At 29.9% G+C, this 115,343-nt stretch carries 95 protein-coding genes, 4 tRNA genes, 1 other RNA gene, 2 riboswitches and 3 other annotated features (2 of these 105 running past the window's edge); of the genes, 25 read left to right on the top strand and 75 right to left on the bottom strand.

The genetic code is table 11. The features are described from left to right. Both ACJDTP_RS05320 and ACJDTP_RS05315 read right to left on the bottom strand, forming a co-directional pair. A protein-coding gene (locus ACJDTP_RS05320; RefSeq protein WP_011968824.1) for a GGGtGRT protein crosses the window boundary here: on the bottom strand, window positions 1-689 show its 5' portion. Its footprint begins 313 nt before the window's first position; 689 of the gene's 1,002 nt are visible here — the first part of the coding sequence; it begins with the start codon at window positions 687-689; the stop codon falls past the left edge of the window. A 25-nt stretch (window positions 690-714) separates the two neighbouring features. After that, window positions 715-1,407 carry an iron-sulfur cluster assembly scaffold protein gene (locus ACJDTP_RS05315; protein ID WP_011968823.1) on the bottom strand — a complete coding sequence of 231 codons (693 nt, stop codon included), beginning with the start codon at window positions 1,405-1,407 and terminating at the stop codon, window positions 715-717. Window positions 1,408-1,778: 371 nt separating this feature from the next. On the opposite strand from ACJDTP_RS05315, the gene ACJDTP_RS05310 reads away from it, so the two are divergent. Together ACJDTP_RS05310 and ACJDTP_RS05305 are read left to right on the top strand one after the other, a co-directional pair. Continuing rightward, window positions 1,779-1,865, top strand: a tRNA-Leu gene (locus ACJDTP_RS05310). An 855-nt stretch (window positions 1,866-2,720) separates the two neighbouring features. Continuing rightward, complete coding sequence (locus ACJDTP_RS05305) at window positions 2,721-3,677, top strand: DMT family transporter (protein ID WP_406760696.1); 957 nt, start codon at window positions 2,721-2,723, stop codon at window positions 3,675-3,677. 231 nt (window positions 3,678-3,908) lie between these two features. On the opposite strand, the gene ACJDTP_RS05300 is transcribed toward ACJDTP_RS05305, so the two are convergent. Then, the gene (locus ACJDTP_RS05300) at window positions 3,909-5,147 is read right to left on the bottom strand and encodes a GNAT family N-acetyltransferase (RefSeq protein ID WP_406760679.1); all 1,239 of its coding nucleotides are present in this window, start codon (window positions 5,145-5,147) and stop codon (window positions 3,909-3,911) included. A 552-nt stretch (window positions 5,148-5,699) separates the two neighbouring features. Between ACJDTP_RS05300 and ACJDTP_RS05295 the strand changes: the two genes are divergently transcribed. The 5 genes from ACJDTP_RS05295 to ACJDTP_RS05275 all read left to right on the top strand — a co-directional run bounded on the left by ACJDTP_RS05295 (window position 5,700) and on the right by ACJDTP_RS05275 (window position 9,395). Then, complete coding sequence (locus ACJDTP_RS05295; RefSeq protein WP_103699200.1) at window positions 5,700-6,551, top strand: sensor histidine kinase; 852 nt, start codon at window positions 5,700-5,702, stop codon at window positions 6,549-6,551. Between the two features lie 149 nt (window positions 6,552-6,700). Then, on the top strand, window positions 6,701-7,198 hold the full coding sequence (locus ACJDTP_RS05290; RefSeq protein WP_406760678.1) for an NfeD family protein: 498 nt from the start codon (window positions 6,701-6,703) through the stop codon (window positions 7,196-7,198). Window positions 7,199-7,224: 26 nt separating this feature from the next. Beyond that, window positions 7,225-8,211: a flotillin-like protein FloA gene (floA, locus tag ACJDTP_RS05285; RefSeq protein WP_011968812.1), complete on the top strand. Its 987-nt coding sequence runs from the start codon at window positions 7,225-7,227 to the stop codon at window positions 8,209-8,211. A gap of 21 nt (window positions 8,212-8,232) precedes the next feature. Beyond that, a complete protein-coding gene (locus ACJDTP_RS05280; RefSeq protein ID WP_406760677.1) occupies window positions 8,233-8,634 on the top strand; it encodes a hypothetical protein in 402 nt (133 codons plus the stop codon). Between the two features lie 17 nt (window positions 8,635-8,651). Continuing rightward, window positions 8,652-9,395 (top strand): LytR/AlgR family response regulator transcription factor, encoded by a 744-nt coding sequence (locus ACJDTP_RS05275; protein WP_406760676.1) that lies wholly within the window; start codon window positions 8,652-8,654, stop codon window positions 9,393-9,395. A gap of 138 nt (window positions 9,396-9,533) precedes the next feature. Here ACJDTP_RS05275 and ACJDTP_RS05270 read toward each other — a convergent pair whose 3' ends face one another. The 5 genes from ACJDTP_RS05270 to ACJDTP_RS05250 all read right to left on the bottom strand — a co-directional run bounded on the left by ACJDTP_RS05270 (window position 9,534) and on the right by ACJDTP_RS05250 (window position 14,067). After that, entirely contained in the window at window positions 9,534-10,301 is a 768-nt protein-coding gene (locus ACJDTP_RS05270) for a MurR/RpiR family transcriptional regulator (RefSeq protein WP_406760675.1), read from the bottom strand. A gap of 154 nt (window positions 10,302-10,455) precedes the next feature. Beyond that, complete coding sequence (locus tag ACJDTP_RS05265) at window positions 10,456-11,784, bottom strand: PTS sugar transporter subunit IIC (protein ID WP_238948361.1); 1,329 nt, start codon at window positions 11,782-11,784, stop codon at window positions 10,456-10,458. A 127-nt stretch (window positions 11,785-11,911) separates the two neighbouring features. Next, on the bottom strand, window positions 11,912-13,321 hold the full coding sequence (locus ACJDTP_RS05260) for a GH1 family beta-glucosidase (RefSeq protein ID WP_406760674.1): 1,410 nt from the start codon (window positions 13,319-13,321) through the stop codon (window positions 11,912-11,914). Window positions 13,322-13,362: 41 nt separating this feature from the next. Further along, on the bottom strand, window positions 13,363-13,668 hold the full coding sequence (locus ACJDTP_RS05255) for a PTS sugar transporter subunit IIB (RefSeq protein ID WP_406760673.1): 306 nt from the start codon (window positions 13,666-13,668) through the stop codon (window positions 13,363-13,365). A gap of 69 nt (window positions 13,669-13,737) precedes the next feature. Further along, window positions 13,738-14,067, bottom strand: coding sequence for a PTS lactose/cellobiose transporter subunit IIA (locus tag ACJDTP_RS05250; RefSeq protein WP_103699207.1), 330 nt, complete (start codon window positions 14,065-14,067; stop codon window positions 13,738-13,740). A gap of 771 nt (window positions 14,068-14,838) precedes the next feature. On the opposite strand from ACJDTP_RS05250, the gene brnQ reads away from it, so the two are divergent. Continuing rightward, window positions 14,839-16,197, top strand: a complete 1,359-nt coding sequence (brnQ, locus tag ACJDTP_RS05245; RefSeq protein ID WP_077839864.1) for a branched-chain amino acid transport system II carrier protein — start codon at window positions 14,839-14,841, stop codon at window positions 16,195-16,197. Window positions 16,198-16,806: 609 nt separating this feature from the next. Here the strand turns inward: brnQ and ACJDTP_RS05240 are convergent. From ACJDTP_RS05240 to ACJDTP_RS05220, 5 genes are all read right to left on the bottom strand, one after another. Continuing rightward, window positions 16,807-16,882: transfer RNA gene (locus ACJDTP_RS05240), tRNA-Lys, on the bottom strand. 6 nt (window positions 16,883-16,888) lie between these two features. Next, window positions 16,889-16,963: transfer RNA gene (locus tag ACJDTP_RS05235), tRNA-Gln, on the bottom strand. A gap of 3 nt (window positions 16,964-16,966) precedes the next feature. After that, window positions 16,967-17,042: transfer RNA gene (locus ACJDTP_RS05230), tRNA-His, on the bottom strand. Window positions 17,043-17,421: 379 nt separating this feature from the next. Next, entirely contained in the window at window positions 17,422-18,021 is a 600-nt protein-coding gene (locus ACJDTP_RS05225; protein ID WP_078115061.1) for a nitroreductase family protein, read from the bottom strand. 334 nt (window positions 18,022-18,355) lie between these two features. After that, window positions 18,356-18,667 (bottom strand): winged helix-turn-helix transcriptional regulator, encoded by a 312-nt coding sequence (locus ACJDTP_RS05220; protein ID WP_078115060.1) that lies wholly within the window; start codon window positions 18,665-18,667, stop codon window positions 18,356-18,358. Window positions 18,668-18,855: 188 nt separating this feature from the next. On the opposite strand from ACJDTP_RS05220, the gene ACJDTP_RS05215 reads away from it, so the two are divergent. Further along, complete coding sequence (locus ACJDTP_RS05215; RefSeq protein WP_103699354.1) at window positions 18,856-19,620, top strand: DODA-type extradiol aromatic ring-opening family dioxygenase; 765 nt, start codon at window positions 18,856-18,858, stop codon at window positions 19,618-19,620. A 54-nt stretch (window positions 19,621-19,674) separates the two neighbouring features. On the opposite strand, the gene ACJDTP_RS05210 is transcribed toward ACJDTP_RS05215, so the two are convergent. The 10 genes from ACJDTP_RS05210 to ACJDTP_RS05165 all read right to left on the bottom strand — a co-directional run bounded on the left by ACJDTP_RS05210 (window position 19,675) and on the right by ACJDTP_RS05165 (window position 30,702). Further along, window positions 19,675-20,127, bottom strand: a complete 453-nt coding sequence (locus ACJDTP_RS05210; RefSeq protein WP_078115058.1) for a hypothetical protein — start codon at window positions 20,125-20,127, stop codon at window positions 19,675-19,677. Between the two features lie 166 nt (window positions 20,128-20,293). Then, window positions 20,294-21,163, bottom strand: coding sequence for a cation diffusion facilitator family transporter (locus ACJDTP_RS05205; protein WP_103699353.1), 870 nt, complete (start codon window positions 21,161-21,163; stop codon window positions 20,294-20,296). A 390-nt stretch (window positions 21,164-21,553) separates the two neighbouring features. After that, entirely contained in the window at window positions 21,554-22,336 is a 783-nt protein-coding gene (locus ACJDTP_RS05200) for an HD domain-containing protein (RefSeq protein ID WP_103699352.1), read from the bottom strand. A gap of 217 nt (window positions 22,337-22,553) precedes the next feature. After that, on the bottom strand, window positions 22,554-23,948 hold the full coding sequence (gltA, locus tag ACJDTP_RS05195) for an NADPH-dependent glutamate synthase (RefSeq protein ID WP_338481374.1): 1,395 nt from the start codon (window positions 23,946-23,948) through the stop codon (window positions 22,554-22,556). Then, on the bottom strand, window positions 23,948-24,838 hold the full coding sequence (locus tag ACJDTP_RS05190) for a sulfide/dihydroorotate dehydrogenase-like FAD/NAD-binding protein (protein ID WP_061114804.1): 891 nt from the start codon (window positions 24,836-24,838) through the stop codon (window positions 23,948-23,950). The genes gltA and ACJDTP_RS05190 overlap by 1 nt, the downstream gene beginning before the upstream one ends. 150 nt (window positions 24,839-24,988) lie before the next feature. Beyond that, a complete protein-coding gene (locus tag ACJDTP_RS05185; RefSeq protein WP_077841041.1) occupies window positions 24,989-26,071 on the bottom strand; it encodes a 2,3-butanediol dehydrogenase in 1,083 nt (360 codons plus the stop codon). 242 nt (window positions 26,072-26,313) lie between these two features. Next, window positions 26,314-28,260 carry a sigma-54-dependent Fis family transcriptional regulator gene (locus ACJDTP_RS05180; protein ID WP_103698907.1) on the bottom strand — a complete coding sequence of 649 codons (1,947 nt, stop codon included), beginning with the start codon at window positions 28,258-28,260 and terminating at the stop codon, window positions 26,314-26,316. Between the two features lie 160 nt (window positions 28,261-28,420). Then, entirely contained in the window at window positions 28,421-29,023 is a 603-nt protein-coding gene (locus ACJDTP_RS05175) for a hypothetical protein (RefSeq protein WP_103698906.1), read from the bottom strand. A 633-nt stretch (window positions 29,024-29,656) separates the two neighbouring features. Then, window positions 29,657-30,148, bottom strand: a complete 492-nt coding sequence (locus tag ACJDTP_RS05170; protein ID WP_406760672.1) for a 2Fe-2S iron-sulfur cluster-binding protein — start codon at window positions 30,146-30,148, stop codon at window positions 29,657-29,659. A gap of 404 nt (window positions 30,149-30,552) precedes the next feature. Continuing rightward, a complete protein-coding gene (locus ACJDTP_RS05165) occupies window positions 30,553-30,702 on the bottom strand; it encodes a hypothetical protein (protein WP_171770944.1) in 150 nt (49 codons plus the stop codon). Between the two features lie 537 nt (window positions 30,703-31,239). Between ACJDTP_RS05165 and ACJDTP_RS05160 the strand changes: the two genes are divergently transcribed. Both ACJDTP_RS05160 and nifJ read left to right on the top strand, forming a co-directional pair. Then, window positions 31,240-31,818 (top strand): 5' nucleotidase, NT5C type, encoded by a 579-nt coding sequence (locus ACJDTP_RS05160; protein WP_406760671.1) that lies wholly within the window; start codon window positions 31,240-31,242, stop codon window positions 31,816-31,818. Between the two features lie 457 nt (window positions 31,819-32,275). Beyond that, window positions 32,276-35,800 carry a pyruvate:ferredoxin (flavodoxin) oxidoreductase gene (nifJ, locus tag ACJDTP_RS05155; protein WP_406760670.1) on the top strand — a complete coding sequence of 1,175 codons (3,525 nt, stop codon included), beginning with the start codon at window positions 32,276-32,278 and terminating at the stop codon, window positions 35,798-35,800. Between the two features lie 315 nt (window positions 35,801-36,115). On the opposite strand, the gene ACJDTP_RS05150 is transcribed toward nifJ, so the two are convergent. From ACJDTP_RS05150 to ACJDTP_RS05140, 3 genes are all read right to left on the bottom strand, one after another. After that, window positions 36,116-36,280: a CDIF630_02480 family spore surface protein gene (locus tag ACJDTP_RS05150; RefSeq protein ID WP_077840327.1), complete on the bottom strand. Its 165-nt coding sequence runs from the start codon at window positions 36,278-36,280 to the stop codon at window positions 36,116-36,118. Between the two features lie 235 nt (window positions 36,281-36,515). Continuing rightward, window positions 36,516-38,354, bottom strand: a complete 1,839-nt coding sequence (locus ACJDTP_RS05145) for a S8 family peptidase (RefSeq protein WP_406760669.1) — start codon at window positions 38,352-38,354, stop codon at window positions 36,516-36,518. Window positions 38,355-38,586: 232 nt separating this feature from the next. Beyond that, entirely contained in the window at window positions 38,587-40,311 is a 1,725-nt protein-coding gene (locus ACJDTP_RS05140) for a S8 family peptidase (protein ID WP_406760668.1), read from the bottom strand. 275 nt (window positions 40,312-40,586) lie between these two features. Further along, window positions 40,587-40,721, top strand: a riboswitch (cyclic di-AMP (ydaO/yuaA leader). Between the two features lie 193 nt (window positions 40,722-40,914). On the opposite strand from ACJDTP_RS05140, the gene ablB reads away from it, so the two are divergent. Further along, a complete protein-coding gene (ablB, locus tag ACJDTP_RS05135; protein WP_078115046.1) occupies window positions 40,915-41,781 on the top strand; it encodes a putative beta-lysine N-acetyltransferase in 867 nt (288 codons plus the stop codon). A gap of 81 nt (window positions 41,782-41,862) precedes the next feature. Here the strand turns inward: ablB and ACJDTP_RS05130 are convergent, their stop codons facing one another. The 13 genes from ACJDTP_RS05130 to ACJDTP_RS05070 form a co-directional block, all read right to left on the bottom strand. Next, entirely contained in the window at window positions 41,863-42,222 is a 360-nt protein-coding gene (locus tag ACJDTP_RS05130; protein ID WP_078115045.1) for a C-GCAxxG-C-C family protein, read from the bottom strand. A 73-nt stretch (window positions 42,223-42,295) separates the two neighbouring features. Further along, window positions 42,296-42,616: a rhodanese-like domain-containing protein gene (locus tag ACJDTP_RS05125; RefSeq protein ID WP_173707365.1), complete on the bottom strand. Its 321-nt coding sequence runs from the start codon at window positions 42,614-42,616 to the stop codon at window positions 42,296-42,298. Window positions 42,617-42,655: 39 nt separating this feature from the next. After that, complete coding sequence (locus ACJDTP_RS05120) at window positions 42,656-43,348, bottom strand: Crp/Fnr family transcriptional regulator (protein ID WP_406760667.1); 693 nt, start codon at window positions 43,346-43,348, stop codon at window positions 42,656-42,658. 125 nt (window positions 43,349-43,473) lie between these two features. Continuing rightward, window positions 43,474-45,903, bottom strand: coding sequence for a heavy metal translocating P-type ATPase (locus ACJDTP_RS05115; protein ID WP_406760666.1), 2,430 nt, complete (start codon window positions 45,901-45,903; stop codon window positions 43,474-43,476). A gap of 22 nt (window positions 45,904-45,925) precedes the next feature. Further along, complete coding sequence (locus tag ACJDTP_RS05110; RefSeq protein WP_011968780.1) at window positions 45,926-46,291, bottom strand: ArsR/SmtB family transcription factor; 366 nt, start codon at window positions 46,289-46,291, stop codon at window positions 45,926-45,928. Between the two features lie 234 nt (window positions 46,292-46,525). Then, window positions 46,526-46,732 (bottom strand): alpha/beta-type small acid-soluble spore protein, encoded by a 207-nt coding sequence (locus ACJDTP_RS05105; RefSeq protein ID WP_012059444.1) that lies wholly within the window; start codon window positions 46,730-46,732, stop codon window positions 46,526-46,528. Between the two features lie 183 nt (window positions 46,733-46,915). Then, window positions 46,916-48,118, bottom strand: a complete 1,203-nt coding sequence (nhaA, locus tag ACJDTP_RS05100; RefSeq protein ID WP_406760665.1) for a Na+/H+ antiporter NhaA — start codon at window positions 48,116-48,118, stop codon at window positions 46,916-46,918. A gap of 131 nt (window positions 48,119-48,249) precedes the next feature. Then, window positions 48,250-48,307, bottom strand: a sequence feature (sodium ion sensor (DUF1646 type); this cis-regulatory element may regulate processes involved in with the transportation of sodium ions). A gap of 131 nt (window positions 48,308-48,438) precedes the next feature. After that, on the bottom strand, window positions 48,439-49,326 hold the full coding sequence (locus ACJDTP_RS05095) for a DUF1002 domain-containing protein (RefSeq protein WP_406760664.1): 888 nt from the start codon (window positions 49,324-49,326) through the stop codon (window positions 48,439-48,441). A 391-nt stretch (window positions 49,327-49,717) separates the two neighbouring features. After that, on the bottom strand, window positions 49,718-51,382 hold the full coding sequence (locus tag ACJDTP_RS05090; RefSeq protein ID WP_406760663.1) for an alpha-glucosidase: 1,665 nt from the start codon (window positions 51,380-51,382) through the stop codon (window positions 49,718-49,720). Between the two features lie 34 nt (window positions 51,383-51,416). Further along, window positions 51,417-53,789 carry a glycoside hydrolase family 31 protein gene (locus ACJDTP_RS05085; RefSeq protein ID WP_406760662.1) on the bottom strand — a complete coding sequence of 791 codons (2,373 nt, stop codon included), beginning with the start codon at window positions 53,787-53,789 and terminating at the stop codon, window positions 51,417-51,419. A 118-nt stretch (window positions 53,790-53,907) separates the two neighbouring features. Further along, complete coding sequence (locus ACJDTP_RS05080; RefSeq protein ID WP_406760661.1) at window positions 53,908-54,765, bottom strand: carbohydrate ABC transporter permease; 858 nt, start codon at window positions 54,763-54,765, stop codon at window positions 53,908-53,910. Next, window positions 54,765-55,805, bottom strand: a complete 1,041-nt coding sequence (locus tag ACJDTP_RS05075) for a carbohydrate ABC transporter permease (protein WP_406760660.1) — start codon at window positions 55,803-55,805, stop codon at window positions 54,765-54,767. The genes ACJDTP_RS05080 and ACJDTP_RS05075 overlap by 1 nt, the downstream gene beginning before the upstream one ends. Before the next feature lie 163 nt (window positions 55,806-55,968). Continuing rightward, window positions 55,969-57,261, bottom strand: a complete 1,293-nt coding sequence (locus ACJDTP_RS05070) for an ABC transporter substrate-binding protein (protein ID WP_171770928.1) — start codon at window positions 57,259-57,261, stop codon at window positions 55,969-55,971. Between the two features lie 446 nt (window positions 57,262-57,707). Between ACJDTP_RS05070 and ACJDTP_RS05065 the strand changes: the two genes are divergently transcribed. Next, window positions 57,708-58,742, top strand: coding sequence for a LacI family DNA-binding transcriptional regulator (locus ACJDTP_RS05065; RefSeq protein WP_077838811.1), 1,035 nt, complete (start codon window positions 57,708-57,710; stop codon window positions 58,740-58,742). 242 nt (window positions 58,743-58,984) lie between these two features. Here ACJDTP_RS05065 and ACJDTP_RS05060 read toward each other — a convergent pair whose 3' ends face one another. The 9 genes from ACJDTP_RS05060 to ACJDTP_RS05020 form a co-directional block, all read right to left on the bottom strand. After that, window positions 58,985-59,341, bottom strand: a complete 357-nt coding sequence (locus ACJDTP_RS05060; RefSeq protein WP_078115036.1) for a hypothetical protein — start codon at window positions 59,339-59,341, stop codon at window positions 58,985-58,987. 73 nt (window positions 59,342-59,414) lie between these two features. Beyond that, window positions 59,415-60,644, bottom strand: coding sequence for a cell wall-binding repeat-containing protein (locus tag ACJDTP_RS05055; protein WP_406760659.1), 1,230 nt, complete (start codon window positions 60,642-60,644; stop codon window positions 59,415-59,417). 252 nt (window positions 60,645-60,896) lie between these two features. Next, a complete protein-coding gene (locus ACJDTP_RS05050; protein WP_406760658.1) occupies window positions 60,897-62,153 on the bottom strand; it encodes a S8 family peptidase in 1,257 nt (418 codons plus the stop codon). Between the two features lie 356 nt (window positions 62,154-62,509). Next, a complete protein-coding gene (locus ACJDTP_RS05045) occupies window positions 62,510-64,330 on the bottom strand; it encodes an urease accessory protein UreH domain-containing protein (RefSeq protein ID WP_406760657.1) in 1,821 nt (606 codons plus the stop codon). A gap of 1,209 nt (window positions 64,331-65,539) precedes the next feature. Next, on the bottom strand, window positions 65,540-67,243 hold the full coding sequence (gene hcp / locus ACJDTP_RS05040) for a hydroxylamine reductase (protein ID WP_012058493.1): 1,704 nt from the start codon (window positions 67,241-67,243) through the stop codon (window positions 65,540-65,542). A 375-nt stretch (window positions 67,244-67,618) separates the two neighbouring features. After that, window positions 67,619-68,257, bottom strand: a complete 639-nt coding sequence (locus tag ACJDTP_RS05035) for an oxygen-binding di-iron domain-containing protein (RefSeq protein ID WP_406760656.1) — start codon at window positions 68,255-68,257, stop codon at window positions 67,619-67,621. A gap of 41 nt (window positions 68,258-68,298) precedes the next feature. Continuing rightward, window positions 68,299-68,532 carry a DUF2249 domain-containing protein gene (locus ACJDTP_RS05030; protein ID WP_011968764.1) on the bottom strand — a complete coding sequence of 78 codons (234 nt, stop codon included), beginning with the start codon at window positions 68,530-68,532 and terminating at the stop codon, window positions 68,299-68,301. 264 nt (window positions 68,533-68,796) lie between these two features. Beyond that, window positions 68,797-70,074 carry a serine--tRNA ligase gene (gene serS / locus ACJDTP_RS05025; RefSeq protein WP_264646737.1) on the bottom strand — a complete coding sequence of 426 codons (1,278 nt, stop codon included), beginning with the start codon at window positions 70,072-70,074 and terminating at the stop codon, window positions 68,797-68,799. Between the two features lie 66 nt (window positions 70,075-70,140). Continuing rightward, window positions 70,141-70,347 (bottom strand) — a binding site (T-box leader). A 360-nt stretch (window positions 70,348-70,707) separates the two neighbouring features. Further along, window positions 70,708-71,364: a YczE/YyaS/YitT family protein gene (locus tag ACJDTP_RS05020; RefSeq protein ID WP_065415877.1), complete on the bottom strand. Its 657-nt coding sequence runs from the start codon at window positions 71,362-71,364 to the stop codon at window positions 70,708-70,710. A 549-nt stretch (window positions 71,365-71,913) separates the two neighbouring features. On the opposite strand from ACJDTP_RS05020, the gene ACJDTP_RS05015 reads away from it, so the two are divergent. Both ACJDTP_RS05015 and ACJDTP_RS05010 read left to right on the top strand, forming a co-directional pair. Further along, window positions 71,914-73,575, top strand: a complete 1,662-nt coding sequence (locus ACJDTP_RS05015) for a glutamine--tRNA ligase/YqeY domain fusion protein (protein WP_078115028.1) — start codon at window positions 71,914-71,916, stop codon at window positions 73,573-73,575. Between the two features lie 266 nt (window positions 73,576-73,841). Next, window positions 73,842-75,605, top strand: a complete 1,764-nt coding sequence (locus ACJDTP_RS05010) for a methyl-accepting chemotaxis protein (RefSeq protein WP_406760655.1) — start codon at window positions 73,842-73,844, stop codon at window positions 75,603-75,605. An 82-nt stretch (window positions 75,606-75,687) separates the two neighbouring features. On the opposite strand, the gene gltX is transcribed toward ACJDTP_RS05010, so the two are convergent. The 3 genes from gltX to ACJDTP_RS04995 all read right to left on the bottom strand — a co-directional run bounded on the left by gltX (window position 75,688) and on the right by ACJDTP_RS04995 (window position 79,069). Beyond that, on the bottom strand, window positions 75,688-77,349 hold the full coding sequence (gltX, locus tag ACJDTP_RS05005; protein ID WP_406760654.1) for a glutamate--tRNA ligase: 1,662 nt from the start codon (window positions 77,347-77,349) through the stop codon (window positions 75,688-75,690). Between the two features lie 122 nt (window positions 77,350-77,471). After that, a complete protein-coding gene (locus tag ACJDTP_RS05000) occupies window positions 77,472-78,071 on the bottom strand; it encodes a hypothetical protein (RefSeq protein ID WP_173710969.1) in 600 nt (199 codons plus the stop codon). Between the two features lie 105 nt (window positions 78,072-78,176). Further along, window positions 78,177-78,445 (bottom strand) — a binding site (T-box leader). 126 nt (window positions 78,446-78,571) lie between these two features. After that, window positions 78,572-79,069 (bottom strand): DUF6803 family protein, encoded by a 498-nt coding sequence (locus ACJDTP_RS04995; RefSeq protein ID WP_077838824.1) that lies wholly within the window; start codon window positions 79,067-79,069, stop codon window positions 78,572-78,574. Window positions 79,070-79,225: 156 nt separating this feature from the next. On the opposite strand from ACJDTP_RS04995, the gene ACJDTP_RS04990 reads away from it, so the two are divergent. Further along, entirely contained in the window at window positions 79,226-79,804 is a 579-nt protein-coding gene (locus ACJDTP_RS04990) for a serine/threonine protein kinase (RefSeq protein WP_406760653.1), read from the top strand. A gap of 89 nt (window positions 79,805-79,893) precedes the next feature. On the opposite strand, the gene lgt is transcribed toward ACJDTP_RS04990, so the two are convergent. The 5 genes from lgt to ACJDTP_RS04965 form a co-directional block, all read right to left on the bottom strand. Continuing rightward, entirely contained in the window at window positions 79,894-80,670 is a 777-nt protein-coding gene (gene lgt / locus ACJDTP_RS04985) for a prolipoprotein diacylglyceryl transferase (RefSeq protein ID WP_406760652.1), read from the bottom strand. Between the two features lie 277 nt (window positions 80,671-80,947). Next, window positions 80,948-81,199 carry a TM1266 family iron-only hydrogenase system putative regulator gene (locus ACJDTP_RS04980; protein ID WP_011968754.1) on the bottom strand — a complete coding sequence of 84 codons (252 nt, stop codon included), beginning with the start codon at window positions 81,197-81,199 and terminating at the stop codon, window positions 80,948-80,950. Window positions 81,200-81,317: 118 nt separating this feature from the next. Continuing rightward, complete coding sequence (locus tag ACJDTP_RS04975) at window positions 81,318-82,358, bottom strand: hypothetical protein (protein ID WP_077867993.1); 1,041 nt, start codon at window positions 82,356-82,358, stop codon at window positions 81,318-81,320. Window positions 82,359-82,372: 14 nt separating this feature from the next. Next, on the bottom strand, window positions 82,373-83,407 hold the full coding sequence (locus ACJDTP_RS04970) for a phosphodiester glycosidase family protein (RefSeq protein WP_011968752.1): 1,035 nt from the start codon (window positions 83,405-83,407) through the stop codon (window positions 82,373-82,375). A 202-nt stretch (window positions 83,408-83,609) separates the two neighbouring features. After that, on the bottom strand, window positions 83,610-84,977 hold the full coding sequence (locus ACJDTP_RS04965; RefSeq protein WP_406760651.1) for an MATE family efflux transporter: 1,368 nt from the start codon (window positions 84,975-84,977) through the stop codon (window positions 83,610-83,612). Between the two features lie 620 nt (window positions 84,978-85,597). Here ACJDTP_RS04965 and ACJDTP_RS04960 point away from each other — a divergent pair. Then, complete coding sequence (locus tag ACJDTP_RS04960) at window positions 85,598-86,245, top strand: hypothetical protein (protein ID WP_031275701.1); 648 nt, start codon at window positions 85,598-85,600, stop codon at window positions 86,243-86,245. 241 nt (window positions 86,246-86,486) lie between these two features. Continuing rightward, window positions 86,487-87,131: a macro domain-containing protein gene (locus ACJDTP_RS04955; protein ID WP_077845030.1), complete on the top strand. Its 645-nt coding sequence runs from the start codon at window positions 86,487-86,489 to the stop codon at window positions 87,129-87,131. A gap of 103 nt (window positions 87,132-87,234) precedes the next feature. Here ACJDTP_RS04955 and ACJDTP_RS04950 read toward each other — a convergent pair whose 3' ends face one another. Further along, window positions 87,235-87,777 carry an NADH peroxidase gene (locus ACJDTP_RS04950; protein ID WP_011968748.1) on the bottom strand — a complete coding sequence of 181 codons (543 nt, stop codon included), beginning with the start codon at window positions 87,775-87,777 and terminating at the stop codon, window positions 87,235-87,237. Window positions 87,778-88,186: 409 nt separating this feature from the next. On the opposite strand from ACJDTP_RS04950, the gene ACJDTP_RS04945 reads away from it, so the two are divergent. From ACJDTP_RS04945 to ACJDTP_RS04935, 3 genes are all read left to right on the top strand, one after another. Next, window positions 88,187-89,092: a DUF5685 family protein gene (locus ACJDTP_RS04945; RefSeq protein ID WP_406760650.1), complete on the top strand. Its 906-nt coding sequence runs from the start codon at window positions 88,187-88,189 to the stop codon at window positions 89,090-89,092. Continuing rightward, window positions 89,092-89,697: a J domain-containing protein gene (locus tag ACJDTP_RS04940; RefSeq protein ID WP_011968746.1), complete on the top strand. Its 606-nt coding sequence runs from the start codon at window positions 89,092-89,094 to the stop codon at window positions 89,695-89,697. The genes ACJDTP_RS04945 and ACJDTP_RS04940 overlap by 1 nt, the downstream gene beginning before the upstream one ends. Window positions 89,698-89,870: 173 nt before the next feature. Then, window positions 89,871-90,365, top strand: coding sequence for a hypothetical protein (locus ACJDTP_RS04935; protein ID WP_077839769.1), 495 nt, complete (start codon window positions 89,871-89,873; stop codon window positions 90,363-90,365). Window positions 90,366-90,535: 170 nt separating this feature from the next. Here the strand turns inward: ACJDTP_RS04935 and ACJDTP_RS04930 are convergent, their stop codons facing one another. Then, on the bottom strand, window positions 90,536-91,558 hold the full coding sequence (locus ACJDTP_RS04930) for a pyruvate kinase (protein WP_406760649.1): 1,023 nt from the start codon (window positions 91,556-91,558) through the stop codon (window positions 90,536-90,538). A gap of 145 nt (window positions 91,559-91,703) precedes the next feature. Here ACJDTP_RS04930 and ACJDTP_RS04925 point away from each other — a divergent pair, with 145 nt between their 5' ends. After that, window positions 91,704-92,186 (top strand): DUF4883 family protein, encoded by a 483-nt coding sequence (locus ACJDTP_RS04925; protein WP_406760648.1) that lies wholly within the window; start codon window positions 91,704-91,706, stop codon window positions 92,184-92,186. 251 nt (window positions 92,187-92,437) lie between these two features. Continuing rightward, a complete protein-coding gene (locus ACJDTP_RS04920) occupies window positions 92,438-93,277 on the top strand; it encodes a PHP domain-containing protein (protein WP_406760647.1) in 840 nt (279 codons plus the stop codon). Between the two features lie 186 nt (window positions 93,278-93,463). Here ACJDTP_RS04920 and ACJDTP_RS04915 read toward each other — a convergent pair whose 3' ends face one another. The 7 genes from ACJDTP_RS04915 to ACJDTP_RS04885 form a co-directional block, all read right to left on the bottom strand. Next, on the bottom strand, window positions 93,464-94,861 hold the full coding sequence (locus tag ACJDTP_RS04915) for an aminopeptidase (protein ID WP_406760646.1): 1,398 nt from the start codon (window positions 94,859-94,861) through the stop codon (window positions 93,464-93,466). 99 nt (window positions 94,862-94,960) lie between these two features. Continuing rightward, window positions 94,961-95,869: an HPr(Ser) kinase/phosphatase gene (gene hprK, locus ACJDTP_RS04910; protein ID WP_011968740.1), complete on the bottom strand. Its 909-nt coding sequence runs from the start codon at window positions 95,867-95,869 to the stop codon at window positions 94,961-94,963. Between the two features lie 6 nt (window positions 95,870-95,875). Continuing rightward, the gene (locus ACJDTP_RS04905; protein ID WP_077842427.1) at window positions 95,876-96,073 is read right to left on the bottom strand and encodes a DUF896 domain-containing protein; all 198 of its coding nucleotides are present in this window, start codon (window positions 96,071-96,073) and stop codon (window positions 95,876-95,878) included. Window positions 96,074-96,776: 703 nt separating this feature from the next. Next, window positions 96,777-96,970: non-coding RNA, 6S RNA (gene ssrS, locus ACJDTP_RS04900), on the bottom strand. Window positions 96,971-97,026: 56 nt separating this feature from the next. Continuing rightward, a complete protein-coding gene (locus ACJDTP_RS04895; protein ID WP_017211485.1) occupies window positions 97,027-97,425 on the bottom strand; it encodes a hypothetical protein in 399 nt (132 codons plus the stop codon). A gap of 16 nt (window positions 97,426-97,441) precedes the next feature. Next, window positions 97,442-97,687 carry a DUF1292 domain-containing protein gene (locus ACJDTP_RS04890; protein WP_077842426.1) on the bottom strand — a complete coding sequence of 82 codons (246 nt, stop codon included), beginning with the start codon at window positions 97,685-97,687 and terminating at the stop codon, window positions 97,442-97,444. 270 nt (window positions 97,688-97,957) lie between these two features. Next, on the bottom strand, window positions 97,958-98,506 hold the full coding sequence (locus ACJDTP_RS04885; protein ID WP_406760645.1) for an ECF transporter S component: 549 nt from the start codon (window positions 98,504-98,506) through the stop codon (window positions 97,958-97,960). 248 nt (window positions 98,507-98,754) lie between these two features. On the opposite strand from ACJDTP_RS04885, the gene ACJDTP_RS04880 reads away from it, so the two are divergent. Beyond that, complete coding sequence (locus ACJDTP_RS04880; RefSeq protein WP_406760644.1) at window positions 98,755-99,558, top strand: MBL fold metallo-hydrolase; 804 nt, start codon at window positions 98,755-98,757, stop codon at window positions 99,556-99,558. 111 nt (window positions 99,559-99,669) lie between these two features. Here the strand turns inward: ACJDTP_RS04880 and ACJDTP_RS04875 are convergent, their stop codons facing one another. The 9 genes from ACJDTP_RS04875 to ACJDTP_RS04835 form a co-directional block, all read right to left on the bottom strand. After that, window positions 99,670-102,075, bottom strand: coding sequence for a homocysteine S-methyltransferase family protein (locus ACJDTP_RS04875; RefSeq protein WP_406760643.1), 2,406 nt, complete (start codon window positions 102,073-102,075; stop codon window positions 99,670-99,672). Beyond that, window positions 102,065-102,748, bottom strand: coding sequence for a methionine synthase (locus ACJDTP_RS04870; protein WP_406760642.1), 684 nt, complete (start codon window positions 102,746-102,748; stop codon window positions 102,065-102,067). The genes ACJDTP_RS04875 and ACJDTP_RS04870 overlap by 11 nt, the downstream gene beginning before the upstream one ends. A gap of 158 nt (window positions 102,749-102,906) precedes the next feature. After that, window positions 102,907-103,015: riboswitch (SAM riboswitch) on the bottom strand. Window positions 103,016-103,117: 102 nt separating this feature from the next. Continuing rightward, the gene (locus tag ACJDTP_RS04865; protein WP_011968732.1) at window positions 103,118-104,068 is read right to left on the bottom strand and encodes an MraY family glycosyltransferase; all 951 of its coding nucleotides are present in this window, start codon (window positions 104,066-104,068) and stop codon (window positions 103,118-103,120) included. Between the two features lie 162 nt (window positions 104,069-104,230). Next, complete coding sequence (locus ACJDTP_RS04860) at window positions 104,231-105,694, bottom strand: MFS transporter (RefSeq protein WP_406760641.1); 1,464 nt, start codon at window positions 105,692-105,694, stop codon at window positions 104,231-104,233. Between the two features lie 493 nt (window positions 105,695-106,187). Beyond that, a complete protein-coding gene (locus ACJDTP_RS04855; RefSeq protein WP_406760640.1) occupies window positions 106,188-107,501 on the bottom strand; it encodes an acyl-CoA thioester hydrolase/BAAT C-terminal domain-containing protein in 1,314 nt (437 codons plus the stop codon). A 153-nt stretch (window positions 107,502-107,654) separates the two neighbouring features. Then, window positions 107,655-109,313 (bottom strand): B12-binding domain-containing radical SAM protein, encoded by a 1,659-nt coding sequence (locus ACJDTP_RS04850; RefSeq protein ID WP_406760639.1) that lies wholly within the window; start codon window positions 109,311-109,313, stop codon window positions 107,655-107,657. Then, window positions 109,288-109,842 (bottom strand): hypothetical protein, encoded by a 555-nt coding sequence (locus ACJDTP_RS04845; protein WP_406760638.1) that lies wholly within the window; start codon window positions 109,840-109,842, stop codon window positions 109,288-109,290. Before ACJDTP_RS04845 ends, ACJDTP_RS04850 begins: the two co-directional genes overlap by 26 nt. Window positions 109,843-109,997: 155 nt before the next feature. Next, entirely contained in the window at window positions 109,998-111,302 is a 1,305-nt protein-coding gene (locus tag ACJDTP_RS04840; protein WP_103697703.1) for a PQQ-dependent sugar dehydrogenase family protein, read from the bottom strand. Between the two features lie 249 nt (window positions 111,303-111,551). Then, on the bottom strand, window positions 111,552-112,382 hold the full coding sequence (locus tag ACJDTP_RS04835; RefSeq protein ID WP_406760637.1) for a methyl-accepting chemotaxis protein: 831 nt from the start codon (window positions 112,380-112,382) through the stop codon (window positions 111,552-111,554). A gap of 187 nt (window positions 112,383-112,569) precedes the next feature. Between ACJDTP_RS04835 and spoVB the strand changes: the two genes are divergently transcribed. Further along, window positions 112,570-114,069, top strand: a complete 1,500-nt coding sequence (spoVB, locus tag ACJDTP_RS04830) for a stage V sporulation protein B (protein WP_406760636.1) — start codon at window positions 112,570-112,572, stop codon at window positions 114,067-114,069. Between the two features lie 175 nt (window positions 114,070-114,244). Here spoVB and ACJDTP_RS04825 read toward each other — a convergent pair whose 3' ends face one another. Beyond that, window positions 114,245-115,343, bottom strand: partial view of a putative polysaccharide biosynthesis protein gene (locus tag ACJDTP_RS04825; RefSeq protein WP_077837930.1) — the 3' portion only. The gene runs 518 nt beyond the window's last position; 1,099 of the gene's 1,617 nt are visible here — the last part of the coding sequence; its start codon lies beyond the right edge, outside the window; its stop codon occupies window positions 114,245-114,247.

The raw sequence follows: 115,343 nt of genomic DNA, 5'->3' as shown, positions 1-115,343 counted from the left end.
TTAGTTGAGTTACCAGTGATTGATACGTCAACTCCTTCTTTATGCATGATTGCAACACCTTCTCTAACGTCGTCAGCACCGTAACATCTTACTTTTGCTCTTTCTCCGTTTGAGTATGCTTTTTCTTTAACTACTTTAACTTCTCCAGTGTAGTAGTCAAATTGAGTTTGAACATATGTGAAACCATTGATTCTTGAAATGATGAATGCAGCATCTTTTCCAAGACCGTTTAAGATAACTCTTAATGGTTCTTTTCTTACCCTGTTAGCTTTTTCAGCTATTTTAATAGCACCTTCAGCAGCAGCGAAGCTTTCGTGTCCTGCTAAGAATGCGAAACATTTAGTTTCTTCTCTTAAAAGCATAGCTCCTAAGTTTCCGTGTCCTAAACCAACTTTTCTATCATCTGCAACAGAACCTGGGATACAGAATGCTTGTAATCCTTCTCCGATTGCTTCAGCAGCATCAGCAGCCTTAGTGCAACCCTTCTTTATTGCTATAGCAGCACCTAAAACGTATGCCCATCCAGCGTTTTCGAATGCGATTGGTTGAGTTTCCTTAACGATTGTATATGGATCTACTCCAACTTCAGCACAAACTGCTTTAGCATCTTCCATAGTTTTCATTCCGTATTTTTCTAATACTGGAGTGATTTGGTTAATTCTTCTTTCATAACTTTCAAATAATGCCATTTTAAAAATCCTCCTTTACAAATAATTATTTATGTCTTGGGTCTAATAATTCAGCAGCGTCAGCAACTCTTCCGTATTGACCTTTAGCTTTTTCTAATGCTTCGTTAGCATCCATACCTTTAGCAATGCTTTCCATCATTTTTCCTAAGTTAACAAACTTATATCCGATGATTTCTTTATCTTCGTCTACAGCAACTTCAGTAACATAACCTTCAGCCATTTCTAAGTATCTTGGTCCTTTAGCTAAAGTTCCGTACATAGTACCAACTTGAGATCTTAAACCTTTTCCTAAATCTTCAAGTCCTGCTCCGATAGGTAGTCCACCTTCTGAGAATGCAGTTTGAGTTCTTCCATAAACGATTTGTAAGAATAATTCTCTCATAGCTGTGTTTATAGCGTCACAAACTAAGTCTGTGTTTAATGCTTCTAATATAGTCTTTCCTGGTAATATTTCTGAAGCCATAGCAGCTGAATGAGTCATTCCTGAACATCCAATTGTTTCAACTAACGCTTCTTGGATTATACCATCCTTAACGTTTAATGTTAATTTACAAGCTCCTTGTTGTGGTGCACACCAACCTATTCCGTGAGTTAATCCTGATATATCAGTTACTTCTTTAGATTGAACCCATCTTCCTTCTACAGGAATTGGCGCTGATCCGTGATTAGGACCTTTAGCAAGTACACACATTTCTTCAACTTCTTTTGAATACATCATATATTTTTGCTCCTCCCTAATTAATAGATAATTACAAATTATTAAATCTTATTTCTAAGTTTAAAATTGTAGTTGGGCATAAAATAACCCAGTGGGGCACTTTTCCCTATTCCTATTCTAGCAAATGATTTGATTCCCCACAACCTTTATTTAAAAATTTATGCACATTTATCTACTTTTATTTGAAAATCCGAACTACAAATGAATAAAAATCTTATATTAACTTTAATTAGATAAAATTTTGTCTAATGCTTTCATTATGTATTCTTAAATGGATATTATAAATTAATTTTCCAAAAATAAAAATAAATTAAAAATACCTATTGAAATATTCTTTAAGACATGGTAGAATAATTTTTGTCAGTTTACATGCCGCTGTGATGGAATTGGCAGACGTGGTGGACTCAAAATCCTCTGGTAGTGATATCGTGCCGGTTCGAATCCGGCCAGCGGCACCATTTATTTTGGTGGATTGCTGTATTACTTGGTTTAAATACCTTGTAGTACAGCTTTTTTTATGCACTTGTTGAATGTATCTAGATTTGTTTTACGCAAATCTAGATACATTCCCCGTATGCTTTATCAAAAGAGGCCGTTGCATTTGAATAACCTTTAACATTATTTTAAAATATTTCTACTCCACTCGGGAATTATATCTCTTTTCAATTTAATTATTCCATCACATATATAAGTACATACTTAAATTTATTTGTATTATATATATATTTATTTCATTACAAATATCAAATATCTCTTTCAAATTCTCTAATTACTCATAATATCTTCTTTCTATAGCTTCAGCTGTAATTCCTTGTCTACCTTTTAATACTCTAGTTCCAGCTCTTTACCTAGCAATTTCATAACTATGAACTCACAATACCAAATCATCTTTAATGTTTACAATCACTCTAAAAATTTATCAGATACCTCCCCAGTAACTCTCCCACTTTTTCAAATAGAAAAATATAAAGCATCATCTGTATGCTACTAGATAAGCGAAATCTTATCTTCTTCTATTATAGATACATAATTTGTTCTCTAAAATAACGATAAAACCAATGCTATTTTCATGCTAGAATCCTTTCAGCCCGCATTTAACAAGCATATTCTGAAGAATATATATTCTAATATGGTAATATTCTAAAGAATAAATATTGTGAAGAATATTCATTCTTTAGAATTTGAAACAATCAGAAACGTAATCACTAATTATAAATGATCTATATCTACAAATATTTTTAGACTATAAATAACGAACCTAATAATAGTTGAACTTTCAACAAACATATTATATGATAGTTGCAAGTTTAACTATTTCATTGATCTTATTTAGAAAGGACGTAATCTTTTTGAAGAATTCACATAAAATTATACATTACTTTTTTTTATTTTTTGGAGTTTTAGCTATTTCTACATCTGCTATATTTGTAAAACTATCAACTGCTCCTGCTCCAATCATTGCTACATATAGACTAGTTTTTTCAACTTTAATGATATTACCTGTAATATTATTTAACAAAAAATACATACTAGAAATAAAAAAATTAAAACTCAAACAATTAGCGGCAGTATTTTCATCCGGAATTTTTCTAGCAATACATTATATACTTTGGTTTGAATCCTTGCGTTTTACTTCAGTTGCAAGTTCAACAGTTCTTGTAACCATGCAGCCACTATTTGCTTTTATAGGAAGCTATTTTTTCTTTGGTGAGAGATTAAAGAAACTATCACTATTTGGCGGTTTTTTATCTATATTTGGAAGCTGTATAATAGGATTTGGCGATTTCAAAATTGGTGGGATAGCCTTGATAGGAGATATACTTGCTTTACTAGCAGCTGGAGTTATTACAGCATATTTCCTTATTGGACAAAGTGTAAGAAAAAATTTATCTCTAGTTGCTTATGTTTTCATTTGTTATTTAAGTAGTAGTATATTTTTATTAGCATACTCTGTCATATTAAAATATCCTCTAATTGGCTATGCAAACTCTGATTGGTTATGGTTCTTCTGCTTAGCATTAATTTCAACAATACTTGGTCAAACAGTTTTAAATTGGCTAATTAAGTGGTTAAGTGCTTCAACTATTTCTATGAGTATATTAGGTGAGCCTGTTGGAACGTGCACATTAGCATTCTTAATACTTGGAGAATCAATATCTTATAATCAAATTATCGGATCCCTAATTATCTTAATAGGGATATGTATATTTTTAATTGGCCAAACAGTAAAAGTAAAAGATGATAGTTCGAGTAATTCAAAAGCTGTATAAGTATTTAACAGTTAAATTATTTTCTCAATTATAATCATTTATAATTAATTTAGAAATAGTCTTGAAACAAATCATATTTCAAGACTATTATTTATTCTTATAAGTTATACTTTCTTAATCAATTATAACAAAATCACAAACGACTTTGGAGTTTGGGATTTTGTTATGCAGTTTAGAATTCCACTGTAAGGAAATTATATATAAGCATCTATATATTTATATTCTTTAAATTTAGAAATAATCTGAAAAATAAGGCTTCTCTACTGGTATTAACTGTTCTAAAATTTTGAGCATATAATATTCTGTTTTTATTCTTCCACACTCATATAGGAATGTAGGACGCTTATATCCCATAAGCATAGTTGTTAATGTCTGAATATCCATTTCCACTAAATTAGCAGCATACATATCATCACTCTTCTCACAGACTGTTTCTTCATCATCCCAATAGATATTAAAAATGCCATTATTCCATTGAGCAATAGGATCATTTATTTTGAAGCTTATATTAAGTTTTTGTGATTTTACTAAGAATGGGTATTTTATTATAAATTCTCTTACATTTATAATCCTTGCCATAAAGTATGGTTTAATAGTTTCAACTATTTCGCTATCTTCAAATAAAAAAGCCATTGGTTCTCCCGAAAAATTATTTCCCTTCACTTCATTAACCATAGAATAATGAGCACTTATATAATTCCAAATTCCATGATGTGCTTCAGTATTTAAATAAACCATTTCTTTAATATAAAATATATCATTTCTAATATAATAGATTAAATAACCAAGGGGCTTATGATTCTTACTGTAGTAAATAGCCGCAATAATATCATCACTATCCCAACGCCAATATTCATCCCACGCAAGCTCATCTCTAATCATTGCACCATGTCTCTGCATTGAAAAATAATCATGTACATTTAAAAGATCTTCACATTCTAAATCTACACGTTCCATCATTCCTTCTACTACTCTTTTTTTAGGAAGCTGCGAATCTTTGATTGTAAAAGTTATTTTATCAGAAATGATTTCCCAACCATGCTTTCTATAAAGAGGGATCGAATATGGATATAAACAAGAAATAACTTGACCTTCTTCATTCATATGAATAATAGCTCGCTTAATCAAAGAATGAATTAACCCTTTTCCAGTGTATTCAGGATAGGTAGCGACTCCAGTAACCCCACCCATTTTGCAAATATTATCATGGATATTTACTTTCATGGAATATACCACAATCATTGACGCTAATTTCCCATGATAAAACCAACCAAGAACATAGGCATTTTTAAGAATCGGCATTTTAGCATGCATAATTTGCTCTTCTGTCCAACCAGTATGCAAAAGATCTTCCATTGTTATCTGAAATGCATAACGTAAAAGCCCATTAAACTGTTCTAAATCATCTTCAGTTAATTTTCGCATTTTAAAATCGCCGTATTCCTCAATAAACATTTCTTTATCTTTCATAAATCCTCCCCATATTCATCAAAAACGTATTAAATATAATTCATTTTATATTGTTAATAACCTAAATATTTATCAGCATAATTTTACAAGACCATATAATTAATTATCCTTCATTATTATCTTATATTATACTATAAATCTTTGTGCTATACATGCTAAACCTTACAATTTATCCCTCTTTGTTTTAAGTATACAAACTCCTTTTTTCACTATTTGCATAAAAACTAACCCACTCTTTCCTTGTACATTCAACAACATCAGACATACTTATTGATTATATTGGGTAAATAAAATTAATATATTCCATATATATGCTGCAACAATAAATTCACATTTAAAATTTAAGTTATGTGAGCTACGTTAAGACTCAAATGTAAAAATTCAATTGTAGCATATATGATACCCCAAAATCTTCCACAATCTTTTCTGCATCTATATAAACAGCTCTTATTTTTGATATCACTGATTAAGAATAAATTAAGATGATTCAAGGTTAATATTAAGAGAAACATGGTAAAATATATTTGTCATTTATTTGCAAGGAGGTAAAGTATGATAATAAAAAAGCAGCCCTACAACATCTCTAAGATTGTACTAGCATCTATATTTTTAAACTTAATACAAATAATCTTTATAACTCTATTTATTTACTACAAAAGTCAAAATCCACATATGATTGAAGGAAATTTTATCATTTATGTCGTAGCTATAAGCATAGGTATTAATAGTATTATTACAGGAATAATATTTTATAATTTTTTATTTAAGAAAGGCAGTAATAATTTAATAGATACTATAAGATACCTTGAGGACTTTAATAAAACATTAAGATCTCAACGTCACGACTACTTGAATCACATTCAGGTGATTTACTCATTAATGGAACTTGAAGAATTTCAGGAAGCAAGAAACTATATAGAACCTGTCTATAAAGATATAGTGAGAATTAGCAAAGCTTTAAAGACTTCAAAGCCAGCAGTTAACGCATTGTTTCAGGCAAAATTACAAGTGGCCGAAAAAAACAATATAGATATGGAGCTTGAAATAAAAAGCAACTTAAATAATCTTAATATGGAACCATGGGATTTTTGCAGAATTATTGGCAATATTATAGATAATGCTATATTTGCTTTAAAGCACAAACCAAGCAATAGATATATGCTTGTTGAATTATCAGAAGATCTAAGAAATATACGACTCAATATATCCAATAATGGAGATTGCATACCTCCTGAAATTATAGGCAACATATTTAAAGAAGGATTCTCAACAAAAAATGAAAAAGGTGATGGTATGGGCCTCGCTATAGTTAAAGAAATTGTTGAATGTTTTTCTGGTACGATTGAAGTTACATCAAATGATAAACGAACATCTTTTGAAGTTATTCTACCCAAAAAAGAATAATAAAATCTGATAAATTAATATTCAAAAATGCCAGCACTCTTATAAATGACATTTGAACTTAAAAAATGTATAACTTAGAAGTTTTATGTTACTAAACTTCAATATGTGGCTTATTATATTAATATACCAAGGAGGGAGGTACAAAAAGTATGAGTGCATTTTTACCGGATATAACAGTTCTTACAGTTTTACTTCTAATAGTAGGGTTCGGATTAGTGCTTTTAGAGATGCATATTCCAGGCTTTGGGTTGCCAGGAATCGCCGGAGCTATATGTTTAATACTTGCAGTGGTATTAACTGCAGAGAATTTTGCACAAGCCTTAGTTATGGCATTAGGAATTTTAGCAATTCTTGGAATAATGTTAGGTGTTGTTCTAACCTTTTTCACAAAAGGAAAACTCTTTAAACCATTAATTCTTCCTGATGAACAAAAGAAAGAACACGGATATATCAGTTCCTCAGATTTAGATTATTTGTTAGGAAAATCTGGAGTAGCTGTTACTGATCTAAGGCCAACTGGTTCTGTAGATATAGACGGAGTTAAATTTGATGTAATTTCTGAAGGAGAATACATTAATAAAGGGACTAATGTAGAAATATTTAAAGTTAGCGGAGTTAAATTACTAGTAAAAAAAGTTAAAATATAAATTTATATTTAAAGGAGAGATTATTAATGATTACCAATTTAATTATAGTAGCAATAGCAGTTGTATTTTTAATTACTGTGTTTGTTAGATTTATACCAATAGGATTATGGATATCATCTTTAGCAGCAAATGTTCAAGTAAGCATATTCAACTTGATTGGTATGAGACTTAGAAGAGTTGTACCTTCTAAAATTGTAATTCCACTTATTAAATCAACAAAAGCTGGTATGGGACTTAATGTCAATCAATTAGAAGCCCATTATTTAGCTGGTGGTAATGTAGATAATGTAGTTAATGCATTAATTGCAGCTCATAGAGCTGACATAGACTTACAATTTGAAAAAGCTGCTGCTATTGACTTAGCTGGTAGAGACGTCTTAGAAGCAGTTAAGATGAGTGTTAACCCTAGAGTTATTGAAACTCCAAATGTTTCAGCAGTTGCAAAAGATGGTATAGAACTTTTAGTTAAGGCTAGAGTTACAGTTAGAGCTAATCTCGAAAGGTTGGTCGGAGGGGCTGGAGAAGCAACTATACTAGCCAGAGTTGGTGAAGGTATAGTTACTACAGTTGGTTCTTCTACTAGTCATAAGATAGTATTAGAAAATCCTGATGCTATTTCAAAAACAGTATTAAATAAAGGCTTAGATGCAGGTACTGCCTTTGAGATTCTATCCATTGATATAGCTGACGTAGATGTAGGAAGAAATATAGGAGCTCAACTTCAAACTTTACAAGCTGAAGCCGACAAAAATATAGCTCAAGCTAAAGCTGAAGAAAGAAGAGCAATGGCTGTAGCCAAAGAGCAAGAAATGAGAGCCGCTGTTGTAGAATCAGAAGCCGAAGTACCAAGGGCTATGGCTTATGCACTTAGAGAAGGAAAACTTGGAATAATGGATTATTATGATATGCAAAATGTTATTGCAGATACAAGTATGAGAAGTTCGATTTCTAGCGCAGGAAATAAAAGCCAATCTCTTTCTAGTGATAACAAAGAGCAGAGAGACAAAAAATAGACTCCTGGGAGAGTGAAAACTATGAAATATGATGATACTATTAATGTATTAAAAATTCTTGCAAATGCTATATTCAATCCTACATCCATATCAAACAATAATTCAAGAAATTTTGTTTTCAAATATCCAAATGCAGCCGAATTGAATGATAGTATAAACGACACTCCCGATACGGAGTTAGAGAATGATGATGAAGAATATGACGAAGGTGATTCCATTGACTATATAGCTAGTGAAAACACGGATTCTTATAATAATACAAAAAATAGCTACTATGATAAAAAAGAAGCAGCTTCTTCAAATCCACAAGGAATTATAGATTCTATTACCCAGGAAATAACACCAGTTAGACTTCAACAAGCTATTATACTTTCAGAGATAGTTGGAAAGCCAAAAAGTAAAACTAGAAAAAGAAGATTTTAAATTAGGAGAATTATTCTATGAATATAAAAGTGCTTATAGTTGACGATGAAATAGGAATAAGGACCATAATAAAAAAAATACTAGATAAATCTGGTGGATTTGAAGTTGTCGGAGAAACAGATAATGGTGAAGAAGCTATGGGTATATTTAAAGAGCACCGCCCTAATGTGGTGTTCTTTGATATTGAAATGCCTAAGTGCAACGGTATAGATTGTGCTAGAATATTAACAGATATAGACCCTAAAACTATAATTATCTTTGCAACAGCCCATGCAGAGTATATGTCCGAAGCCTTCCAGTTGTACGCTTTTGATTATTTAATAAAACCATTCAAAATAGAAAGAGTAATGCAGACCTTAGACAGAATTAAAAATTTAAACAAACCAAGCTATGGAGATGGTATAGATAAAATAATAAAGCACGAAAAGGGATTGGATAAGCTTATGATAAAAAATAAGGAAGGTATAAACTTTGTAGATACAAAGGAGATTGTTTTAGTTCAAAGAGAAGAAAGCTCCACTGTTATATATACCAAAACAGATAGCTTCACAACTTCCATTTCTTTATCTGATATAGAAGAAAAACTAGACCATACTCAATTCTTTAGAAGCCACAAATCCTATATTATCAATTTATCATTGATTACAAAGATCTATCCATACGGAAGATGGACCTATATTGTCAAACTTAAAAATACAGACAAAGATGCATTACTTACTCACGAAAAATATGAGGAAATAAAAAAACTTTTTAGTTTGTAATAAATTAAACCTTCTAGAAATAGTAACATAACATTACTTCTAGGAGGTTTTTATTATAAAAAAATAAATTCTATATATTTTTATAAATGAAATATACGGTAAGTTCTATAATTGAATTTGGATCTTTCCTATTTTTTACTACTCTTCGTTAAAAAACGCAAATAAGTTAACTATCATCTCTAAAAAAATTATAATAATTGGCTGATTGTCATATGCACCTGGTTTATAAAATTGTCCAGCTGAAGGCATCTGGAAGTAAAAATTGGACTTGCTTCTTAAAACCGCAATATCATTAGTTGTTATTACTACAGTCGTTATACCATTATTATATGCTTCTACTATCTGCCTATTAATTTCCTTGCTTTTCCCACTATTGGTAATAGCAATTAGCATATCACCTTCTTCTGCCAAACTACAACTTTCATCTATTTCAAACTTATTATCTAACGCCTCGATATTTCTTTTATATTTAAAAATACGATATCTTAAATACTTAGCAATTAATCCTGACTCTCCTATACCTATTACTCGAATATTATTACTTTTTTTCATCTTTGATACTAATTTTCTAATCTCATCTTCGCTTATCATTTTTTCTAATATATTCAAGACAGATAAATATGTAGTTACTGTTCTATTAATAATATGGTCTTCATTTTCCTTCTCTTCCTTATTAAAATAGCAGGAAAAATCATATCTGAATTCTACATACCCTTTATAACCTAACTTTTTGCAAAATCTTGTTATAGCAGAATTAGATACATTAAGGTCTTCTGCAAGTACTACTATCGTGCTATTCATAATTAATGTCGGATCAGACATTAATCTATTATAAATTTCAAGTTCAACTTTCGTAAATGTTGAAGCCATAGATTTCATCAAACTAATTGGATCCAAATTCCCCACCTCATATTCCTTATTTATTGCATTATACCAATATTATATCAAAAAAACTATATGATATCTTACATGTTTCACTTAGAAAGCGGGTTTATTAGCTAAAATAAAAATGTTACACAACTTAAAATTAGTTGTGTAACATTTTGCTTAAATATTTTATTTATGCTGACACGCCATTTCCTCTTTGTGCAGCTTGCTCATTCTTATAGTTTATATTATCTAACTTCTTAAAGAATGGAAGATATATAAAGAATGACATTACTAATACTAAGAATTGCAATATTGCTGTTCTAACACCACCAACTAAAAGACCTGAAATTACTGGAGGAGTTGTCCATGGAACCATTACCCCACCAAATGGTGGAACTATTCCTGTTGCTATTGCAAAATAAAGTATTATTCCTGATAACATAGGAGTAATTATAAATGGAAGAGCCATAAAAGGATTCATTACTATTGGTGTTCCAAATGTGACTGGTTCGTTTATATTAAATATTGCTGGTACTATTGCGAGTTTTCCTAATTGTTTGCATTGAGCTGATTTAGAAAATGCCAACATTGCTGCAACTAAACCTATTGTCATACCAGCCCCTGTTACTGTCATAAATTGATCCAAAAATTGTTGTGTTACTATATGAGCTCCATTTGCTATTGTTAGTTCTTTTCCACTTGTAACTATAGCTGCATTATCTAATGTATTCGATGTCAACACACTTGACATTACACCACTTACTATTGTTGAGCCATGAACTCCAAACCACCATAAGAAAGGAATTGCAAATCCCATAAATAATACTCCACCTATTGAATCTGTCATACCTTGTAAAGGTGTTTGAATCACTTTATATATCCATTCTATAAGAGTTGTGTGTAATCCCCAGTTAAACACTGAATAAAGTACTGTTGCACCAACTATTATTACTGCTCCTGGTATTAATGCTGCAAAAGAGTTTGCAACACCTTGTGGTACACCTGCTGGCATTTTTATTGTAATATTTCTCTTCATAAACCATGAGTAAACTGCCCCAACTATTAATCCTATAATAATTGCAGTGACCATACCTTTCCCCCCACACCATGCTGTTGGGATGACATCGCCTACTGTTTCTCCACTTTTAGTTATTACAGAAGAACTAGTTGTTAATACAAACACTACAAATGATATTACTCCTGCAGATAAAGGCTCATAGCCTTCATTTTTAGCATACGTATATGCTATTCCTATTGTCCCCATAAGCGCTATTATATTAAATGTGGCTCCATATGCTTTCCATAAAGGATCTGTCCACCCTGCACCTAATGTAACAGCCAACCAGTCATTTAATGGTTGATACGGCAATTGCGCTAATAACAGAAATATTGAACCCACTAACGTTAGAGGTAATGTATATAAGATACCATCTTTTAAGGCAAGAACACCTTTTAAGTTGACAAATTTCATAACTATCGGTATTACTTTCTCATTTAAATTATTTTGAAACGATGACATAATAATTCCTCCTTAAATACTCAACTAAATAACAAATTTTATATTACCTAAAGTTTCAATCTTAATATAAATAAACATTGCGCGCTTAATGAATACATATTATGATCTGTTAACCACTAAGTCTTTACTAAAGTTTTTCTCCTCTTTCTTCTATTATCTTCTTGTACCAATATCCTGATAATTTTATTTTTCTATCTAAATTATTCTTATGATCAACATATATAAAGCCATATTGCTTTTTATATCCATTTAGCCAGCTCAATAAATCAATTACAGACCAAGCGTAATATCCTTTTAAATTTATATTTTCTTCAATGGCTCTCTTCACTGCTTTTAAATGTGCTTCAATATATTTTATCCTTGGAACATCTACTATTTCATTCTCAATTATCGGATCTTCATCTCCCAAACCATTTTCAGTAATATACATTTTTATATCACCATAGCTATCTTTTAACATCCTTAATCCATCTAAGAATGCATCCGGAGCAATCTCCCATCCCCATTTTGTATAAACTTTATCTTTTAACATAACGGTTCTAAAAAACCCATCAAATGATGCATTCCCTGGTGCTCCTGTAGAATTCTCTCTAGTTCTTTCTTGATTTTCATTTTGAATATCGTTCTTTACAACCCTTTTCGGTTGATAGTAATTAAGACCTATGAAATCATTCTTTGGCGCCATTTCTTTTATTATATCTAGCTCATCTTGAGTCCATTCTGGAAGCCATCCTTTCTGTTCTAACTGTTTAACGACATATTCCGGATAACTTCCTTTTAATATCGGATCATAATACCAGTTAATTTCATACTGATTTGCATGGTATGCTGCTTTAATATTTTCCTCATTGCTATCTATGCTAAATGCTGGAGAAAAAACGTGAGTTATTCCTATTTCACCAAACTGCTTCATTTCCTTATAGGACTTTACCGCTTTCGCATGTGCTGTAAAAACATTATGTGTTACTTGAAAATACTTTTTTGGATTGTTTTTAATACCTGGTGGATGTGCTCCTGCCAAATACCCTAATGATGCAAATACAACTGTTTCATTAAAAGTAATCCAATGCTTCACCCTGTCACCAAATGCTTTAAAACATACCTCTGCATATTTTACAAAAGCATTAACAGTTCTTTTATTCGTCCATCCCCCATCTTCCTCTAAATTTTGAGGCATGTCCCAATGATATAATGTTACAAATGGAACTATTCCGTATTCTAAGCATTCATCTATTAAATTATTATAAAAATCAATCCCTTTTTGATTAACTTCTCCGTCACCATTTGGAATTATTCTTGGCCAAGAAACAGAAAATCTATACGATTCTATTCCAATTTCAGCCATTAATTTTATATCCTCTTTATACCTATGGTAATGATCTACCGCTATATCTCCATTAGTTCCCTCAAAAGTTTTTCCTGGAATCTTGGAAAATACATCCCAATTTGATATTCCCTTACCATCCTCGTTATATGCCCCTTCTACTTGATATGCAGCAGAAGCTGCTCCAAATAGAAAATCCTTAGAAAATTTCATAATTTAATTACTCCTTCTATTTCTACATATTTGTCCATTCACTAGTTAGCTAATCTTAGCGCAAACTCTAATACTTTCTCCCCATTCATCATTCCGTAATCAACCATAGGTATTACATCTACGGGAATTCCCAATGGTTCGCATATCTTTCTTGCTTTTCCTAATGTGTATCCAACTTGTGGTCCTAATAACGCAACATTTACGCCATCTAGATGTTTATCCATTTGACCTTCTGGAAAAGCTTCAATATCTACCTCTATTCCCTTGATTTTAGCTGCATCCTTCATTTTATTTACCAAAAGACTTGTTGACATTCCTGCTGCACAAAATAATCTAATTTTTATCATTTACTATCCTCTCCTTTTAAAAAATATATCTTCGTGCAGAATTTATTTTAAATTTAATCTGTTTTTTAATTACACCTTCACTAATCCATTTATAACTTTTCTTAATTCAATTATTTGCTCAATTAAATTTTTCTCTGTTATTGCAGTCATCAAATGATCTTGTGCATGTACAAATAAAACTGACATATTTATTCTTTCGCCATTAGCCTCTTTTTGTAGAAACACTGTTTGTCCATCATGTGCCTTTGCGATAGCATCATTTGCTAATTCCATTTCTTTTTCAGCTTCTTCATAATTTTCTTCTTTCACATTGTTAAGAGCCATATAAGCGTGATTTTTACAATCTCCAGCGTTGATTATAATATTCATAATTGCTATTTCTAATTCTAATTCTTCCATAACTAATCTCCTCCGCTCTATATAATTTAAATTATCTTCATTCCATGCCATTACACAAAAGCAATATGGATGCCAAACTCTATAAAAACTTTTTCAAAAGTTAGCATTTAAAATCTCTCTTTATTTCATTTAAATAGCGTAAAACCTTACTATATAAAGCTTTTACCATTTTCTGCTTTATTGAAAATATTTTTATTACGAAATATTGTTTTTGAAAATATTTTTAGTAAAATTTTATTATTGTTTGGTTATTTTTTTAACTGTTTATTTTTTTACTTATAGTGTTTAAGTAAATGAACCATTTTTATATAGTGTTTAAATTAATTAATCCAGTGTTTATTTCTTATCAATTAATTTTCAGACACTATCTTTTTTAAATTCAACAGAAAAATTTATAATATATATTCCAAAAATAATTCTTCATCGTAATTCTAAAAATATTGCAAGAATTTTAACCGTAATTGTGCATTGTGAATTGCAACATATATATTTGATTAATAATTTTTTTTAAATCACCTATTTTAAAAACTGCATTTACATACATATTTATTCGACAAAGTGATTTTGCTTAAATATATGTAAATATCCCTTTCATTTTAATTTTTAAATAGAATAATTTAACTAATATATAAAAAATGAGTTTTACTAATATAAATAAATATATTATAATTAAAAATTGACAATGTATTATCAAAATGCAAAAAAATAAACACTTTAATAAAGGAAGTATAATTATTTTGATAATACGAAAATATTTAAGGAGGATTATTTATGAAACAAAAGCTAAGCTTTCAGCAAAACTTATTAATAGGTTCATTATTATTTGGACTTTTTTTTGGTGCTGGTAATCTAATTTTCCCAGTTCAAATGGGGCAACAGGCTGGAGATCATACATTTACAGCTACTATTGGATTTTTAATTACTGGAGTAGGATTACCTATATTAGGAATTATCGCATCAGCTCTTTCAAGAAGTGAAAGTTTATTTGATATGGCGAGGCCTATTAGCTCTCGTTATGCAAGTATATTCACATGCTTATTATACTTAACAATTGGCCCTTTATTTGCAATTCCACGTACTGCTACAGTTGCATTTGAAGTTGGAATTCATCCTTTTATTTCTGATGGATATTTAAAATTAGGACTAATTATTTTTTCATTAATATTTTTTGCTTTTACTATTTATTTTTCATTAAAGCCAGGACAAATTTTAGATTGGGTTGGTAAGTATCTTACCCCTATTTTCTTGGTATTATTATCAATTTTATTAATCGCTACATTTGTAAATCCAATGGGACAAGCAAGTCAATTTCCTGCTCAAGGAAATTATGCAACTCAACCACTATTCACTGGTTTATTAGATGGATATAATACCATGGATGCACTTGCATCTGTAGCCTTTGCTATTATTATTATTTCTAACATACAAAAACTAGGAGTTAAAAACCCTCAATCAATTGCTATAGAGACATGTAAATCAGGACTTGTTAGCGTTATAGGAATGACTATTATCTATGGATCTCTAGCTTATATGGGTGCTACAAGTCTAGGAAGCGTTAATCGTGCTGATAATGGTGGAAGTATATTATCTATGGTAAGCAATCATTACTTTGGTTTTACTGGACAAATATTATTAGCTTTTATTGTTGGAATCGCATGTATAAAAACAGCTATTGGTTTGATAACTTCTTGTTCTGAAATGTTCAGCGAAATGTTTCCAAACTCTGTTTCTTACAAAAAATATGCTGTTTTATTTACAGTTTTCTCTTTCATAATCGCTAACTTTGGATTAAGTAATATTATTCAATTATCTATACCAGTACTTATGTTTTTATATCCTTTAGTAATTACTTTAATCCTACTATCTCTATTAGCGCCTTTTATTAATAAACAAAGCGACGTTTATAGATGGACAACAGGATTCACAGTTATTGCGGCATTTTTTGATTTATGTAAATCATTGCCTCAGCCTCTACAAGAGAATTTAATCGTTAAGCAACTTGTGAATTTTGCTCACTCATATTTACCTGGCTTTGATTATGGATTTGGATGGATAATACCAGCACTTTACGGGTTCTTCATAGGACTAATCATCTGGACTATTCGTTCAAAGAAACGCAAAAGTGCTTAAACATAATATTTCAAAGATAACTTAGACTTATGAAATAAACATCCGAAAGGAGAAACATTGTTATTTCACAGGACTATGAAAATTTCGCTGAAAGTGCTAAATTGCAGGTTACACCATTAATGCTTGCTCTCAACTTCATTGTGACAAGCATTAATGAAACAACCTACAATTAAGAGCTTTTAACAGCTTATTTTCAATGCCTGCTGCATAAAAATGTTTCTCCTTTCTAGTATGGTATTTATTTTTAAAAGGCAATCTTCAAAACCAGTCTTTTTCATAATTTATCCTACAATTAACACAGTATTTGCAGATTTGAATCAGGTATGAATTTTTAGAGAAGAACAAAATCGCAGGCGACTTTGGAGCCGAAGATTTTTTCACGCATCTGCCTTTTCGAACGCATGTGAGAAAAATTTGGCAGGCGAATAAGATTTCTTTTTTATTCTTTTTAAAATACAAAAACTAGTCAATCAACCTTTTTTAAGTTATACCCTCAAGGAGTACCTCGTCCACAGATTTTATTGGAATATAAATTCCTAAAGAATAAAAAAATAACCTAGCATATTAATGCTAAGTTCAATCTAAAATATTAAATTTCTATTATATAATTGGTGGCTCACCCGGGAATCGAACCCGGGACACCATGATTAAAAGTCATGTGCTCTACCGACTGAGCTAGTGAACCAAAAATTGGCTAGGATGACAGGATTCGAACCTGCGAATAATGGAGTCAGAATCCATTGCCTTACCACTTGGCGACATCCCAGTATGGGGTGAACGATGGGACTCGAACCCACGACAACCAGTGCCACAAACTGGCGCTCTACCAACTGAACTACGTTCACCAGATTTACCTTTAAAAAATTAAAATTTCACTTCTAATCTTTAAATATTAAACTATTACCAATATAGGTAATAAATTTTTATTTGCTTGTTTATTATAAGTTACATATTGTTAATTGTCAACTATATAAATATAATTAATGCTAAGTATAATACCAATTATATCTTTAAAATCATCATAATCAAATCTAAAACATCTTTATTTTATTGATATCTCAGCCTTTCCAGCTAAAAATACTCTTATCTAAAATAAAAAGAATTATTCATTTAAATCATAATCTCATTATTTTCTGATTTTAAATAAATTTAGAATCAATCAAATAATTTTTAGGGGTGATAAAATCACCCCTATTATATGAAAATAATCATTGAAATATTTCTTTATTTAAATATCTTGATACGTTCTTCTAATGGTTTAAATTCTTTTGGGCCAGGTTCCGCTGTTGGTTTTCCAAAAGGCATTTGTCCAATAAGTTTCCAATCATCAGATATTCCCCATTCTTTCTTTATGTCATTTTCAATAAGCTCATTATAATGTTGAAGCGATGCTCCAAATCCTTCAATTTCTAATGCAGTCCAAATAACAAACTGGTGCATTCCACTTGCTTGTTGTGACCAAATTGGGAAATTATCTTTATAAAGTGAAAATTGTTGTTGAAGAGATTCTATCACGCTATTATCTTCAAAAAATAAAACTGTACCGTAACCACTTCTAAATGAATTTATTTTTTCTTGAGTTGGCTCAAATTTATCTTCAGGAACAATCTTTCTTAAAGCATTCTCTGTGATATCCCATAATCTATCATGATGATCTCCTAACAATAGCACTACTCTTGCACTTTGTGAATTGAATGATGATGGTGTATGCTTTACAGCATGTTCTATAATTTCCTTGATTCTATCGTCAGAAACCACCTTTTCTTTACTAATTCCATAAAATGAACGTCTATCTGCTACAGCAGTAAAAAAATCTTTTGACATATAACAATTCCTCCTATCATATATAAATTTCTTTGAGTATTTATATTTATACTTTTTCTTTCTAAATAATTACTTATAGTAATTTAAAATTATATTTAACTATAACTAGTACATCTTTTATATAAAAACAGTGAAGCCTAATAAATTTACTTCAATATTTTTAATTAGTTACTTACATTTAGTAAGTAACTTTAAATTAATTATTACATACTTATAACACTTAGTCAATAGTATTTTAAATATAAATTCATAATTTTTTTAATTTTCAAACAATAAAAAAATATAAAGAATCTCTATTATAGTTAAGAAAATTCTTTATATTTTTTGAATCGTCTTAGTTAGTCCATTTTTCTGCCCATTTTTGGATCTCATCCATGGCACTTTGAAGATCACGACCTTTTTCTGTTAACTCATATTCTATGCGTACTGGAGTTTCCGGGTAAACTTTTCTAATAATTATTCCTTCCTTTTCCAACTCCTTAAATCGTTCTGTAAGCATACGAGCACTCATATTAGGGATCGCTTCTTCTATATCTGAAAATCGATTTTGTCCATTCAATAATGTTCTTATAATCAATCCAGTCCATCTTTTTCCTAGTAATTCAAAAGCATTTTCAAACCTTGGGCACATATGAAATTTTTCCATACTTAATCACCACCTGTTACTATTCTATCATAATCACTTAATTAAGATAAGCAACTTATGATATTATACTAAATATAATAATATTCATTAAATAAGTCAATATTCCGTAAAACTTATGTATTAACTTTGATCTTTATGGTAATATCTAATATTAATTAATTATTGAATCTAAAGGAGGATTTTATTATATGGTTAAACCTTTATTTTTAGCACACGGCTCTCCAATGATGGCCATTGAAGAAGATAATTATACTGAATTTCTAAATAACCTTGGAAAGAAATTAAATCCCAAAGCCATTGTTATCTTTACAGCACACTGGGATAGTGAGACACTAACTATATCGTCTTCTGATTCCACATACGAAACAGTATATGATTTTTATGGATTTCCAGACGAACTTTACAATGTAAAATATGAGGCGCAAGGTTCTAGTACCGTTGCAGCAAAAGTCGAAGAAAAGCTCTCACACGAAGGCATAAAAGTGAAAAAAGACTTAAATAGGGGTTTAGATCACGGAGCTTGGACTCTTTTAAAGCATCTTTATCCAGAAGCAAACATCCCCGTTGTTCAAGTTTCAATAGACTCTAAATTATCCATTGAAGAACAAATAAAAATAGGTAGCGCTCTAAAAACTTTAGGTGATGAAGATATCTTAGTTATCGGGAGCGGAAATACAGTTCATAATCTAAATTTAGTTGATTTTGAAGCTGTAAGCAGCGATTCTTGGGCTGAAGAATTTGATGACTGGTTAATTAACAGATTAAAAGAAAATGATTTTAATTCACTTTACAATTATAGAGATCAAGCTCCAAATGCTGATTTAGCTGTTCTAAGCCCTGAGCATTTTGTTCCGCTATTTATAGCATTAGGCAGCAGCTCTCTATTAATTCCTAGAGTTATTTTTCGAGAGTATGAATTAGGAAATTTAAGCCGCCTTTGCCTTGAATTTTAGTAATCTAATATTTTAGCAGGATATGATATACTCAATCCTGCTTTAGTAAAAAATTTAATAATATTTTTCCCTTACTTCTCTGGTAAATCCGTAATCAATAATCACTGGTCTACCATTAATTACACCCCAACTACTTTGTCTATTCAGATCGCTTAATAGTAAATTATAATTTTGAGAAATACTTTTTATCTGTTTTAAATTAAACATTTCTTTTTTACTTTTAACATTAAAACATCTCCATATTTCCGTAATATTATATACCTTATCTGCTTTCTCCATAATTAGGAAATCAAATTTTTTTGAAACATCTACAACCTTTGCAAATAAGTTAGAATTGTCGTAACGAGAAATATAATACTCTGTTTTATTTTGTGCAATTCCAGCTGCATTCTTTGCTATTTTTACTACATATCCATTTCCAAGATCAAATACTTCTCTGCAAGAACCAGAACCAATATATCTGCAATATCCTCGCTTTATATTAAATATAATTCGATTAGTATCCATTTAAACACCTGCTTTATGCTTATCTCTTTATATTCATTAGTAAAATTCTACATATTATATTATTCGCTCGATATGAAATTGGTTCGTTCTGCTTTTACAACTTAATTAATTCCAAATAAAAATGTAGCTGGGGAATTTTATTTTTCCTCAGCTACATTTATACTTTCTATTTATCAGGCTCAACATGCACCATCACTTGAGTTATATCTAGATCCTCTTTCAATTTATCTTCTATTTTTTCGGTAATGGAATGTCCCTCAACTAAAGACAACTCAGAACTAACACTAACTACCAAATCAAGTAAAATATTATTTCCATGAACTCGCGCTCTTATATTCTTAATTTGTTTAACCCCGGGAACTTGGCTAATAGATTTAGTTATACCATCAAGCTTCTCTCTACTAAAACCATCTGATAGATTATGAGTTGCTTCTCTAAATATATCCCATCCTGTCTTTAATATTAAAGCACTTACAACTACAGCTGCAAGAGGATCTATCCAAGGAAAACCAAACTGAGAAGCAACAATCCCTATTGTCGTACCAATACTTACCCATGCATCAGAAAGATTATCTTTTGCGGCAGCCATGAGTCCAGAACTTTTTATCTTAACAGCAATTCTCATATTATAACGATATACCATATAAATAGCAGCAGCACAAAAAATAGCAGCTGCTGCAGATACTAAATCAGGAGCCTTAGGGTTAAAAAAGATAACTGATTTAATTGCATTATAGAGCACATCAAGACCAACAGCTATCATAATTAACGATGCTATTAAAGATGCTATTGTTTCTGCTCTAAGATGACCATAAGGATGATCGTCATCCGCTGGCTTTCTCGATATTTTTAGCCCGATTAAAACTGCCACTGAAGCTATTATATCGGTAGTATTATTGATTCCGTCAGCTAATAATGCCTTGGATTGAGCAAAAAAACCTACTCCGAGTTTTAATAATGATAGTGTTATATAAGCTATAATACTCACCCTAGCTCCACGTTCTGCTATTTTTAAATTATTATAACTGTTTTCCATACTTTCCACCCCTGACTATACTATTTTCAATGCTATCTTAATAATTATCATTCTTAAATAAATTTATACAAAACATACTCTTAATTAAAGTAGTTTGCTTTAATGTACTCTACTATAAGGCAATTACAGAATATGATTTGCTATAAAAATGTATTTTACAATTAAAGATTGCATAAAGTTAATTTTCCAAATAACATAAGTATTATTCGTTATTATACCTACATATTATATGCCGCTGAATTTTATAGACATTATAAATACTTATATATGTGTAGATTAAACATAACAGCATTTAGCATTTGGTTAATAGAATCAGGTTAGCTAGTATAGACATAAATTAAATATTATTATTAAACAGAAATCAATTAAAATGTTCATTTTACAGATAAATTATTTCACTATGGAATTTTCTATATATTTATCAAGGTACCTTTCTAAGTCATCAATCTCTTCATTTTTAGGTAAACAGCTAATTAATGTTTTTAAAACTTCCTTCTCCTTTATATAGTTAAGAGAAAATGAAAAATTCAAATCAATTATCCAACTTAATTCATATATTTTTCTATCATTATAATTTTTTAGTGAATTATTACTAATTTTTTTATTTGAACGAATATCTTTAATAAAATCTGAATTGTAGCCTGATGTAACAGGTAAATTATCAAGCGCCGGATTAGGATGATTCTTTCTTTCTCTCTCATATCCCATAATGATTCTGAAAATATCAAGTTTATCGGCATCTCTAATCAATTTGCAAAACAATGATTCTTCCTTATTTAAATCCATTGGAAGATCTTTTTCATTATGAAGATTTACAGCTTTAATAATAATCTTTTTTCTACTATCATCTAAGTTTTTTAATGTTCCATTCTCTTCTAATATTTTAACACCTAAAGCAGCATGATTTTCTGAAAAAGCATCCCTAAATGTCTTATATTTTTTGAATTGTTCAAACCTTCCTATATCATGAAATAATCCTATTATCTCTGCTGTATCAACTTCTTCTTGGGGCAAATTTAAAGATTTTGCAATATTTACAGCATGCTCTGCGACTTTTAGCGTATGTATTTCCTTAAGTTCAATATTCTGATTTATTAAGCTATCTTCCCCATAAAACTTTTTTACATAAGAGCTAAACCAATCATAATATTCTTTAACTAATATATTTTCCATTTTTATCTCCTTACTATATCTAAATATATCTCTATTATACTCCTTTAGCATAAATTACTTAACTATAAAACTTCCTTCTATATGAGCATAGGTTTTAATTCACATTCATTATGAATCCTTAAAGAATAAAAATACCTTGACAATATTCATTTAATATTGCCAAGGCTTTATAATTTAGGATTTGATCATAAAAATTATATTTATTTTAAGTTTATATTTATTTTCCTTGTAAATACTCATCTATAGCTTTTGCTGCCTTTTTACCAGCACCCATGGCAAGTATTACTGTTGCTGCTCCTGTAACTGCATCCCCACCAGCATAAACTGCTTCTTTAGTAGTAAGACCTGTTTCTTCTTCAGCTACAATACATCTTCTCTTATTTATTTCTAATCCTTGAGTTGTTGATGAAATTAATGGATTTGGTGATGTTCCAAGTGACATTATTACAGTGTCTACATCCATAACAAATTCTGAACCAGGAACTTCAACTGGACTTCTTCTTCCTGATGCATCTGGTTCTCCAAGTTCCATTCTTACACATTTCATTCCTTTAACCCATCCATTTTCATCTACTAAGATTTCTGTTGGATTAGTTAATACATCAAAGATTACTCCTTCTTCCTTAGCATGATGTACTTCTTCTACTCTTGCTGGAAGTTCTGATTCACCTCTTCTATAAACGATATGGCTTTCAGATCCAAGTCTTAAGGCAGTTCTTGCTGCGTCCATAGCAACATTTCCTCCGCCTACTACTGCAACTTTTTTACCAGATCTAACTGGAGTGTCGTATCCTTCTACTGCTGCTTTCATTAAGTTTACTCTTGTTAAAAATTCATTTGCTGAGCATACTCCATTTGCATTTTCCCCTGGTATTCCCATGAATCTTGGAAGTCCTGCACCTGAACCTATGAATACAGCTTTGAATCCTTCGTCTTCAAACAATTGATCTATAGTTATAGTTCTGCCAACTATAACATTAGTTTCTATTTTAACACCAAGTTTCTTAATGTTTTCAACTTCATTTTTAACTACTTTTTCTTTTGGAAGTCTGAATTCTGGAATTCCATATTCCAAAACTCCACCTGCTTTATGAAGTGCTTCAAATATAGTTACTTCATATCCTTTTTTAGCCAAATCTCCAGCACAAGTAAGTCCTGCAGGTCCACTTCCTATAACTGCAACTTTAATTCCATTTTTAGGTTCTGTTGCACTTAAATCAACATTATGTGATGCTGCCCAGTCTGCTGTAAATCTTTCAAGTTTACCAATAGACACTGAGTCACCTTTTATTCCTAAAACACATCTTCCTTCACATTGTTTTTCTTGTGGACATACTCTTCCACAAACTGCTGGAAGTGAGCTGTATTTTGAAATTTCTTTTGCAGCTTCTTCAAATTTTTCATCTTTAACATAAGAAATGAATCCTGGTATATTGATTGATACTGGACATCCTTCTACACATTTAGGATTCTTACAGTTTAGACATCTAGAAGCTTCTTTAGTTGCTTCTTCTTCGTTATATCCGATACAAACTTCTTCAAAGTTTGCTGCTCTAACCTTTGGATCTTGTTCTCTTACTGGTATTCTAACTAATCTCTCATTCATGTCCATTATTTATCACCTCTGCAACCACAGCCACCGTGACTATGAGTATTTCCTTCTTCAACTTCTAACTGTGCTTTTCCTTCTTCTGTTTTATACATAGCTTGTCTTCTCATTGATTCATCGTAATTTACCAAATGTCCATCAAATTCTGGTCCATCAACACAAGCAAACTTAACTTCTCCTCCAACAGTAACTCTACAAGCACCACACATACCTGTACCATCAACCATTATTGGATTTAAGCTTACTGTTGTTGGAATTCCTAATTCCTTAGTTAGCATAGAAGTAAATTTCATCATTATCATTGGTCCAATAATAATTGCATGATCATATTTCTTACCTTGATTATTAACTAATTCTTTAAGCATATCTGATCCAGTTCCCTTAAATTCATATGAACCATCATCAGTTGTTACATAAAGATTTCCAGCAGCATTCTTTAATTTTTCTTCATATATTAACAAATCTTTGTTTCTGCTTCCTAAAATAACATCTACAGCTATTCCATGTTCATGCATCCATTTTACTTGTGGGTAAACTGGTGCTGCACCAACTCCACCTGCCACAAAGATGAAATTCTTTTTCTTTAATTCTTCTATATCCTCATGTATAAATTCACTTGGTACACCTAATGGTCCAACAAAGTCAGCTACATGATCCCCTTCATTAAAAGCAGCTAACTGTTTTGTTCCTTTTCCTACAGTTTGAAAAACTATAGTTACTGTTCCTTTTTCCTGATCATAATCTGCTATAGTTAACGGAATTCTTTCACCTTTTTCATCATTTTTTATGATAATAAATTGTCCAGGCTTTGCAGATTTTGCTACTCTTGGAGCTTCTATATCCATTGAGAATATATTATTTGTTAGCTCCTTTTTGTTCACTATTTTATACATTTACGTTCCTCCTAATTTAACCAAGTAAACTTGATTCAGGTGATTTTTTCTATTCATCTGAATCTTAGTATAATTTTTGTTCTTGCGAGAATATACTTTATCTATAAGTACTATTTATATCTTTATTGCTAATTGCAAATTCTATATAGATTAAGATTTAGATACGAGTTCTTTGTCTGGAGATACTAATATCTTAACATGTTTCTTCTTTTCTGGACCTGTTAATGCTCCGAAACCTTCTTCAACTATATCATCTAAATGTATTTTCTTTGTTACATATCCTTCTGCTTTTATTCTTCCATCTTTCATTTGAGCCATAGTTGCTGGGAATTCATGTCTGTATGCTAATGTTCCAATGATTTTCTTCTCAGTAAATACTAATACATTAGGATTAAATTTAACATCATTTTCCCATATGCTAGTTACAACTAAAGTTCCTTCAAACTTTAAGCTATCTATACCTGTATCAAAACCTATTTGAGCTCCTGTAGTTTCAAATGCCACGTCAACTCCTAATCCGTTAGTAAGCTTCTTAACTTCCTCTGCTATATTTACTTCATTAGGATCTAATACTACATCTGCCCCTGCTCTTTTAGCATAATCTTGTCTTATAGATTTTCTTTGTAATACTATTATTAATTTTGCACCAGCTGCTTTTAAGCACTCAATAGTTGCTAGTCCTATTGGACCAGATCCTAGTACTAAAGCAGTATCCCCTGTTCTAAAATTACCAATTCTAATTGAATGTAATGCTACTGCCATTGGCTCAACTAAAGCAGCTTGTTCGTAAGACATTTCATCTGGAATCTTATGTACAAATTCTTCTGGGAAAACTGTATATTCAGCAAGTCCTCCACCACTTCCGCAAAGTCCATGGAAACCTAATGATGAACATAAATTATATTTTCCTTCTAAACATGCTGGACATTTTCCACATGCAACTATAGGTTCAACTATTACTCTATCTCCTGGTTTAAAATTCTTTACATTAGGACCAACTTCAACGACATCTCCTGAAAATTCATGTCCTAAAACTACTGGAGCTGTTGTACCACTTAATGGGTGAGGTTGTCCTACTGGTATAAATATAGGTCCTCCTAAATATTCATGTAAATCTGATCCACATATTCCACACCATTTTACTTTAATCTTTACACCATTAACTGTAACTTTAGGTTCTTCAATTTCCTCTACTCTAACGTCTTTCTTTGCATACCATAATGCTGCTTTCATCTTAAAACTCCTCCTTGGATAAATTGTTAATTAATTCACATATATTTTATTGAGCAATTTCTGTGCCAAGTTATGATTAAGATTATATTTTTTTGCGTTATTTAGGTTGTTTGCTTGATATAATTTTATTTTATCTATTATTTATAATACAATTTTATATAAAAACCATTTAACTATAAAAGAAAAATGTATCAAAACGATACATTTTCCTTTCTCATTTTGATACACAGATTTTTCTTTTCTCATTTTGATACATCTATATGATATTTTTTTATCTTTCTATATAAAGTTGCTCTTCCTATACTTAACAATTTAGCTGTTAGTTGAAGATTTCCATCACATTTTTTTATAGCATCCCTTATAGCGTTCTCTTCTAATACATCAAGAGGAACTATTTTAATGTCCTCTTGGTCCATAGGTTCATCATGCAAAGTTTGTGTCATATTATTATAATCTAAATTATTTATATCTATATTCATTATTTCATCTTCGCTTAAGTAATAATCTCGCTCAACAACATTCTTAAGTTCTCTTATATTTCCGTCCCAATCATATTTCTTTAACTTATCAATATATTCCTTACTTACAGTTATAATCTTATTTTTGTTTTTTATGTTTAATCTTTGAACAAAATCATTTACAAGTACATCTATATCATCTTTTCGCTCTCTTAATGGAATAGTCTTTATCTCCATTACACTTAACCTATAATATAGATCCTCTCTAAAATTTTTCTTTCTTATCTCATTTTTCAATATTCTATTAGTGGCACCAATAACTCTAACATTTAGCTGCTTCTCATAAGTCCCACCAACTCTAACTATCTTTCCATTATCTAAAACCCTAAGAAGCTTACTTTGAATATCTAATGGCAGCTCACCAATTTCATCAAGGAAAATTGTCCCCCCATCTGCTAATTCAAACTTACCTGGATGTCCTTCTTTTGATGCTCCAGTAAAAGCCCCCTTTTCATATCCAAATAATTCACTTTCAACTAATTCGCTAGGTATTGATGCACAATTTACAGCGACAAACGGACCTCTAGCCCTATCGCTATAATTGTGTATTGACTGAGAAATCAACTCTTTACCAGTACCGCTTTCTCCCTGTATTAGTATATTGCAATCGCTTTTTGAAGCTTTTTTAGCGAAGGCTATCATATTGGCCATCTCTTTGCTTGTTGTTATAATGTCTTTAAATTCATATTGTGCTTTATATCCCACAAACTTATTTACTAGTTTATGTACAATCTTAACTTCTGTAAAAGTTATTACCATACCACTACTTTTACCATTTTTATTTAATGGTAATACGTTTATAACACATTTTATTATGTCATTATTTATAGAAAAATCCCATTCTATATTATTTAAAGATTTATTTTTTTCTTGCAATAATTTTTGAAAATCTACGCCATTTAGTACTTCATTAATATTCATATTCATTGCTTCTTCTAGTGATATATTTAGAATTTTCAAAGCTCGTCCGTTTATTCTTTTAACTTTCATATACTCATTAATAACTATCATGCCTTCTGATATGGAATCAAATGTCACATTAAGTAACTTATACGAAATAGCAAGTGCCATTTGCTTCTGTATTGATTGTGCCGCAGCAGTTACAATTCCTAACGTATGAGAATGTGCATTATAATAATTTCCAGACATGTTTATACATCCAATTAAATTATCATCTTCATCATAAATAGGAGATGCAGAACAAGTCCAAGAGTGTTGATTTACCCCATAATGTTCTGCTCCTATAGTCTGCACCGGTTTCCCAAGATATAATGCCGTCCCTATAGCATTAGTTCCAACTACATTTTCAGACCATAATTCACCCTTGAGGAAGTTTAATTCCTCAATTCTCTTCATTATATCGTTATCGCCTATTACGTCTATTATATATCCATCTTTATCCGTTAAAAATAATGCAAATCCTGATCCTCTAACCATGCTATAAATACTTTCCATAATAGGTCTAGCTACAGATATAAGTTCATTATTTTTATTAATTAATTCATTTATATTAGAATGTTTAACATGACCCTTACCATCATAGGGATCAACACCATAGTTCATGCATCTTATCCATGAATCACCAATTTCACTTCTAACCTTAGGATTGACATTTCCTGTAGAAATAAAGTCTTCCCAAGCTTTATTAATAAAATCCACATAATTCTCCATATATTTCTCCTATGCTTACACAAAGATAAATTTATCATTTATTATATCTTATATAATAAACTTATTAAATATATATGTCGAATTTAATAATATTTAAATTTGATGTTAATTTTTGAATAATACAACTACATCGCTCTCAAATTACTTTAAAATTTGAAAATCATTTAGCATCCATCCATAATTCTAATCCAAAATAACGCTTATGTTCATCATCAATAAATTTTAAAGGTCCATTATAAAGTATTGTTCCTGCATATTTTCCCTTCGTTATAACAATAAAATTTTTCAGATTATGGTCTGATGATCCTAAATTAAATTGAAATTCCCTAAGTTCTTTTTGAATAGTTTTGGTATCCAATTTCATCATCCCAAGTTCCGTAATTTCCTCATTTGATAACTTTTTATCGTTATCCATATCTCCGATTTTAATTAAAGCTGCCGCTAACTCTGTTCTAATTTCACTAGCATCAACTATTTTGCCATCAGATCCAAAATGATTTATTTGAAGATTCTCATTTGATGTCCTTTCCGTCTCAATAATATTCACCGCTTCACTAATCATACTGATATCAGTTTTAAAGTCATCAACTGCGAGGCTACTACTATTTGTACATTCAATAGAATTATAGAACCTTACTATACTTGTTAAAAAAATAATTAACAATAACAGGAGAAAAAGCATTTTTATTAGATTAATTTTTCTTATAACTATGCTATCTATATTAGACCTATAATTATAAGACAGTAAATTTCTAGTATACATTCTTTCACCTATCCTTTAAAATCTATTTATTTACATTATTAAGTGTAATACCCGATTATTAATTAAAACTTGTTTCCGTGTAAAAAGCATGTTAAAAATCCTCATGTTTTTACTGATTTTATATAGATAATTCAACTAATACCTTAACTTATTAGATGAATGTATTTACAAATTTACTAAAACTTTAAGTTCATATCTTCACTAGAAATCATAAATATATTTGTAACCACAAGGGTCATAATATGAAGAAAACATTTGAAAATGAGCTGTTAAAGGTTCTTAGCTGTAGGTTGTCCCAATTTAGCTTGTGAAGTGAGAGTCCAAAATTTTATTTTGGGTTCTCGAACTTCCTCAGCGAATGTAATGAGTCGAGCTTCCCTAGGAAAGTTGGAGCATGCTAAAGTGGATACAACCTGCTGCTTAGAACCTTCAGCGATATTTTCATAGCTTTTCGGAATCAAAATATTTATGATTTCGGTGAGGTATACTTAAACTATGAAATATATCCCAACTAAAAATAATAAGGCTTTGAAATGTAATTCAATAACATTTCAAAGCCTTATTTTAAAATAGATATTATTCACTAATCTATTCTTATTAATTTAACTATTTTTTGTTTATGTACTTTATATTCTATTTATCTGATTTTTTATTCTTTTTTACCTTATCCTTGTTATGTTCCTTATGGTTCAACTTATTATCATCACTATCTATCTTAATTTTTACCTCTTCGATTTGAGAAGCCTCTACTTTATCATTAGTATCTATATCTTCTTTGCGTAATTTTATTTTATCACTATCCTTAACTTTTAAAGTACCACACTTAGCATCCTTTTTAGCTTTTGCATCTTCACTATCTATTATTTCTATCACTGAATCCTCAAGTATACGGGTTTGGCATGCCAATCTATAGCCGCCATCAATTTTTTCTTTTCCTAAAATTTTTAATTCTTCTTTAGTTGGTTCAGAAAGTTTTCCCTCTATAACTTTAATGGCACACTTACCACATTTTCCTTTTCCTTCACATGAATCATTAATTTTTACCCTAGCATTTTTAGCAGCTTTTAAAACCTTTTTCTCATCTTTAACTTCTACTTCACTTATAAACTTAACCCTTACTGACATTCTTTCCCTCTCCTTTGAATCTTACATTGATAATTTTAAATCGACAGTTGTAACTTTAGTAAATCTACCCTCTAAAAATTCTATGATTGTTTAGATCTACAACTTCCCAATTAAAACTTAAATGAAAAATTACTACTCTAAATACTTATCTTTACTAAAATTATATACTTTAAATCATGATACTATACAAAACCTACTGGGTTCTATACTTCAATAGCACAATATTACTATTTTTCACTTTTAACTTTTACTCCATATCTTTCAACACTAATGATGACATAACTAACAAAAGAAGGTACTTATTTTAAATAGTATATAAATTACAAGATATATAACAAATAGAGTCACCTTTTGTTGGTAACTCCATATTATATAATCTATATTTTCGATCTATATTTAAATCATTACCATCTACTTCCTCCAACTCTAACACTCCAGTTCCTCATTTTCTTTGCAGTTTGGTCACTTTGATAAGCCTTAATCTCATTTTCAGCTTTCTTTCTTCTTTTAATTATATCCTTAACTGTTTTTTGAGTTAGTTCTTTTGGAGTCATATTATCCCACCATCCTTTTTATTTTTGAAATTAAATTTCATCATTACATAAAGTCAATGGTAAATATATTAAGTTTGTACACATTAATTTCTTTGTATAGTATTAAAATCACATTATTTATTCTATAAAACGCTGTACTTAAAATTTATTTATCTTTTACTGTAATTATACATCACATTTCTAATTTTTCACCATAATCCCGTATAAATTATATTTAATATAAGCATTAAATTAGTAAATTGCTTTAAATACAACCTTTCTAAATCTATTTATTTCTATCATACAACAAAATTGTTAAATTTCTGCACGTAAAACTTTAAAAGAACGTTAAAAATATTCTATTGATCACTATATTAAACTAACATTATTTTATTATTCATAAAAGTAACAAAACATTAACATACCTTTAATGGTATCTTAGCTTTTTATAAATATACTATATCTATAAAGAATTTAATCATTCTTTGCTTCCTCAATTAAGAATAACCTTGTGGAAGTTTTCTAATATTAATATTTAATAAAGGAGATGTAAATATAATGAATACTTTAAATATCTGTATTGATATTGACGGAACGATAACCAATGCTTATGACTGGCTAGATATGGCAAATAAATATTTTGATAAGAATATAACCGAAGATCAGGTGACAAAATATGAAATTCATGAAGTTATGGGTATAAAAAGGCAGGAATATGATGATTTCTATAATAAAAATAAGTTCAAACTCCACTCAGATCAAAAACTAAGAGATAGTGCTAAACTTGTTATAACTGCATTACATCAATTTCATAATATATATTTTGTGACAGCTAGGGATTTAGCGCTAAAAACACTGACTCATCTATTTTTAAGAAACAATGAAATACCTTATGATAACTTATTTGTTTTAGGTAGCCACTACAAGGTTGACAAAGCACGCGAATTAGATTGTAATGTTTTTATTGAAGATAACTACAATAATGCAATTCAGTTATCAGAGGCAGGGTTCAACGTTCTTCTTATGGATACAAATTATAACAGGAAACCTTTAAATGATAAAATAACTAGAGTTACTAACTGGAATGAAATATTCTTAATTATAACAGAACTATCTTCACAAATTAAAGCTGTTTAAAACAATTTATTTTCTATTGCCACATAAAGTTTATTCTAATTAACTTCTACTATTAAGTAACAGACTCCAATGATGATTTAACCTTTTTATCCTCTCACCATAGTACACTCATTTCTTCCAAATAATTAGAGATTTTTTTCTCTATATTATCTCCTATATAATAGCTTATAATCCCATCTTAATTTTAAAATGCCTATATTCTTAAAATCTTTAGTACTAGATTACAAAAAACAAAAGCTTCTCCTTAAAAGAATTAGGATAAGCTTCCTCAACTTTCCCAAGTACTGATTTCATTGTGACTTTTAACTAATTTCCTCTGCTATATTTTAATAAAACTCATCATTAAATAAAATATACAGCTTATCAGAAATATGTATACTTTTCCTCAGTTTTCAAATAATAAATGGGATAAATAAATTATGATTTTCTATAAAAATAGAAGAGGAGGATTAGCCTAATGCAAAAAGTCACAAAAACAATGGACGGAAACCAAGCCGCAGCATACGCTTCCTATAATTTTACTGAAGTAGCTGCAATATATCCTATAACTCCTTCTACACCTATGGCCGAGGGGGTTGATGAATGGTCTGCTCACGGAAAGAAAAATATGTTTAATCAACCAGTTAAGGTCGCTGAAATGCAATCTGAAGCTGGTGCAGCTGGTGCAGTACATGGATCACTTCAAGCCGGTGCACTGACTACTACATATACAGCATCACAAGGATTGCTGCTTATGATACCAAATATGTATAAGATGGCTGGGGAACTTTTGCCTGCAGTGTTTCATGTAACTGCTCGTGCAATTGCAACTCACGCACTATCAATTTTCGGAGATCACCAAGATGTTATGGCAACTAGGCAAACTGGATTTGCTATGCTTGCATCAAGCAGTGTTCAAGAGGTAATGGATTTAGCCTGCATTGCCCATTTAAGTGCAATTAAAGGAAGAGTTCCATTTACTCATTTCTTTGATGGCTTTAGAACATCACACGAATACCAAAAAATTGAGGTTCCTGATTTTGGCGAAGTTACAAAACTCGTAGATAAAGCTGCATTAAAAGCCTTTAGAGATAGAGCCTTAAATCCAGAACATCCAGTTGCTAGAGGTACAGCTCAAAATCCTGATATATACTTCCAAGGAAGAGAAGCTCAAAATCCTTTCTTTAATGCAATTCCTGATATAGTAGAAGATTATATGAAGGAATTAAAAAACATCACTGGAAGAGAATATCACCCATTTGATTACTATGGAGATCCTGAAGCTGAAAGAGTTATAGTAGCCATAGGTTCAGTGTGTGACACTATAAGTGAAGTTGTAGACTACTTAAGAGAAAAAGGCGAAAAAGTAGGTATGATAAAGGTTCATTTATACAGACCTTTCTGTGATAAGTACTTCTTTAACGTTTTACCTAAGTCTGTTAAGAAAATAGCAGTATTAGACAGAACAAAAGAACCTGGAGCACCTGCTGAACCGTTATACTTAGACGTTACTAAGCTTTTCTATAATAAAGATAATAAACCAATGATTGTTGGTGGAAGATATGGTTTGGCATCTAAAGATACAAGACCATCACAAATTATTTCTGTTTTTGGTAATTTGAACTCAGATAATCCAAAAGATAACTTTACTATAGGAATAGTTGATGATATAACTAATACTTCTTTAGCTGAAGGCGAAATAATTGATACTACACCACAAGGCACTATAAGCTGCAAATTCTGGGGATTGGGATCTGATGGTACAGTTGGAGCAAATAAGAGTGCTATTAAAATCATAGGAGATAATACTGACTTATATGCTCAAGCATATTTTTCTTATGATAGTAAAAAATCTGGTGGTACTACTGTATCACACTTAAGATTCGGAAAGAGCCCTATAAAATCTCCTTATTTAGTTTATAATGCAGATTATGTTGCGTGTCATAATAAGTCCTTCATTTATAATTTTGATGTATTAAAGGGCTTAAAGAAAAATGGAATTTTTGTACTTAACTGTCCATGGGATAAGGATGAAATTAAAGATAAATTACCAGCACCATATAAGAGATATATAGCAAAAAATAATATTAAATTTTACACTATAGATGCAATTGCTATAGCTGGTGAAATAGGTCTTGGAAATAGAATAAATATGATAATGCAATCTGCATTCTTTAAACTAGCAAATGTTATTCCTGTAGAAGATGCAGTTAAATATTTAAAGGACTCAATTTCACACTTGTACGGTAAAAAAGGTGATAAAATAGTTAAAATGAATCATGATGCTGTTGATAGAGGAATAGATTCATTAAACGAAATTACTATTCCTGAATCTTGGGCCAATGTTGAAGATAGTGATAAACCTACTAAAGACGAACCAGACTTTGTTAAAAACATTCAACGTCCTCTAGCAAGACATGAAGGTGATGAATTGCCTACAAGTGCATTTGTAGGTATGGAAGATGGTACTTTCCCTCTTGGAACTACAGCCTATGAAAAACGTGGTATAGCTGTTAATGTGCCTGAATGGCAAACAGATAAGTGTATACAATGTGGCCAATGTGCATTCATATGTCCTCATGCAACTATTCGTCAATTCTTAGTTGATGAAAATGAAAAGGAAAATGCTCCAAAAGACTTCATTACAAAGAAAGCTGCCGGAAAAGGTCTAGAAAATTACGGATACAGAATACAAGTTGCTCCACTCGACTGTACAGGATGTGGCAACTGTGCCGATGTATGTCCAGCACCTGGTAAAGCACTTATAATGAAACCATCTGAGGAACAAATATTAGAGCAGGCTGAAAACTGGGAATACGCAATGAGACTTACTCCTAAGGAAGATTTAATTGATAGAAATACTCTAAAGGGTAGCCAATTAGTTAGACCTCTTCTAGAATTTAATGGTGCTTGTCCTGGATGCGGAGAAACTCCATATATAAGACTTTTAACACAGCTTTTCGGAGAAAGAATGATAATTGCAAATGCAACAGGATGTTCATCTATCTGGGGTGCAAGTTCTCCTTCCATTGCTTATACCACTAATGCTGAAGGAAGAGGTCCTGCATGGGCAAATTCATTATTTGAAGACAATGCTGAATTTGGATATGGTATTTTCCTTGGCGTTAAACAAATTAGAGAAAAACTTGCAGATTTGATGAATGAAGGTTTAGAATCACCAGACTTTAACGATGATGTTAAAGATGCATTCCGTGAATGGCTTAACAACTTTAACGATGGGGAAGGTTCAAAATCAGCTTCTGCCAGAGTTTTAGAAGTACTAGGCGGAGATGAAATAGGAAATGGGCTTACAAAAGAAATCTTAGAAAGAAAAGATTATCTTGTTAAGAAATCTCACTGGATAATTGGAGGAGACGGCTGGGCTTACGACATTGGTTATGGTGGAGTTGACCAAGTGCTTGCTATGGGTGATGATGTAAACATATTTGTAATGGATACTGAAATCTATTCTAACACTGGAGGTCAGGCTTCAAAATCAACTCAAACTGCTCAAGTTGCTAAATTTGCTGCTGCGGGTAAAAAGACTAGAAAGAAAGATTTAGGACTTATGGCTATGAGTTATGGCTACGTGTATGTTGCTCAAATAGCTATGGGCGCTAACATGAATCATGCGCTTAAAGTAATCGCTGAAGCCGAAAAATATCCAGGACCATCAATTATTATCGCTTATGCGCCATGTATAAGCCATGGTATAAAAGTTGGTATGGGAAACAGTATAAAAGAAGAAAAGAAAGCTGTTGAATCTGGATATTGGCATCTATATAGATATAACCCATTATTAAAAGATGAAGGTAAAAATCCATTCTTACTTGAATCTAAAGAACCTTCTGCTCCATATAAAGACTTCTTACATGGAGAAATACGTTACTCATCATTAATGAACGTATTCCCAGAGGTAGCCGATAAATTATTTGATGAAGCAGAAAAGAATGCAAAAGAAAGATATGAAACTTATAAGCGCTTAGCAGATATGCAATATTAATAAGAAAAGTTCCAAATAAAATACATGTAAATAGTAACCAAAATAAAAAATCCCCGATTTTCCGGGGATTTTTCTATAGATAATTTGAAAATCAAAAGTTTTATATTACACTAGAAATAAGAAGCATGTTTTGTGAAGTGTTTCATTGGAATTTTGATGGTTATGATTCTTGATTAGAAGTTGTTCCAAATATGCTAGTTCAAACTCGCTTTTGATGCTAGCATTTTGGGCACAACTTCTAATCTTAGAATCATCCATAAAAATTCCTTAGAAACCGCAATAAAACATGTTTCTTATTTCGTGATGGATATATACTTACTTTTGATTTGTATCTACATATTCTTTTGCATTTCTAACTTGTACTTCGCTAGGAATGTTCACATTAGATACAGGTTGCGCGTCTTCCATATTAGCCCATGCTGCTGCATCATGCTTTTCTATTGGCATTGCAACAAATTTTTCTTTAAATTTATTTGTCATGTGTAAACCTCCTTTTAATATCCAAAATTATTCTAATAAATTTAGATCAGTAATAGTATTTACTTAAAAACGAAAAGTATAACTAGAGTTAATTTGCAACATGGTAATTATTTAATTACATATCGGTTTAAACTCTAAATAAATTTGAAATGGAATCTTCATAAATAATGCAAGTTTTGATACTAGACTTTATTATTATATAAAAGAAAATTCTCTTAATTATCCTCATATTTTTTTATTTTAATATTTCCATATTTGTTTTCGGAAGTCTTATAAATAGATTTCTTACACTATATTCAATACATTTTTTCTCCATGCTGACTTCATTTTTTTCTTTTAGATCTAGATTTATTCTATAACTTCTGCTAATAATATTAAATGTACCAAGTAAATCAAAAAATCCATACCCTATTTCTCTATTGGGGTATCTATATGTTGAGTTGCTTCTATCGGCACCCAAAATTAAATATGCTATAACTTTCGCTGAAAACATGGTTTTGTCATTTCCATTAACAATTCCCCACTGCAACAAAAGTGCACAAGCTCCAGAAATTATCGCAGCAGCCACCGAGCTACCAGAAACAGTTGTAGTTCCTCCTCCTACTTTTGTAGTTAGTACATCTATCCCTAAAGTGGCTAAATCAGGTTTATTTACATCCACATTAACATTAGGACCTTTTCCAGACGCTGCGACCAACGCATTATCATTTCCATAATAAGCTATTGTAGCTACTCTCCTGGCTGTAGATGGTATTGTTAACGTAGTAAATGGGTCTGCTTGAAGAAATCTTGTATTCTCTGGTAGTGTTTTTTGTGGCGGCAGCCAAATGTGATATCTTCCTTCAGTTATATAATCTCCTCGTAGCTGCAATGTCCATATTCCAGCCTTTATACTATCAAAATTTATGGATATTGCTTCATGACCTGTAAAGTATTCCGGCACATAATATCTCACAGTCATTCGAGTCCTAAAAAATACAAAATTAACATTTTGTATTTCATTGGCTTTCGCTTTAATGAATTTAGATGATTCTCCATTAGGTGAAATTACATTTATAGATGCCCTATTGGGTTTTATTACCCAAATTGTAAAAGAAAAATATTTCATTTCCTTTGATATTCTTAATTCGATAGAAACTATATCTCCTGTTTGCTTTATAATTCCAGAAGCATGACCTTCCGAAGCTCCTTCATTCCCAACACCTGCAACTGTAATTAACCCTCTAAGCCTTCCCAGAGATGATATATACCTTGAAATTAAGTTATTACCATCATGACTACCTTCTGTTGTTCCAACTCCAATATATATGACCATTGGCCTATTAAGGCTTACCGAAGTATTTTTTAAATAATCTACTGCTGCTAAAATCTCCGAATCATTATATACTGGTGTATAAGGAATACCATTTGCTATGAGCTCTTCCCTGAATTCCATGGACTCATAAAGCTTTACAATCACAAACTCACATCCAGAAGCTATCCCTTGAACATCGGCATTATACCCCCTTGCACCAATGATACCGGCCATTTGAGTTCCATGCCCAACTTCATCTCTTGAAGGTACAATTAGATATGGATCCTGTTTATTTCTATAAGCTTTGACTGCATTAGTAATTTCTTCATTATTAAAGGTTTTTCCTATGTAAACTGAGGTATCATCAGAATCAGGAATCGTTTGATCCCAAAGACTTATTATTCTTGAAGTATCATCTTCCCTTATAAATTCTTCATTTAAATAATCTATTCCAGTATCAACCATGCCTATAAGTACACCTCTACCATTCAAGTCCAAGTAAGGATTAATTTTAATTGCATTTATATTATCTACACTTGACGGAGATATATCTTGTAATACATATTTACTTCTAGGATCTATGTAAAGAATCGATGGTACATCCTTAGCCAATCTAACTAAATCTTCTGGTGAAGCAGATATAACCGCAATAGTATCAGTAATTGCATCTCCACACGCATACGATACTTTGTCTATTTGACCTCTAAAATCTCCTCTATATTGAACCAAATAATTAGGCAGTCCTCCATAATATAAACTACACTTCTTAAAACTAGGCACAGCAAACTCCTTAGTATTACTTATATTTAATAGTATTTAGCTAAAGTACAAATTATTCATTATGAAAATATAAATATGATTAAATAAACTTACCATATTTATAAAAATACAACCCATACCGATATTCATAAATATTGGTATGGGTCATAAATTTATTAAAAGTATATATGTTAATTATCTAGGATTACCGTCATCTCTAAATAAAAACTTTACATCAAGCATTTTATGAATTCTACTTAATCCAAGCACCATTAGATCCTAATCTATACCCACCAATAGTGGTATTGTATGCCATAGCTCCATTACTATATAAGTAATAATACTTTCCAGACGCATCCTTAATCCATCCTGTTTGCATTCTTCCTTCTGAATCCATATAGTACCAATTACCATTAACTAATTGCCAGCCTGATTTTTTTGCTCCGTCGCTACCCAAATAATACCATGTACCTCCATAGTTTAACCAACCTGTGGCCATGTTTCCATCTGATTGTAAGTAGTAATTACTTATCCAATTATTCTTTACTGGGTTACCCATCGAATCGTTGTATTGCCATATTCCATTAACCTGTACCCATTGATTTGTTTTAACATTCTTAGTTGGCAATGGTGTATCACTGCTAGCTGTAGATGGTATTGTTAACGTAGTAAATGGATCTGCTTGAAGAAACCTCGTGTTTTCTGGCAATGTTTTTTGTGGTGGGAGCCATATATGATATCTACCATCTGTTATATAATCACCTCTCAACTGGAACGTCCATATTCCTGCTTTTATGCTATCAAAGCTAATTGATATAGCTTCGTGGCCTGTGAAATATTCAGGAACAAAATACTTTACAGTCATTTGAGTTTTAAAAAATACAAAATTAACATTCTGTATTTCATTTGCCTTCGCTTTAATAAATTTTGATGATTCTCCATTAGGCGAAACCACATTTATAGATGCCCTATTAGGTTTTATCACCCAGATTGTGAAAGAAAAATATTTCATCTCTCTAGGTATTCTCAATTCAATAGAAACCACATCTCCAGTTTGTTTTATGATTCCAGAAGTATGACCTTCTGACGCTCCTTCATTTCCAACACCAGTAACTGTGACAATACCTCTAAGTTTTCCAATAGAAGTTAAATACCTTGAAAGTAGATTATTACCATCATGACTACCTTCAGTTGTACCTACCCCAAGATATATAACCATAGGTCTATTCAATCTTACTGCAACACTTTGCAAATAATATATTGCTGCTAAAACTTCTGAATCGTTATATACTGGTGTATAAGGAATACCATTTGCCTGAAGCTCGTTTCTAAAATTAATAGATTCAAAAAGCTTAACAATTACAAATTCACATCCTGATGCAACGCCTTGAACATCAGCATTATAACCTCTTGCGCCAATAATACCAGCCATCTGTGTTCCATGTCCAACTTCATCCTTTGATGGGACAATTAGATATGGATCTTGATTATTTCTATGAGCTTTGATTGCATTAGTAATTTCTTCATTGCTAAATGTTCTTCCAATATAAACTGATGTGTCGGTAGAATCTGGTACTGTTTGATCCCATAGACTTACTATTCTCGAAGTATCATCCTCTCTTATAAATTCTTCATTTAAGTATTCTATTCCGCTGTCAACCATGCCTATAAGCACGCCTCTTCCATTTAAGTCTAAGTATGGATTAATTTTGATTGCATTGATATTATCTACACTTGATGGCGAGACCTCTTGTAGTACATATTTACTTCTAGGATTTATATAAAGAATTGATGGAACATCCTTTATTAAACGGTTTATATCTTCTGGTGCTATAGAAATCACTGCAATTGTATCAGTAATTTTGTCGCCACAAGCATATGATATATTATCAATTTGTCCCTGAAAATCTCCCCTATATTGCACTAAATAATTAGGAAATCCTGCATAATATAAATTACATTTTTTAAAACTAGGCACATTAAACTCCTTAGTATTGCTATATCTAATAATATTTCCATAAAATATAATTTATTCATTAGTACACATTAATAAAACACAAGAGAATGCATACAAACATATACTAATTAAATTTATTTCACTTTCACAAATAAAGTAAAAGGGAGAATTTATAATATATACTTGATTAATTAATGCTTATATTTGCATAATAATACACATTGACTTATACATATATTGACTCGAATATTTAAAAATGATATGTTTATATATAAGATATTAATAATTACAAAATGATATATGTAACGCTTAATCACTTTGAACGGGAGAACCATTTTTTGGGGTGAATCTTATTACACGATAATAAGTAGGGTTAATTTTCTTCAATCCGAATCCGTCAGCTAATCTCGTAAGCGTAGAAGAGAAGTTTGGGTATGCTTTGATATTTTTATGTATGCCTATAAATATTATTGCTTTACAAGCTATAGAGACTTCTCTATAGCTTATTATTTTTTTATAATTATAAACTTAGGACAAACTTTTGAGGCTGGAAAAATATCTTATGGTTAAGAAACTTTTCCTAACTTCAAATAATACATTATGATAAAAGGAGGAAGCAATTTAATGAGAGCTAGTAGATGTGAATTAAATAATACTTTTTACGCAAAAATAGATCGGACTAAAATATTAGTAGATTTGCCTAACAAGAGAATAAAAATAATTGACTTTAATACTATATCAACGCAAAACTTAAAAAGAATAATTCACTTTGCATCAAAACAACATTTAAGTAAAATTCTTTGTAATTGTGACACAAAATCCTTTGAAACTTTTATTAATGCTGGATTCAATTCCGAAGGGAAGATTAGTGGATATTTTAAAGGTAACGATGCTTTTTGTATGTCATATTTTATTAACAGCGATAGAAAAGTTTGCAGCAATTTTGCGAGAAAAGAACTCTTAATAAAAGAATGTCAGAATGTTAGAAACACATATGCGCATCAAAAAAACAATTTAGGATACCTTATTCGAAACGCAAATAAAAATGATATAAAAGAAATGATAGATTTGTTTTCCACCGTTTTTTTAACTTATCAATCACCTATTTATGATGAAGAATATTTAAAACAAACAATGAATGATAAAGTTCTATACAAAGTTGCCGTATATAATGGAAAAATAATCAGCATAGCCTCAGCAGATATGAATAAAGAAAATTTAAATGCTGAAATAACTGACTGTGCTACTCATCCATCTTATAGAGGAATAGGCATATTATCAAACATCATTTATTCTTTAGAATCAGACTTAAAGGCTAAGGGTTTTCTCTGTTTATATAGTTTATCTAGATCAATAAATCCTAGCATTAACTTTGTTCTAAGTAAACATAATTATAATTTTGCTGGCAGACTAGTAAACAATTGTAATATATGCGGTACCTTTGAAGACATGAACCTTTGGGTAAAAAACATAAATAGTACAAGCTTTTAAATTAATTTTATTATAGTAAAAAATATTATTTATTTGCATGAAGCAAATAAACAATATTTTTTAATCCCCTCTTTTATTATGCTATTTTGCATATTCATTCAAAATATTATAAGCATATTCTATAATCTCATCACAAGTTACACCCTTCTTCTTAAGCTCAATACACTCAAGAGTACCATATTTCTCTTTAACCTTATTTATAATTTCTTTAGTTAATACTCTTGAATTATTTTTTTCTTCACTGCTATTTCTTCCTTTTAATGCACCTACTGCCATTAAAGTTCCAGTGATTGCTCCACATGTACTTCCAATAGTCATACCTCCGCCAAAAGGACTTGCTATTGCAATTGGAATCTCAGATCCTGTATCTTCATTAAATGCTTTAAGTATAGATTCTGCACAATTATAACCTTCTTTATGAAATTCGATAACTTTATTCATGTTATATCCCCTCAATCTAGTAAAATAATTTTTGTTTGCAAACTGGAAATACTAAAACCTACTGTTATGTAATTTATTTTCTTTTGTTTCCTATATATGAGCCCATTCCACCTGCAACATTTATAACCTTGAAACCCTGATTTCTTAGATTGCTGCACGCTCTTGCACTTCTTCCCCCAGATTGGCACATTATATAATATTCTTTGCTTTTATTTAAGTATTTTTCTGGTTCGTCTAAAAGCTCTCCCATAGGAATATTTTGGGCACTTTTTATACTTCCACCTTTATACTCATATTCTTCTCTTATATCAATCAATTCAACTTTTCCTATTAAATCATCAATTTCATTTACATTAATAACTCTTCCATCATCTTTTTTTAAAAATTCAAACACTATAACTTCCTCCTAAAATGCTTTCCTAATTTCTCATCTCTAATTGTCTTTTAATATTTTATTTAAATCCTTAAGTATGATTATTTTACCTCTTTCTAATTTTATATACCCAAGCTTTTCTAAATTCTTTAGCTTTCTGCTTATAACTTCACGAACTGAATCAATTTCAAAAGCCAATTCACTATGAGTCGCATAAATTATTTTGCTTTTCTTGCTTATTAATAATTTTATAAGCCTTGTTTCAAGAGATTCATGAATAATTTCTTCTTTATTCCCTATGATAGTATTAAACTTATTATACAAGTCTTTATATATATATAATAAGAAGTCATTATCACTAATAAAATATTTTTTAACCACTTCAAAAGGAATTATACATATCTTAGAATCTTGAATTGCCTTACCTGTTATATTTAGTGATTCCAAATCTGATAAGCAGCTTAAGGCTTCATGACAAAATTCACCTTGGCTTATATTATAAAGATTAGTTTCTTCACCATTCTTATTAATTTTTTGTATTTTTATTACACCTTTTATAACAAATAATATCCCTTTACATGCTTTCTCTGTAGCTTCTACATATTCATCAGCGTATAAAGTTTTAAAATTGGCTTGTTCGTTTATTACTTCATTATTCTTTTTATTAATCTCATATAGCACCGGATATACCTTATATAGAGATTTTATATCTTCCAACCTATTCCCACTTGCTATTTCAATCCTATTATTCACTTCATCCCTCCTTTATTGTATTATATTCTTTTTTTCAATAAATTTGTGTGACTTAGTCACATAAGTAAAAACTTTACATTTAAAAAGTGTAGTCATAGCAATATTATGACTACACTAATTTATAATTATATATTATCTACTTTCATAGCTCTCATAGCATTTAAGACTGCAAGTAATGCAACTCCAACATCACCAAATACTGCTTCCCACATAGTTCCCATACCTACAGCTACAAGCGCCAATATTATCAATTTAATACCTAATGCGAAAACTATATTTTGCATTACTATAGTTCTAGTCTTCTTTGCAATCTTTATAGCCGAAGCTATTTTTGATGGCTCATCTGTCATTATAACTACATCGGCAGCTTCAATTGCTGCATCTGAGCCAACACCACCCATTGCTATACCTATATCAGCTCTAGCTAGAACAGGCGCATCATTTATTCCATCTCCAACAAACACTATCTTGCCTTTAGGTGATTTTTCTTTAAACAATAGCTCTAGCTCTTCTACTTTTTGATCTGGTAATAGTTCGGCATGAACTTCATCCAAACCTAATTCCTTAGCAATTTTACTTCCAACAGTTTTATTATCACCTGTAAGCATTACTGTCTTCTTAATACCTATTTCTTTTAAAGCTTTGATAGCCTTTGATGAATCTTCTTTTACTTCATCTGAAATAACAATATAGCCTGCATATTTCTTTTCTATAGCAATATGGACTACAGTTCCTATTTCATCTACTTTGTTATAAGATATATACTCCTTATCCATTAACTTGTAGTTTCCAGCCAATACCTCTTTTCCATCTAGAACAACTTTTACGCCGTGCCCTGATATTTCTTCATACCCTTTTATCTTATCTATGATTATCTCTTTATCATAAGCTCTTAGTATAGAAGTTGCTATTGGATGATTTGAGTAATTTTCTGCATAAGCCGCACAAGCTATGAGTTCATCTTTTGAAATATTATTTTCTGGCCTTATTTCTGTAACTTTAAATATTCCTTTTGTAAGAGTTCCTGTTTTATCAAACACAACTGTTTCAACATTATTTAACGCTTCAAGGTAATTTCCACCTTTAACGAGTATCCCATTCTTTGATGCTCCACCTATTCCTCCAAAAAATCCAAGAGGTATAGATACAACTAATGCACATGGACAAGATACAACTAAGAATGCTAATGCTCTATAGATCCACTGTGAGAATGTTGCTCCCTCAATAACAATCGGTGGTATTACAGCTAGTGCTAAAGCTGCAAAAACAACAGCAGGAGTATAATATCTAGCAAACTTTGTTATAAAATTTTCTGTCGGAGCCTTTTTTCCACTTGCATTTTGAACTAGATCCAATATCTTAGCAACAGTAGAATCTCCAAATTCTTTTTCTACCTTTATTGTTAAAAGTCCATTTTTATTAATCACTCCACTTAATATACTGTCTCCTACCCCTACTTCTCTAGGAACAGACTCACCTGTCAACGCAGCAGTATCAACCATAGAGTTTCCTTCAATTATTTCACCATCTAATGGCACTTTTTCACCTGGTTTAACTAATATAATATCTCCAAGCTTAACTTCTTCTGGATCTACTTTTTTGAAATCATCATTTATTTTTAAATTAGCAAAATCCGGTCTTATATCCATGAGTGATGTGATGGATTTTCTAGAACGATTAACAGCCATATCTTGAAACATTTCTCCTATTTGGTAGAAAAGCATAACTGCAACCCCTTCTGGATATTCGCCTATTGCAAAAGCACCAATAGTTGCTATAGTCATCAAGAAATTTTCATCAAATACTTGACCTTTAGCTATATTTTTTAGAGCTCTTAAGACCACTTCTCCACCTATAAGAATATAGCTTATTAGATATAATAATAATTCTATATAATTTGAAAATTTAAAAATAGTAGCAGCTCCAAAAATTATAGCACCAATAGCTAATCTTATAATTTCCCCCTTATCATTGTCCTCTTCAACTTTTTCATTTTTGCTCATAGCTCTTTTATCTATTCCATCAATTTCAACAACATTAACATCTGGTTCTATTCTTTTGACAATGCGTTTAACATTATCAATAATGGCATTTTCTTTTGCTGGGTCTTCCATCTCTATAATAAGCTTTGTTGATATAAAGTCCACTAGTGCAGATTTCACACCATCTATATTATTTGATTCCCTTTCGATTTTTGCAGCACAGTTGCCACAGCATAATCCCTCAAGTAGAATTTCTTTTTTTAAAATTTTCTCCGTTACCTTTTCTACAACTTTAACATGAGATTCAATATTAGTTACAATGTTAGTTACTGCTCCTATCAACTCTTCTAATTTATTAGCTTCATTTATTTCTAATATTAAAGTTTTAGTAAGAAAATTTACATTGGCAAAATTAACTCCATCTAATTCATTTATTTTCCGCTCTATTTTAGCTGCACAATTTGCACATCCAAGCCCTTCTAAAATAAATTCTTTCTTTACTTTTTTTATATTATCTTTCTTAGACAATTTTGCATTAACAGGACCACTAGCTATTTTTATATTGCTTGCCATAATGTTTCCCCCAATCTAAAACTTATTTTTTCTCAGATATATGAATCAACCCTTGATCAAAAATGCTTTTAACATGTTCATCATCTAGTGAATAGTAAACTACCTTACCATTCCTTTTATATTTCACTAATCTTGCTTGTTTTAAAACTCTTAACTGATGTGAAATGGCAGATTGAGTCATACCAAGTAACGCTGCTATATCACAAACACACATTTCAGCTTCAAATAATGCACATAGTACTTTTATTCTTGTTGAATCCCCAAGTACTTTAAATAAATCTGCTAAATCATAAAGTGTTTCTTCTTCTGGTATAGATTCCTTAACTTTATTGATTATATCTTCATGAATTATAGTGCAGTTACAAACTTCAATATTATTATTTTCCATACTCTTCACCTCTTCGTTTGAACATATGAATATCTGTTCATACGTTTATTATATTCGACATTACTTTATTTTGTCAATAGAAATGAGAATAATTTTCAGTATTTCCAATAAAAAAAAAACAATAAGCTTAATACTTATTGTTAAATTAAGAATTTTGTTTTTAGTTTAAAATTATACAATCAAAATAACAGATGTACTGAGAATAAACTCAGTACATCTGCTTTTATTTATCTTCTATAGTCCTTGTTCATAGCTTTCTATCATTCTTTTTACCATTTCTCCACCAACGCTACCGTTTTGTCTTGAAGAAAGGTTTCCTTTATCCATGCTTTCATAATTGCTTAATCCAACTTCTGAAGCAACCTCTGTTTTTAATCTGTTTAATCCTTGTTTTGCCTCTGGTACTAATGTTCTGTTTCTTCCACTATTGTTTGAAGCCATATGAATCTACCTCCCTTAATTTTTAATTTTGTTTGGCAGTAATATCTTAACCACTATCACAAAATATAACCTATAAAAATCTTAACAGAACTAGTACAGATAGCTTGTATTACAAAACTTTAACTATTCTTCCTTTGTCTTTGTTTCTAGAAAAATAAGTTCTATTTTTTCCTGGAATTTATACTACACTCGTTCTTCATTTTTAAATTTTATTATTTTAAATATTACAGCTCCAAATGTAGCCGATAGAATAGAAGCGATTATAATACTTATTTTAGCCATAGATAAAATACTTTCCTCTGTAAATGACAAGGATGAAACAAAAAGTGACATAGTAAATCCAATTCCGCCAAGTACACTTGCTCCATATAAATGCCTCTTGGTTACTTTAGAAGGCAATTTTGCAAGTTTTAATTTCACTAATATATAAGAAGCTCCAAAAATACCTATTTGTTTTCCAATAAATAATCCAAAAATTATACCTAGACTTACTGGGCTTACTATTGCTGTTGATAAACTATTAATATCTATAGTTATGCCTGAATTCGCTAATGCAAATATTGGCATAATTATAAATGAAGATAACGGCGTTAAGAAATGCTCAAATCTATACAAAATTGATGTTCTAAATTCCTCAATGTTTTTTCCGATAGGTAATCCCATTCCAAGTAATACTCCAGCAATTGTCGCGTGTACTCCCGATTTTAAGAAACAAATCCATAACATAATTCCAAAAACAATATAGAACCATTTATTCTTAATATTGAATTTATTAGCCAAGATAATCGCTAAAAAGATAATCAAACCTAGGATTAATGCAATCCATGAAACTTCACTTGTATAAAATATAGCAATTACTATAATAGCTCCCAAATCATCAACTATCGCTAATGCTGTAAGAAAGATTATTATTCCTTTTGGTGCCTTTTTACCAACCAAAGAAAGTATTCCTAATGCAAACGCGATATCTGTAGCCATTGGAATTCCCCATCCTATTATAGTTGTTTGGTTAAAATTGAATAGCACATAAATTATAGCTGGCACGACCATTCCACCTATAGCTGCTGATACAGGCAATATAGTTTTCTTAAAAGATTTGAGCTCACCAAATACTATTTCTCTTTTTATTTCCATTCCAACTACCAAAAAAAATATGGCCATCAACCCATCATTAATCCAATGCAAAATTGACATTGATAAAGAAAAATCCTTATATCCAATAGCTATATAAGTATGAATTATATTATTATACATACTAGAAAAATTTGAATTTGCAATTATTATTGCAGTAATTGCACAAAACAGCAAAACTAATCCACTTGAAGACTCATTCTTAAAGAATTGCAAGAATGGATTTAAAATTTTATTTTGAATTTTGTTTTTCATACTTTACTCTCCTTCACATAATTATTTATTCCCAAAAACTTAGCATAAATAAGAGATTAATTTAATCTTTTATTTAATTCTTAATTTATTAAAAATCTATACAAAAAAAGAGGTGGGAATACTCAAAAAAGAGTTTCCCACCCCAGAAACTAAAATTGCTTGAAAGCAAATTATAAAATTTGCCCAACCGTACATCTTAATATATTCATTTATTTCTTATTAGTAATTATATCATATATTACTATATTACTCAAGAATGGCAACTAAAATTCACATTTTCTTACTTTAACTAAATTATACTAAGATAAACTTTTAATCTGTTACTTAGAAAATGCACCTTTAATTGAACTTAAAAAATCAGAGAACATTTTTTCTAACTTATCAAAAAAACCTTGTGCTTCTTTGCTTGTTAGCTTATCTTTTAACTGATTAGTTACATCGTCCATCTGCGCTTTTAAATTATTATAGTTAAGGTCCAATGAATTTATTTTACTCATTACATCTTTAATTTTAGCTATATCTTCATCTGATAAATTGCCTTTATAATCTTTAACTGCCTTATCTACTATCTTATTTAATTCTTCATCTGTTTTCGGTTTTTCCTTTACTACATCTTTTTTTATGTCATTCATTAAATTACTAGCATCATTTTGCCCTATCTTTTCTGCGATATCTCCTGTAGTAACCAATTCTTCATTTGCTGCTTCTTTTTTATTTTCATCAATCTTTTTTCCCGTGCTGCTGTTTTCAAAGCCTTTTAGTATTCCTGTAAGCGCAGCAGTTCCTGATACCTTAAATGGTGCAGATGCTTTTACATTGGCATTTTCTACTCCTGCTGTAATCAATGCATTTTTTATCATGCCGTCATTAACCCAAGTAAGATTGTTTGTAGTAACATTTATTCCTCCTTTTTCTGTCGGTTCTACGTAAGAACATGATATTGCTTTATTACCAAGTTGAGCTTCTGTTGCAACTTTACCTAAATATGAATGTTCTTCCTTTGATGTTACCTCTAATACATTAGCATCACTTTTTGTTACCTCAAAATATTTTAACATTTCTGCCTTCTGAGCATCGCTTAAATCAGCTCCTAACGTAACAGATTTAAACGAATCTGCAAACGCCTGTCCTCCTGTTACTGAAGTAAAAAACACACTCAAAGCTAAAGATGAAATAATTGCTTTTGATATAAATGATTTGAATTTCATATTTTCTATTCTCCTTATATATTATGCTATAAATTATGTCCAAAAATTTAATTTCCTTTATTCCCGTTCATTATAGCATAAAAATAATTAAGTTTTATTTATTATTATATTACTTTTATATTAATATTTTAGTATACAATAGATTAATATACTTCATAAATATCACTTAAAAATACGGTAAAAGGCAGCTACACCATTCTCCTAGTAATTTTATTTTCCTTGTTTAAATTTTTTTCGTGCACATGCATTACATACTTAAATCTTTATAAAGCCAGATATTTATCTTCTAAAATTCTATAATTTCTCGCAAAATAAAGAATTCTCTCCATGTCTTTTGGAAAGAACTCTATTATATTTCTTAAATATTTATATTATAAATATATTTTCTTTACTAAACTTCAAGAATAACTACTTGATATCCTTGCAATATGATTTTATTCTTATCTTTCTTTATTTCTTCACAATTATTGATTAACACTTTAACATATTGTTTACCTAACTCAATAATCTGCTCTTCCTTTTGATAATTTGCAAGTATCATTAATTTTTTAGATTCTCCTTGCCTATAAAAAGCAAATAAGTTATCATATTTCTCTAACGTCGGTACGAATTCTCCATATACTATGGCATCTTTAAATTCTTCTGATTTTCTTAAATTTATGAGTTTCTTATAAAAATTAAATACAGATTCCTCATCTTTAATTTGTGAATTTGCATTAATCACTTTATAATTTTCATTAACTTTAAGCCAAGGCCTGCCAGTTGTAAAACCTGCATTTTCACTTCCATTCCACTGGAACGGTGTTCTCGCATTGTCTCTGCTAAATATATTTATAATTTTTAGTGCTTCTTCATTACTATATCCTTTTTCAATAGCTACATTATATTGATCTATTGTTGCTATATCATCAAACTCCTTTATCGAATTGAATTTATTATTTGTCATTCCAATTTCTTGTCCCTGATAAATAAACGGTATTCCTCTAAGCATAAGTGATATTGCCCCAAGCATTTTCTTACTTCTATCATTCAAGTCTTGTTCAGGAATATATCTACTTACGCCTCTAGGCTCATCATGATTTTCAATAATATTAGCCTTAAAGCCTACTCCACTTGTCTCTAATTGACTGTCAAAAATAGCTTTTCTTAACTCGTTAATTGAAAAAGGTTTATTATCATACCAACCAAATTCACTTTTTCCCAAGACTTCCATCTCGAAATCGAAGATAGAAGAGAAGTATCCGTCTTCACCTATAAATTTATCAAGTTCTCCTTCTTTTCTATTGAAAACTTCTCCAACTGTAAATGCATCAAATTTTTCGAAGGTTTTCTCTTTTAACTCATTTAACATGTCGCCTACACCTTCTGCTGCTTCTAGCATTCTATCTATGCTGCAAAGTCCATCCTCTCTATCAGCTGGAAAATCTTGAAATCTCAAATCTTTTTTTATGTTAATAATGGCATCAATTCTAAAACCTGCTAATCCCTTTTCAAGCCACCAGTTAACCATTTTAAATATTTCATTTTTTAGTTTTGGATTTTCCCAATTTAAGTCAGGCTGCTCTTTTGCAAATAAGTGCAGATAATATTTATTGGTATTAGGTATCTTTTCCCATACGCTTCCACCAAAGTAAGAACGCCAATTACATGGAGGATTATCACCTTTACCTTCACGAATATAAAAATAATCCGCATATTCTCCTTCTGGATCATCCAATGCTTTCTTAAACCACTCATGCTTATCTGAACAATGGTTTACTACTAAATCCATTAATATATACATATTTCTTTTTTTTGCTTGGCTTAGAAGTTCATCCATATCCTCCATAGTTCCAAACCTTGGATCAATATTATAATAATCAGATATATCATAACCTTGATCTACTAAAGGAGAACAATAAATTGGTGATAACCAAATTATATCCACTCCCAGATCTTTTAAATAATCAAGCTTACTAATAATCCCCTTTAAATCACCTATTCCATCTCCATTTGAATCACAAAAACTTTTTGGATATATTTGATATGCTACCTTGTCGTGCCACCATTTCTTCATAACGTAAAACCTCCTAAATTACTATTGAATATATTTATCTTGCTGGATTAGCTATAAACGCCTTGCCATTTATAACTTCCACTGTTTCTCCATTTATGACTAAAGCTTTCTTATTTAAATTGTGAACGATAAATTCTATATTTTCATATTTGTCATCATATCTATAATTTATCAAGTCAATTTTTATTTCAACGCTCTCCTTATTGACTACTTTAAATTTATAATTATTAAATTCTCCTAATTCATATTTAAAACTTTCTCCATCATCAACATAGTGATTATATTCAGTATCAGAATTATCATTAGATAGATAAACTTCTATAGTTAATGAATTAGATTGTTTTTCACCAATATAATTTTGTACTTGCCCTACTGGAATCAATGTTCCTCCTTTAATAAATATCGGACATAGGTCTAGTGGAGTTTTTTTAATTATATATCGTCCACCTTTATATTCTTCTTTTGTCCAATAATCTACCCAAGTTTCCCCTTCAGGAAGATATATGGTTCTAGCTTTTAATCCTTGCTCAACAACTGGTGCAACTAAAATATTATCTCCACAAAGGAACTCATCATTAATTTCATAAGTATTTTTATCACTCTGATAATTAAATAAAAGCGGCCTTATAAGTGGTGCTCCACTCTTACTACACTCCCACATCATGTCGTATATATATGGAATTAGCTTATATCGTAATTTTATATACTTCTTATTGATTTCCTCCGTATCTTTATCAAATGCCCAAGGTTCTTGATCCCTTGTTCCCATAGAAGAATGATTTCTAAAAAGTGGAGTAAATGCTCCGACTTGGACCCATCGACTTAATAATTCCCCAGTACAATCGTATCCAAAGCCTCCTACATCAGTCCCACAAAAAGCCATTCCGCTAAGTCCTAGATTCATAAGCATTGGAATCGACATTCTTAAATGCTCCCATGTACTTTGATTATCTCCTGTCCACACAGTTGAGTATTTCTGAGTTCCTGCATAACACGCTCTTGTTACTACAAAAGGTCTCTTTCCAGTTTCTTTTTTAACTCCATCATAAGTAGCTTTAGCCATCATATGGCCATATACATTATGAGCTTCTTTATGATTAACTGTAATTCCATCATTATTAAACATGACATCATCTGGTAACGGCCCTCTAAAACTTGCGGGTTCATTCATGTCATTCCAGATTCCACTCACACCTGAATCTATCATTATCTTTTGATTTCCTGACCACCAATCTCTAACCTTTGAATTTAAAAAATCAGGATAAACAGCATCTCCTGGCCAAACTTCATTTACATATGTTATACCTGATTTGTCAGTTGCAAAATACCCTTTTCTGAGCCCTTCGTCATAGATCTTATATCCTTTATCAACTTTAACTCCTGGGTCTATTATAGTTACCACTTTAAATCCCATGCTATTTAATTTTTTAATCATTGCTTCTGGATTCTGAAATTTTTCATTATCCCACGTAAATACCCTATAGCCATCCATATAATCTATATCTAAATATAATGTATCGCAAGGTATATCCTTTTCTCTAAGAGTGCTTGCAATTTCCATGAGTCTTTCTTCTGAGTCATAAGACCATCTGCATTGTTGATAACCAAGAGTCCATATTTGTGGTAAAGGCATATTCCCAGTAATTTCAGTATATCCCTTAATAACATTTTTAACTGATGGACCATAAATAAAATAATAATCTAAATTTCCATCAACTGCAGCGAAATAATAATATTCAGAATTATCTTTTCCCATGTCAAAATGAGTCTCAAAATGGTTGTCAAAAAATATTCCAAACGCATTATCTTTGCTCAATCCGATAAAAAACGGAATTGACTTATAAAGCCTATCAAATGTTTCTCCATGGGGCTTTGGATTATCTGTATTCCAATTTACATAATGATATCCTTTCTTATTTAAATGCCCTGTCTTCTCTCCAAAACCATAGAAATACATTTCTTCTTCCATTCTTTTTGAAACATATACCTTGTAATCAGATTCTTCCCTAAGAGAATGCCCCTCTGATTCTGCAAGCATATAATCACCATATCTTCTTTTAAAAGGTTTACTCTCACCTCTATAATCTGCACACAGCAATGTTCCTCTCTTATCATAAATATCTACTTTAAATTCATCATATATCTTACAAATTAATTTTTCTGTGGTTATCTGAATTCCATTTGTTATATTTTCAACCTGAAAATCATAATAATCATCTTTTAAATTTTCAACTGCTTTAGAATTTCTTTCCTCCCTATATAAAGGCACAAAGAAGTTAATCATATACGAATTCAATACTTTTATAAAAACAGCTTTTTCTTGGAATCTAATATTAATTACGTTATTTTCGATTTTATGACTTAGCATTTTACCAAATTTCATTTTTTCTTCCTGATATTTTCCCATACACTAGTACCTCCATTATTTCAACACTTTCTGAAAATGCTTTTATTCAAAAAACACTTAAAATTTTTATTAATGATATCTTTTACTTCGACTATCTATTATTTTATAAATTTATTACTTATTTAATTGCACCATCTACTATGCCTTTAATTATCTGCTTTTGAGCAAATAAGAATAAGATGATAATTGGTATCATTGCTAAAAATGCAGCTGAAAGAATTAAATCCCATTGCTTTACGTAAGATCCTACAAAAGCACTTACTGCCACTGGAAGAGTTTTTATTTTACCATTTAACCCCAACATTAATGATGGTAATAGATAATCATTCCATATCCAAATTCCATTTAAAATCAAAATTGTCATTTGAACTGGCTTTAGTAGAGGAAAGATAATTCTAAAGAAAGTCCCTTCTGGGCTGCAACCATCAATCCATGCTGCTTCTTCTAATTCCCGTGGAATTCCTTTTATAAAACCATGAAGGATAAAGACAGACATACTTCCACCAAATCCTAGGTAAGCAAATATGACACCTTGATAACTTTGCAGCATTTGAATTCCCAAAAAATTAGATATATTTCTAAATGTAGAAAGTAAAGGGAGCATAACAACTTGGAATGGTATAACCATAGCTGCCACAAGAAGCATAAAAATAAATCCAGACCATTTTCTCTTATTTCGGCAAAGTACCCATGCTGTCATTGATGAAAATAGAGACAATAAAGCCAAAGAAACGACCGTAATAAGTAACGAACTAAAAAAAGATTTCCAATAATTAAAGCTATCGTTGTGTATGACATTTTTAAAGTTTGTTAACATCTGCCCCCATTTATTAGGAATAGAAAGAGGACTGATTACAATATCTGCGCTTGTTTTAGCTGAATTTAAGACTACTAAAATAAATGGTGAAAGAATTATAATAGCAAGTATAATCCCAATAATTTCTCCAATCATAGTTCTTGTTTTTATCGACTTCATTATACTTCTACCTCCTTCTTCTTACTTATATACACCTGAGTTAGTGATACAACTGCTAATATGATAAAGAATATAACCGCCTTAGTTTGTCCAAGAGCGTATTGGTTTTTGCCGATTGCAGTATTATAAATATTAAGAGCTAAAAACTCCGTTGATTGAACAATATCTCCGTTTAGAATTCTACTAGGAGCACCATTAGTTATTGCTAAATTTAAGTCAAACTGTTTAAATGAATTAACCAATGTTAGAAATATACAAACTGTAAAAGTATTAGCAATCATTGGAATCTTAATTTTAAACAATGTAACCCAGCCACTTGCACCATCTACACTAGATGCCTCAAGAATATCTTGAGGAACATTTTGCAATCCTGTAACATAAATCATCATAATGTACCCCGCATATTGCCAAGTGCTAACTATTAGAATTGCCATCAATGCTAAATTAGGGTTTGTAAGCATAGACGCACTACCATTTATCACAACTGTGAATACCTTATTAAAGATAAACTGCCATACATAACCAAGCACAATTCCACCAATTAAATTTGGTATAAAGAAAGCTGCACGATAAAAATTTTTTCCTTTTACTTTTGATGTACAGAATAACGCTAATGCAAACGCTGCCGAATTTACAAGAATCATATTAACAACTGTAAAAATAAAAGTCACTATAAATGAATATACATAGTCCTCAGATTTAAACATACTGATATAATTGCCTAATCCAACAAATTCCGTAAACTTAATTCCATTCCAGTTAGTAAAAGAATAAAAAACACCGCATACAAATGGTACTAACACAGTTACAAAAAATGCAAATAACAATGGAAATAGAAATAAGATATTAATTATCATTCTGTGCTTCTTAGTTGGAAAACTATATAAGCCTAAGATTACTAATAAAGCGCCTACAATTAATATAGTTCCACGCATCGTGTTTTTATTACCAATAATATCTAGATATAGTGCAAAAGCCATAGCTAAAATGCCAACCAACATTACTCCGATTGAAAGCAATCTTTTTATATTTGTATTCATGCTTTTTCCTCCTAAACTTGAATGATTATTATAATCATTGTTGTAATTGCCCATACTTTGCGCTTATGCTTTCCCCCCTTTTAATATTTCACATGTACAAAAAATGCGATTAATATAGGTTACTCTATTTGTAAGTAACCTATATTAATTTATACTACAGTTATTATTTTGCCATATAATCTGAAACTGCTTTCTTCATTGCTTTTGTAAATCCATCTTTATCTAATTGGCCTTTAGCATATAATTCAAAAACAGGTCCTGTAGAATTCATTGCAATACCATCTTTCATATGTGTCCAATCCCATGCATAAGTTTGATTATTTTTAATATAATTGCTCTCACTCTTTGCTAGAGGTAAGTCTGGTTCAATAGTGCTTGTCTTAAATGGCGAAACCATTCCACTATCTTTTATCAAACATTTTTGGCCTTCTTCTGTAGAGACAAAAGCTTTAAGAAATTCTTTGCACGCATCTATTTTTTTACTATCTTTATAAATTCCCCAATAAGCTGGTGAATCTGCTAAAATACCTGGTGTATCTTTTGTAGTAAATGCTGGTGGCGCAATTCCGCAATCAAACTTCACATCATATGTTGCTAAAGAAGGATCTATCCAATTTCCTTGAGTAATAAAAGCAGTTTTTCCCTTTGCCCATAATGCTAACTGATCATCGTAAGTACCTGATATTAAAACAGTCTTGTCTGCATAATCAAATAATAATTTTACATAGTCAGCAAATTCCCCAAAACGATCATCGTCTAATTGTCCTTTATTCAACATATCAATATACTTTTTATCTTTTCTATCTAGTCCTTCTGATAAATAAGCACCCATAATATGATTACCAGTTGACCAGTACATCTGTCCTGATTCTGCTGCTACTGATGCAACCGCTTGAATACCTAGTTGCTCTTTCATTCCATCAATTTTTTTGAACGCTTCTTTATAAGCATTGATGTTTGTTAAAGTCTTTGGATCAATTCCAGCCTTCTTCAATATATCTGCATTATAAACTAATCCAATACCTTCAATAGCAAATGGAAATCCATACACCTTACCGTCATCACCCTTAAATGCAAAATCAGTATCTTTTACCCATTCTTGATCACTTAAATCTGTTAAATAATCTTTAAATGAAACATACGAATCTGGTCCAAACGCATATATATCTGGCATATTTCCTGCTGCTAAATAATTCTTTAACTGTCCATTAACATCTACTCCACCTCCAAGAGATTCAATATCTACCTCTTGTCCAGTTTTCTCTTGATATTTTTTTGCAAATTCTTTTAGTGGCTTGTCAATTTCAATTTTCGTATTTACGAAGCGAATTGCTTCACTATTCCCAGTTGATGTTTTAGAATCAGAACTAGCTTGACTCGAGCTACTTCCACAGCCTGATAAAGAACCAATTACCATAGTACTTGCAAGTAATGCTGCTAACACTTTTTTCCTCATATCTTTTCACCTCATATACATTTATTTAGATTAATATGATTTATATTTATATTATTATGCCTATCTTCGAGTCATTATGTTTAACGCTAAACTATATCATAAGATTAACATTGTTTCTTTTTTCTGTCAATCGTTTTCATAAGCATTTTTACCTCAATTATCTACATTTTTTATATTTACTATTATATCTAGCTAATTTAATAACTTAAAAATTCTTAGTACTTTTCTTTTGTTTATTCAAGTATTTAATGTCTAGTAAACCTAGTGATTAAACCTACTCTAAATACTTTACTTTTCTTATACTGAAAGGTCATAAAGTATCTTTTCCATACGTTAATTCTTATGATTAATGCATATGGTCTCATTGCAATAATATGTAATATATATTAATATTATCTATATACACTTATCTTCATAATAGTATATCGGTAAACTAGGAGGCAATTATGGTTACACTAAAAGATATCGCAGCTGAAGCTGGTGTCAGTATCATGACAGTATCAAATGTAATAAATGGAAATCATTCAAAAGTATCAAAAAAGACTATAGAAAAAATAGAAAAGATAATACAAAAATATAATTATGTTCCTAATCTAACTGCACGAAGCTTGACAGCTAAATCCTCTAAAATTATAGGAGTTATAGTTCCCATTAAGGGTTCGTTTAATAATTTGTTTAAAGATCCTTATATTAGTGAATTATTTGGCATTATACAAAATGTAGTTCGTGAAAACGGATACTATTTAATGGTTCGCTCAGTTAAGGATGTTTCAGATATATCTGCATTGCTTAAAAATTGGAATATGGATGGTGCTATATTTTTAATGCCTGACTATGACAATCTTATCTATTCAATATTAAAGGAAAATAAACTTCCAATGGTATTTCTAGATAGTTATTCAAAAATTGATAACATAATAAGTGTAGGTATAAATGATTATAAAGGCGGCTACATAGCTACTCGCTATCTTATAAACAATGGACATAGGAAAATTCTATTTGCAGGACCATGTCATAAAGATGGTGTTCCAATTCCTCAGATTATAAAAAGACTTGAAGGCTATAAAGATGCTTTATTAGAATCTAATATTGAGTTTAATGAAAGTCTCATAGTCGATGTAGAGCCTAACTACGAAGTTGGTATTAATTTAGGCAGGTCTATATGTAATAAAGAATTTGATGTTACTGCTGTATTTACAACGGCTGATATTATGGGAATTGGTATAATTGAAGGTGCTAAATTAAACGGAAAAATTGTTCCTAACGATTTATCAGTTATTGGTTTTGATAATCTTCTACCATCAGTTTATGTTACGCCAAAACTTACTACTATTTCTCAGGATATAGAGTCCAAAGCAACAAAAGCTGTAAATCTACTCATAGAGTATATAGAAAAGGGTTCTGTATCAAACAACAAAATAACTTTAGATGTAGAATTAGTCGAACGTCAATCTGTTGGACAATTATCTAATTTAAAATAACTGACAAACTTAGAAAACATCAAATAGTTCACGTTAAACTATTTATTTAGCTCATTTTTTAAATAAATCTGATGATTATAATGATTTTTGAAAATATAGATATCTGTAGAATCATGCATTATGCTTATTAGTACAAATGGCAATTGTTCTTATCAAACAATTGCCTACAAAATATTATAAATACACTTGTTTCTAACAAGATCATATATTTTATCTATCAGGCTTTTTCTTTAAGTATATCTCTAATAAGGATAGTAAGGGTACGGATAATATGGATAAGGTACTGGCGGAGCTATATAAGGTAACAAAGCTATTTCTGCCAAAGAAGCAAGTGGGAAATTTCTACGTCTGTAACGTCTAAATCTAGGCTTATAACCGTATCTTCCATATTGCCTTTGCTGATTAGAGTTTCCTTCATCCTCTTTCTCTGTTACATCTTCACCAATCAATACTGAAACATTATCTCCATCTACATTTTCAACAATTCCATCAAATGTACTTCCATCTGTCATTATTAAAGTTGCTCGGTAATACATGTATTTTTTGCAATTATCATATAGGTCTCTTAAATCTCTGTAGTTATCTTTTTCTACATCCATTCTTTAAACCATCTCCTTCCAAATATTATTCTATTCAAGAATAAGAAAGATTGTGATAATTTAAAGAATAAAATTATAGTATTTCATCTGCATTAACTTTTCTATAGCCCAAATTCCTCCATTCAAATATATAATCCTTACCATATATAGAATCATGTTTTATATTTTCATTCATCCCTTGCACTCCATTATTCATCGCCATATTTTCTTTACTAACATTCATAACATTATCTTTCATTGTCCCCGTTATATCTTCCATATTTTCATTATTCATCATGTGCTGATCAATAGAAAGCATTCCTTCAACTATTTTTTGTGCTTTATAACTTATATTTGAAACATCCCCTAATATAAAACCATGCATAAATGGAGGCCTTGGCATTCCTTTTGGCTGTATAGGTTTAATTAAATTAATATATCTATTTACCACTTCCGGTATTTTATCTTTTTCGATTAAAAGAAGCGGAGTATGTTTTCCCATATGAGCAAGTACTACACTAGCTATAATTTTCATTGGCTCATTAAGTTGTCCAAATGTAAAAGCATGACCTCCTCTATAATTTCGTCCCCATCCAAAATCAGTTTTCATATCATTATATCTAGAAAAATTTACTGCTATTTCGTAAGGATTTTCACCACCTATTCTGTCTACCTTTTTAACATTATCTAATCCTGATAAATAGTATTCAACATCTTTTGATATTGTTTTAGTTGAACCAATTATATAAATATTAATATCATTCATTTTCTTTATTATATCAATAGTACAATTAGGAATTCTATTTCTTTGTACAAATAGAATAGGATCTCCATGATGTGCAGACCAATACCCCGCAATAATTCCTTCTGAATAATCTTCCCCTGAAATTATAAGAATATTATTAAATTCTTTTCTTATCCTAGGTATTATGCATGCAGTCTCGTAATAATTACGACCTGATATATGCTTTGTTGTATAACCATGATCGTTTAATGCAAAAGATACATTTTTAGAAATATTACCGACTAAAATTACTTGTACTCCATTATACCCCTTAGGCGATAATCTCTCAATTTCTCCTAAGGTTTTTTCATTTAAACTATTACCATCAGTAAACAAAAGTGATGCATTAATTGGAAAATGGACTAAGGATGTTGCTGCAATTCCATCAAAAACTTCATCTTTATTGACTAAAATGACAGCATTGGGTTTCATATTATTAAAACCAATTTTAGATATTTCTATAGAAGTATCTAATTCATCATCAGCACAAATTCTAGTAGTATTTAGTGTAAAAGGACAACTTTTCAAAGCATCATTCATTGATTTTTCTCCTAAAACTTTTTAATATATAGTATGATTACAAGTTATATTTTGTCATGAAACAAAAAAGAAGCTAACCATTATGTAAATTATTGATTAACTTCTTTAAATATAATTTCCCTATAAAAGATGTAACCCACTCTATTGTTTTAGGATTATTGTCAACTTCTTAATTTCTTTCACAGCACTTTTCATTTTTACCACCTTTAAACATCATAATCATCATTAATACCCTCATTAACTTCATCTATATTACTTTTCTAATTGCTTCACTTTTTTGATAGCATTATAAGCATCTATAAGTCCATATCCTGATTGCTTATCCTTACCTTTGGACATAATATCCTTAGCAGTACTATCTAAAATATCTTCAATCTGACTTGGAGATAAATTAGGATCTTCTGCTTTAACCATAGCTGCTATTCCTGTTGCTACTGGTGCTGCCATACTTGTTCCATCCCATGCCTCGTAACCACCTGGAACTGTGCTTAATATTTCTACTCCTGGCGCTGAAACCTTTATACAATTACCATAATCAGAAAACGATGCCTTTTTATAATTATAACTCATTGCAGCTACTGTAAAAGCTCCGTCTCCAGCTGGACTGATATTATTACTATCTTCATTATCATTACCAGCCGCAGCTACTACAAATGCGCCTTTACTCTTAGCATAACTTATTGCTTCTGCAATTGATTTACTCTTCTCATTAGCTCCAAAACTCAAATTAATTATATCAGCTCCGTTATCTGCAGCATACTTAATCCCCCTAACTATGTCATTTACCTCACCTTCGCCATTGCTATTTAATACTTTTATCGGAATTATTTTTACGTCTAATGTCCCATCAATTCCTGCTATACCAATATTGTCATTAGCATTTGCAGCTATTATTCCTGATACATGAGTACCATGACCATTGTCATCCATAGTATCAGAATTATTATCTACAAAATTATATCCCTTGCTCTTTAATACTCTATTTTTTAAATCTGGATGAGTATAATCTACTCCTGTATCTAAAACTGCTACTTTAATTTCTCTTTTTTGTTTTATTAGAGGCCATGCTTTATCTGCCTCTGTGTAGCTTATATCCCACTCATACTTATATCCAGGATCATTTACAGCTTTATTAGTATTTTCATTTATCTCTCCTAATTTAAAATCACTTTTTACTGGAGTCTTCTGTATTGGTTTTATTATTTTTATAATTTTAGGCTCATTGATTATTTTAATCCCTTTTATATCACCAATTTCATCTAAGATGCATTGTTCTAGGTCTCTTGGTGACACTAAGTTATGCTTATTATTATTTTTATCGACACTTATTATATCTTTCACACTACTTAGAAGGCTATCTAAATCACCGCTTCTTAGTGCTCTTACAAAATTGCTTACACTATTACTCGTACTATTCATGCCATTATTTTTAGGTAAGTAATCTGAAATAGAAACTAATGTAAATATTGAAGCTGCAATTATTATAAATTTAACTAACTTACTTCTCATAAAAACCTCCTTAAATCATAGTTACTTACTAATATCTTTAATTATGAACAATAATACCTTTTATAAACTTCATTTACCTAATTGTTAAATAATAATACATCATAATTGTGTCGATTTTGTGAAATTCTTTATTTTTTATTTGGAATTGGTATATATGTTACAAAAATAATTCTTCATCATAATTCTAAAAATATTACAAGAATTTTAGCCGTAGTTGTGAATTGTGAAATGTGCACTGTGAATTGAAATATGCATTATCTGCTTATAATAAATATCTTTAATATATATCTTAACTAAACGAAAAAGACTGATATACATTAATTTGCTATATACCAGCCTTAATTCTCATTTATTCTTTATTCATTTATAAGTTTCTTACGAACTTCATCTAAATTTACAGTTTTTAATGAGTCTGTAACTTCTATTCCCATTGCAACTACATTGTCTTTAACAATTAGATATGTTCCACTCTTGTCTATATTAAATTCCACATTTACTACATCTTTTCTGCCTGTAAAAGTAGTTACCTCATCTCCACTATTTGCATCATATATTATGAAAACTCCATCAGCCTTATCAAAGGAATTAAGATCTACAGAAAGCTTAGTCTTTATGCCTTTTTGCAAAACTGCTACAAGTGGTTCAAATTCATAACCAGTTCCCTTTATACTTAGATTTTGGGTGTCTCCTGAAATATTAGCTTTTTTAATTAACCTATCAGTAGAAACTTTACTTAAATCATCACCATATATACTTGGAGCTTGAGGAGTATTACTTGCTGAAGTTCCTGTACAGCAACTCATACCACTACTAGGAGCCGGAATTGATGAATCTGCTTTCGATGTATCAACTGAATCAAGATTATCTGTAACTTTAATTATCCCTCTTATCATTCCCATCCAACAGCTAAAGTTTATGTCTCCGTCCTTAGGTGTAAATTCTATAACATTTTCTCCAGATTTTAATGTTTTTTGTATGTTAAGTGATGGTACTACCACTGCATTATTACAAGAATTTATTTGGTTCCCTGTAATTATCCACTTAACAGGCATATCTTTTTGTACGTAAAATGCATTAGGAGTATATCCATTATTATCTGCGGTCATTCTAATTACTTGAACTCCATTTTCTATCGTTGCCTTGCCTATGTTGGCCTGCGCGGCTTGAGCTCCACCTCCGGAAAGATTTTGTGCTAGTGTGCTAGCATTAGGAATTCCAACTCCAGCAAGAGCTAATCCCCTATTCCCCATTATTAATCCAAGTACCACTACTAAAATCCCACTAAATTTTAAAAGTTGTTTCGTATATCCCTTGCTTAATAAACCTGATACAGCACCAAATATAAGCATCAAAGGAACTGTTCCGAGTGAAAATAAAAACATTGATATTGCTCCATTTATGGCACTTCCAGTACCTAATGCATAAAGCTGCATTGTCTGAAGTGGACCGCATGGCATTAACCCATTTAACATCCCAACTAAAAACGGAGCCTTAGGTTTATTTTTAATTTTGCAAGATGACCATGGCAGCTTAATATTAAGCTTTCTAAATAAAGAAAAGCCTGTCATATTTAATCCCATTATTACCATAAAGAATCCTGCAAATATTTGCAATCCAGCTTTTACATTAAGCGATAACGATAAAACAGAACCTAGCGCACCTACAATACCACCTATAATTGTATATGAGGTTACTCTTCCAGCATTGTATAAAATCGAAGGCTTCAAAGATTTAAATTTATTTTCTTTTTCATTTATAATGCTATTTTTAGATAAACTTTGTGTAAGCATTATTCCACCACACATGCCAACACAATGTATAGATGTAAGCATTCCAACAATAAATAACACTACATAAGATGCATTATTCAACTTAGCACTCATATCAAATCCTGCTGTTGAATTGCCAAGAAGTAAGACTGCTGCTGCTATAACTAAAAAGCCTGCAAATTTTAAGCTAACCGAATTTTTTGTACTATAACCTGCCTTATTAATAGCTTCTTTTAATTGTTCCATACTGCAAAGCTTGCTATCATATTCAACAGTTACTTGCTGTGCACTGTAGCTAGCCATAGCATTTAAAACTCCATCAATTTTCATTAAAGCTCTTTCCACTCTATTTTCGCAAGACGTACATGTCATATCATAAACTTTAATATTCTCCCTCTTAATACTCATAATCTCCTCCTAATAAATCGCTGCTTATTATAAACAGTGATGCATTTTAAATCATAACTCAAATTACATATATAGATTATAATATAAAGTTATGAAGATTTTATGAGGATATAAAAAAAGTACAGAAATTCTTCTGCGCACTTTTATAAACATATTTGAATAAACTCCATATACCTCTCTTTCCAAATATGACTTCAAAACTTCTGTTACACTTTTCTCATCTCCAATTACTAAACTATTATAAATAATTTTCACCCCATATAATTTCTCCCTAATATTACATTATCATATACTTAATAAATTGACATAAAGTTATAAATTTTATGTGTAAAAAATAATATACCATTTGATAAATTTATTAAGATAAATTTCCAATATAACTATTAACTTCATAGTATTAGCTAAATAATTTGGGGCATATTAAGATTATAAAGAAGTTAACAGTTAAGCATTAAATATTCAAGAATGAATATGCCTTCTCAATATAGAGTCAAAAGACTTAACTTGAGAAATAAAGATGCAATCCTATAGTTAGAGTTTTCTATTATTGATTAGTTATTGTAGGGTTACGCGAAAATTGCAATTTGTTAGTCTGTTGCAATAAGGTTTGATTGTTATTTTCTTTATTTAAGGACTGTAGATAAACTTATTGTATGATAGGTTTATCTATAGTTTTTTGTCTTTATGAATATTTAAACAATAATTTATGATAAGATTCTTTGCATAATACTTAACACTATTTGGGCTCTCAAAATTGCTTTAGATATTAAAATTTAATTTTATGCAGCCATTAAGTAGTTTATCTATTATTTAGTCTTCTCTACTCTCTGACCCCTGATGTTTCCTATAAATATTTATATATTTTCATATTTATATAGAAAAAAATGTTTATAGGAATATATAAACATATATTTATTTTTATATTTTTTCATATTTTTACATAAAACTATTAATCTATAAATATCTAAAAATATGAAAATTTCTTTCTATTATTGAATATAGATAGCTGAATATCTACATCATCTCTAAAAGAGCTCTTAAAAATTAGAATAAATTCTTTTAAAAGCATTTCATTTTTAAAAAAATCCTAGCTGCAATCATGCCGCTAGGATTATATATTTTAAATAATATTGTAGATTATTAAATAGGGTGTCTCTTTATTTGATTGAACTTATCTTACTTTTTATTACAATTTGTCACAAATTATTTTTATGCTTCCATAAACATCTTCATGTCGTCTTCTACATTAGTGATTCCGCCAATTCCAAAGTTATCTACTAATACTTTAGCAACATTTGGTGAAAGGAATGCTGGAAGTGTTGGTCCTAAGTGAATGTTCTTAACACCTAAGTGTAATAATGATAATAATACTATTACAGCTTTTTGTTCATACCAAGCTATGTTGTATGATATAGGTAATTCATTTACACTCTTTAATCCAAATACTTCTTGAAGTTTAAGTGCTATAACAACTAATGAATATGAATCATTACATTGTCCTGCATCTAATACTCTTGGAATTCCTCCAATATCACCTAAGTTTAATTTGTTATATTTATATTTAGCGCAACCTGCTGTTAATATAACTGTATCCATTGGTAACTTTTGTGCGAATTCTGCATAGTAATCTCTTGATTTAGCTCTACCATCGCATCCTGCCATTACAAAGAATCTCTTTATAGCACCAGATTTAACTGCATCTACAACCTTATCTGCTAAAGCTAAAACTTGGTTATGAGCAAAACCTCCAACTATTTGTCCTTTTTCTATTTCAGTAGGTGCTTTACATTTTTTAGCCATTGCTATAACTTTTGAGAAGTCCTTTGTTCCATCAGCTTTAGGTTCAATATGAGGACATCCTGGCATTCCTGTAGCACCTGTTGTAAATAATCTTTTCTTATAAGAATCCTTTGGTATAACTATACAGTTTGTAGTCATAAGGATTGGTCCATTGAATTTTTCAAATTCTTCTTTTTGTTTCCACCATGCATTACCATAGTTTCCTGCAAAATGACTATATTTTTTAAATTTTGGATAGTATTGCCCAGCAAGCATTTCTCCGTGAGTATAAACATCTACTCCAGTACCTTCTGTTTGCTCAAGTAACATTTCTAAGTCTCTTAAGTCATGTCCTGAAATTAATATTCCTGGATTAGTTCTAACTCCAATATCTACTGTTGTTATTTCTGGATGTCCGTAGCTTTCAGTATTAGCTTTATCAAGTAATGCCATACCATCTACACCAAATTTACCTGCTTCTAATGCAAGTCCAACATAATCATCAACTGTTAATGTATCATCTATTGTAGCAGCTAATGCTTTTGCCATAAATGCATGAACTTCTTCATTATTATATTTTAAGTTCATAGCATGCTTCATGTAAGCAGATAATCCTTTTAATCCATAAGTGATAAGTTCTCTTAAACTTCTTATATCTTCATTTTCAGTTGCAAGAACTCCAACCTTTTCTGCTTTTTCATCAAATTCTATTGTATTGTCAGCTGTCCAAGTAGCTGCTTCTGGCATAATCATTTCTGTAGTTTGCATTCCGAATATTTTCTTGAAGAAACCACCAGTTACTTTTACTTCTCCAACTTTACCACCAGAGCTAATTACTTTAGCTTTTAATTCTTCTCTTAATTTTAAAGTTTCTTTAACTCTATCTAAAATAGAATCTCTATCAAAATTAGCGTTTGTAATTGTTGTAAATAAGTTTTCTGTTATATATTTATCAACTTTACTATCCTTAACTCCAACTTTTCTTCCTTCATTACTTACTATAGCTAGTCCTTTAGTTACATATATTAATAAGTCTTGAGCCTTTGCTACATACTCATCCTTACCGCATACCCCTACTTTAGTACAGCCCTTACATCCAGCTGTTTCTTGACATTGATAACAAAACATTGACATATTATGTCCTCCTATTTCCTATTTTTCTTTTTATATAAATAATTAATAATTTCTTGTTAATCTCTCTTAACTTTGACAATTTAGAGTTTACTATATTGCCAGTATCACTTCTGTAACATACGTTACTAAAATAAAATTAATATTTTTTAATTTCTATATTAGCTCTGTGCTACAGATATATATTACTAAAATACTCTGTTTAAATCTGTAACAATGGTTACGTAATTTAAAAAATAGAAAGACAAATAATATGATTTAAATCAATATTCAAAATATTAAATTATAAGATATTAGTTCTTGTAATATTCAATATTGAATTCAAAACAAAAAGGTTATATTTAAGAACAAATTTCTATCTTAAATATAACCTTCATTTTATTTTAATTTAAGACATGGCCCATGACCCGTAGCTATAAAGTTAGGCTTTAACTTTTTTAAAGTTTCTTGCAAATCTTTCAGCTTATTATTATCTGGTATTTGTTCTGGCTTAATGCTGTTTACTTCTGTATTCCAGTCAGATTCTTTTATTGTTCCTATTTCTTTTCCCAATGCAAACATCAAATCACTACTAAAAAATATCTCACGTTTATTTTCTATAACTAATAATCCATCCCAAAGATGCATTTCCGAAGGGTAATTGATGAACTCTAATTCATAATTATCAGTATTTAAAGTTTCCTCTGCTTTCTTAGTAATAATTTCTGCTTTTATTCCAAAACCATTTAACTGACGCGCTGTAACTTCAGAGCAAATTGTTTTAGCTTTAGGGAAATGTTCTAATATTAATGATAGACCTCCACATTCATCCGCCTCAAAATGTGAAATAAAAATATACTTTAGCTCTTTACCATTAAGTACCTCTTTTAATTCTGGCACCAAAGCTTCTGCCTGCATAACGTTCCCTGTATGAACTAATAATGGTTCATTCCCTAATAACAAATATTGATGAAATGTAAGGTTAATTGGTTCAACATAGCTATTAAATTGGTATAAATCTTTACTTATAAATGTCATATTATAAAAAACAACTCCTTTTCTCTCTTATTGAATGTGCCTTATTTCTTTGTGATACCTATTCTCCATATTTCAGGTCCCTGCTCTAAATATTTCCACTCAAAGTGTTCTGGAAAGTTAACTATAAACTGCTGATAAAGTGGACGAGGATCGTGATCATTTATAAGCTCCATTGTTTCACCTTGTTCAAGCTCTTCAAAAGCTTTAAATATAATCTCCTTTTTATGACCTCTTTCATAAATTCTAACATCTATACTAACAGCAAAACTTGACATAATTAATTCCTCCCTTAATATCATTATCTAAACTTCTTCTTAGATGATAATATTATAACCATTGTGCTGAATTTTTAGCGTGATTTATATCACATTGTCAGTAACTTTTGCTTTTATATGTATAATATCTTAATCCTCTACTAAAAATATTATTGAAAATATTTGATAATATTTTACTGTATGAAAAAGACAGCAAATTAATGAGCTTAATACCTCTTTAATTTGTTGTCTTTCTAAATTTATATATATCTGATTTATTTTACTCTATTTAATTACTGTCATACCACCCATATATGGTTGCAATGCAACTGGAATATTTACAGATCCATCCTCATTTAAGTTGTTTTCTAAAAATGCAATAAGCATTCTTGGTGGTGCAACTACTGTATTATTCAATGTATGCGCAAAGTACTTACCATCTTTACCATCTACACGGATTTTTAAACGACGAGCTTGTGCATCCCCTAAATTAGAACAGCTTCCTACTTCGAAGTATTTCTTTTGTCTTGGAGACCATGCTTCTACGTCTACTGATTTTACTTTTAAATCTGCTAAATCACCTGAGCAACATTCTAAAGTCCTCACTGGTATATCTAAAGAACGGAATAGATCTACTGTATCTTTCCACATTTTATCATACCAAGTCATGCTGTCTTCTGGCTTACATACAACAACCATTTCTTGCTTTTCAAATTGATGAATTCTGTATACTCCTCTTTCTTCTATACCATGTGCCCCTTTTTCTTTTCTAAAGCAAGGTGAATAACTAGTCAAAGTTTGAGGAAGTGAAGTTTCTGGTAATATTGTATCTATAAATTTACCAATCATAGAATGTTCACTTGTTCCTATTAAGTATAAATCTTCACCTTCAATTTTGTACATCATAGCATCCATTTCAGCAAAACTCATAACTCCAGTTACAACCTGGCTACGAATCATAAAAGGTGGAATACAATATGTAAATCCTCTATTTATCATAAAGTCTCTTGCATAAGAAATTACAGCTGAGTGAAGTCTAGCTATATTTCCCATTAAGTAATAGAAACCATTACCTGCTACTTTTCTAGCACTATCTAAATCAATACCACTTAATTTTTCCATAATATCTGTATGGTATGGAATTTCGAAATCTGGAACAACTGGTTCCCCAAACTTTTCTACTTCTACATTTTCGCTATCATCTTTACCAATTGGAACACTTGGGTCTATTATGTTTGGAATAGTCATCATGATAACTTTAACTTTTTCTTCTAGTTCTCTTTCTTTAACGTCTAGCTCTGCCATTCTTTCTGAATCGGCATTAACTTTTTTCTTTATTTCCTCGGCTTCTTCTTTTTTACCTTGAGCCATTAATCCACCAATTTGTTTTGATAACTTATTTCTATCAGCTCTTAAAGCTTCTACTTCTTGCTTAACTTTTCTAAGTTCAATATCTAAAGCTAATACTTCATCTACTAACCCCAACTTATTATCTTGAAACTTATTTTTTATGTTTTGTTTAACAATCTCTGGATTTTCTCTTACGAATTTAATGTCTAACATTTTTTTCCCTCCTGATTAAATATATATATTATTATTTCAAAAAATAAAAAAACCATCCCAATATATAATTGGGACGGAATAATCCGCGTTGCCACCCAAATTGCTGGTTAATATTACAACCAGCCCCTCGACACTAGTATTATATAGGTTACTAACCTTTGCATTTATCACGCACAGCTCCAAAAGTGGAAAGATTTAACCTTTCACCGATTCGCACCACCCATCGGCTCTCTGAAGAAATTTATAAATCGTAGTTTTTATCATCGCTGTTTTTTATAACTATTAATTTGTTGCTATGTATATTATATATATATTTATGTTAATTTTCAAGTATATGTTTATATTTAACTTAATAACTAGTTTTGGAATTATATTGGCCAGTTATAATATACTATAAATTTCTTATTAAAGTCTACTAAAAAAATTAAGGTGAGAAGATTTATATAAAAACTCTTCTCACCTTAAATAAATATTATAAATATACCCTTAAAAATTTTACGATAATATATAATTATACTATCGTAAAATTTTTCACTTACTTTGAATTACTATAGCATATGAATATATAAAACTAGATATACATTTTTGCTTCTATATTTTCGTTTATCAGTTAAAATCAATTCTATTAGAATTCTAACAGATAGTTATACATTCGTTAACAAACTTTAACCCTTCTTTTATATTCCTATGCTTTAGCACCTTTATATCAAATCCAAATACTTTATAAATTAACTGTACGCAATATCCGATTCCAATGGCAGTGACTAACGTTCCAATTCCGACAAAACCGCCTAGAATCCATCCAATAATTAGCGCTCCCGCTTCTATAAATAGTCGTATTATTCCAATTGGTTTACCTGTACGCTTAACTAATGCAATCATAAGACCATCTCTAGGACCACATCCCATTTCACATCCAATATACAAATAGCTTCCTAAAGCTGTAACAAATAAGCTTCCAATTAACATTATTATGCCTGTATATATGTTATTACAAACTGGAATGATTTTAGAATGTATTATTAAATCCATAAAACATCCAATCACTATCATATTCGCTATAGTTCCCATCCCAACTTTAAGCCCTAAAATACTTGTAATTGCTACTATTATTATTCCAACTATAATGCTTGCCTGTCCAATAGTTAAACTAGTTACATTTGTTAATCCTTGGTGAAATACATCCCATGGACTTAATCCTAGATTTGAATTAAGAGCCAACACAGTTCCTAATGCGCATAATAAAAATCCGAATGTCATTCTAATTATAAGTGCTAATAATTTCTTCATACTTCTCCTTTAATTTTCAAAATTATTTTTGGAATTATAGGCCAAATTACTTTCAATAATTCCATTAACTTAAATAATAGTTTCACGTGTGCAAAGCTTATTATAAGCTAATCTTTTAACTAATAGTCAGTTTACATCAATTCAATAAAATATTCAATTCATTTTTTAATTTAAATCATAATTATTATTGAAATAAATTCACTAAATACTAATACTGAATACTGCTACAATCTCTTTTGTAAGAAACTATCTCAAAACAAAGCAAATCCTAAACAATGTTATTAAAAATGTTAATATTATAATACACGAATTATCCTACGTTTTATTTTCCATAGTAATATGTATAATAATAAAATTAAAACTAAATTTAAGTTTATTAAAGCTCATGTTTAGCAACTTTAGGCAATTTAAATAATTTTATCTTTATTTTTTCTTTATATTAGATTAAAATTATTATTAAGCAAAAATAACAATATAGTTAAGAGGGAATACTACTTCAAGTAAATATTCTTTTCTTAATTTAAATACACTTATAAGTGAGGTAAGACTATGTCAAACGAAATAAATTCTTCTAATTTTATAAGAAATATCGTTGTAGAAGATCTAGAAAGCGGAAAGCATAAAGAGATAATTACTCGTTTTCCACCAGAACCTAACGGTTACTTACATATAGGCCACGCTAAATCAATTCTTTTAAATTTTGGTTTGGCTGATGAGTTTAAAGGAAAAACTCATTTAAGATTTGATGATACTAACCCTGTTAAAGAAGATACAGAATATGTTGAATCAATTAAAGAAGATGTACAATGGCTTGGTGGTCATTGGGATGAACTTTTCTTTGCATCTAACTATTTTGACGAAATGTACAATAGAGCTGTTCTACTAATAAAAAAAGGTGAAGCTTATGTTTGTGACTTAACAGCTGAAGAAGCTAAAGAATATAAAGGTACACTAACTCAGCCTGGTAAAGACAGCCCTTATAGAAATAGATCCGTTGAAGAAAATTTAGATTTATTTGAAAGAATGAAAAATGGTGAATTTGCTGACGGCGAAAAAGTTCTTAGAGCTAAAATAGACATGGCATCACCAAATATAAATATGAGAGATCCTGTTATATATAGAATATCTCATTCTACTCATCACAATACTGGTGATAAATGGTGCATATACCCAATGTACGATTTTGCTCATCCATTAGAAGATGCTATTGAACATGTTACACACTCTATTTGTACTTTAGAGTTTGAAGATCACAGACCACTTTATGACTGGGTAGTAAGAGAATGTGAAATGGAAGCTACTCCAAGACAAATAGAATTTGCAAGATTAAATATGACTAATACTGTTATGAGTAAGAGAAAATTAAAGCAATTAGTTGATGAAAAAGTTGTTGATGGATGGGATGATCCTAGAATGCCTACTATTTCTGGACTTAGAAGAAAAGGATGTACTCCTGATGCGCTAAGAAATTTCTGCAGCGCTATCGGTGTTGCTAAGGCTAATTCTGTTGTTGATTCCCAAATGCTAGATTATTTTATAAGAGAGGATTTACAACTTAAGGCGCCATTGTCTATGGCTGTGCTAAATCCTTTAAAGCTTGTAATAACTAATTATCCTGAAAATGATACAGAAATGCTTTCAATAGAGAATAATGCAAAAGACGAAACTCAAGGTACAAGACTTGTTCCATTCTCTAGGGAACTATATATTGAAAAAGAAGACTTTATGGAAAATCCACCAAAGAAATACTTCAGATTATTTCCTGGTAATGAAGTTAGACTAAAAGGAGCATACTTTGTTAAATGTAATGAAGTGATCAAGGATGAAAATGGTGAGGTAATAGAAATTCATTGTACTTATGATCCAGAAACAAAGAGTGGTTCTGGCTTTACTGGCAGAAAAGTTAAAGGAACAATCCATTGGGTAGATGCGAAAACTTGTCTTCCTGCTGAATTCAGGTTATATGAACCTTTAATTTTAGATGATGCACCAGAAAATGAAGGAAAACACTTCCTAGAACAAATTAATCCAAACTCATTAGAAATATTACAAGGTTTTATTGAACCAACTGCATTTAAAGATGCTAAACCTCAAGATAAATTCCAAATGGTTAGAAATGGTTTCTTTAATGTAGATACTAAATATACAACTGATGATAAATTAGTATTTAATAGAATAGTACCATTAAAATCATCATTTAAATTAAGCTAATAATAAAAATAAATTAAGGCAGATGAATCTTATATATTAGATTTCTCTGCCTTAATTTATTTTTACCCTCCTAATCCAGATAATTTTATATAAAACTATCTGATCAAAATTTTTTATGCCACTTAAAAATTCTTCATCATTTTCATTATAACTAAACCATAAATTCCACCTAATTTTCTATATTTCGCTAAAAGCCAACATTTACTATTAAGTTGATAAATTACATTTCGATAATAGAGTAAGTTTATATATTAGGGGGAATGCAAATGATTATAAAATCTACAAAAAAGACAAAAGGCTTACCTATAAAAACAAAACTTATTTTAGTAATGATCTTATTGCTGAGTACACCTGTACTTGTACTCGGATTAGTAAGTTATTATGTAGCAAGAGCTGAACTTGAAAATAGCGGGAAGGTTTTATTAAAAAATAGCGTAGAAATGACATTACAAGTTATTGATGCAAATCAAAAGCTTGTAGATCAAGGAAAACTATCTCTTGATGACGCTCAAGAAAGAGTTAGAGAATATATGCTTAGCGAAAAACAAGCGGATGGTACAAGAAAAATCAATCAAAATTTAAGCTTAGGTAAAAGTGGTTATTTGTTAGCTTATACTCAAGATGGAGTTGAAGCAGTTCATCCCAGTTTAGAAGGCAAAAGCGTGCTAGATTATAAAGATAAAAAGACTGGTGCACTATTTGTTAAAGATCAAATTAAAGTAGCCAATGATGGCGGAGGTTATCTAACTTATTGGTGGACACTTCCTAATTCAGATAAGATTTCAGACAAAATAACTTATCAAAAGACTGATCCGCATTGGGGATGGGTAGTTTGTGCCGGTACTTATATGAATGATTTTAATATTGGTTCAAATAATATTCTTATTACTACTTTGATTATATTATTGTCAGTAATTATTTTAGGTTCTGCAGTAATTATGATATTTGCAAAACACATATCTGCTCCAATTAGAGAAATTAGTGACGCTGTAGATACTGTAGCTTCAGGTAACTTGAATATTAAAGCCATCAAAATCAGAAACAGAGATGAAATTGGTAATCTAAATAATTCCTTTAATATAATGGTTAGAAATGTTAACGATTTTATAAGTTCAGTTAAAGATTCAATTAATGTTGTTTTTGATTCTTCTAAATTGTTAGATGAAATTGTCGCTGAAAATACAGCTTCTATTAATGAAGTATCAGATTCTGTTGAAGAGATTGCTAAAAGTTCAAATGAACAGGCTAAAGAAACTGAAAACGGAGTTATAAGAGTTAAGAATTTATCAGAGAAAATAGATTTAGTTACAAAACTAACAATAGAAACTAACGATATTGCAATTAAAACAACTAATATTAGCAACAGAGGTTTAGAAGCAATTGATTTACTTTCAAAAAAATCAATCGAAAATAACAAAGCCACTGAAAAAACTAGCGCTATAATAATGGAAGTAGATAAAACTTCTATTGAAATTGGATCTATCACTGAGGCAATAAGTCAGATTTCAGAACAAACAAATTTATTATCTTTAAATGCTGCTATAGAAGCTGCAAGAGCTGGTGAGCAAGGAAAAGGCTTTGCTGTAGTCGCTGAAGAAGTTAGAAAATTAGCTTCTCAATCTTCAATGTCTGCTTCAAAAGTTAAAGAATTAATCAATGGAATCCAAGATAAATCAAAGGCTGCTGTAAAAGCCATTGAAGACGGAAAGCTAATAGCTAAGGAGCAAAATAATTCTGTAATAGACGCTAAGGATATATTTGTTGAAATATTAAAATCTGTAGAAAAGATTACAAACGATATGAAAAACCTAAAAACTTATAGCCTTGAGATGGAAAACGAGAAAAATGAAATAGTTGAGGTTTTAGAGACTCTTTCTGCTTCAACTGAAGAAAGCTCTGCTGCAACTGAACAAATTTCTGCCACAACTGAGCAGCAACTAGCAAGTGTAAATCAAATAGCTAAACATACTCAAGACTTAAATAAACTTGCAGAAAAGCTTAGAGATGCAGTTAATGCATTTCAAGTTTAAATGAATTAAGTTCAAACTTTCCCATAAAATTAAAAAGGCATAGTGTTTGGAGTACGTCCAACCTATACCTTTTGCTTATGGTTTATATATTTAAAAATTTATCAAATCTGTTTCTTGTATTTTCTTCACCTATGATTTGCATTATAGTATAAATGTCAGGTGAATTAGTTCTATGAGTTAGTGCTGCTCTAACTGCTCCTGCAACATCCGAAATCATACCTTTATATTGATCTGGATTTGCCTTAAATTCTTTTCTATTAGCGCAATAGCCAAGTCTAATTCCTATTTCCTTTAAGTCATCAAACCAAGCTTCTTGACTTTCTACATCAAATTTAAATTCTTTCTTGTAAGTTTCTACTATTTCTTTTGCTGCTTCTAATGTAACTCCCTTTGGAAGTTCAATTTGTTCTGCTGATTCCTTATAGAATAGTTCATCAAAGAAATAAAAAATCTTATCTTTTACTTCATCCCATTTTGCAAAATCTTTTCTTGGTTTTGGACCTTCTTTATCTATATTGAAGATTTCCTTTGCCATAGTTTCATTTTCTGTAACTAATTTATACATTTCTGCATCAAATTCCTTAGCCCATGCTGTATAGTAATCATAAACATCAGAAGCCTTCATAGCAGCTATTCTATCTTTTGATACATCGTTTAATTTAACTAAATCAAATAATGCTCCACTCTTACCCATTTTTTCTAAATGGACTTCAAATTCATGATAATCAGCCTTAGGATTTTCAGCTCTCCATTCTTCATAAGTAGAGTTAACTATGTTAAGTAAATATTCTATTACAGTTACCACTGGGAATCCAACTTCTTTGTAGTAAGAAACAGCAGCTTCTGCATCCTTTCTCTTTGAAAGCTTTCTCTTTGATCCACCATCTTGTTTCATTATTGTTGGAATATGAGCATATCTTGGTGCTTCAAAACCTAATACTTCAAATAATTGAACGTGTATAGGAAGTGATGATAACCATTCTTCTCCTCTTATTACATCTGTTGTTCTCATTAAATAATCATCTATAGCGTGAGCAAAGTGATAAGTTGGAAGTCCATCTCCTTTAATAAGTACCACATCTTGATTATTTTCTGGGAATGATATATCCCCCTTAATTAGATCGTGGAACTCAACTCTATTTTCAGGATTTCCTGGAGATTTTAATCTTATAATATACTTTTCTCCATTTTCAATTCTCTTTATAGCTTCATCTTCAGTTATATTTCTGAATTTTGCATATTCGCCATAGTAACCAGGAGTTATTTTATTAGCTATTTGTCTTTCTCTAAGTTCAGCTAATTCTTCTGGAGTACAGAAATCTGGATAAGCTAAACCTTTTATAAGTAAATCTTTCGCAAAAGTATTATATATTTCAGCTCTTTGACTTTGTCTGTATGGACCATATTCACCTTTAGAAGTATCCTCTCCTGTCATACCTTCGCTAAAGTCCATACCAAAGTTATGCATTGTAGCTATAGTATCTTCTATAGCACCTTCTACTTCTCTTTTCTGATCAGTATCTTCTATTCTTAAATAAAAAACCCCTTCACTTTGACTTGCTAATCTTTCATTTATTAATGCAGCAAATACACCACCTATATGTTGAAATCCAGTTGGACTTGGCGCATATCTTGTAACTCTTGCACCAACTTTCAGATTTCTCTTTGGATATTTTTCAATATAATATTCGGTTGTATGTTCAACATTTCCAAATATCATATCTGCTATTTTTTCAAAACTCATTATTTGTATCTCTCCTTATCATTCTTCCTTACAAGGTATTATTAGCCCCTTGCTATGGCAATTTATTTATAAGATACATTATGTTTGTAATGTATCTTAATTAAACTTATTAACATTCTTTATCATAAATGTATTATAATCTCATCAACTTTTTTCTTCTCCATTAATGGAATCTCATATTCTATAAAGGTTAAATCAATTCCAGAAACATCATCAGGCAGTGCTGGTGATACTACAAAATTATAACAATAATGTTCTCCTGACCCGCATCCACTTTTCATCCTACAATTATATTCTTCTCCTATAAACAGTTCAAAGCTGCTATGCTTTGATTTGCAATTTGAAGAATCACTTATATCATTCCTATCTATATTAAAATTTATAAGACTTGCATTTGAGTACTGACGAATGAAGGTTACATAGAAAAGGCTATCATCTTTCTCAGTTATCTTTAAAATCTGTAGATTTTTTCTAAATCCATCTGGTTCAACTACTGGCTTATATGATGATTCATTCCATAGTGAACTGAATACTGATTTTAATTGGTTCTCATATAAATTAAACTTTTCTGCCCATTTTGAGATATACTCAAATGGTGGATAACCTGGATTATTATTTGATATATCCTTGCGTTTTCTTATTAATTCACAAATCTGCTCATCGATTCCACCTATTTTTTCTTCATAATGGTCAGTTGGACGTTTAAATGGGATTAATTCCATGTTGGCACCTCCTAAGAAACTTTCTTAATCTTAAATTATTATTTTATCTTTAATTAGAATTTTTCCTTAGTTTTTAACATAAAAAAGCCTTTCATCCTAAAATATACTTAGGACGAAAGGCTGACTTCCGCGTTACCACCTAAATTGATTAATTTAAACATACTAATTTTAAATTTCAAATACGTTTGATTTAACCCTCTTAATTATCTTTAAGGGAATAACCCCATAAATATACTACGCTTTAAGGCATATACCTTATGCTTTTTATTTATTACTCCAAAGCTTCCTTCAATAGTTTTAAATTCTAGGATTACACCCTCCCTAGATCTCTTATAATTAAAATTCTATTTACTCTTCTTTTTCATTGCACTTTTCTATATTTATATTTTATATAGTATTTACAAAATACAAATCAATTATACATTTTGAAAATGCTAATGTAAAGACAATTTATCTTATTATAACAAAAAATGCAATTATCTTAACGTACTACACCCTTTTTACATTCCAGGCATTTGCGACATGTTTGACATATTATTTATTATTTCAGGATTAACCATTCCAAATATCATTGCAATATGTGCAACAACTAGAAATCCTCCAATAAGTATAAAATGAATTTTTGCTTTTTCCCTTGATGTTCTATTCTTAAAGATTAACCCTAGTTCCATTAGAGCAATCGGCAAAAGGAAGATAACGCCGCTTAAATAAAATCCAACTGCCAATACGTCAACCCAAGTATGCCATCCACCAGTATTTGTTAGAGGGATTACAGCATTTACTAATAGGTAAATGAATATTCCTGTAAAATAAATCCCATCAAATATACCAACAACCTTATTTAAAGTTCTTAACCAACCCTTTTGTACATTGTTAAAAATAATGAAAAATTCAGTAATTGTAAGTGTTTCCGCACAGATAACTGGTATTGCCATAAAAATAATTAAATTCCAAGGTTGATTATCTGCTAATAGTGACATGTAATGTGTCATATTCATAATTATTTCCTCCATATAATTTATCTAATTTTCATAATCTATATTACAAAATTAATATGAAGATTTTATGAAGATATCTAGAACAAATTTATAGAAATGTAGAATTCTAAATAGTCTCAGCATATAATATCTAAAGTAATTAATTAAAGTGATAAGATGAGATACATTTTAGATATTAAAGAGTGCGAATTTTTAGGAAAAGGTAAGGAAGGTGCTGTTTATTTAACTCCAGAAGGGTATGCCTTAAAAATATTTTATAATAAAAAGAAAGCTAAAAACGAAGCTGATCTGCTTGAAAAAGTTAATGGTAGCAGATTCTTTCCGAAAGTATTATTTATTGCTAACAACATGATTTTAAGAGATTATGTTGAAGGTGATAATCTAAGTTCTTATATAAAGAAAAATGGATTATCTTATAATCTATCTATCGAAATAATAAATCTTATAGAAGAGTTTAAAACTTTAAAATTTACAAGACTTGATATAAGAGATGCCCATATATTTGTTAACAAAAATGAGCAAATTCAAGTTATAGATCCAAGAAAGGTTTTTGTAAAAAAGACTCCTTATCCTAAGGAGATTATTAAAGTTTTAGTAAAATCAAATGTTTTTGAGGACTTCTTAAAACATGTTTTAAGTTATAAACCTAAGCTTATTAAATACTGGATTGATGGATATAATTACTTTAAATATACATCTAAAAAAGTGATACGCATTGATATGTTTGCTTCTTAAATTTTAATTTAAATTAATCTTCCTAATAGCTCCATTAAGTATATTATAACTCTGAATTTATTCGTTTTATAATATACTTAATTTTAGGCTTAAGTTAAATTCTTAGCTTTTTTTCTTTTAATGTATAGTACAATCACTATTCCTAATACCATTCCAATAATACTTATCAATTGTGCAATTCTTATATTACCAAGCATTAAGCTGTCTGTTCTTAATCCTTCTATAAATACCCTTCCTAAAGAATATAGCGTTATATAGCTTGCTACTACAACACCATCCTCATTATTTTTCTTTTTATATAGAATTAATAGCAAAATCAAACAAATCACAATGTTCCAAATTGATTCATATAAAAATGTTGGATTGTAGTAACTGCCTTCAATATACATGCCTTTCTGTATAAAGCTTGGAAAATGGCTTATAAATGAATGTGAAACTTCTCCACCATGCGCCTCTCCATTCATAAAATTTCCCCATCTTCCAATTGCTTGGGCCAAAATAATTGATGGTGCTGCTAGATCTAAGTATTTTAGCATATTTAATTTCTTTATTTTAAAGAATATGTAGGTAGCAATAAACCCACCAATTAGTCCTCCATGAATAGCTAATCCACCTTTTCTAATATTAAAAATATCTATCAAATTGTTTTTATAATTTTCAAATTCAAATATTACATAATATGCTCTTGCACCAATAATTGCAGTAGGAAAGGCAACAAAAAAGCAATCTAATATTATGTCAAAGTCTATTCCTTTCTTTTTACAATTATAGTTTGCTAATATTATAGCTAATATTACTCCAAGAGCTATTAATATACCATACCACCTAATTTCATAGGTTCCAATTTGAAATGCTACCAGATTCATAAAACACCGCCTCTTCCCTTAAACTTATATATTTTCTAAAAATCTACTTCATAGAAGTTTGCCTTAAACCATTAAGTAATATTATAACTGAAATAATTTCGTAAAGAATCATTTATATTGATTTGAACTTATATATTATAGCATTTATTTTAAAATATAACTGTAAAATTTATGTTACTATAAAAATTAATGCATACCCAGCAACTTTTAAAGGTGTCAGGTATGCATTCTTTATATTTTTAAATACAGACTTTATTTTCAAAGATTTCTTATCCTGCTAGACTTCAATCTTTGCTATTGAAGTTTTCACTGATACACCATCAATACGATCAAGCTGCTCTGTAAAATCATTTATTGTTTCTTCTGATTCTCCTGTAAGAGCTATGGATATAACTGATAACTCATCAGCAAAAGGTATTCCCATCCTTCCTTTTATGCTTCCTCTAAATGATGCTACTACATCATTAAATTCATCTTGTACTTCCTTTGGATGCTCTAATATTGCACTCACTACTCCTATTTTAGACATTTTCATTCCTCCATTGATTTTATGTAAAAAAACAAGATCTTCCTTTTTATGAAGATCTTCTTTTCATCAATGTATAGTTTATCTATTTTTTCTTAACTTATTCATTATTCATATTATTCTATTCCAACTTATTTTTAATTAATGTATTGCCATCTCTAGAAATGATTCCTTTAGAATATGATTGAACCAATTCCCCTTTATATTTTATGTTTTTATTACTTGTTAATTCTAATACACTATTATCTGATTTACTATTAATATAAACTTTACCTGAATAATCGATTAGTATATCATTTTTATCAACAGGTTTCGCAAGTTTTAATTGATTCCATTTCCTCTGACTATCAGATAACACGCTGTAATATATATTTTTAATTTTGTTGTCTGCTACTTCGCCAAAATATACATTATCATTAACATCAGCTCCTAATATTTTTGCACTTTTAACATTAGGTATTGATACATTTCCTTTTGTATTTAATATAGTTATACTGTTATTTTCCTCCATTATCGCATTAGTGCTAGTTGTTGGTACTACAACATTTCCTATAACTTTTTCACTTTTAACCTTCTTCAACTGATTCATTACGTTTGCGTAATACAAATCACATTTTCCACTACTCTTCTTCACTTCTATATATAAACTATGAGTTAATGTTGAAAATACAACATTATTAATTTCATCCTTTGTACTCTCAAGCTTAATTCTAACCTTTTTTAAATCAAAGTCTGCAAGATCCCTTGCTTCTCCTTTTTTAGCATCAAAAGATATAGGCTCAAAATAGTACGCACCTTTTTCCTTTATCTTTTGGATTATTATCATATTATCTTCACTATTAAGCCATCTATAGAATACAATTTCTGATCCACTATCTGTATCACATACTTTTTCCTTATCATCATTGCTATCTAATGTTTTAAGCTTACTGTCTTCTATATATGATACATATCTTGCATCTGAAGATACTTTAATTTCACTTACTCCCTTTTTTATATTAATCTCTGTTTTCTTATCAGCCACATTATCCTCATCTTTAACTTCTTCAGCTTTTATATTAAGATCAGATGCCAAATATACTTTATCAAAATATAAAAATATGCATTGCTGTAATATTAGAGCAAGCGCACACCATGCTAATCTTCTTTTAATATTTCTCATCACTTATCCTCCTTTTACTGTTCCACATAAAATGCTGTAGCAACGGTTCTTTCACCATCCCAAGCATTAGGAGAATTTATAACATTTCCTTTATAATACATAGTTGAAGAATATCCTCCATCAAGAGCACCTGCATTAACAGCACCTCTTTCCATCATTATCTCTTGAACATCATATAAACTCGCTCCTGGTGACGTTATCTTTCTTCCATCTATAACTAATAAAATTATAGTTCCATCTTGTTTCTGACCAACTGCAGTTCTAGGATTAAGCCCATCTTCCATTTTATTTTTTACTTGTCTAATCCCATTAATTACAATATTAGGTCTTCTAAAACACATAGCTTCCTGTACATTCATCTTTTTTAGATCAGCCAAACTATGATCCCCAACTACTAGTTCTCCACTTTTTGTAAATGCAATTACATTTTCAACTTTTTTCTCATCTGCACCAGACTTTGGATAAATAACATTTCCGCCTGATATTACAAATCCACCAGGTTCAGATCCAGTACCTGCATAAGCAGTTCCATCAGTTGATTTATCAATAAATGATCCACCATTAATAGCTGCAACAGCATTATTATCTTCCGCCATCTGACTTGTCTTTTCACCCATTTTACCTAAAAACTTAGTCATTGCAACTTTCATTTTTAATGGATTCTTCACTTCTAACACATATCCATCAAATCTCTGAGTATGTATATCGTATCGATTTATTTCATTTCCAACTTTATATTTAACATTTATTTTTTTCATATCTTGAAAAACTTCTTGACTATCACTCTCTTCATCTATTCCAAGAAGTTTATTTAATGCTGACTGTGGAATTATATCATTTATTAAATATGCATGCCTTGTTGCTAGGACTGTTGATATAAATGTTTTTCTCGTATTATCATATGGTCCAAAGAACAGTACTAATGGTGTTGTTATAGCTAAAAAGATAAACATATCCAATAATCCCTTTAAAAGTACTCTCGAATTAGATTTTCTTTTCTTTCTTTTGTGCGTTTTTTTTCTTGGCTTATGGTTTGTTTGTTTATCCATATATTCCTCCGAAATCTATATTTATTTAATATTTTCATTATCTCCTATTATATAGGAAATAATCCTCTGAGAGGTTACAAAAAAATTAAGAATTCCATATTTATACAATTCGCTTTAATTTTTTCAAATCTTTCTTTTTTAGAATAAATAGGGAGAATTATAAAAATAGACTTCATCTTCTATTTTAAAATCCTCCCCAATTCTAAACTAAATTTTTAAGCCATATTCTTTGCTTATATCTCCTAAACCCAAGTATAAATTTGTATACTTCTTCAAATGTAACCATTGCATATACGAAATATATCTGAAGTTCAAGTAACATTCCACCTAAATAGGCAAACGGTATGCCAACTAACCAGACTCCAGTAATATCTAGCATTAATGCAGCTTTAGTGTCGCCACCACTTCTAAGTATACCAACAATATTTACCCAATTAAATATCTTAAATGGTAAATAGCATGAAAAAACTATTAGGCATCTGCTAATATCTACTGCTACACCTTCAGTTACATTAAATAGCATAATTATTGGACTTCTAATAAACAAGCATGTTGCAGACATTATTAAAGCAAAAATAAACTGTAGTATTATAAAATACTTTGCATGACTTTCTGCATCATCCAATTTATTAGCACCTAATTCATTTCCCAATATAACCGCAGTTGCTGCACTTATCCCCTGAAATACAACTGTCATTATTTGTTCAACTGTTTGGGTTATTGTAATTGCTGCAACAGCTCCGTCTCCCATTCTTCCATATACTAAAGAATACATCGTTACTCCTAATCCCCACATAAATTCATTAATTATAACTGGAGATACAGTTGAAGCATATAATTTTGCAAAATTCTTATTAAAGGAGATAAGTTCTTTAAATTTTGCGGCTGCAGGTCCTTTTTCATAATATACTATAGCTAAAATACATGTGCATTCAATTGTTCTAGCTATTATAGTTGCAATAGCTTCTCCTTGTACCCCAAGAGCTGGTACCCCAAAATGTCCAAATATTAAAGTATAATTTAGCATTACTTTAATACAAATAGAAAACACTGTTATGACAACAGGAGCTTTTACCTGATTTACCCCTCTTAAAAGTGCTACATAAACATTTGTAACTGCAGTTAAAGGATAACTAATGGCAGCTATAGCTAAATACGATGCACCTATTTTTATCGTATTTTCATTTGGCGTAAAAATACTCATAACTATTTGGGGACATATTAAACTCGGTATTACAAAAATAATTGATCCAACTAAGCCAATAATCAGAGACATACCTAATACTCTTCTTATATTTTTTATATCATTTTTGCCAAAATATTGGGCTGTTAAAATCGAAGACCCACTAACGACACCAAATAATAGTAATGTAAAAACAAAAAATACTTTATTTGCAAGGCCAACTGCTGCAATTGAACTCTGACCTAAACTTCCAATCATTACAGTATCCACAAGATTCAAGCTTGTGTTTAACAGAGCTTGTAATGTTATAGGTACTGTAATAGATATAGCTTTGTGTATAAATTTCTTATCTTCCAAAATGTTTTTTAAAGTCTCAGTTATTATCATATTTAGTACCTCATTATCTGCGCTTTCTTAATATCAAATTCTATTTTACTTTAGTTTACTCAGCTGCGTCTACCATATATTTAATATTTTTTAAGATTTTGTGGGTATACACAATGAAATATAATTTAATGATTTTGGTTTTGCTTAATAAGTTCCAAATTGTGCTTCGCACTCTTTTCATATGTGCGCGCTTTTTTATAGGTGCGTACTTTTCTATCAGTCGTTCTTATTATATATTAATGAGATTTTTTTATTGATTATATGTTTTTGGTTGCGCTTCGCGCTTTTTTATAAGGTAAGTTCTTTTTTTAACTTAAATGATCTTGGTTGCGCTTCACGCTTTTTTATAAGGTGCGTACTTTTTTATCAGTTGTTCTTATTACATATTACTAACACTTTTTTAATTAATAATATGTTTTTGGTTGCGCTTCGCGCTTTTTTTATAGGTGTATATCTTTTATATTTTTAATCTGGTATAATGATGTAATGTTTAAATTAATTATATATGTGTCATAATATATACAAAACCTTGAAAAATAACTTATTTTGTGTTATTTTTCAAATTAGATTGTCATTCACATATATTAATAAACATTAAATCATGAAAGAGGTGCTTAACCATAAATACAAATTATAAAACTCAAGAAAATAAATATACTGAAAAAGGTAATCTTACTGAAATTACTGTCTTAAAGAAAGATGGAAGTGAACTAGTTTGCAAGATAGACACATTCGACGCTAAAAAAGTTAAAGAAGCTGGAATTTGGTTTGCTGAATGGCATAAGGATTTCAATAATCATCTTGTTCAAACTTTAGAGACTGCTAAAGTTAATGGAAAAACAGTTTCCACTAAAAAATCAATTCAATCTGTTATTTTAGATGTTAATCCAAAGACTCCAATAAAACACTTAAACGGAAATACTTTAGATAACAGAAAAGAAAATTTAGAATTATATAATAGAAGTTTAAAAAATGATTGTACTAAAATCGATCACGATACAATGGGTATAATTTTAAGAGATAAATTCGGAAATCATAAGGATACTGCTTTAATTTCAATGGAAGATGTAAATAAAGTAGTAAAAGACGGTTACAACTGGGTTCTTTACAAAAAGGGTACTGAAACTATGGTTGTTGCAAATACTTCTGAAGGTAGAATTCGTTTAGACAGGTTAATTATGGACCCAGACGAAACAATGAAAGTACATCATATAAATTTAAATCCTTTAGATAATAGAAGAAAAAATTTAGAAAATCAACCTATTTAATTAATTTATTTTATTAGTTCTTTTTCTAGAATTTAAAGATTATTGTAATTAAACAAAATAATAAAGCATACATTAAATGTGTGCTTTATTATTTTATTATTTCTCTCATATGTATAACTATAATTTAATTTTCATATATCTAATTAACATTTTTTTCAAAAAATAGTATTTTTATTTATGTTAATTGGGTGTAAACTATTAAGTGAGAGAATTTTTGTATGACTAATATGAGGTGATTAATTTGACTAACTTTAAAATACTTTTTGATGATATAACAAAAATCAAATTTGATGCTATTGTAAATGCTGCGAATGCATCTCTACTTGGCGGTGGAGGAGTTGATGGTGCTATTCACAAGGCTTGCGGTGAAAAACTATTAGATGAGTGTAGACAGCTAAATGGCTGTTTGACTGGCAGATCAAAATTAACAAGATCTTATAACTTGAGTGATCATGGTGTACATTGGGTAATACATACTGTAGGGCCCATTTACCGAAATAACGGCTCAGAGGAAAAATACTTAAGAAATGCTTATCGTTCTGTTTTTGAAATAGCAGCTAATTATTCTGAATTTTATTCAAAGCAGTGTAACGAAATTTTAAACAAAAATCTTTATCGCTTTAATACTGATAAACAAAGAGACTTTATACTAAAAGAACTCGATGATTATATTAATGATCATCCCATTAAAACTATTGCTTTACCATCTATAAGCACAGGCGCCTATTCCTATCCATTAAATGAAGCCTGCAATATAGCATTAGATGAAATTTTATCATTTATAAATGACTCTCCAGATACCTTTGATGAAATTGCAATGGTTTGTTTAGATGAAAAAACATATAATATGTATAAATCTTTGTATGAAGAAAGATTGCAAAAGTAAAAGAGAAGATAAATTATTATCTTCTCTTTTACTTTGCTTATTAAGCAGAATTATCATTAATTATTCAGTTAAAAATATGTGTATATTATTATATCCTACGATATTATGCAAAATATCTATCTAATAATCCTTTAAATGCTTTTCCATGTCTAGCTTCATCTTTACACATTTCATGAACTGTATCATGAATTGCATCTAAGTTTAATTTCTTAGCAAGTGTTGCTAAATCTTTTTTACCTTGACATGCACCATGTTCTGCATCAACTCTAGCTTGTAAGTTAGCTTTTGTATCTGCTACTACTACTTCACCAAGTAATTCAGCAAATTTAGCAGCATGTTCTGCTTCTTCAAATGCTATTCTCTTATAAGCTTCTGCAACTTCTGGATATCCTTCTCTATCAGCTTGTCTTGACATAGCTAAGTACATTCCAACTTCTGTACATTCTCCAACAAAGTTTGCTTGTAATCCATCAATTACTTCTTTATCAACACCTTTAGCAACTCCGATTACATGCTCATCAGCAAAAGCTAGATCTCCGCTTTGTTCAACAAATTTTTCTGCTCCTACTCCACACACTGGACATTTTTCTGGAGCTGTTTCTCCTTCATAAATATAACCACACACTGTACAAACGAATTTTTTCATAATCTCTTCCTCCTAAAATTTTAATTTATTTATTTTTTATTTATATCATTTAATTTTATCTTTTGTTTTCTTATTTCCTACATTTTTTATTATATAATAATAATTATCCGTTGTAAAGACTTTTTTTATAAATATTTCAAATTTTCCTGAAATACTTATTATTTACTGCTTAACTCCTATCGCTCCTGTTTTGGCCACGATAACATTATACTGGATTCTATAATAAAAAATTCCTACAAATTAAAATTAAATTCATGTTTTACAGAAATACATAATATGTCCAATATACAGTCATACAAATGTTAATATTATCTGAAAATTTTATTATGTATATATGAACTTTATTGTTTATATGCTTAAATTTACTGTATAATTGATTTATATTGAATTTTATAAGGAGTGTTTTTTATTGTTTGGATATGTTACTCCATTAAAAGCAGAAATGAAAGTAAAAGATTTTGCTAGATTTAAATGCTATTATTGTGGATTATGTTGCCATATAAAAAAAGAATTTGGTAATATACCGAGGATGTCTTTAAATTATGATATGACTTTTTTAGGTTTACTATTAGATGCATTAAATCCAGAAGAGCTAGAAATTTCTCATCACAGATGTTCTCTTCACCCTACTGAAAAAAAAATTGTAATAGCTAATAACAAGGCGTTATCTTATGCCTCTGCTATGAATATATCCCTGTTTTATTATAAACTGTTAGATGATGCTCATGATGATAAAAATTACAAAAGTAAATTTTTATCACTTCTTTTATCCCCTTATAAAAGAAAATTTCCTAGTTCAATCATTAGAATTAATAACAACATAATGGAATCTTTAAATAAGCTTTCCACTTTAGAAGATAGTAAATCATTTAATTCTATAGATGAAATATGTGATCCTTTTAGCGATTTAGTTGGCGGAATTTTACGTGACTATCCTTATAAATTAATCGATGACGGATTGGATTTAAGGAATACTTTATATAGATTAGGATATTCAATAGGAAAATGGATTTATCTAATAGATGCCTTAGATGATTTGAAATCTGATATGGAAAATAAAAAATTTAATCCAATAAATTTCTTGTATAACAAAAATTCTTTAACATACGATAAATTTATGGAATTCATACAGCCTAAAATAGAATTTACAATTTTAAATTGTGGATATAGTTGTAAAGAAAACTTAGAAAAATTAAACCTAAAAAGAAATGATGATATATTATATAATATAATTGAATTAGGTTTAATGGATAAATATATGAACATAGTTAAAAATCCAGAAAATACAAATGAGACTAAAAGGAGAGATTTATAATGAATCCATATGAAATATTAGGTGTAAAGCCAGGTGCAAGCCAAGATGAAATAAAAAGTGCTTATAGAAAACTTATTAAGCAATACCATCCTGACCAATATGGTGATAATCCATTAAAAAATTTAGCACAAGAGAAAATGATCGAAATTAATGAGGCTTATGAGGCATTAACAAAAAATCCTGGAAGTAACAGTTATAATTCCAATAGTACATCTAGTTATAACAATTCATCAAGTAACTCATATGATTTTCAAGAAATAAGAAGACTTATTCAATCTGGAAATTATGCAGCAGCTGAAAGTCGTTTAAATTCTATAAATAACAAATCTGCTGAATGGCATTATTTATATGGTGCAATAATGCTTAACAAAGGGTGGTTTGATTCAGCACTTGATCATATGACTACAGCTGTTAATATGGATCCAAATAATTTTGAATATAGGCAGGGCTTGAACTCATTAAGGCAAAGAGGTAATAATTATTCTAATCCTTACTATAGAACTACAAATACTAGTAATGCTGACATGTGTAATTGTTGTATAAATCTTTGGTGTCTTGATTCCTTATGCGAATGTGCTGGCGGAGATTTAATTGGCTGCTGCTAATATAAATATGATGAACTCTTTTATTTTATAATATATGTTCTAAACATTGTAATTCATTCTTTATAAAATTATCTGACTACTAATACATTAGGCTATACTTTAAGGTATACTTCTATGAATTAAACATTTTAGAACATATATAAGCTGCATTTATTTAGTGAGGTGAATATCTTATGAAGGCAAAATATATAGCTGAAAATGGAATAACTATAGCATTAACATTAATTATACTTTATGCTGCTTCTATACTTCCAGTAAGCACTTTAACAATATTGACAATAGCTTCTTGCTTAATTCCTATCTCAATAATAAGAACTTCAATAAAAAATACTATATTAGTTTATGTTGCCTCAAGTATTCTTGGTTTATTTTTAATCCCAACTAATATTGCCGTCTATTATGTGTCATTCTTTGGAATTTATGGAATAGTAAAATATTTTTCAGAAAAACTTAGAAATATTCCACTGGAATTGTTTTTTAAATTAATTGCTTTTAATGCATCACTTCTAGTAATTTATTTTATTTTTACTAATCTTTTAGCTGATTTTAACATTGACTATCCTTTATATATGATATGGATTGCTGGACAAATTGTATTTTTAGTTTATGATTATGCGTTGACTATTATCATAAGTTTCTATTTGAAGCGAATACATAATAACATATAGACGAATTAAGAGTATAAGAAATAAATCATATTAATTTCTTATACTCTTAATATATATTTACATATACTTTCTAATATCCTCAGTCTAACTAATATCATTTCAATTACTTTCATGATTAATTAATTTATATTTCTGCTATTTTATAATCACTTGCACTTTTTTATTACTACTCATATATTTCTATATTTTATAATCAAATTATTTAGAAATTCTACTGTTCTTATAGGTGCTTTTCCTATGGACGTTTCCCCTGCCAAAAGAAATCCAGTAGCTCCGATTTTTATAAAATTATATATGCTCTCTACTTCTGAAATCGATGGCATTTTTCCATTTTTCATGCTATTAAGGATATGCGTAGCTATAATTATCTCCTTATCTTTATCTCCTAGAACTTCTTTTATTATTCTTTCTTCATAAATAGGAGTATCTTCTATGGATGTTTCTGGAATCAAATCCCCTCTGCCTATAACAATTCCATCTGCTTCACCTAAAATGCTTTTTATATTATTAACTCCATTTAAAGTTTCTATTTTAGCCCAAATTTTAGGCTTAAATTGATTCGATTTTCTGTTATTTAGAAATAATTTAATATCATCAATATCTTTTTTATCCTCAACGAACGATTGGCATATTATATCTACTTTATTGTTAACTCCCCAAACTATTGCGTCCTTATCATTTTCATTTAGTGGCAACTCTTTTCTTTCAAGATTCTTTATATTGCATCCCTTCCATTTTCTAATAACTCCTCCCCGAATTGTAGTTGCCTTTATTAATCCATCAACCTTATCTATGATATCAAAAGTCATCGTATTATCCTTTATTCCTATTTGTTTATAATCTTTTTCATTCAAAATTTTGTTTTTTATATTTAATGGAATAACTTTAATTTTATTTTTACTATTTTTTACTACTTCACTATATTTGTCTTCTCCACAAAAATAAATTACTTCTCCATTGTAAACTTTGAAAATATATTGGAATTTACCAGACACTCTAACCTTAGTTCCTGAAAGATCTAGTATTACTTGGATATCACTCTTTATATCTTTAGCCATTTTTAAAAATTCTAAAAATTCTTCTGCGCTTCCGTGTATAAAGTTAAATCGTAAAGCATTTACTCCACTCTCTATTATCCCCTTAAGTACGGCTCTATCTTTTACATTAGGGCCTACTGTTCCTATTATATACATAAACCAATCTCCCAAATTATCTCTACTTTTTATTCATATTATAGAATCTTCGTAATTATCACTTATTGGCTTAATTGAAAAGTTCTAAAAAATAACTAAAAGAATAAATTTAATAGTATATAACGTATTTCTAGGAGGTATACTTTTGAAAAAATTAACTTTTGCTTTCACAATTTTATTTCTCTGTTTCACTTTGAGCAGCTGCGCTCTTCAAAGTCCTAAATACATAAACTTTTCAGTAAAACCAAGTAATCATTATTATATTGATGAAATTAAAGCTAAAATTTTAAATAATCAAAACTTCATGCTTTATGTATTTGATACTAACCTATATAAGGAAATAGAGGTTCCAAGTGAAGAGAATCCCATAATTGAAGATTTTGTTTCATCCCTAACAACTGTTAATTATTCTGACGAATCAGTTGATACAAAAGAACCTTTCAGAATAAAAATACTTTTTGAAGATAATAGCCAATATCTATTCAAGATTTTTAATGATTCAACTATATCAGTTTCACCTTGGGATGGAAATTATAAGGAAGATATTATATCAATTAAAGATTTACCGCTAAGATATAATCCATTCGATTTTTGTAATCATATAGCTAATAAACCTTTATCAAAATAGATATTTTTATAAACAAATCAAGGCACAACTATTTTAATTTATAGACACATAAGTTAGAAAATGTGAATATTAACTTAAGTTATAAATATCCGCCACTAAGTTTTATTTTAGTATACTTATATAAGTATCTTATGATATGATTATATTATTAAAATTTGCATAACATATTTTTATATTATTCCAAGTTAATCTACAATAAATTAGATAATTTTATTACTGTAAGCCTTAAATTAAATTGGAGGTTAAATTATATGCTTAAAGTGGACTTTCACGTTCATACATCTTCTTCAGATGGAACATTATCCCCTAAGGAAGTGGTTAAAAGGGCCCATGATAACAATGTTAAGTATTTATCTATAACTGATCATGATACCTTAAGTGGTTTAGATGAAGCTATTGAAGAAAGCTTCAAATATGATATCACGCTAATTCCTGGAATTGAATTATCAACTCAACACAATAATGAAAGTGTACATCTTTTGGGATTTTTTAGAGATAATAACTTTAAAAATGATGATCTTATTAGAGAATTAACTAATATTAAGGATCATAGAATAATGAGAGCTAAACTTATGGTTGATAAGCTTAAAGATGAATTTAACATAGAAGTTAGTTTTGAAAAAATTCTAAAAGAAGCTAATGATACTATTGCAAGGCCTCATATTGCTAGAGAAATAGTTAATTGTGGATATCCTTATAACCTAGAGGAGATTTTCAATAAATTTATTGGGAAAGGTTGTAAAGCATATGTCCCAACCTTAAAACTTTCTACTAGCGACGGATTGAAATTACTAAAAAGATATAATGCTCTTGTATTTTTAGCTCACCCTAAATTAATAAATGATTCTAATATTGATGAATTATTGCTAATGAATTTTGATGGGATTGAATCAATTTATTTTCAAAATACACAAGATGAAACTTCCAGATTCCTATCTTTAGCAGATGAACACAATTTGTTAGTTTCTTGTGGTTCCGATTTTCACGGTGATTTAGAATCAGATGATCGTCATGGGGACATTGGCTGTATGCAATTTCCTAGTAACTATCTATCGAAATTTCTATCCGCTTTAGATGTACCACTATTATGATATTAGGTGATTAAATCAACTTTCAAGAACAAAATCGCAGGCGACTGTGTTTAAGTTCCGTATTGTGCTTCGCACTCTTTTCATAAGTTATCTACAGACTTTATTAAAATATATATTCCTAAAGAACAAAAAAAGATATTATCAGTCCTTAGACTTGATAATATCTTTTTTCTTAATTTATCGAAATTAAGCCTCTATTAAAAAAGCTTTATATCCCTTCACTGTTTCAAATATATCAACTTTACTTGCAACTTCCCAAGGTGCATGCATATTGTGAAGTGCGACTCCACAATCTATTACTTCCATATTGTATTGAGCCAATATATATGCAATTGTTCCACCGCCACCAGCATCAACTTTTCCAAGCTCTGCAGTTTGAATTGAAACATTATGCTTTTCCATTATATTTCTAAGCTCTGCCATATACTCAGCACTAGCATCATTAGAACCTGATTTCCCTCTAGCTCCAGTATATTTGTTAAATACCATTCCTTTTCCAAAGAATGCAGAATTTTTCTTTTCCATTACTGATGGGTAATTAGGATCAAAAGCTGCACTAACATCAGATGATAGCATCTTTGAATTAGTAAGACATCTTCTTAATTTAAGATCAGAATATCCCTCAATTCTATCAATGATTTCTGCAACTATATTTTCAAAAAATCTTGAGTGCATTCCAGTTGCTCCGATACTACCAACTTCTTCTTTGTCAACCAATAGGCAGCAGCAAGTTTTATCAGGCTCTTTTATTTCAAACATAGCCATTAGTGAAGTATATGAACATACTCTATCATCGTGACCATAAGCCATAACCATACTTCTATCTAGACCATAATCTCTAGCCTTTCCAGCTGGTACAATCTCAATTTCAGCAGATAAAAAGTCTTCTTCTTCAAAATCATATTTTTCTTTTAATAACTTTAATATATTTCCCTTAACAGCATCTTTTTTGCTTCCCTTTAAAGGCATACTTCCAACTAATACATTAAGATCTTCACCTTCTACTACTTTGTCAGCTTTTTTGCCCATTTGATCTCCTGCTAAATGAATTAAAAGATCAGACACTCCAACAACAGGATCATTTTCATCTTCACCTATGCAAATATCGATTACAGTACCATCTTTCTTTGCTACTACTCCGTGTAATGCTAATGGCAATGTAACCCATTGATATTTTTTAATTCCACCGTAATAATGCGTATCAAGTAAAGCTAACTCACTATCCTCATAAAGTGGATTTTGCTTAAGATCTAATCTTGGTGAATCAATGTGAGCTCCTAATATCTTTAGACCCTTTTCTATAGCTTCACTTCCTACAATAAACAACGCAACAGATTTTCCTTTGTTATTTGCAAAAACCTTGTCACCTGGCTTTAATTGTTTATTATTTTTTATAATTTCCTCTATATCTTCATAGCCTTCAGCTTTAGCTAATCTAAGTACTTCCTTAACACATTCTCTTTCAGTTTTACATTTAGACATAAAATTCTTATATCCTTCACAAAACTCGAATATGCTTTTTACTTCTTTCTCATCATATTTGTTCCATGCATTTTTGCTTAAATCTTTTTTTTCATTTTCCATAGTCAATCCTCCTTTTGATGATAAATATATACCTCATATTCTAAGCATTTCAAATCATTTACTTAGACTTGAGTTATGTAAAAATAGTTACATGCTATATTAATCATTAAGCTCATTCATTCTATTTTCTATTACATCAACTGGTGTAATTTTAGACATTAATGCGTGTCTATAATTTACCGCTGCTGCTTCTATGATAACTGCAATATTTCTACCTGGTCTAATAGGAACCGTTAATTTCTTCACGTTAATTCCTAGTATATTCATATATTCATTATCTATTCCTAGCCTATCATAATCATTGTCATCTTTCCAATGTTCAAAATGCATAACTAGCCTTATCTCTTTCTCTTGAACTACTGAACTTAATCCATATAATGTTGTAACATCAATTATGCCAAGGCCTCTGACCTCTAACATTCCAACAGTTATTTTAGGTGATCTTCCTATTAGCTGCCCATCTATGTCTTTTATATCAACTGCATCATCTGTGACAAGCCTATGTCCCCTTTTTATCAACTCTAATGCAGTTTCACTTTTTCCTATTCCACTCTCTCCAGTAATCAATATTCCTATACCAGATACATCTACCAAAACTCCATGCAATCTTGTTTCTGGCGCAAGCTTATCAGCTAGATATATTGTAGTTTTACTTATAAATTGTGTAGTCACTAAATTACTTCTAACAAACCATATATTATGCTTTTTCGCTTCCTTTATAAACTCTGGATGTGGCTCCAATCCTCTAGTTATGATTAAGCAATTTATATCAAAGCTAAAATATTTTTTAACTCTTTTTTTTCTCAATTCAATTTGCATATAATCTAAGAAACTCCATTCTGCTTTACCTATAACCTGGATTCTCTCTGGAGCAAAATAATTATAAAAACCTGCAAGCTGTAGCCCAGGTCTATTTATATCATTTACTGAAATTTCAACATCTTCTTTTCCTTCTACAAGCACTTCTAAGTTTAAATCATCAATTAACTTTTTAACTAAAACACCCAATTCTCATCATCCCTTTTTCTTATTGTTAAGTTCTATACCTTCTAATTGCGCTCTAAAATTTTTCTTAACATTATCTATATATCTTTTTCTTAATCTACTTTGCAAATCCTTCTCTTCATTATTCAATTCTCTCTCTTGACTAGTCTTATATAATGAATTGATTTTCTCTATAACTTCTTCTATTTTAGCATTTTCAATGTCCATCATATTTTCATCCTTTCTATCCGTATATCAATAATTTTACCATTTAAAATAATATAATCAACCCGAATTTTTTCGACACCATTTATTCTTCTTCGTAATCGTTTGTCGAACGCTTCACCTGTAAAATATATACAATTATGTTCTATGCAGGTATGAATCTACTAGAAAAACAAATTATTAACCGTTTTATTAAACATTTCTGCAAATTATTGTCATTAATTGTATTATGAAATATTTTTACAAATTTTCTTTTCTTGTTTATAATAATCATATAACAAAAACCAAGTCTGATAAAAAGAGGTGTTAGTATGAAAACTTGGGTAATTTTTAAACTAAAATGTAATATTGTACTTAGGAAAAACCTACTTAACTTATTATTATTGTTTTTTTCACCAAGTAAAACATTTATAGTTGATTTATCTCAAAATTTGGACAAGTACATTGTCTTATATCAAAAAGAACTGATTTCAATATATTATAAGCAACATAACTCTAAATCTGTAAAAAACATAGCTGCTTAAAATATAGCAATAAATAAAATATAAAAATAGCTACTTTATAAGAACTAGAATATTTAATTATAACTTTAGTTTTATGTTAATATAACTGAATACCAAACTAGATATAGGTTTGGTATTTTCTTTTTAGTTTATATTTTATTGTACATAAAAAAACACCTCTAATAGAGGTGTTGAATTCAATCATAGCTCCCAACATGCCGTTCACCTATATATTCAAGTCCTGCGCCTCGCAGGTGGGTTAAACTCAATTCATTCCTGTCTTCTACTGACACAATCCTGTGATTTTAATGAAGCCTGACATTTATGAATATGTTGTAAATCCCGATAATGTCATGTAGGTTGAATATCATAAGCTTTACGCACATCTCAGGAAATCTATGATTTAATTATAGCATAAGGAAATATATTTTCAATAGTATTTTAATACCAGTTTTACTCATAGTAATCGTTTAAAATATCTTCCATTTCTATATCTGTTAACTCTTCAGAAAATGCTGCTATAAACTTGAAATATCCACTATTCCCATTTTCCATTCCGAATTCTTTATATTTAGATTCTAGTTCAAACTCATCTGATATTTCTTCAATTATTGATTCTACATTATCTACGGCAATATCTCTTAAGTAAGGAATGTAATATTCATTATACCATTCATCACTTTCGGGTTCAAAATCACTTTCTTCAGTTGAATATGCTTTTGCAGCGCTTAATTCTTCTTTGTCAAAGTCATAATAAAATCGTATTATCACATAATTGCTTTTGTGTTTTATTTCTTCAACCTCTGCTAAATCATTGTCTTCCAAAAAATCAATTATTTCTGAACTCTTCATTAAATTTCACTCCTATTTAATACAATAATTTCTTATATTCTTTCTTTATTTCCTCAAATTCCTTATCATCTTCCACAAGGTTTAATTCTTCATTGCCTTCTTCATTAATATCTATTCTAAACGCAAACATATCATCACTCTTTTCATCCACTGGTGATAGTAACAAATATCCTTGTTCTTCTAAATATATCTTTGCAATAGCTTCAAAATCAACTTTATTTCCATTTTCATCTTTAAACGACATTATTTCTTTTTCTTCCAAAATGTTCACCTCATTGTATTCTAATTTGAAATTGTTTTTTTAAGATTCTTAGTCAAATAACATTTAACATACTTCTCAATTTTACAACTTTAAATTTATTCTATCCTTATTATATGATATTTAGTATTTTTGTCTATATTTTTTTTATTATTTTCTATAACTTTCCATATAATTTAAACAAACAAAGCTGAATGCATCTAAATATCATGCACTCAGCTTTAAATATGAACATCTCTATTATATTCTATAAATTATAAGTACTAATTATCCTTATCTCTGTAAAGCTCTTTGAGTCTTGAATTCTCCAAAAACATTATAAATATTTTTCTTCCTTGCTTTTGCCATAGCTTTAACTATTGCATATGCTATTATGCTATCTGCTGAATGATGTAATATTGCACCAACAACTGTAACTATCAATGCAGGATAAACAGCAACCGAGAATCCTATAAATGGTATTGTAACTAGAGCTTCTAATATTCCATGGATTGGAGCTGTTATTGCTATTGCCTTAACATAACTTTTATTTTTCATAATTATCATTGCTCCAACATATCCTACAACTATATGAGTTGCCGCCCTTGCTACTACTGGTGCTGGTGTTCCAGCTATTAAAAACCCAATTGTAGAACCTATTCCAACTACAGCTGCCACAAAAGGCGATATCAACATTGATAACATCATAGGTACATGAGCCGCTAATGTTGCAGTAAAGTATGGTGGAATAACTATTCTTAAAAACCCAAACTGAATAGGAATTATTATTGCTAATGCTGTAAGTAATCCGGCATACACCATTTGTTTTATTTTATTATTCATTATATTTTCTCCTCCTCTTGCATCACATGTATATACACTAGTATATAGCATGTCTAATTATAAGTAAATGCATTTGACAAAATATATTTGTATTTATATTTCAAACTTAAGCTTATTTATGTAGCACTATCATAATATTGAATTTATTTCATTTAACTCTTATAATTGTAATTATGTTAAATTTAATATTTAGTGATCTTTACTCATATTATCTTTAAAAATTTTATATTTATACAAGGAGATTTAAGATGGAAAAAATATATATTCTCGGTACTGGTTCAGCAATGGTTACAAAATGCTATAATACATGTTTTACTTTTTCTAATGAAGACGAACACTTCCTTATTGATGCAGGTGGTGGTAATACAATACTATCAAATCTAGAAAAGCTAAATATACCAATTAATAAAATACATAATATGTTTATATCTCATAATCATAATGATCATATACTAGGAAGTATTTGGGTTATCCGTGCTGTAGCACAAAGCATACTAAATGATAAATACTCTGGAAATTTAAATATCTATTGCCACAAAACTTCAATAGATGCTATCAAATCAATTTCTTCATTTGTTCTTCAAAAAAAATTTTTAAAATTATTTGATGATAGAATATTATTTAATGGAATTGAGGATAACTATACAACAACTATATTAAATAGAAAAACTACTTTCTTCGATATAAAAAGCACAAAAGATCTCCAACATGGTTTCACAACAACATTAAATAACGGTAAGTCTCTAACATTTTTAGGTGACGAACCTTATAGAGAAACTGTGAAGAAATATTGTGCTAATGTAGATTATTTATTCCATGAAGCATTTTGCCTTTACTCCCAAAAAGAAATATTTAAACCATATGAAAAACACCATGCTACTGCAAAAGATGCTTGCAAAAATGCGCATGACCTAAATGTTAAAAATGTTATTCTATATCATACAGAGGATAAAAATCTAGAGAATAGAAAAGAATTGTACATAAATGAAGGTAAAGAAGTATTCAGCGGAAAAATATACATGCCTGATGATTTAGATATAATAGAATTATAATATTTTATAATTTGGCTTCAATATAGATTTCTTGTAAATAAAAAGGTTGTTTCATGCATTTTCAATACATGGGACAACCTTTTAAATATTAGTTTCTGAATTTACTATTTATTATGAAAGTACTCTTCTTGCAATTTCTACTGATTCCTTTGCATCTTTGGCATAGAAGTCTGCACCTATTCTCTCTGCTGTATCTTTTGTGAGTACTGCTCCACCAACAAATATCTTTCCATTGTACCCATCTTCTCTTAACGCCTTTATTGTTTCCTCCATGCTTTTAAGCGTCGTTGTCATAAGAGCACTTAATCCAATTAAAGATGCATTATGTTTTTTTGCTTCCTCTACAACAGTCTTTATAGGCACATCTTTCCCTAAATCTATCATTTCATAGCCATAGTTCTCTAAGATAACTTTTACTATATTTTTACCTATATCATGAATATCTCCTTTTACTGTAGCTACAATTATCTTACCCTTTGATATAGTTTGAGAATTAGTTCTAGATATTTCTTCCTTCAAAATACTAAATGAATTTTTTACTGTTTCAGCTGCTTGAATTAGCTGCGGTAAGAAAAGTTCTCCTTTTTCATATTTTTCTCCAACCATATCTAATGCTGGAATCAAATACTCATTAACTATTTCAAGCTCCTTCTTTTCTTTTAATAATTCAACAGTAGCTTGTTTTGCCTCTTCTTTTAGTCCTTTAACGACAATATACTTTAAATCATGAACTGCATTTGTATTTGAATTACTCTTTGCTGATCCATTACCTTTAATAGTTACTTCTCTTGATAATTCTACATTTGCATAATTATTAATATACCTTTCAGCGCCTTTATCATAATTATATAAAACATTGTAAGAATCAATAACTCTAATCATTCCATTCACATTAGGATTAATTATTGGTAAATCTAGCCCATTGGCAAGAGCCAGAGCCAAGAAAGTTTCATTAATTAATTCTCTATTAGGTAGTCCAAACGATATGTTTGAAACTCCAAGTACTGTTTTAACCCCTAATTTCTCTTTAACCATTCTTACAGCTTTTAAAGTTTCTTGAACTTCTTTCTGCTGAGCTGACACAGTTAAAACTAAACAATCTATAAATACATCTTCTTTTCTTATTCCGTATTCCGTTGCTTTACTTATTATTTTTTCTGCAATCTCAAACCTTTCTTCTGCTTTTGCTGGAATACCTCTTTCATCTAATGTTAAACCTACTACACTTGCGCCGTATTTTTTTACTATAGGAAGTATTCTATCTAAAACTTCATCTTCTCCATTTACAGAATTCAATATAGGTTTTCCATTATAATATCTGAGCCCTGTCTCTATTGCTTTATGATCAGAAGAATCTATTTGAAGTGGTGTATCCATGATGCCTTGAATCTCTCTAATTACTTTATGCATCATATCTGCTTCATCAATTTCAGGTAATCCTACATTAACATCTAGAATGTGAGCTCCAACTTCTATTTGAGAAACTGCTTGATTCAATATATAATCTAAATCTCCATTTTTTAAGGCTTCCTTAAATACCTTTTTGCCTGTAGGGTTAATTCGTTCACCTATTATTCTAACACCATCTATCCTTACTACTTTTGATGGTGTACAAACTGCGGAATAATATTCTTTTTCTATGGACACAAGTTTCTTGTTTCTCGTTATTTTATACAATTCCTCGATATATTCTGGACTTGTTCCACAACATCCACCTATCACTCTTACCCCTAGATCAATAAATCCACATAAAGTATCTGCAAATTCTTCTTTAGTAACATCATATTTTGTTTCATTACCTATTGATAATGTTGGAAGACCTGCATTAGGCTGAACCATTACTGGGATATGTGATAAGTTGCATATTTCTTCAACAATTGGTTTTAGCTGCTTTGGCCCCAAAGAGCAATTAACTCCAAGTGCATCTACTCCTAATCCTTCTAATACAAGCACCATGGCTTCTGGAGTACATCCGGTGAATGTTCTCAAATTTTCTTCAAAGGTCATTGTACAAAATATTGGCAAACTTGAATTTTCCTTTGCTGCAAGCACTGCGGCCTTAAGCTCGTATAAATCTGTCATTGTTTCAATTAAAATTATATCAACACCAGATTTAACCCCTTGAATTATTTGTCGTTTAAAAATTTCATACGCTCTGTCAAAACTTAGAGTTCCCATAGGCTCTAAGAGTTCCCCTATAGGACCTACATCCAGTGCTATATATGTTTCACTATTTCCTTTAGCTTTTTTGGCAATATTAACTGCCGCATCTATCGCTTCTTCAACCACTAAATCACAAAGTTTTAGCTTAAGTTCATTAGCACCAAAAGTATTAGTAGTTATTACATTAGCACCGCTAGATATATATTCTCTATGAATTTCTTCTATTATATGTGGCTCTTTTAGATTTAAGATTTCAGGATTTTCTCCTAATTTCAGTCCTTTCTTTTGAAGCATTGTTCCCATAGCTCCATCAAATATTAATATGTTATTTTTTATATATTCCCTAATCCCCACAGATTTCTCCCTCTCTTCTAAAACTGCAATTTTTATAGTTAGTACATTTTTTGCAGCTCTTTATTTTCTTTTTACTTTCACTATTTATTATTCCTATTATTGCTGTAACAGATTTCCTGGGAAATAGTAAATTACTTTCTGATACAGTAAGTCCAATTTTTTTCTGAGCATCTAATGCCCTTAAAAAGCTACTTTGAACATCTAATGGCAAGTCTCCATAACCTGGACTATACCTAAAAGTTATATCCTTATTATTCAATATAGCTTTTTCCTTAACAATACTTTCTACATAATCACATACTTCCTCTACTGCCGTTGTAGCACAAGCATCTAATATAAGTGCCTTTGTTAAATTTATTTTTTCATATAATCTAGTTTTTCTTTCTACATCATTTCCCAAAGTTACTGCCATTAATATGCACTCTTTTGAATCTTTAAGATGATCTTTTATATCTTTTCCATATAAAATTAGTTTTGTATTAACAACCTCTATAGCCTCATCAAGCTGTATTATGTCCTTATATTCATACATAAATCTTGGGGTAATTATATTCTTTATTTCTTCTCTACATTCCTCTATAAGATTCATAATATTTTCATCTATATCCTGTCCTTTATATCCAAGATACCTAAGCACTTCATCTTTATTTATCTTCAGTTTCAAATCTCCCATATATTGATCACCACCTTATTACGAATCTCAAAGCATTACCATGTCCTATAAATTTTCATTGTTACTCTTTAAAATTATTTATATTATCTTTCTTTTTGAGAATTTATTTTAACAAAAAAAACCTAAAGGTATTCCTTTAGGCTTAAATGCTTTTTAATACCTTATCTACCAGCTTTTACACTGCAGGATTTAGCACCAAGTAATTCTATAAAATTTACCGGTTGCTGGGTTTCTTCGGGCCAGTCCCTCCACCACTCTTGATAAGTTCCTATATTTTTTAATTATATATTATAATATCTTGCTTGTAAATCTTTCATCTTTAACTTTAAATACTTCACTTAAAATATAAAATGTCTACATATACTAACTTTATCTTTTAATCAACAACAATATTATAGAAATCGCACTAAAAGATAAACTTATTAACATTATGTAATTTACGACTTGTACAGTAGTTAGACCTCTTTTCTCTAATCTAAAATGTATCTGGCTTCTATCTGCTTGATACACTGGTTTCCCTTCTAAAAATCTTTTAATAATGACAAATAAATTATCAAATATAGGTACTGCTAAAGCAAGTATTGGTATAAATAGACTTAAAACAGTTGCCTGTTTAAATGCCCCTTCCAATGCTGTTATACTTAAAATGAAACCTAAAAAATTAGCTCCTGAATCTCCCATAAAAACTTTTGCTGGGAATCTATTATAATACAGAAATCCCAAAATTGTTCCAACTAACATTATAGATACTAATGCAGAACCGCTTTGATCTAATATAATTGCTGCTAAGAAAAATGTTATTGCAGATATAAGGGATAACCCTCCTGCCAATCCATCCATACCATCAGACCAATTAATTACAGTTGTAACTCCAAATATCCATGTTATCGTAAGAATAAATTGAATTGTCGGATTTAATTCTATATAGGTACCTGTAAAAGGATTAGTAAATCCACCAAAAAAAATTCCTGCCTTAAACACTAAAATTGCAGATAATAGCTGAATTACTAATCTTGGAAATATAGCAAATTCTTTTCCTTTAGTCTTATGCCAGTCATCTATTAAACCAATTATTATTATCATTGTTGCTGCAACAAAGACAGTTATTTGTTGTAACATACTATCCCTTAAAAATATAAAATACGAAACAAAAAAACCAAAATATAATGCTAAACCTCCACATAATGGTGTTGGCACTTTATGTTGTTTTCTTTTGCTGGGCTTATCCGTGAAATGTAATTTGTTAGCTAGTTTCATAAGAAATGGCATGGTAATTAATGCAGTTATAAGTGAAATTACCATTGCTAATACATAATCCATCTTTCCTACTCCTTAGTTAAATATACAGTAGTAAATTATATCCAAGTATTCCATCTTGGTTTACTTCCTATTTGATTATACTATTAAAGATATCTTATATCAATTACAAAATTATTACGGTATAATTAAAAACTAAGAACATAATTTTTTCCTCTTAAAATACTACTTCTTTTTCACCTTTAGTTGTATTCCAATATTAAAAACTAACGCAATAGCTAATAAAACTAATGCAACTAACATGATATTATGTAAACCACCGTACATAATCTGCTTCATAAGTGGTAATAAATTTTTGGGTAAATCACCTGCGCTTTGGGAGTCACTCAACTTATTTAATGCTTCAATAGTAACTTCTCCATGAGATTCAGCCACACCTTTGTTTAAAGCGTTATTTAAAATTACTCCATATATTGATGACATAAATGTTTGACTTAAAATACGTAAAAGATATGCAAATGATGTTGCAATTGGAATATCTCGTTTTTCAGCATCCTGTTGTACGCTTATTTGTAATATATTAAAACTTAACCCCAGACCAAATCCCTCAAATGCTCCTGCTATTAATATAATCCATAATGGTATGGATATTCCAGCTAATGCCATAATTCCAAAAGAAATTATAAACGCTAATGTTCCTAGAGCAATTGTACGATATTTACCTAATCCCGGCTGCATAGCTGGTCCAACTACTGAACCCAGAAAATTAGTAATAGACCCTGGAATCTGAGTCACCCCTCCAATTAAAGCACTTAATCCTAATAATCCTTGCGCCCACATTGGTATGTATATATTAAAGGCAACAAATGCGCCCCATAAAAGAGAAAATAATACGAAATCAACTACTAATGGCCCATTTCTAAAAAGTCTATTAGGTATTATAGGATCCGCTGCCTTTTCTTCAACTTTAAATAGTACTATCAATAAAATAAGACTTATAATAATTAAACTGCTAACCAAGCTTAATGAAGCTGTCTCTATCATTTGAATATCTGTTAAAAGAGTTACTAAGCTAATTATCATAATTACAGCACCTAAGTAATCAATTTTTTCCACTGTAGAAATCTTTTTTGGCTCCTTAAAGAAAATTTGAACACTTAGTATTGAGATTAATGCGATTGGAACATTGATATAGAATACCCAATGCCAACTAAAAGTATCAACTATCCAGCCGCCTATTAAAGGTCCTATAATTGCTGCTGCACTAAAGCTTGCTGTAGCATATCCAATAACCTTAGCCCTCTTTCTTAAGTTTGTATACAAATCTGCATATATGATAAATGGGATAGTGTTCATTCCACCTGCCCCTATTCCCATAATGGTTCTTGCAATAAGAAAAAAAATTATATTACTTGATAATGCCTGAAATATTGAACCAATTGCAAATAATAATGTGGCTATTTGATATGTTCTCCTGTTCCCAATACGTTCTCCTAATTTGCTCCAAAGAGGAGTTACTACTGCCATTCCCAATAAAAAAACAGCTACTATCCACCCCATGTATTGAATTCCATGCAAATCACTTATTATTGCTGGTAAGGCTGTGTTTACAATTGTTCCATCTAAACCAGCCATTGCATTTGATAACAATAGCGCCAGTGTTACAATCAAAATTCCTTTCTTACTCATCCTCTAAAAATTCCTCCTTAGCTAAACTTATTATATTCAGTAATTCATAAAAAAATGCTTTATTATGAATTGGCTAAATATTGTAGAATACATTTCTATCTTTTTGTCATATATAACTTATCACTTGAAGTTAACTCCAAGTCAAGATGTTTTTTTCAGAGATTCAATAATTATAAATATAAACAAAAAACTCTTTACACTTTTTAATTACGATTCAAGTGTAAAGATGATTGATTGTCATATTATTATATCCTGTCCAGTCATTTAATTCAAAATCAAATTTTCTTAAAATAACAATAGATTTAAATTTAAATATAAACATATGTTTATATTTAAATATTATCAAAGATATATATTTTCAAATATATATAGTTAAATATCTATATACTTTAATATTTAACTATTAAAATATATAAATATTTATAGGAAACATCAGGGGTTGGACCCATTTCAATAATTTGGATACATTTTCTAGAGTAAATCATTCTCCTTATTAGATATTTTGTCTTGACCATTTGTTTATAAAGTTTATAGTTTCATTCCAACAATTTATATTTGCCTTTCCAAAACCATCTATATCCTCTGGATATTTATTTGAAGGATATATGGATTGATACGGTACAGTTAGCATATGTCCAGATTTTTCGTACGTAATATGTTTATATTCATGTTTAAAATGAGCTTTTCTAAGCAATTCCACGATTATTTCACAGTGAGTTTTAGAAGACCAAATTTTATCTTTTAAAGATGAAGCCATAAGAATTGGTCCATTTATTTTTTCTACTGGAATCATAGCCTCACAAGCATTCCCCTCTTCAATGAGCTTCCTGTACATCCAAGCCATAGATTCTTTATTTCCTATCATCATTTTTACAAGTGTCCGAATCAAAATAGAGAAACTAAATTTTATATATGGGATTTCTCTCCCTTTGTACATCCATGATGAATGTTTAGAAGGAAACTTATTAGCTTTTAAGCCCTCATAAACGTAACAGCTTGGCGTATTAGCAATGACGCAACTTATGTCTTTAAACACAGATGCGGCAAGTAAAACCATTTCTCCACCTTTAGATCTGCCATAAATTCCAATCTTATTTTTTGCCACTGTAGATTGTCTTTTTAACCAGCCTATCGCATTTTCAACACATTCAAGCTCCACACAGCTTAAACTTTTATTTGTTCCTTCAAGGCCAAAATAACATACAGCTAGTGCTGAATATCCGTGCATTACAAATATTTCAGCAATTGCCTGTGCCTTTTCAAGTCTACCATCGCTTCCACTCAAAACAATAATCGCTGGCTTAGGTATATTTTCCTTTGAAGTAAAATATCTTCCTAAAAGTTTATCTTCTACTACATCTACACTTGAAATAGTTTCATCACAATAAATTCTCTTATGTGTTTTTGACGCAATAACTCTGCCATTACGCTCTACCTGAAATGTCATTGTATAATCTCTGTTTTCTCCAATATCACTTAATCTTTTAGAAATTTTAGTTTTATAGTTTTCTTTTACAGTCATAGAATAGAAAAGCTCCATTTTATCTGCCTCTTTATATGTTCCCTCAATAGGCTTAGCATTTTCTAAATCTATAGTTCCACTTTCATCCGCAACAAAAACCGCATAAGATTCCCACTTTGCTTTGTTCCCTACATCAAATATAGACGCATTTATGCAATAATAATCATTGCTTAAGGCACGAATTAATACTCTTTCATTTTTTAAAAGTCCACTTATTTTTATTGTTACAGGTTCATCAACTTTTGATACTTCTGGCATAATACTTATTGTACAATTATTCTCCATTAACCTCTCCCACATATGTTTATTGTATGATTACACAAAAGAGTAACATTCATATTATTCCTATGTATGTTACTCTTTGCTATATTCAAATAATCCTTTTATTTTATTTAACCTACATAAATATAAATAAGTCTCAATATTTTCTTATATTACTTATATACATCTAATATATTCAGCCTTATCATTAAATAAATAATAAGTATCCTCTTCTAATATTTCTCCAGTTTCAATATACTTTTCTATGTTAATTTTAAACTTTTCCAAATGATATTCTTTAAATGAGTATTGTTCTTTAAGTTTTTCTTTTATACTCTTTTCTTCTTCTTTCTCCATGTCACTTCTCAAAAATTCTGGGAGACCACGTTTCTTATTAAATATTAAGTAATTAAATCTAATAATCTCTTTTAAATGCTTGTTACTTTCTTGCAATACACTTTCACTGTAATCTAAAAATACTTTATAGTATTCAGCATTTCCTATGTTTTTGCTAAAATAACCTTTATCTTCAAAGAACATCCCTAGGCTATAGTAAAAATCAAATGGCAACTCAAATTTTCTCTCAAAATATCTAATTATATGATTAAACTTCTGAGAATTATAATATTTATCTACCATCTCTTCTACCTTTTTTAGTTTTAATAACTCTTCGTATGAGATCTTATCTGTTTTTAATATCTCATATGGTGGATATGGCGAGTATTCCATTCCATATTTCTCTGCATCTTCTCTCATAGAAGATCCCTTTAATAACTTTAAAAACCCAAGTTGTATTTCCTCTGGTTTTATTTCATACATATCATTAAAAGACTTTTTGAAAGATTCATAATCTTCTCCTGGGAGCCCTGCTATTAGATCTAAATGCTGATCTATATTTCTTAATGCTTCAATTTCTAGAACCTTTTCTTTTATATCACTAAAATTAACAAATCTATTTATATTTCTTAAAACCTCATCATTAGTGGTTTGAACTCCAACTTCAAATCTAAACCTTCCTTTGGGAGCTTTTGATAAAAGTTCTATTTCCTGTGGCTTTAGTATGTCTGCTGATATCTCAAAATGAAATTGAGTATTCGTATCTTTATTTATTAAGAAATCCCATATTGCCATAGCAAATTTAGAATTACAGTTAAATGTACGGTCAACAAATTTGACTAATCTAACTTCCTTATTTATAAAATACATTAAATCCTTTAACACTCTATCAATATCTAAAAATCTAACTCCATGACTTGTAGATGAAAGACAGTATTTACAGTTAAAAGGACACCCTCTTGAAGCCTCATAATATACAATTTTATTAGTCAAATCTTCATTTTCCTCATACGGAAAAACTATTTCATCCATAGACATAAGTGGACGTTTTTCATTGGAATAAACTATATCATTAACTTTATAATGAAGTCCTCTGACATCTTCCAGTCTAATTTTACCTAACTTATACAAAATAAAATCTCTATAAGTTTTTTCTCCTTCACCTTCAATAACATATTCTCCTACATTATTCTTTAAGAAACTTCTTGAGTCAAATGAAACTTCTGGTCCACCATATAAGATTTCTATATTAGAATCCACTCTCTTTATCAAATTCGCTACTCTTGAGATAAGTTCAACATTCCAAATATATGTTGAAAATGCTACAATGTCCGGTTTTTCTTTAATTATTTCTTCAAGTATTCTACCTTCCCTATCGTTTATAGTGAATTCTTTTATTTTGCTTTCATAATCCATATCTCTTGTAAAACTTTTTAAGTATCTAACTGCTAAATTACTATGAATGAATTTAGAGTCAATCGCTGTAATTAATACCTTCATAATTAATATTCTCCTCTACTTCAGCTTTAGTCTTCAGTTTCTTTCCTCTTATGAAGAAAACATCTTCCCATGCTTTAGTTTCTTCTATTTCAAAATATTTTTCAAGAATTTTTTTTATTTCTTCAATGTTCGAACTTAAAAGTATATTTAAATTCTTAAATGTAAACTCCTTAACCTTTTCATTTTGTAATATTACTTTTATCTTATTATTAAATATTTTTCCCCTTTCTTTATTAATATCCCAAATAAATATTTCACCAGATTCTCTTATATATGAACTTATTTCTCTTATTAATCTTTCTTTTTCTAAACTGGTCCATATTTTATTCAACTCAAAGAAAAATGTACATGCATCATATTTTCTATCTTTTAGCTCTACTTTACTATCGCTAGATACATAGTCTAATGATATCTCATCCTTTGCTTCCTTTGATATATTATATATTATACCAAGATTTTTTTCTCCTACATCTAATATATCACCTTGAAATATAATATTCTCTAGATTAATTACCAATGTTTTTCCCATAACATCTCCTCCATTATCACTAATACCTTTTATTATATTTTAGCATTTATTCCATAAATTTGAATATAAATTATTTTTGTTTATTAGATTACTTAGATAATAAAACTGTCTTAAGTTGATAAAACACCACTTAAGACAGTTCAATTTTCTATTTATTATTTTTTATATCCGCGCTTAGAATAAAATTTAAATATTATTAAGCAAGTTAGTATAAATAAAAATACAAATATAAATATCCAAATTGGTTTTGGAAGATTAAATTTTAATCCAAAATCATTAGATTGTAATTTATATATACAGCCCATTCCACTATCCAATATATAAATATCTCCATCTGAATATTTAATTCCCTGTATTTTGCTCTTATCTTTTAACTTTAGTAAGTCATATACGATACTTTCTGAATTTATTCCAGCTATAAGATTCTCTTTACTATTAAAATATACATTTGCATTCTTCTCTAATATTTTTCCATCTTTATCTATGGCTAAATATCTTATAGCACCAACTTCTGAATATTGATATATAGGTGCTTGAACTGTTTTATTAGGAGGATTAGCAATAAGAGGTGATACTAATTTTTCCCCTTTAAACCTTGGTGAACTTATAGGATCTCCACCACTAAAATCAGGCCAACCATACCATTTTCCTTTATCTAGTTTATACAAATAATCAAAATCTCTATTAATAGGCCTATCCCCTATCTTCTCCATTCCACCAACAATTCCAATTAGGTTTCCTTCACTATCTAGATCCCATCCCTTTACATTCCTTATTCCTGAAGCATATAATGATGTCTTATCGTTATTTAGATTCACTTCAATTATACAAGAGTTTGCTATACTCTGAGCTTTTATTCTTTGCCCTCCTTCACTGGAATTTCCATATGGCATGAAAGCTCCTGTTTTCTTTTCACCATAATTGAATCCATTTAATGTTACATCTATAGAGCTTTTATCGTAAGGTATTTTGTTTTGCGGATACTCGCCATCATTGGATGCTATTCCTGAATTCGTAGCACTTCCTATCGCTAAAAGTAACTTTGAATCCTTTATAATTAAATTCCTATCTAAATATTTCCCTTCACTAGGTATATTCCCTAAAATGCTTTTTAGACTTTTGGATGCTAAATCATATTCATATAAATCTGTTTTAGAAATAAAATATAATTTATTATTATAATAAAGTAAGTTTTCTATTTCTAAGGATTTATCCTCCAATAAAGTTTCTTCCCTACCATCTATTTTAATAACTTTAATATAATTATTGTAAGCTATATAGGTATTTTGGTTTTCATCTTTCTCAAAAGCTACAGAATCTTTACAATTTTTATAAACAACACTCCAGCTAACATTATTTTTTAATGTATTCATCCTATATTCATTAGATAATTTAAATACAGCAAAAGCTAGTACAACTATTATAATTGATATAATCAAAAACTTTAGAAATCTTTTCACTACACTTCCCTCCTTTACCTCTATAATTAAATTCTAAAAATACTTCTTATGTACAAATCATAATATCCATATTAAATTTATATTGTAAATTTAATAAAATAAGACCTCTCTTTAAAAATCTTATTTGTTTTACATATTAAAATAAGAGCAATAACTCACATAAAATATATGTATTATTACTCCTACTAATTTTTATATTCTTTTTTACTATGTAAAGATGTTTATATATGTTAATTAATATTCCATAAATTAAAGATTTTCAGCTAATTCTCCTAATTTCTTAGCTGTTGAGTTTAACTCTGCTATAGATGCTGCTATTTCTTCTAATGCAGCTGATTGGCTTTGTGAGACATCATTAGATTTAATTAAACCATCATTTATGCTATTTATTGATGTTGATATATGTTTTATAACTGAATCTATCTGTTTTATTGACTCATTTAAAGAATTAGATAGTTTTCTAATTTCTTGTGCAACAACATTAAACCCTCTACCTGCATCACCAGCTCTAGCCGCTTCAATCGCAGCATTTAAACCTAATAAATTTGTCTGTGATGAAATTCCTTGAATAAATGTTACTATATTATCTGTATCTTTGGTCTTTTCATTAGTTCCTTTAGTTTCCAATAATAATTTTTCATTCATTGTCGCTAACTCTTGTACATCTTTTGCAACTTCGTTTATACCTATCGATATTTGCGATAAAGTTTCTGATAAATTTTTAGTTATACTCATCACAGCATTTTTTCTTTCTAAACTTTTTCCTACGACAAAAACACCTACAACTTTACCCTCTTCTTTAATTGGAATTGCAAATGATTTAAAAGCAGTTCCATATACATGCTCTGGCACAACTTTTATCATATTAGTCCCAGTTCTCAACGCTTCAATTATAGCTCTTCCTTCTGGAATTATATCTCCCTTATTTGTGTTTAATTCCAATTTAGGGCTGTACTTTGTATATAAATATTGCTTAGTATCAGTTAATGCCATAGATACATCTTCATCAAAAAGGACTTCTAGAGATGGCAATGCATTATAGTAAAAATTTATCATATCATTATCTGAAATTTTGTTCATTATGTTTCCCCCATTTAGTACAATTGTTTTTTATAATTTAGCCACAGATAATTATATCTTTTTAGTACCTCTTTGTAAATATTTGTTTTATTTTATATCATTCTACCTTTATATCTAAAATTTTCAAATTCATATTTAGTTATCATTTTGAATATTATTTAAAGTAATTTAAAGGAGTGAATGAACTTTGGGCAAAGATAATTTTTTAAAAAATTCTTTTTTACTGGTGTCCTCTAATGTGACTACTGGTATACTTGGTTTTATATTTTCCATCTATCTTTCTAAAGTCCTAGGTGCTGAAGGAATGGGACTCTATAATTTAGTTATGCCTATTTACAATTTATTTATATGTCTTATGACTGCAGGGATAGTTGCTTCTATATCTAAAATAACTGCTGTCTATGAACAAAAAGGGGAACATAAAAATATAGAAAAAACAATTAGAGTTGTTTCATTATTTAACATATCTTGGGCGCTCTTGGTAGGTATATTAGTGTTTGTATGTGCTCCACTAATTGGAAAATATGGTGTAAATGATGCTCGTACTATAAATGCAATAAAAGTTATCTGTCCAGCCATGGTATGTATAGCAATTTCAAATATACTTAAAGGTTACTTTTACGGAACTTCTAAGATTACAGTGCCAGCCATAATTGATATTTTTGAAAAAGCCATGAGAATCCTAACTGTAAGTATGCTTATATTTTTTACTAAAGCTAATACTTTAGAAGGCATGGTAACCTTAGCTACAGTTGCATTATGCATTGGTGAATTTCAAAGCTTATTTTTTCTCTATATTTACTACAAATACTCTATTAGAAAAATGCCTATTTCTTATGAAAAGACTGAAAGCAGATTTCAACTTCTCTTTGATGTGGTAATTATAGCAATTCCACTTTGTGCAAATGGTTTTTTAACTAATATCCTAGGGACTCTTTCAACACTAATTGTTCCTCGGCGTTTACTAGTAGCTGGCTTCACTTATACTGAAGCTTTAAGCATGATAGGCAAGTATACTGGGATGGCTCTTAGCATAATAACAATACCGTTAATTGTAGTCTCAACAATTAATACATTATTAATTCCAGATCTTTCTCAAAGTCTAGTTTTAGGAAAGCAATATGAAGCCTCTGTCAGAATAAGAAAGGTCCTTAAAGTTGCTTTCTTACTTGGTATAGCAACCACAATAATTTGTAATGTTATTCCCCATAGCCTTGGCGAGATGTTTTATGGGAGAAATGACTTAGGTCTGTATATTAGATTTGCTTCACTTACTGCACCAATATTCTTTCCTGCAGTAACTATGTTTGGAATACTAAATGGACTTAATAGGCAAGGAATAATTTTAAGAAACTCGCTAATAGAAGCTGTAATTGAATTGATATGTTTATACATATTTACTGCTATTCATTCAATTAATATATTTGGTTATAGTTTAACTATGCTTGTAGCGTGTACAATTGGATTTATCCTCAATATGTACGAGGTTAACAAACATATTGAACTTAATTTAAACAAGTTTAATATAGTAATATATATATTGCTTGGATTTTTAACTTTCTTAATTATAAACATATTTTCAAAACATATGTTCACGAATTCTTTAGTGGTAAATAACTTTATTATAATGGGTCTTGTTTTCTTAATTTTTACGTACCTTGGTACATTTGGAGAAAATGAATATTAATATATATCTGAGTTATTTATATAGTTTATCTTAACAAGATTTTGTTCTTTCTTAAACCAAATTGGGATTTAACTATAATTTTTGCTAGTGTACATTATATAATTCTATGAAGCCATCTGACCGTAGTAGATATTATAAATACACTGACTAAATGTTTATAGTTAAATCCCATTCTTTACTTTTGAAGTTTTTTTCTCAAAAATCTAGGTAAATAGTTAAATATTCTAGGTGATATACTGTCAATATCATTCTTTTTTATTCCACCTATTAACATCATTGAATATAAATAAACAAAACCAGCTATAGAAATAATTAAAATCGTTGTGATTGCTTTCAAGAAAGTATTTCCATTAGCTAATGTTAATATAACTGATGTTGGTGTCTTGAGAATAAATATTATACCTGACATTATTGCAGAAGCAAAAAGAGGTTTAACCGCACTTCTAAAAAGAGGAATCTTAACTCTAAGTGCCTTTTTTAATGCTCTTTTATTTAAGATCATTGGTATTGCAAACCATAAAAAGTTTCCTGCTACTACTCCTAAAATATTAATTTCTGGTATGCCTACTAATATGTAATTTGCTATTATTTTAGCTACTATCCCTATACTAAATGTTCCAAGCACATAATAAAGCTTATTCATACTTTGAAGTATTATTGTTTGTATTTGCACAACAGCCATGAGAACTAAAACTACTGATCCCATCACCATTAATTCAAACCCTTGATCAGTTCCATAAAGCAATTCAAAAACCTCTTGCCCTAAGCAAGAAAGACCTACAGCTGCTGGTATTGTTATTATTAATGTTATTCTGAAAGCAAAAGTAGTTTTTCTTCTTATTTCCTTCTTATCTTTTAATGCCATAGCTGCTGAAACAGCAGGTAATACGGTTGTCCCAAGGGCAGTAACTATTATCAATGGAACAGATAATAAAGTCTTGTATCTTCCAAGAACTCCATAAAGCACATGAGATTGCTGTAAATTAAATCCCGCAGATGCTAATCTACTATTTACGTTCACCATATCTACTAAGCTACCAAAATTCTGAAGCCCTGAGCTTAATGTTATTGGTAAACCGTATTTAATTAACTTTCTTATGATATGCTTAGTTCTTACTCTTTTAACATTTTGTTGAGCATACACAGAATCTTCTTCAAAATTCTTCTTTCCATAAACATATACCATATATAGACATGCAACGAAAGCACCCACAGAAGTACCTATGGTTCCCCCTGCACTACCATATTCAACACTTATGTGCACTAGGAAATAT

The sequence above is a fragment of the Candidatus Clostridium helianthi genome, from assembly GCF_045310795.1.
In the GTDB taxonomy this organism is placed as follows: domain Bacteria; phylum Bacillota; class Clostridia; order Clostridiales; family Clostridiaceae; genus Clostridium; species Clostridium helianthi.
The sequence above is the reverse complement of the archived record's forward strand: the minus strand, read 5'-3'. Positions and strand labels throughout refer to the sequence as shown.

Coding starts and splice junctions, on each gene's coding strand:
- ACJDTP_RS05075 (WP_406760660.1), bottom strand. CDS start 55,805: ATGAATACAAATATAAAAAGATTGCTTTCAATCGGAGTAATGTTGGTT.
- ACJDTP_RS04895 (WP_017211485.1), bottom strand. CDS start 97,425: ATGAAGAGTTCAGAAATAATTGATTTTTTGGAAGACAATGATTTAGCA.
- gltX (WP_406760654.1), bottom strand. CDS start 77,349: ATGAGTTTTGAAAAAATAGCAGATATGATATTTGGAAATGTTGAACAT.
- ACJDTP_RS05070 (WP_171770928.1), bottom strand. CDS start 57,261: ATGAGGAAAAAAGTGTTAGCAGCATTACTTGCAAGTACTATGGTAATT.
- nifJ (WP_406760670.1), top strand. CDS start 32,276: ATGCAAAAAGTCACAAAAACAATGGACGGAAACCAAGCCGCAGCATAC.
- ACJDTP_RS04990 (WP_406760653.1), top strand. CDS start 79,226: ATGAGATACATTTTAGATATTAAAGAGTGCGAATTTTTAGGAAAAGGT.
- ACJDTP_RS04850 (WP_406760639.1), bottom strand. CDS start 109,313: ATGAAGGTATTAATTACAGCGATTGACTCTAAATTCATTCATAGTAAT.
- ACJDTP_RS05160 (WP_406760671.1), top strand. CDS start 31,240: ATGAATACTTTAAATATCTGTATTGATATTGACGGAACGATAACCAAT.
- ACJDTP_RS05255 (WP_406760673.1), bottom strand. CDS start 13,668: ATGATAAAAATTAGATTATTTTGTGCAGCAGGAATGTCAACAAGTCTT.
- ACJDTP_RS04950 (WP_011968748.1), bottom strand. CDS start 87,777: ATGAAAAAATTCGTTTGTACAGTGTGTGGTTATATTTATGAAGGAGAA.
- ACJDTP_RS05065 (WP_077838811.1), top strand. CDS start 57,708: ATGGTTACACTAAAAGATATCGCAGCTGAAGCTGGTGTCAGTATCATG.
- ACJDTP_RS05000 (WP_173710969.1), bottom strand. CDS start 78,071: ATGGAATTAATCCCATTTAAACGTCCAACTGACCATTATGAAGAAAAA.
- lgt (WP_406760652.1), bottom strand. CDS start 80,670: ATGAATCTGGTAGCATTTCAAATTGGAACCTATGAAATTAGGTGGTAT.
- serS (WP_264646737.1), bottom strand. CDS start 70,074: ATGTTAGACATTAAATTCGTAAGAGAAAATCCAGAGATTGTTAAACAA.
- ACJDTP_RS05165 (WP_171770944.1), bottom strand. CDS start 30,702: ATGACTCCAAAAGAACTAACTCAAAAAACAGTTAAGGATATAATTAAA.
- ACJDTP_RS05020 (WP_065415877.1), bottom strand. CDS start 71,364: ATGAAGAAATTATTAGCACTTATAATTAGAATGACATTCGGATTTTTA.
- floA (WP_011968812.1), top strand. CDS start 7,225: ATGATTACCAATTTAATTATAGTAGCAATAGCAGTTGTATTTTTAATT.
- ACJDTP_RS04885 (WP_406760645.1), bottom strand. CDS start 98,506: ATGAATAATAAAATAAAACAAATGGTGTATGCCGGATTACTTACAGCA.
- ACJDTP_RS04880 (WP_406760644.1), top strand. CDS start 98,755: ATGGAAAAAATATATATTCTCGGTACTGGTTCAGCAATGGTTACAAAA.
- ACJDTP_RS05225 (WP_078115061.1), bottom strand. CDS start 18,021: ATGTCAAAAGATTTTTTTACTGCTGTAGCAGATAGACGTTCATTTTAT.
- ablB (WP_078115046.1), top strand. CDS start 40,915: ATGAGAGCTAGTAGATGTGAATTAAATAATACTTTTTACGCAAAAATA.
- ACJDTP_RS05185 (WP_077841041.1), bottom strand. CDS start 26,071: ATGAAAGCAGCATTATGGTATGCAAAGAAAGACGTTAGAGTAGAGGAA.
- ACJDTP_RS05180 (WP_103698907.1), bottom strand. CDS start 28,260: ATGGAGAATTATGTGGATTTTATTAATAAAGCTTGGGAAGACTTTATT.
- ACJDTP_RS05210 (WP_078115058.1), bottom strand. CDS start 20,127: ATGGATACTAATCGAATTATATTTAATATAAAGCGAGGATATTGCAGA.
- ACJDTP_RS04935 (WP_077839769.1), top strand. CDS start 89,871: ATGAAGGCAAAATATATAGCTGAAAATGGAATAACTATAGCATTAACA.
- ACJDTP_RS05050 (WP_406760658.1), bottom strand. CDS start 62,153: ATGAGAAGTAAGTTAGTTAAATTTATAATAATTGCAGCTTCAATATTT.
- hcp (WP_012058493.1), bottom strand. CDS start 67,243: ATGTCAATGTTTTGTTATCAATGTCAAGAAACAGCTGGATGTAAGGGC.
- ACJDTP_RS04975 (WP_077867993.1), bottom strand. CDS start 82,358: ATGAGAAATATTAAAAGAAGATTAGCATGGTGTGCGCTTGCTCTAATA.
- ACJDTP_RS04940 (WP_011968746.1), top strand. CDS start 89,092: ATGAATCCATATGAAATATTAGGTGTAAAGCCAGGTGCAAGCCAAGAT.
- ACJDTP_RS04870 (WP_406760642.1), bottom strand. CDS start 102,748: ATGGGAGATTTGAAACTGAAGATAAATAAAGATGAAGTGCTTAGGTAT.
- ACJDTP_RS04865 (WP_011968732.1), bottom strand. CDS start 104,068: ATGGATTATGTATTAGCAATGGTAATTTCACTTATAACTGCATTAATT.
- ACJDTP_RS04905 (WP_077842427.1), bottom strand. CDS start 96,073: ATGGACATTGAAAATGCTAAAATAGAAGAAGTTATAGAGAAAATCAAT.
- ACJDTP_RS05015 (WP_078115028.1), top strand. CDS start 71,914: ATGTCAAACGAAATAAATTCTTCTAATTTTATAAGAAATATCGTTGTA.
- ACJDTP_RS05250 (WP_103699207.1), bottom strand. CDS start 14,067: ATGGAAGAATTAGAATTAGAAATAGCAATTATGAATATTATAATCAAC.
- ACJDTP_RS05295 (WP_103699200.1), top strand. CDS start 5,700: ATGATAATAAAAAAGCAGCCCTACAACATCTCTAAGATTGTACTAGCA.
- ACJDTP_RS05130 (WP_078115045.1), bottom strand. CDS start 42,222: ATGAATAAAGTTATCGAATTTCATAAAGAAGGTTATAATTGTGCAGAA.
- ACJDTP_RS05300 (WP_406760679.1), bottom strand. CDS start 5,147: ATGAAAGATAAAGAAATGTTTATTGAGGAATACGGCGATTTTAAAATG.
- ACJDTP_RS05275 (WP_406760676.1), top strand. CDS start 8,652: ATGAATATAAAAGTGCTTATAGTTGACGATGAAATAGGAATAAGGACC.
- ACJDTP_RS05090 (WP_406760663.1), bottom strand. CDS start 51,382: ATGAAGAAATGGTGGCACGACAAGGTAGCATATCAAATATATCCAAAA.
- ACJDTP_RS05290 (WP_406760678.1), top strand. CDS start 6,701: ATGAGTGCATTTTTACCGGATATAACAGTTCTTACAGTTTTACTTCTA.
- ACJDTP_RS04965 (WP_406760651.1), bottom strand. CDS start 84,977: ATGATAATAACTGAGACTTTAAAAAACATTTTGGAAGATAAGAAATTT.
- ACJDTP_RS05110 (WP_011968780.1), bottom strand. CDS start 46,291: ATGGAAAATAATAATATTGAAGTTTGTAACTGCACTATAATTCATGAA.
- ACJDTP_RS04835 (WP_406760637.1), bottom strand. CDS start 112,382: ATGAACAAAATTTCAGATAATGATATGATAAATTTTTACTATAATGCA.
- ACJDTP_RS05095 (WP_406760664.1), bottom strand. CDS start 49,326: ATGAAATTCAAATCATTTATATCAAAAGCAATTATTTCATCTTTAGCT.
- ACJDTP_RS05200 (WP_103699352.1), bottom strand. CDS start 22,336: ATGGAAAATATATTAGTTAAAGAATATTATGATTGGTTTAGCTCTTAT.
- ACJDTP_RS05150 (WP_077840327.1), bottom strand. CDS start 36,280: ATGACAAATAAATTTAAAGAAAAATTTGTTGCAATGCCAATAGAAAAG.
- ACJDTP_RS04930 (WP_406760649.1), bottom strand. CDS start 91,558: ATGTATATAATAGGAACAGTAGGCCCTAATGTAAAAGATAGAGCCGTA.
- ACJDTP_RS04970 (WP_011968752.1), bottom strand. CDS start 83,407: ATGGATAAACAAACAAACCATAAGCCAAGAAAAAAAACGCACAAAAGA.
- ACJDTP_RS05170 (WP_406760672.1), bottom strand. CDS start 30,148: ATGTCAGTAAGGGTTAAGTTTATAAGTGAAGTAGAAGTTAAAGATGAG.
- ACJDTP_RS05030 (WP_011968764.1), bottom strand. CDS start 68,532: ATGTCAAGTTTTGCTGTTAGTATAGATGTTAGAATTTATGAAAGAGGT.
- ACJDTP_RS04920 (WP_406760647.1), top strand. CDS start 92,438: ATGCTTAAAGTGGACTTTCACGTTCATACATCTTCTTCAGATGGAACA.
- ACJDTP_RS04995 (WP_077838824.1), bottom strand. CDS start 79,069: ATGAATATGACACATTACATGTCACTATTAGCAGATAATCAACCTTGG.
- ACJDTP_RS05265 (WP_238948361.1), bottom strand. CDS start 11,784: ATGTCATCGTTTCAAAATAATTTAAATGAGAAAGTAATACCGATAGTT.
- ACJDTP_RS05220 (WP_078115060.1), bottom strand. CDS start 18,667: ATGGAAAAATTTCATATGTGCCCAAGGTTTGAAAATGCTTTTGAATTA.
- ACJDTP_RS05105 (WP_012059444.1), bottom strand. CDS start 46,732: ATGGCTTCAAACAATAGTGGAAGAAACAGAACATTAGTACCAGAGGCA.
- gltA (WP_338481374.1), bottom strand. CDS start 23,948: ATGGACATGAATGAGAGATTAGTTAGAATACCAGTAAGAGAACAAGAT.
- ACJDTP_RS05010 (WP_406760655.1), top strand. CDS start 73,842: ATGATTATAAAATCTACAAAAAAGACAAAAGGCTTACCTATAAAAACA.
- ACJDTP_RS05175 (WP_103698906.1), bottom strand. CDS start 29,023: ATGTATACTAGAAATTTACTGTCTTATAATTATAGGTCTAATATAGAT.
- ACJDTP_RS05045 (WP_406760657.1), bottom strand. CDS start 64,330: ATGAGTATTAAGAGGGAGAATATTAAAGTTTATGATATGACATGTACG.
- ACJDTP_RS04915 (WP_406760646.1), bottom strand. CDS start 94,861: ATGGAAAATGAAAAAAAAGATTTAAGCAAAAATGCATGGAACAAATAT.
- ACJDTP_RS04980 (WP_011968754.1), bottom strand. CDS start 81,199: ATGTCTAAAATAGGAGTAGTGAGTGCAATATTAGAGCATCCAAAGGAA.
- ACJDTP_RS04845 (WP_406760638.1), bottom strand. CDS start 109,842: ATGGGAAAAACATTGGTAATTAATCTAGAGAATATTATATTTCAAGGT.
- ACJDTP_RS05280 (WP_406760677.1), top strand. CDS start 8,233: ATGAAATATGATGATACTATTAATGTATTAAAAATTCTTGCAAATGCT.
- ACJDTP_RS05080 (WP_406760661.1), bottom strand. CDS start 54,765: ATGAAGTCGATAAAAACAAGAACTATGATTGGAGAAATTATTGGGATT.
- ACJDTP_RS05215 (WP_103699354.1), top strand. CDS start 18,856: ATGGTTAAACCTTTATTTTTAGCACACGGCTCTCCAATGATGGCCATT.
- ACJDTP_RS05035 (WP_406760656.1), bottom strand. CDS start 68,257: ATGACATTTATAAGTAAAGATTTATACCAATTTAATAGCTATGTTGAA.
- ACJDTP_RS05315 (WP_011968823.1), bottom strand. CDS start 1,407: ATGATGTATTCAAAAGAAGTTGAAGAAATGTGTGTACTTGCTAAAGGT.
- ACJDTP_RS05115 (WP_406760666.1), bottom strand. CDS start 45,903: ATGGCAAGCAATATAAAAATAGCTAGTGGTCCTGTTAATGCAAAATTG.
- ACJDTP_RS05190 (WP_061114804.1), bottom strand. CDS start 24,838: ATGTATAAAATAGTGAACAAAAAGGAGCTAACAAATAATATATTCTCA.
- brnQ (WP_077839864.1), top strand. CDS start 14,839: ATGAAACAAAAGCTAAGCTTTCAGCAAAACTTATTAATAGGTTCATTA.
- ACJDTP_RS05260 (WP_406760674.1), bottom strand. CDS start 13,321: ATGAAATTTTCTAAGGATTTTCTATTTGGAGCAGCTTCTGCTGCATAT.
- ACJDTP_RS04855 (WP_406760640.1), bottom strand. CDS start 107,501: ATGGAGAATAATTGTACAATAAGTATTATGCCAGAAGTATCAAAAGTT.
- ACJDTP_RS05085 (WP_406760662.1), bottom strand. CDS start 53,789: ATGGGAAAATATCAGGAAGAAAAAATGAAATTTGGTAAAATGCTAAGT.
- ACJDTP_RS05055 (WP_406760659.1), bottom strand. CDS start 60,644: ATGAATGATGCTTTGAAAAGTTGTCCTTTTACACTAAATACTACTAGA.
- ACJDTP_RS04860 (WP_406760641.1), bottom strand. CDS start 105,694: ATGAGTAAGAAAGGAATTTTGATTGTAACACTGGCGCTATTGTTATCA.
- ACJDTP_RS05060 (WP_078115036.1), bottom strand. CDS start 59,341: ATGGATGTAGAAAAAGATAACTACAGAGATTTAAGAGACCTATATGAT.
- nhaA (WP_406760665.1), bottom strand. CDS start 48,118: ATGAAAAACAAAATTCAAAATAAAATTTTAAATCCATTCTTGCAATTC.
- ACJDTP_RS05205 (WP_103699353.1), bottom strand. CDS start 21,163: ATGGAAAACAGTTATAATAATTTAAAAATAGCAGAACGTGGAGCTAGG.